The organism is Acrocarpospora catenulata (assembly GCF_018476525.1).
In the GTDB taxonomy this organism is placed as follows: Bacteria; Actinomycetota; Actinomycetes; order Streptosporangiales; family Streptosporangiaceae; genus Acrocarpospora; species Acrocarpospora catenulata.
The window spans coordinates 1-98,511 of the sequence record NZ_JAHCST010000030.1; the positions used below are offsets into that span (position 1 = coordinate 1).

Below are 98,511 nucleotides of genomic sequence, written 5' to 3' on the forward strand. Positions count from 1 at the left end.
TTCACGTGAAAAGTGCCTTCTGAACTGGCGCGGATTGGACCCTAGACAAGCCCTATCCTCCCAGTTCAAAGGCACTTTTCTCATGTAGGCGATCAAGCTGGCTCAAATTCACCGTGAAAGCCGCAGGTTAGCTTCGATCGTTCGCGGGAACCCCACCGCGGGCCTGTGCATGATCGCTTAGCAAGATCCCAGGGTGCGGTGGGGAATGCGGGTGGAGCGAGCCCTGTTGAGGCGGGCATGACAACAGTTGGACTCATCGGTAGTGGCCACATCGGTGGCACGGTGGCCAGGCTGGCGGTCGCCGCGGGCTATGACGTCGTGCTCAGCAACTCGCGCGGGCCGGAGACGCTGCGCGGGCTGGTCGAGGAGTTGGGGCCGCGCGCCCGTGCCGCGACGCCCGCGGAGGCGGCCGAAGCCGGGGATCTCGTGGTCGTCACGATTCCGCTGGGGGCCTACCGCAGTGTTCCGGTCGAGCCGCTCGCCGGGAAGATCGTTATCGACACGAACAACTACTACCCCGAGCGCGACGGGCACATCGCCGAACTGGACGAGGAGTCGACGACCACCAGCGAACTCCTTCAGGCGCATCTGCCCAAGTCGCAGGTGGTCAAGGGATTCAACAACATCTTCTTCAAGCACCTGCTGTCGCTGGCCAGGCCGGCCGGGTCGCCGGACCGCAGTGCCCTGCCGATCGCCGGTGACGACGCGGGGGCGAAGCAGGCGGTGACCACCTTCCTGGACGCACTCGGGTACGACACCGTCGACGCCGGCCCGCTGGCGGAAGGGTGGCGGTTCCAGCGCGACACCACCGCCTATGCCTCGCTCTACGCCGGGCCGGGCGCGGACGGCTGGGACAACCCGGTACCCAGCGCGGCGGACACCCTACGGGCGGCTCTGGCCTCGGCCCGTCGGTACGCCGAGATGGGTGACGACTGATCCACCGGCCCGCGAACGGCTGACCCTGGGTGCTGGGAAGTGAAGCTTCCTTGCCCAGGGTCTTTCGTTGTCCGCGTGGGAAGGACGAACTCCCGGATCAATTGCGACGCATAACCGTTTGTGACGGCTCCCGTCGGATCGCTACTGTCGCCGGCAGGGGAATTCACCGGGGAGCGGATTATGGGGCCGGTCAGGCATCCGGAGCGGTTGGCGCAGGGGCATCCGTTCCGGCAGTGGAAGACGTGGCGGATACCCGGGGCGGAGGTCACGCTCATGGGATATTCCCGCGCCAACGACAAGACCATTTTTCTGGTGCCCGAACTCCGCTGCTCCCTCGACGCGGGCATCTGCGAGGGACGCCTGGTGGACACCGTCTTCCTCACGCACAACCACCACGACCACGCCAAGGACGTCGACTACCTGGCCTCGCATGGCGCGGACGTGTACTCGCCGGCCGCCTCGGTCTCTTATCTGGAGGCGTTCATGACGGCCTCCGGACGGCTGGATCACGGCGCGGACTTCGATCCGGAACTGGCCGGCGGGCACCGGCTGCACGGCGTACGGCAGGACGACGAGTTCACCTTCGGGCGGCGGGGCCACCACGTCCGGGTGGTCGAGTGCGAGCACAAGATTCCCTGCGTCGGATACGCCTTCTCGGAGACCAGGAAGACGCTCCTCCCGGAGTACCTGGAACTCCGGGAGAACCTCGCCAGGGAGAACCGGTCCGGCGAGTTCGGCAAGCTGATGGCGGCGCTCCGCAAGGAGGGACGGACGGTGGAGCAGGAGGTCCGCCGACCGCTGTTCGTCTACATGGGTGACACCAACGTCGGGGTTTACGAGCGGAATCCCTGGCTGTTCGACTACCCGGTCATCATCACCGAGTGCACGTTCCTCCACGACTCCGAGCTGGAACGCGCGAACCGGGTCGGCCACACGGTCTGGAGCCGGCTGGAACCCATCGTTCTGGCCCACCCGGGCACCCAGTTCGTGCTCACCCATTTCAGTCTCCGCCACTCCGACCGGGAGATCCTCGAGTTCTTCGAGCGGCGGAACCTGCCCAATGTCCTGCCGTGGGCCCACCCGCGGACCCTTCTTCCCGAGCAGCACCAGCCGCATGTGATCAGTGGTTGACGGGCCATCGGCCGTAACTTAAAGTTTCGGGGCAGAAACGAAAAGTTTCGGCCGTTTTTCGGCTGCCGGTCCCCGCCGGTCAGCGAGACCACGCTCCCACGGTCTTCATCCTGCGTAGGCATGCCCTCGGAAGGAAGTTCCATGAGGTTGAGGCGTCTCCTGTTGGTCAGCGCCGCCGCGGTGGCGCTGGGCGGCACTCTCAACGTGGTGCCGGTATCCGCCGGAAGCTCCCCACCGGATCCGTCGAACCAGAGCCTGAAGGCCCTGGGCCAGCGGCACAACCTGTACATCGGCACCGCGGTGGACATGGCCGCCCTGGACGACCCCGCCGATCCGAAGTATCGCGAGCTGGTCAAGTCCGAGTTCTCCTCGGTCACGGCGGAGAACGTGATGAAGTGGGAGAGCCTGGAGCCCACCCGGGGGACCTACAACTGGGGTCCGGCGGACAAGCTCATCGAGTTCGCCCGGAAGAACAACCAGAAGGTACGCGGACACGTCCTGGTCTGGCAGAACCAGCTGCCGACCTGGCTCACCGAGGGCGTCGCCAACGGCACGATCAGCACCACCGAGCTCCGCGACCTGCTGAAGAAGCACATCACCAACGTGGCCAAGCACTTCAAGGGCAAGATCTGGCAGTGGGACGTGGTCAACGAGGCCGCCAGCGACCCGTGGGACAGCCCCTCCAGCATCCACCTGAAGGGCTTCTGGGCCCAGCACCTCGGCCCGAACTACATCGCGGACGCGTTCCGCTGGGCCCGCGCGGCCGACCCGAGCGCGCTGCTGTTCTACAACGACTACAACCTTGAGGCGTTCGGCGACAAGGGCCCGTCGGACAAGACGTACTACGTCTACAACATGGTCAAGCAGCTCAAGCAGAGCGGCGTGCCGATCGACGGGGTCGGCAGCCAGGGCCACCTGGGCACGCAGTACGGCAACTACAACGCCTTCCAGGTCAAGGAGGCGCTGGACGCCTTCTCCGGCCTGGGCCTGTCCACCGCGTTCACCGAGGTGGACGTGCGGAGCCAGATGACCGCGGGCGTGCAGGGCGGGGACTCCAACGAGATCAACCCCCGGCTGCAGGCCTCCTCGGACAACTTCAGCGTGCTGATGCAGGCCTGCCTGGCCAACCGCCACTGCCTGTCGTTCACGTTCTGGGGCTTCACCGACAAGCACTCCTGGGTGCCCACCTGGTTCACCGACCCGCTGGAGGGCCTGGCCACCCTCTACGACGAGAGCTACCAGCCCAAGCGCGCCTACTACGCGATCAAGTCCGACCTGATCTTCGCCGGCCCGCCGTACGTGCTGCCGCGCGGAAAGAAGTAGGGCTCACTACCTGAAATCGGGATCACGGCCCGGCCGTGGTCCCGATTTCGCATGAACGGCCCTCTCCGGGGCACTCACCCGGCCAGGGCTTCGGCGAGGGAGGCGTGCACGGGAATGTGGGCGGTCAGTCCCACCAGCTCCATGACCTTCTTCGGCGAGGGCCGGGGCGAGCAGATCGCGACGCTCCCGGCGTGCGCCCGGGCGTGGTTGTACGCGTCGAGCAGCACCCGGATGCCCGCGCTGTCCATGAAGGTCATGCCCGCCAGGTCGAAGAGCAGGTGCGGGGAGATCTGCCGGGCCTGCGCCACCTCGGCCTGCAGCTGGGCGACCGTGGTGGTGTCCACGTCGCCGAGCACGGTGATCACCACATATGGATCGTTCCGGTCGCTGACCACCCGCAGAGCTGGCATCGCCGTCCTCAGCCGTCCTCGGTTGTATCGGCCCAAACCCCAACGATAAGAGATGAAGAGGTGGTGATGGTGGAATGCATTCTCATCGCCGACGGGGTTCCCGCCGACCGTCGCGCGATCGCCGCCTGGCTGGAGCACGCCGGATACCGGGTGGTCGAGGCGGGCACCGGCGCCGCCGCCCTCGCGGCCGTCCGGCAGCGGCCGCCCGACCTGGTCCTGCTCGACGTACGTCTGCCGGACATGGATGGCTTCGCGGTCTGTGAGCGCATCAAGGCGGAGAACACCGCGCTCCCGGTGATCCACCTGGCCGCCTCCGCGTCCCCGCTCGGGGAGCGTACCCAGGGCCTGACCAGGGGCGCCGACGGCTACCTGCTGGAGCCGATCGAGCCGGAGGTGCTGCTGGCCACCGTGCACGCCATGCTCCGCTACGCCCGCGCCCGTCGCCGCGCCGAACGCCTGGCCGCGCGGCTGGCCGGTCTGAGCGACGCCACCCTCGCCGTCAACGCCGCCACCAACCTGGATGATCTGCTCACCGCCGCCGCCGGTGGCGCCACCGCCATCTTCGGCCGCCCGGCCGCCGTCCTCGCCGCCGTCCCGCACGGCGACCAGGTGCGGTATGCGCGGGATGACGGAGAGGCCCGCACCGCACCCGCGCCCCTCGGCGAGGTAGCCCGGGGGGTTACGGTCACCACCCGCCCCGCCGGCGACTGGGCCCACCTGCTGCCCTCCGCCCAAGGACAGGTACGGCTGGCCGTGGCCCGGGTGCAGTCCCGCCCGCCGGCCGCCATCCTGATCGACGCCGACGCCATGGCCGAGGACGAGGACCTGCATGTGCTCAGCCAGCTCGCCCAGTCCGTGGCCCTGGCGGTCGAGGGCCTGCGCTCCCTCGACGAGGAGCGCCGCATCGCCCTCACCCTCCAGCGCAGCCTGCTGCCCCGCTCGTTACCGGCGGTCCCCGGCCTGGAACTGGCCGCCAGGTACGTGCCCGCCAGTGCCGAGGCCGAGATCGGCGGCGACTTCTACGAGCTCATCGAGCTGGACGGCCGCCTGCTGGTGGCGGTGGGCGACGTGCTGGGCCATTCGCTGCACGCCGCCACCGTGATGGCGGAGATCCGTCACGCGGTCCGCGCGTACGCGGCGGAGGGCCATTCCCCGGGCGAGGTGTTGCGTCAGGTCAACCGCCTGATGCTCCGGTTCCTGCCGCGTGAGCTCGCCACCGTGACGCTGCTGCTGCTCGACCCGGCCACCGGCGAGACCGTGCTCGGCAACGCCGGTCACCTGCCGCCGCTGCTGATCGCGGAAGGCCGCGCCGAGTACCTGACGCTGCCGGGACCGTTGCTGGGCGCGGACCTGCCCCGGCCCGCGGAGTCCCGCCTCACGCTGCCTCCGGGCGGCGTGCTGCTGCTGGTCACCGACGGCCTGGTGGAGCGGCGCGACCTGAGCCTGCCGGACGGTCTGGCCCGGCTGCGCACCCTGGCCGCCGACCCGGAACCGGACCTGGACGCCTTCTGCGACCGGCTGCTGGCGGACCTGATGTGGCCGGGCCACGAGGACGACATCGCGCTGGTGGCGCTCAGGAGATCCCGCTCGCGGCCCGGAACGTCTGCCGGTAGCTGAGCGGCGCCACCCCCACGGCCGCGTGCAGGTGCTGCCGGAGCGAGACCGTGGTGCCGAAGCCCGCCAGCCTGGCCACCTCGTCCACCGGCAGGTCGGTGGTCTCCAGCAGGTGGCGGGCGTGCTCGACGCGCTGCCCGGTCACCCAGCGGGCCGGGCTGAGCCCGGTCTCCTCCCGGAACCTGCGGGTGAAGGTGCGCACGCTCATCCGGGCGTGCGCGGCCATCGCCGCCAGGTCGAGCGGCTCGTGCAGCCGGGTCAGCGTCCAGGATCGGGTGGCCGCGGTGGACATCCCGGCCGGATCGGGCAGTGGGCGCTCGATGAACTGGGACTGCCCGCCCTCCCGGAACGGCGGGGCGACACACCGCCTGGCCGTGCTGTTGGCCACCTCGCTGCCGTGGTCGCGCCGGACCAGGTGCAGGCAGAGGTCGATGCCGGCCGCACTCCCCGCCGAGGTGAGCACGTCCCCGTCGTCGATGAACAGCACATCGGGGTTGAGCAGGACCCGGGGATAGAAGGCGCGGAAGCGGTCCACGTGCCGCCAGTGGGTGGTGGCCGGGCGGTCGTCCAGCAGCCCGGCGGCGGCCAGCACGAACGCGCCGGTGCAGATCGACACGATCCGGGCGTGCCCGGCAGCCCGGCGGAGCGCCTCGGCCACCTCCTTGTCCAGGGTTCCCTCGGTGAAGGGCGGCCCGCCGTGGATGCCCGGCACGATCACCGTGTCGGCCGTGTCCAGCACGTCCAGATCGTGGTCGGGCAGGATCCGGTACCCCGCTGAGCACCAGACCGGCCGTCCGCCCGGCGTGCAGGTCACCGCCTCGTACCGGCCGGTCCCCGCCGAGGAGAACACCTGCCCGGGAATCCCGAAGTCCAGCGTGGCGAAGTCATCGAAACCCACCACGACGATGCGATGTGGCTCGTACGGCATGGCCCGATTCTTTCACATATTGGCTATCAGGCCACTCGCCAGGCGATATTTCGTGACGAGAGGATGCTTGGCATGACGATCGTTGGCAAAGAGGATGAAACGGAGGGTCCGGTAGCCGGGCCTGCGAACCGGGCGTTCCGGGTTCACCGGGCCTGGATCGTGGCCGGGGTGGCCCTGGTGGCGATCATCGGCGCCGCCGGGTTCCGGGCCACGCCGGGCGTCTTCATCACCCCCTTGGAGCGCGAGTTCGGCTGGTCCCGGGGCACCATCGGCTTCGCCGTCTCGGTCAACCTGATGTTCTTCGGCCTGACCGCCCCCTTCGCCGCCGCCCTGATGGACCGCTTCGGCATGCGCCGGGTGGTCACCGCCGCGCTCGCCCTGGTCGCGGCGGGCAGCGGGGTCACCGTCTTCATGACGGCCAGCTGGCAGCTGGTGCTCTGCTGGGGCGTGCTGGTCGGTCTCGGCACCGGCTCGATGGCGCTGGTCTTCGCCGCCACGCTGGCCGACCGCTGGTTCGTCCGCCACCGTGGCCTGGTCGTCGGCGTGCTCACCGCCGGGGGCGCCACCGGCCAGCTGATCTTCCTGCCGGTGCTGGCCCTGCTGGTCGAGTCGTCCGGCTGGCGGGTCGCCGCCGTCACCGTGGCCGCCGCCGCGCTGACCGTGGTCCCGCTGATCTGGTTCCTGCTCCGCGACCGGCCAGAGGAGATCGGGCTGCGGCCGTACGGGGCGACGGCAGACACCCCCGTCAGCGCGCCTCCGGCGGGCGGCGCGGCGGTCCGGGCGGTGCGGGTGCTCCGGGATGCGGCCAGGACCCGGCCGTTCTGGTACCTGGCGGGCGGATTCGCCATCTGCGGCGCCAGCACCAACGGCCTGGTCGGCACCCACTTCATCCCGGCCGCGCACGACCACGGCATGGCCGAGACCACCGCCGCCGGGCTGCTCGCCGTGATCGGGATCTTCGACATCGTCGGCACCGTGCTGTCCGGCTGGCTGAGCGACCGGGTGGACCCCCGGGTGCTGCTCGGCGTCTACTACGCGCTGCGCGGGGCCTCCCTGCTGGTGCTGCCGCAGCTGTTCGCGGCCACCACCGAGCCCAGCATGCTGGTCTTCATCATCTTCTACGGTCTGGACTGGGTGGCCACCGTGCCGCCGACGGTCGCGCTCTGCCGCCGTATCTACGGCCAGGACGGGGGCGTGGTGTTCGGCTGGGTGTTCGCCTCCCACCAGATCGGCGCCGCCTTCGCGGCCACCCTGGCGGGGCTCACCCGCGACCACCTCGGCCACTACGACCTGGCCTGGTACACCGCCGGGGCGCTCTGCGCGCTGGCCGCGATCATGTCCCTGCTGATCACCCGCCCCCGTGCGGCATCCTTGACCGCATGACTCAGCGAGTGCTGCCCCTCGTCGTACGGATCGAGCGGGCCACCCCTCCGGAGCGGACCGACGCGTTGCGGGCGGCCGCGGCGGCCGTGCTGGCCCTGCTGGACGATCCCCGGTCGGCGGGGGAGGGGGAGTGGGCGTCGGCTGTACAGGAGTGGGAGCGGATCGGGATCAGGAAGGTGGTCAGGCGGGCCCGGGGGTCGGAGTGGCGGCGGGTGCTGGAGCTGCCGGGGCTGACCGCCGAGGTGGGGACCGCCGAGGTGCGGGCGCATCCGCCGATCCCGCTGGACGGCTGGCCGAAGGAGCTGTCCCGGCTCCAGGTCTCCGGCACCGAACTGTCCGACAGCGCGGAACCCGGGCCGCCAGGGGAGGTCGTGCTCTGGGTCAACCCCGGGCTGGAGATGTCGGCGGGCAAGGCCATGGCGCAGTGCGGCCACGCCGCGCAGCTGGCCTGGTGGGGGAGCGGCCCGGCCGAGCGCGCGGCCTGGCGGGAGGCCGGATACGCCACCTCGGTGCGTACGGCGGACCCGGAGACCTGGGCGGAGCTGTCGGGCAGCGGGCTGCCCGAGGTGCGGGACGCGGGGTTCACCGAGATCGAGCCCGGTTCGGTGACCGTGATCGCCGACACGCCCTGGCTGCGCGAAGGGGGCTTCCGCCCGGCCGGGTGGGGGCCGCTGCGTCACACCTGAACGATGTCGGCGTACACGCCCTCCGGGGTCAGCCGCGCCGGGGAGGGCGTGTCGTAGACGACCAGCAGGCGGCCGTCCGACAGCCGGGCGATGCCCTCCGGGCGGTCCGCGCCCCGGTGCGCGGGCAGTTCGGCGACCAGCGGCGGCGGTGGCCCGAAGTCGTCGCCGGGGCGCCAGCGCAGCACCCGGAAGGGCCCGTCCGGAACCATCGTCGGACCGGCCAGCACGAGTAACTCGTCGCCGATCGGGCAGAGGTCGCGGATGCCCAGGCCGTCCAGGTCGAGGAAGTAGGTCCGGTACCGGTGTTCGCCGAGCCGGCCCAAACGCATCCGGGTGGGGTCGCGCGGGTCGGGTTCCGGGCGGATCTCCAGGATCACCGCCCAGCCCCGCAGCACCGGCCCGCGCAGGCCCACCAGCACCCGCGAGCCGAGCACCGCGATGCCCTCGACGTCGAAGCCGTTGTCCTTGCCCGGCATGTCCAGGAAGGGCGCCAGATGGGGGTCGTCCGCCACCAGGTCGGTGAGGGTGCGGCCGGGGCCGGACAGGATGGCGGCGGTCCGGTCGCCGTCCCGGCGTACGGGTTCCGGCAGGCCGTCCCGTTCCACCAGGGGGAGTCGTACCAGGGTGAAACGGTTCTCCTCGCGGAGCACGGTGGCCAGGCGGCGGCGGGCCTTCTCGCCGCTCTGGCCGGGTTTGACGCGTCTGCGCTTGAGGCTGTGCGAGCCGACCGCCCAGAGCCAGCCGTCGGCCCTGGCCAGGCCCTCGATGTCGGCCTCCTCGTCCGGGCCCGCGGGCAGGTCCACCAAATCGGCCAGCCGAAACGAGCGGTGGTCCTGGTATGCGCCGTCCCGCCAGGTCAAACGTTCCACTGCCGCGGACTCGTCTCCGGCGACCCAGAGACATCCGCCGTCCTGGCGTACCGCCGACAGATCGTGATGAACGCCGGTGCCGGGGGTAAAGCGCAGTTCAACATGCACGTCCCCATTATCGGGTAGAGACCTGTTCCCGAAGTGTGATGGTGATCGCACCCGAAAATCACGCGAGTTGCCGTACGCTCCCGTTCGTGTCACCTGGGGACTATGGGACTAAGGCTGTTCCGACGTACGTCGCGGCAGAGGCGGAGACCACGCCACTTCCAAAGATCACGATCCCGGAGCTTCCGCCGCCCCCGCCGTCCAGCAAGAACCTTGGTGACCTGCCCATGCGGCTGGTTTACCGGACGGTGGCCGGGGTCGTGGTGGTCGCCGCCGTGGCCGTGCTCGCCGCCGCCGTCGTGGTCACCAGAGACGAGCCGCCCACCCGCCAGGTCGCCGCGCCCAGCATCGTGCCGAGCACGGTGCCGACCACGGTGGCGACCACCGCGGCGGCCCCCGTGCTGACCACCCTCGCCCCGCCGTCCCCGTCGGCCGCCGCCACCTTGTCGCCGTCCCCCACCGTGGTGGCCAGCGCCAGCCCGGGTTCCACCGCGCTGGCGGCCGGGCTCGCCGACCCCCGGGTGCCCGCGTTACCCGTGGTCGAGGAGAAGTTCGGAAAGCTCGCGGGCAGGTCCGCGCCCACCCGCGGGGCGATCAAGGACGAGCGCTCCGGCGTCAGCATCCCCCGGTTCAGCAAGGAATGGCAGCTGGCCAAGGCGTCCCCGTTCGCCTCCCGGCAGCTGCTCGCCAAGGTCAAGGGCTCGGCCTACCGCGGCATGCTGGTCTCCTGCCCGGTGCCGATCGAGGTCCAGGAGAGCCTGCGGGACACCGCCTTCCTGGCCGCCCGCTGGACGCTCAACCACCACCCCGCCGGGGCCACCATCGAGTGGACCGCCTCCCAGGCGATCACCGTGGACGAGCGGCCGGGCTGGCTCCTCGGGTACGAGGTCACCTACACCCTGCGCGGGGACAAGCGCCGCTCGATGGCGGCCATCGCGCTGGTGGACGTGCCGGAGGCCAAGCCCGCCCTGGTCTTCGTCACGGTGCCGGACACCCAGAAGAAGCGCTGGCGCGACATCAACACGGTGATGTCCGGAATTAAGGTGCTTTAGACCGCTCTCAGCTGGGGAGATATAGCGCCATCTGGATATCGGGGGGATTCCAATGGCTAATTTGATCGCTGTCGCGTACGACAACGTGGCCACCGCGATCGCGGTACGGGACAAGGTGCTGCAGCTCCAGCGGGAGCAGCTGATCAACATTCGGGACGCGGCGATCGTCGAGCGCACCAAGGACGGCAAGATCAAGCTCAAGCAGACCACGCCCACCACCGCCGCCGGGGCGGCCGGGGGCGCCCTCTGGGGCGGGCTGATCGGCCTCATCTTCTTCATGCCGTTCATCGGCATGGCGGTCGGCGCGGCGACCGGAGCGGCGATGGGCGCCCTGGCCGACACCGGCGTCGACGACAAGTTCATGAAGGACCTCGCGGCCGGCCTCAAGCCGGGCGCCGCCGCCCTGTTCCTGCTCATCGACCAGAGCACCCCGGACAAGGTGATCCCGCAGCTGGCCCCGTACGGCGGGCAGATCATCCACACCTCCCTCAGCAAGGAGGCGGAGGAACAGCTCAGGAACGCCGCGGCCGCCGCCCGGGGCTGAACCCGGGGGACAGGTGGGAGACCGGTGTCCGAACAGCCGCAGGAGCGAAGGGAACCGGAGAAGCGGCCGCCAGGTGAGGAGAAGTCCAAGCCCTGGCGCGCCGAGGGGCTGCCGCCGAGCAAACCCCGGGGGCCGAAGATCAACTGGTGGCGCTTCGCGCTCACCATGTTGATCACGTATGCCCTCTTCTTCGCGGTCTCCTCGATGTTCGACCGGACCCAGGTGGAGACGATCTCGTACACCGAGTTCACCCGGCAGGTCCAGGCGGGCAACGTCCAGGACATCTACGCCACCGGGTACTCCCTCCAGGGGACCCTGAAGAAACCGGCCGCCGACCCGCAGGACCACAACGCCAAGTACACCAAGTTCTCCACCGAGATCCCGGTCTTCGCCAACCAGAACCAGCTGTTCGCCCAGCTGAGCGGCCAGCACGTCAACGTACGGGCGGAGCCGGTGGCCGACCAGCGGGGCACCTTCGGGAACCTGGTGCTCTCCCTGCTACCGGTGCTCCTGCTGGCCGGCGTCTGGATCTGGGTGCTGCGCAGGGGGCCCGGCATGATGAGCGGCGGCGGGCTGGGCGGCCTCGGCCGATCGCGGGCGGCCCGGCCCATCGAGAGCGGCAAGGTCAGGGTGACCTTCGCCGACGTGGCCGGGATCGACGAGGTGGAGAACGAGCTGGTCGAGATCGTCGACTACCTCAAGGAGCCCGGCAAGTACCGCAGGCTCGGGGCCAAGCTGCCCAAGGGCGTGCTGCTCACCGGGCTGCCCGGGACCGGCAAGACGCTGCTGGCCCGGGCGGTCGCCGGTGAGGCGGGTGTGCCGTTCTTCTCGGCCAGCGCCTCGGAGTTCATCGAGATGATCGTGGGTGTGGGCGCCTCCCGGGTGCGCGACCTCTTCGACGAGGCGCGCAAGGTGGCGCCGTCCATCGTGTTCATCGACGAGATCGACGCCATCGGCCGGACCAGGGGCGCCGCCACCCTGGGCGGGCACGACGAGCGGGAGCAGACGCTCAACCAGATCCTCACCGAGATGGACGGGTTCTCCGCCGAGGAGGGCGTGATCGTCATCGGGGCCACCAACCGGCCGGAGATCCTCGACCCGGCGCTGCTGCGGCCCGGCCGGTTCGACCGGAACATCGTGGTCTCGCCGCCGGACGCGCTGGGCCGTACCGCGATCCTGAAGGTGCACACCCGGGGGGTGCCGCTGGCGGCCGACGTGGACCTCGGCCGGCTGGCCAAGACCACGCCCGGCATGACCGGCGCCGACCTGGCCAACCTGGTCAACGAGGCGGCCCTGCTGGCCGCCAAGCGCGGCAACAAGCGGGTCAGCTCCGCCGACTTCGCCGACGCCCTGGAGAAACTCCAGCTGGGCGCGGCCCGCTCCATCGTCATGCCGGAGGAGGAGCGGGTGCGCACCGCCTTCCACGAGGCCGGGCACGCCCTGCTCGGCATGCTGCAGACCGGGGCCGACCCGGTCAGGAAGATCTCCATCATCCCGCGCGGCCGGTCCCTGGGCGTGACCCTGTCCACGCCCGACACCGACCGGTACGCCTACGACGAGAACTACCTGCGCGGCAGGATCGTCGGCGCGCTCGGCGGCATGGCCGCGGAGCAGGTGGTGTTCGGGCTGGTCAGCACCGGCGCGGAGAACGACCTGGAGCAGGTGACGATGATCGCCCGCGGCATGGCGGGCCGGTGGGGCATGTCGCCCAGGATCGGCCCGCTGACCGTGCTGTTCCAGGACGACCAGTCACCGGCGGCCTCGGCCACGCTGGCGGCCGTGGACGAGGAGGCGCGGCGGATCGTGGAGGAGTGTTACGAGACCGCCCAGAAGGTGATCCGCGACAACCGCGAGAAGCTCGACAACATCGTGGCGGCCCTGCTGGAACGGGAGACCCTGGACGAGACCGAGGCGTACGAGGTGGCCGGGGTGGAGCCCCGGCCGGACATCCAGCGCGGGCGGTAGCCGGGTCAGCGTTCGGCCAGCACGATCACCGAGTCGGCGCCACCCAAGGTGACCGTAGCCGACTTGTCTGGATTTAGTACGACACCGAAGTGGGGTGGCTGGTTGACCCCGGCCGCCAGCCGGTAGCCGATCGCGGTCTCGCCGCGCCGCCGCGCCGACTCGATCACGGTCGCGAAGTTCACCGGGCCGCCGGTCCGCACGTAGTCGCCCGCCGGGCGCGGGTAGATCTCCGAGCCGTAGGAGTCGAAGAGGTAGCCGAAGACGTCCGCCAGATGGCGGTTCTCGGCCAGCTGGGCCAGCAGCAGGCCGATCACCGTGTCGCTGATCACGATGTCGTCGGCCTCGGTCACCTCGGCCAGCGCCCGGTTGTTCTCGTCGTGCATCTCGCTGACGATCGAGTACCGCTCGCCCAGCGCGGCCTGCATGTCGCGGAGCTGGAGCAGCGTCATCAGGGTCCTGGTGTCGGCGTGGGGGGCCGGGTACCGGTCGTCGGAGAGCACGATCACGTGCTGGTAGAGGCCGACGCCCAGGGACTCCAGCGCGTACCGGTCGGTGGTGTCGCAGTCCTTGGTGTTCACGGTGAGGTGGCGCAGGCCGGTCAGGCCGGTGCCCGCCTCCGGGTGGTCGGCGGCGATGTCCAGGACCGAGCCGGGGGCCACGTACCCGTCCAGGTAGCGGACGATCTTGCGGGCCCGGGGGTTCCAGCCCAGCAACAACGTGCGTTCGGCGGTCGTACCGGCCCGTTCCGCGGTGGTGATGGCCTCCTCGTCGACCGGCGCGCTCCCGGCCGCCAGGCGGATCATCGAGTCGTCGTGGGCGATCACGATGACCTCGTCCGCGGTGCCGATGGGGGTGTCCGCCGGCGGGTTCAGCACCACCTTGCCCTGCTTGCGTAGGCCGATCACGGTCGCGCCCTTGAAGGCGGTCAGCGCCCGGCCGTACGTGCGACCGGCCAGGGAGGGGTCGGCGCGCAGGTAGATCTCGCCGTTGTCGAAGTTGAGCAGGTCCATGCAGACGACCGACATGCCGGACTGGCGGGACGACTGCACGATCAATCGGGCGGCCGTGTCGTCGGAGTCGACCAGGTGCACGCCGGGGCCGCCCGCCAGCCGGGCCGCCGCCATGTTGCCGGAGCTGGCGATCGCCGCCACCGCGGGCGGGTGCTCGCCCGCGCGTTTGGCCAGGGCCAGCAGGGTCTTGATGACATGGGCGTCCGGGTCGTCGCCGTGCGGCGAGAGCACCACGACCGAGCGGGCGCCCTCCAGGTTCATCAGGGCCAGGTCGGCGGGTTCGGTCGGGCGGCCGGTACGGCACACCAGCCGGGTCCGGCCGGTGTCGCCCAGCCGTTGCCTGATCTCGTCCTCCATCTGGAGCTTGTCGCGGTCGGCGAGGATCGCGACGACGGAGCCGCGCTGGCTGGCGTGGGCCTGGACCAGCTCGCCGACGATCGTGAAGATCTGGTCGGACCAGCCGAGGATGACGGTGTGGCCGGTCTCGATGATCCTCGACCTGCCCTTGCGGAGGTCCTCGACCTTGCTCTTCAGGCCGGTCGTGAGCAGGCTGACCAGCAGGCTCACGATGAAGATGCCGCCCAGCGAGGCGAGCAGCATCAGCGTCAGGTAGGGCATCGTGCCGGAGTCGCTGGCGATCTTCCCCGGGCTGAGCGTGCGCACCAGCACCGCCCAGGCCGCACCTGGCGCGCCGTCCTTCACCTCCGACGGCGTCAACCAGAGGGTCAGCCCGCCGACCGCCCCGATCAACACCCCGGACACCAGCGCCAGCCACCCGATCAGCGCCCCGGTGCCCTTGGCCATGGTGTTGTCGAACCAGTACCGCACCCGCTCCCGAACCGAAGCCCGCGCCACCCAACCTCCTCTGACGATCACCCAACGGCCCAAGCTACCTCCCACCCCACCCCCTTCCACCCCAAACCAACCAACTACCGAAATATCCGGTACGTACCGGGCCTCGCGGCCATGGCGCGTGGGAGCCGGCCGGGACGTCCTAAGCTTTGGTGGCTTGACATCCTCCCCTGCTTGAAAGCGGGGGATTCCAACTCATCTCACACGGAAAGGAGGACAAGTTGAGGTTCGCGGTTCACAGGCCCGGCATCCCGGTCGCCTCCCCGCGCCTTCACCGCATGCCCTGCGGCGATATCCCGGATGTTCCTGGCCGCGTTCACGTCGGCGTTGGCGGCGTATCCGCAGGACCGGCACCGGAAGACGGCTTGGCTCTCGCGCGCCTCCCGATCCACGATCCCGCACACCGAACAACACTGCGAGGTGTAAGCGGGGCTGACCTTGACGACCCTGCCGGGCGCTTTCTGCTCCAGCCGGGTGACGAGCAGGCCCCAGCCGGCGGCGAGAATGCCGCGGTTCAGGCCCGCTTTGGCGCGGACGTTCCTGCCCGGTGCTTCGATGGTGCCTCTGGCCGAACGTGTCATGTTTCTGACCTTGAGGTCTTCGACCGCGATGACGTCGAAACGGCGGGCCAGGCCGGTAGAGGTCTTCTCGGCCCAGTCCTTGCGCCGGTCCCTCTCGCGGGCCTTCAGCTTGGCGATCGCGGCCTTGACCCTGCCGCGCCGGCTGGAGCCGCGCCCGGCCCGCGCGAGTCGGCGCAGCAACCGCAACAGGCGCGCCTTCTCAGAATCCCGCAGGGTGGGCGCGTTCAGCAGCTCCCCGGTCGAAACCGCCGCACTGACGGCCACGCCACGATCAACGCCGGCCACCTCACCGGTTCCCGGCGCCGGGATGGGCTCGGGGATCGCCGCGAACGCGACGAACCAGCGGCCCGCCCGGTCGCGGGTGACGCGGAAGGACTTGGCCCCTTCGGGGACGGCCCGGGACCAGCGGAAGCGGACCCAGCCGACCTTGGGCACCTTGACCTCGCCGACGTTGCGGGAAAGGCGGCGCACGTCACCGGCCTTTACGGCGACGATCCGGAAGCCTTCACCCTGGCCGCGTTTCCGCCATGCCGGCCGCTTGTGGGTTCTGGCGAAGAAGTTCGCCATCGCCTGGGCGAAGTCCTTCAGTGCCTGCTGCTGGACGATGATCGAACCGGCGCGCAGCCAGTCGAATTCGGCGCGCGCTTCGGTCAGCTGCCTGCACTGTTCGGCGAACCCGGGAGCGGATTTACGGCCCGGCTTCCAGAAAGAGTGCTGTTCAACGGCCAAATTCCACACGAACCGCGCATGCCCGCAATGCTCCGACAGTGCCGCCTCCTGGGCAGGCGTCGGAGAAAGCCGGTAGCGGGACATGGCCAGGAGTTTACCGAGACCCACCGACAGAAAACGGAGCCGGAAGTGCCGCGCTGTTCCGCATTTCCTCCCCGCCTTGAAGGACGGGGCATCCACGCTGGAGGCATCCGGTGACGAAGGTCGTGTTGGCTTCAGCTTCGCCGGCTCGGCTCGGGGTGCTCCGGGACGCGGGGCTGGAGCCGAAAGTAATTGTCAGCGGGGTGGACGAGGAGGCGATCGCCGCCGCCACTCCCGGGGAGCTGTGCCTGGCGCTGGCCGAGGCCAAGGCGCGGGTGGTGGCGGGCGGGCTCAGCGGCGACGTGCTCGTTGTCGGATGTGATTCCGTGCTCGAATTCGAAGGCGTCGCGTACGGGAAACCGCGTTCTCCAGAGGAGGCCGTCGCGCGGTGGACGGCGATGCGCGGGCGGACCGGTCAGCTGCTCACCGGGCATTGCGTGATCGATGTGGCCACTGGCCGTGCCGCGTCGGAGGTCGGTTCTTCGGAGATTCGGTTCGGCAGTCCCAGCGACGCCGAGATCGCCGCCTATGTGGCCAGCGGTGAGCCGCTCCGCGTGGCGGGCGCCTTCACCCTGGATGGGCTGGGCGGCTGGTTCATCGACGGGATCTCGGGCGATCACGGCAACGTTCTGGGGATTTCGCTGCCGCTGCTGCGGCGCCTTTTCGGGCGGCTGGGTTATCCGGTGACCGCGCTCTGGCGGGAGAACGTCAGTTGAAGTAGCTGTTCAGGTAGGTCCAGGACGCGGTGATGTCCTCGGTGGCGTGGTGCGGACGGCGGAGTTCCTCGACGAAAATGGCGATGTCGTTGGCCTCCCACCACAACCGGAACAAGTCCAGACCTTCCCGGGTGACCTGGTGTCCGGTGGCCTGGGTGTATTCGGTGAGGATGCCGTCGTCGGCCAGCATCCACAGATCGCGTTCCGGCGGGGCGATCCGCACGGTCTCCCAGTCGATGAGGTGGAGGCCGTTCGCATTCCGGAGGAGATTGCCGGGGTGGGGTTCGCCGTGGGTGATCACCCAGGTTGGGACGGTGTTCCGTACCTGCTCGGCCAGCCGGTCGAACTCGCCGAGCAACTGAGTGACATACCCGGCCTTCTTCGTCAGCAGTTCCCGCGCCGGTTCGGCGAACGGTCCTCCCGTCCAGGGCTTCTCCAGGTCGTTCAACGCGGCTTCGAGTGCGTCTCTGCCGGGAAGACGCAACTCAATGCGCGAAGCCGGGACCGTCGTCGTCCGTTTGGCCCGATGCAGCTCGATCAGCAGTTTGAGCACTTCCGCCTTGTCTTCCGCCCGGTGCTCGCCGAATGCCCCGGCCACACCGTCAACCACCGGAAACAACGAAACGGCGTACCGGCCGTCGAGCCGCACCACCGGGAACCCGTTCCGATCCGGAACCGGCGCAACCACGAATTCGAGCCCGGCATCCCGCCGAAGCGCCACCGCCGTCCCGAAAGCCTGCCCCAGACCCTCGAAACGCCTCGCGCGCCCGTTTTTCGCGACCCCAAGATCGTCAACTGTCACGAACCACGCCTGCCCACCGGAATCCACCCCCGACCAGTGGTAGCTCCCGGCCCCCATCGGAAGATACGCCAGCGCCGGCACATCAATTTCCCACGCCTCGGCCAGCTTCGCAGTCAGCGCGCTCTCTTCCACACCTTCCGGTCTGTCTTTCATGGGGCGTGATTATGCCCCTGTCCGTGGCGCCGCTTCGACCGGTTAACCAGCGGGATTCGTAGTGGCGAGGCGGGTCGATCGCGGGTAGGCGGGGGAAGCGCTAGCCTGCCGGGCATGAGTGGGATTGGGCGGCCGGTTCGGCAGGGTGTGGGCGGATTCTTCGAGGGGGTGGGGTTTTTCTTCAAAGGGCTGGGGTGGACGGCCCGTTATCCCCGGTGGTGGCTGTTCGGGCTGATCCCGGCGTTGATCGCGTTCGTGCTCTATGTGGTGGCCTTAATCTGGCTCGGCACCAACGCGGGCGACATCGCCGCCTGGATGACGCCGTTCGCCGACGACTGGAGCTGGCAGGGGCTCTTCCGCACCCTGATCGGCATCGTCATCTTCGTCGCGGGGCTGGTGCTTTCCGTCGTCACCTTCGCCGCCGTCACCCTCGCCATCGGCGGGCCGTTCTACGACAAACTCTCGGAGAAGGTCGAAGAGTCGATGGGCGGCGTGCCCAACGACGACACCCCGTTCTGGCAGGCCCTGTTCCGGTCCATCCGGGACAGCATCGTCACCCTCATTCTGGTGCTGATGTTCACGATCCCCCTCTTCATCCTGGGTTTCGTCCCCGTCATCGGCCAGACCGTCGTCCCCGTGCTCGGCGCCGCGGTCTCCGGCTTCTTCCTCACCGTCGAACTGACCGCCCTCGCCATGGAACGCCGCCGCATTCAGCGCAAGGCCCGCTTCGCCATCCTCCGCGCCAACAAGGGCCTGGCCCTCGGCTTCGGGGTGGCCGTTTTCCTCACCTTCCTCATCCCCTTCGCCGCCGTTCTCACCATGCCCGGCGCGGTGGCCGGCGCGGCCCTTCTGGTTCGGGTACGGCTGACGCCTGAGGTGCGGTAGCCCGTATCGGGGGTCCTGCCTCAGCCGTGGGTGTCCAGGAAGGCGCCGAGCTTTCTCTGGAGTTTCTGGAGTTCGTGGATGCCCCGTGCCAGTTGCTGGGACCAGAGGCGGGCCTGCTGCGGGGTGGTTTCCTTTTCGAAGCCGGTGGTCGCGGTTATCAGGGCTGGGTAGTCGGCGAAGGTGGCCAGGAGGTTGTCGATTATCCGGCTGGGGGAGACGGGGTTACCGGGGGTTGGGGCGGGGACCGTTGGTGACGGCGGTTTGGGGGGTGCGGGCGGGCGGAATTCGGTGGGGTGATCTTCTGGTCGGTTCGTGGGGTTGGGGGCGCGCAGGCCGCTCAGTTCGCCCAGGCGGTTGGATTCCTGCGGGGGAGTGGGCGCGGGCGGATTCGTCGGATGGGGATGCTGGCGGGGGATGTGGGTGATGGCCAGGGTGCCCATCACGCGGGCGGCGTCGATCTGGCGGTTGACGTGGTTCTTGGTGAAGCCCCAGCGGTCGCGGCAATAGTCCTCGAAACGGGCGTGGGTGCCCCGGTAGAGGCGCTCGGAACGGATCCTGGAAAGCGCGTGACCAACATCCACGAACGTGGTGAGCCCGCGCTCGATGGCGCTTTCGGCTTCGGCCAGGGCGGTTTTCTCTTCCGCGGTGAGGTCGTTGGGGACCGCCGCAGGGGTCGGGGGCGTGGGGCCGTCGGCGAGGAGTTTGAGAATCTGGCCGTGGCAGGGGCCGTGGGTGCACCAGCAGCCAAGGGCCATACCGCGGAGTTCACCGACCTGGGCCAGCAGGCCGGGATTGGCGTGCAGGTGTGCTTCATAGCGCCGGAGCTGCTCGCCGCGCAGTACGTCGTCCTTCTCGTGAGGATTGCCCCAAATGCTCCGCGAGTCGATCCGGGCATAGAGGTTCTCTGACTTGGCCCAGGCGATCAGACGCGGATGCCCTCTCCGCTGGTTCATGCTCACCAGGACGGTTTCGCCGTCGAGCAGAGCGACCAACCTGGATCGCTCGTGATCGGACCACCCCTCGGTGGACGGAGGATTCACGGATCGCCTGTCGCGCATGCCCACAAAGGGTCCTCTGCCCACTAGCGCCGGTCTCTCCAACGCGCGGCACGCTTTACCAGATCATGATCTTCGCCCTGCGCGAACAGCGCTCGATCCATCCCAGCCTTCCTGGCGGGGTTTCTCCACAGGGCGCTCCTGGGCGGCGGGCGGAATGGCTCCCTGAGCTGCGGATCTGTGATTCACAAAGGGCCGAACTCGGCTCGCGGTTTCCACAGAATCGTGTTCGGAATTTGAGGGCTGATCGAGGATGGGCACAGTGCGGGCCATGAGTTCTGCAAGCCCGAGACTGCGACTGTCGTCGGCTACCGACATTCTGGCCGCGGTGCCGTTCCTGCTCGGTTTCCACCCGGAGCGGAGTCTGGTGGTGATCGGATTCGTCGAGTCCTGGGTCCGGGTGAGCACCCGCTGGGATCTTCCGCCGGAACCGGGCATCTTCGCCGGCCTTGTGCCATTGCTCCGCCGGGAGAAGGTCACCATGACGGTTCTGATCGGGTACGGTCCCGGCCCGCTGGTCACCGCCGCGGCCGACGAGGTCACCCGCCTGCTGCGCGAGGAGGGCATCCAGGTCCAGGAATCCCTCCGAGCCGACAACGGCAGATACTGGTCATACCTCTGCACGCGCCCAAGTTGCTGCCCGCCGGACGGCACCCCCTACGACCCCGTCGCCAGCCCTGTCGCAGCGCAGGCGATCGTCCACGGCATGGTCGCGCTACCCGACCGGCAGGCCCTCGAACGTTCCGTCATCCCCCGCTCCGGCTCAGCCCGCGAAGCCATGGACCAGGCCACCGAGCGCGCCGCGGCGACCCTCCGAACCACCCTCTCCGCCGGAAAGCACGCGAACATCGCCTCCCAGCTGATAGCCGAAGGCATCACCCGCGTCAGGTCCACCATCGACCTCTACACCTCAGGAGGCCGCCTTGACGACGACGAAGCCGCCCGGCTCGGATTCGACCTCGCCCTCATCCGCGTCCGCGACGAAGCCTGGACCCTGATCGACGACCGGGAAGTCCACCGGACCCTTTGGCAGGACCTCACCCGCCGCCTGACCCCTCACCACGTCGCCCCGGCCGCGTCCCTCCTGGCCGCCACTGCCTGGCGCCAAGGCGACTGCGCCCTGGCCTCCATCGCCCTGCACCGGGCCCTCGCCGCCGACCCGGCCTACTCCATGGCCACTCTTCTCACCCAGGCCATCCACCACCTTCTCCCCCCGGAACTCCTCCGCGACAACATGCCCACCCCCGAAGCCCTGACCGAAGAAATGGGCACCCCCAACCCCTCCTGGCTGGTCCCCCTGCTCAAGCTGCTCTCCACGCCATCGAGGTGAACCGCCGTCACTGTCAGAGGGTCAGCTGGTGGAGGAGACGATGCCCTCACCCGACTCCGCGGCCTCCCGCCAGAACCTGATGATCGTTTCGAGGTGGCTCAGGGTGTAGTCCAGCAGGTACTCGATCGGATCGCCGTCGTAGTCGGTCAGTTCGCGCTCCAGGGCCAGCGCGCGGATCTCCGCCAACCGTAGGGCGCTCAGCGCGGTCGCGCCGGTCCGCACCAGGTCGGGTGGGTAGCGGCGGATCTCCACCCCCGCGTACGGGCCTTCGCCGAATTCCACGTCCACGTCGAGGACGGTGTAGGCGGCGTCCTGCCCGGTGCCGTCGAGGACGCGGAGGATGTCCTCCCATGCCTTGTCGATATCCGCCCAGGGTGGCTCAGGGTTCCCCGGAGGGTTTTCGGCGTAACCGAGTACCCAGGACAGCGACTCCGGCGTCAATGTTGCGAACGTCTCCGAGGGCAACCTTCGGAAACTGGTCAGAACCCCCACACATCCTCCGTGCTCGTCAGGACAGCGTCGGTATCTGTCGGAGTTGTGTTTACGGTTGGTTCACCCGGAGATTTCCGACAGGAACAATGGTGGTCAATCGGGGTTGGATTCCTCGCGGCGGCGGGCGTTGTAGGCGCGCATGCGGGCCGGGTAGCCGGTCAGCTGGACGTCGTAGACCGGGAGGGCGAGGTCGCGGGCCACCTTCTTGATGACGGCGGGGGAGCCTACGCGGCGGCGGGTCCATTCGCCGTCGTGGGCAATGGCTACGGCGGTGGTGTCGGTGGCGAAGGTTTCAGGTTCGACGTAGAACTCCACGCCTCTGCGTGACTTGGCGAACTCGATTAGGGCCTCGATGTCCTGATCGGTTGCCTCTCGGTCGAACTTGGCGACCTTTGGGCCGCGGTTGCGTCTAAGGCCATAGCGGTCACGCCACCATCTCATACCCATTTATATACCGGTCTTTTGGGCAACGCGTTGAACTGCGGGACGGCCCGGGGTTGGGTGGGGGACATCCCGGATGGACCCGGGGGCGCCACCGATCGACTATGGATGGACAGGAGTGACGCGCCATCGCGATGGCGAGGGCAGACTCGAAGAGGGAAGCGGTCGCGTGTGGCACGTGCGGCGGCCGCTCGGAGTGAGGGAAGGTTAGGCATTGATGCCGGCGGCAGCGACACCACCATGGCCGGGCCGGGCGCCCGGGCCGCACCCTCAGCTGAGGGTGACCAACGAGGACAGGGACCAGGTGGTCGAGCACGTCAAGGCCGCCTACGCGGAGGGGCGTCTCGACAAGTTCGAGATGGACGAGCGGCTGCATCTGGCGATGACCGCCCGCACGCACGCCGACCTCATGCCGATCATGACCGATCTGTACGGGTCCCGCTATCCGCAGGTCCCGGCTCCACCCCCTCTCGCGGCGATGAAGCCGGGAGACCTGCCCGTCCCCCGGGCGTACGACGCGGCCGACCGGGTTCTGGGTGCGGCGGCCCATCTGATCACCCTGACCGGACTGTTCGTCATCGGGCCGCTGATCATGCTGCTCGCGGCCGGGAAGAGCTCTCCCTACGTGCGCAAGCACGCTCTGGAGGCGCTCAACATGCACCTCACCGTGCTCGGCGCCACGATCCTGCTGCCGATTACGGTGATCGGGATCGTGCTGGTGCCGATCGCCTGGGTACTGGGCATCGTGCTGTCGATCATCGGCGGGGTCTCCGCGCTGGCGGACGGGGATTTCCGTTACCCGCTCACGGTCCGTCTCATCAAGTGACCCTTGCTCGGCTGAAGCCGATCGCGGTGCGGAGCAGGATGACCGTGCCGCGGTCCGGGTAGGCCTCACGTTCCATCTCCGGGGGCTGGAGGAGAACGGGCTGGTCGAGCGGAGGATTCACCCCGTGGTGCCGCCACGGGTGGACTACTCGCTTGGTCGTACGCTGCTGGATACGGTGCAGCAGTTGATGGAGTGGGCCGTCGTGCATCTCGACGACATCGAGGCGGCGCGCCGGGTTTACGCGGAGCGGCAGGCCGCGCTCAAGGAGGCTCAGCCCGCGAGGACCTCGTAGCGGACCTGCATCATGCCCGCCTTCAGGTTGCCGATCTTGCCGAAGGCGGCGCGGGACATGTCCAGGCAGAGGCCGTCCACGAAAGGGCCCCGGTCGTTGATGCGGACGACGACCGATTGGCCGGTCTGGGGGTTGCTGACCCTGACCTTGCTGTGCATCGGGAGGGTGCGGTGTGCCGCTGTCAGCGCGTTGGGGTCGAAGCGTTCGCCGCTGGCGGTGTCCTGGGTTTCCTCGTAGTACGCCGCGCGGCAGGTTCCTGCGGAGACGACGCTGGGGGCTTTCGACGGTGAGGGCGATGGCTGCGGTGCCGACGTCGAGGGCGTAGGTGATGTCGGTGGCTGCTCGGTGGGTGGGGCCGATTCGGTTTCGGTGGAGAGTGGGGTGTTCTCCGGGGGAGCCGAGGTGGTCGTGCTCGTCTTGGGTGACTTGTGGAGTCGCTTGGCTGCCGCCTTGGTGGCTTCCTTCTCGCGCGCCATGTTCGCCGCGTCGAGACGTGCCGCCCCTGCGCTGACCAGGAACCAGAAGCCGAAAGCGAACCCAACCGTGGTCGCCGCCGCCAACACGGCAACACACAAGCGGCGAACCAGGACACGTTCAGGTGGGGCGGAATGCAAACCCAAGGGAAACCACAGTCCTTCATTCGGGTACGAATCGGAACATACGCGACAAACCACCCAAACCTACAAATCCTGTGACGTATCTCACACCTCGCGCGCCGGCCCTCGATTCGCCGAAGCCGTGGTTCTCCCACCCGCCCGGTTGCGGTTGTTGTCCCACCCACCCACCCTTGCGACCCTCCGGGTCCGGGCCCGGCTTCCGTCGGGACGGATGGTCGCCGTGAAGCTCCCACCCATCCTGGCGACCCTCCCGGTGCGGGCCTGGCTTCCGTTGGGACGACTGATTGCCGTCTTTCGCATGGGCCATTGATTGCCGTGCGTGCCCCACCCACCCTTTGTGATCCCTTCGGGTCCGGACCCGGCTCCGCCGGGAGGGCCGACAGTGAGGCCTATCCTTGATATATACACAAATTTCAGTTCATACTGAAATAACTGTAAGAGGTGGAGGGCGGATGACGAGCGAGCTGGATCGGCAGCTGGAATGGGTCGAGCGGGTCGCCATGTACCTGGCGCGCGATGGGGTACCGCCGATCGCCGGGCGGGTGCTGGGCTGGCTGATGATCTGCGATCCACCCGAGCAGTCCGCCGGGCAGATCAGCGACGCCATCGGCGCCAGTCGCGCGTCGCTGACCTCGAACCTGCGGTTGCTGACCGGAATGGGCTTCCTGGCCTGGCGGACCCGGCCAGGCAGGCGAACCGTCTACTACCGGATGGCCGAGGACGCCTGGGCGGTCGTGGTACGCCGTCAGATCGCCGGGATCGGCGCGTTCCTGGACATCGCCCGCGACGGCGTGGACCTGGTGGGCGCGGACGAAGAACGTGCCGCGAGGGTCCGCCAGGCTCACGCCACCTTCGAGTGGATGGCCAAGGTCTTCGACGACGCGCCGCCCCCGCAGGCCGATGGCCCCGACGGTCCCGATGGCCCCGACGGTCCCGATGGCCCCGATGGCCCCGAATGGGCGCCTTCAGCGTACGGCCGAGCACGCCCCGGTCCCGATGGCCCCGATGGCCCCGATGGTCCTGGCAGCTCAGCACCCCGACGATGAGGAGACACCATGAGCAGACACGCCATCGTGGTAGGCGGCGGCATCGGCGGACTGTCCGCGGCGCTGGCATTACACCGGATCGGCTGGCAGGCCACGGTGCTGGAACGAGCGAGCGAGCTGGGCGAGATTGGTGCCGGCATGTCCCAGGCACCCAACGCCCTGCGTGCGCTGGCCGAACTCGGCGTGGAGGAGCAGGCCCGGGCGGTCGGGATGCCCACCCACGCCTCCGGTAACCTGCGCACCCCGGACGGCCGCTACCTGCAACGAGCGCGACCCGGGGATGCGACCGCGCTACTCGCCTTCCACCGCGCCGACCTGCACCGGGTGCTGCTGGAGGCGGTGCCCGCCGGCTGGGTGCGCACGGACGCGGAGGTCACCGCCATCCGGCAGAACGCCGGCGGCGTGAGCGTCGGATTCGGCGGCGGCGAGCTGACCGCCGACCTGGTCATCGCCGCTGATGGCATCCGCAGCACTGTCCGCCGGCTGCTGTGGCCGGACGCGCCGCCGGTGCGCTTCCTGGGCCGGACAGCCTGGCTGGGCATCGCCCCGGTGCCGGGCTTGCCCGGCAGCTTCACGCTCGGCCCGGGTGGCTACTTCCTTATTCACCCCATCGCGCGTGATCGGGCGTACTGGGCTTACGTCACCACGGCCGACGCGCCGGGCATCCGCTACGACCAGGAGAAGATCGAGGTCGCCGACCGCATCGGCGCCTGGCACGATCCGATCCCGGCACTGGTCGAGGCCACCCCTGCCGAGGCAGTGATCCATATCGACATCCGTGAACTGGCGGCGCTGCCGACCTACGTGCGCGGCCGGGTGGTGCTGCTCGGCGACGCCGCACACGCGATGAGCCCTGACCGCGGGCAAGGCGCCGGACAGTCGATCGAGGACTCCGTCGTGCTCGCCGCCGCCCTCGCCGGCGAGCCCACAATCGAGGCCGCGCTGCGCCGCTACGACGCCGCCCGCCGCCCGCGCACCCAGGCCACCGCCCGAGGAGCTCGCAAGGACGGCGACCGGACCACCTCCGCGGCTGCCCATCGGGCGATGGTGACGATGATCCGGCTGACGCCCGCGCCGTTGTGGCGCAAGGGCATCGCCGCCGACAGCAACGCCACTTGGCGATGGCGGCCGCCGCACCTGCCGTCGCCGACGCCGCGCCCCTGAGACTGGCCGAAGTACTCGAACGACTCACGCTGTCGCGGCTGATGATCAGCGCCGCCCGCGGTCGAGGGCGGCGACCTCGTGTACGGGGTGCAGAAGGAGGGGGCGAGGGACGGTCAGGGGAGTAGGGCGCGGACTGATGCCGCTGTGTCGGCTTCCTCGGCGCGTTTGTCCGGGCGGTAGCGGAGGACGCGGGCGAACCTCAGGGCCATTCCGCCGGGGTAGCGGCTGGAGCGCTGTACGCCGTCGAAAGCGATCTCTACCACCATGACGGGCTTGACGTGGACCGTCCAGCCGTCGGTGGGGCCGTCGGCCAGGCGGAGGAACTGTTCGGTCTGCCAGGCGAGCAACTCGTCGGTGAGGCCTTTGAAGGTCTTGCCGAGCATCACGAAGTCGCCGGTCTCGGGGTCGAACGCGCCGAGGTGCAGGTTGGAGAGTTTGCCTTCGCGCCGTCCGTGTCCCCATTCGACGGCCAGCACCACGAGATCCAGGGTGTGCCGGGGCTTCACCTTGATCCAACCGGCTCCCCGGCGCCCGGCCGCGTAGGGGGTTGAAGGTGACTTGACGACCACGCCTTCGTGGCCCCGTCGTATCGCCTCGCCGAAGAAGGCCTCACCTTCCTCGGCATCCCCGGTCACCAGCCGGGGCGTGATCAGTTCAGCGGGTACGGCCCCCACCAGCGCCGCATGCCGCTCCGCATCCGGCAGATCAAGCAGATCCACCCCGTTCACCCGAAGCGCATCGAAGAAGAAAACACTCAACGGCACCGAATCCCGTGACCCGATCTTGGTCGCCACCCGCGCGGAGGTGACCTGGAACGGCTCCGGCCGCCCGTCCGCCTGGAGCGCGATCACCTCCCCGTCCAGCACCAGATCGTCGATCTCCAGCCGCGACATGGCCTCGACCAGCTCCGGCACCTGCGCGGTGATGTCGTCCAGCGTCCGGGTGAACACCCCGACCTGATCTCCCGACCGGTGCGCCTGCACCCGTACCCCGTCGAGCTTCCATTCGATGGCCGCCGGACCCCCGATCTTCTCCAGCGCGGCGGTCACGGTGGGGGCGCTCTGCGCCAGCATGGGCGCGACCGGCCGCCCCACCTCCAGGTGGAAGGCCCGCAGCGCCTCCACCCCGCCGGCGAGCGCGGCGGCCCCGACGGCGGGAAGCCAGCCGCGCAGGGTGAGGGCCCGGCGCACCTCGGCCGCGGGCACCGAAGCCGCTTTGGCGATCGCCTCGATCATCACCCCGTTGAGCGCGCCCTGCCGGAGCTCCCCGGTGAGCAGCCGCCCCAGGAAAGCCTGCTCCTGCCGGGTGACGGCGCCGAACAACTCGTTGACCAGCGCCCGCCGGGCGCCCTGCGAACCGGGCCCGGACTGCGCCTTGATCTGCTCCAGCAGCGAGTCGATACGGGTCAGCGTGGCGGTGGCCACCAGCCGGGGCTCAGGCAGGTCGGACAGAGACCGCCAGCCGACCCCGATCTGCCGCTGCGGCAGTTCCCCCGACAGGTACGCGATGGCGATCTCGGCTTCGTCGGGCCCCACCCGGCCGAGCAGTTCCGCCAGATGGCGGATCTTGGCCAGCCGTGCCGAGTCGGCCGCCACGGCGGCGGAGGTCCGGGCGAGATCGATCAGCAACACATGGTAATCCTGCCCTAGTCAAGCCGTGACATGGAACAGCCCCGGCACCAAGGCCGGGGCTGAAGCCACACCAAGAAGCCGTAGGCCGGCGGAGTCGGCAGGGCGGTCAATCGGTAAATGAAGGTTTGGCGGGCGACGTCTTGGCCGTCAGTTGACGCCGAGCAGGTCGACCACGAAGATCAGCGTCTCGCCCGGCTTGATGGCGCGCCCGGCGCCGCGGTTGCCGTACCCGAGGTGGGGCGGGATGGTGAGGCGGCGGCGGCCGCCGACCTTCATGCCGGCCACGCCGCGGTCCCAGCCGGCGATGACCTGGCCGCCGCCCAGCGGGAACTGGAAGGCCTGGCCCCGGTTCCAGGACGCGTCGAACTCCTCGCCGGTGGAGAACGCGACGCCGACGTAGTGCACGCTGACCGTGTGCCCGGGCTTGGCCTCCGCGCCGGTGCCCTCGATCAGATCGACGATCTCCAGGTCGGCGGGCGGCTTGCCCTCGGGGAAATCGATCTCGGGCTTCTCCAGTGCCACGATGGGTCTCCTTGTTTCGGCGCGCCGGGCTCACGCAGTCCGGCTGGGGTGGCGCGCCCCCGATGCCGGCGGTCGGCAGACTACCGGCCGACCGACCGACTCTACCGGGCGTCCCCCGGCCCCCGGCGGCTTCCCGCCCCGCTTCGGGGCTGATCCATAAGATCGTCCACGAGCGACCGCTCCTCGGCGGAGGTCCGCCCGCCGGACGCCGACGACGGCAGATCGCTCCCGGACGGCGGCAGATCGCCGCCGGCTGACTGCGGCCGGTGGCCACCAGGCGGCCGGGGGAGATCGTCACCGGCCGAGGGCGGCGGGCCGCCGGACGGAGGACGGTCCACGACCACGGTGTCGGCGGGGGCCAGGCCGCCCTGCAGGATCGCCTGGGCCTCGGCGAACAACGCCGTGGCCACCTGCACGTCGTACCGCCCCGCCACGATCTGGCTGCGCGAGGAGAAGTCGCGGGTGCCGCCCTGGAAGGCGTGGCCCGCGTAGCCGAAGGCGGCGCCGGCGACGGCGCCCCACAGGACCGACCAGAGGACCAGGGCCACGAACGAGGTGGTGGTGGTCGTGAACAGGCCGAGGAAGAGCCCGACCACCAGGCCGAACGCGGCGCCGCTGCCCGAGCCGAGGAGCGCCGCCCGGCCGTTGGTGAGCCGGCCGGTGACCCGCTCCTCCAGCCGCAGGTCGCGTCCGACGATCGAGACGTTCTCGACCGCGAACCCGGCGTCGGAAAGCGCGTCCACGGCACGCTGGGCCGCGGCGTAGTTGTCGTAACTGACCAGTAGCCGGGGCTGCGCCGCGGCCGTGCCCTCCTCGACGGGCCGAGGGTGATACATGATCGCCTCCGCGAAGTGCGAGTGTCAGGGGCCAGTCCCTCTACCCGCTGCGACAGCGCGAAACGTCCACCAGCCGCGAAACGGTACCAACCGCGAAATGGCACACCCCGTGTGGTGGCACCACCTGTGAGGCGGCTACCAGCTTTGGTGCAGTGGCATGCCCTCGGTGTAGCCGGAAGAGCTCTGCACGCCCACCATCGCGCGCTGATGGAACTCCTCCAGGTCGCAGGCCCCCGCGTAGGTGCAGGCGGACCGCAGCCCGGCCACGATCTCGTCGATCTGGTCCTCCACGCTGGGCCGTACCGGATCCAGGTACATGCGCGAGGTGGAGATGCCCTCCTCGAACAGAGACTTGCGAGCCCGCTCGAAGGGAGTGTCCTCGGCGGTGCGCAGGCGTACCGCGCGGGCCGAGGCCATGCCGAAGTTCTCCTTGTACTTGCGCCCGTCCGCCGCGGTACGGGTGTCCCCAGGCGACTCGTAGGTCCCCGCGAACCAGGAGCCGATCATCACGTTGGACGCCCCGGCCGCCAGCGCGAGGGCGACGTCGCGCGGATGCCGCACTCCACCGTCGGCCCAGACGTGCCGCCCCAGGCGCCGGGCCTCGGCGGCGCACTCCAGCACGGCGGAGAACTGGGGCCGGCCGACCCCGGTCATCATCCGGGTGGTGCACATCGCGCCGGGCCCCACCCCGACCTTGACGATGTCGGCCCCGGCCGCGACCAGATCCCGTACGCCGGACGCGGTGACCACGTTCCCCGCCACGATCGGCACCCCGGGGGAGAGCGCCCGCACGGCGGCCAGCGCGGCCAGCATCTTCTCCTGGTGGCCGTGCGCCGTGTCCACCACCAGCACGTCGGCGCCCGCGTCCAGCAGCTCCTTGGCCTTGGCCGCCACGTCCCCGTTGATCCCGACGGCGGCGCCGACGCGCAGCCGCCCGGTGGAGTCGACGGCCGGCTGGTAGAGGGTGGCGCGGAGCGCGCCGGTCCGGGTCAGGATGCCGACCAGGCGGCCGTGGGGGTCCACCACGGGGGCCAGCCGGTGGCGCTGGTCGTGCAGCGCCTCGAAGGCGGTCTGCGGGTCCACCCCCTGCGGCAGCAGCTGCGGCGAGGCGCTCATCACCTGGGAGAGCTGGGTGAACATGTCCACACCGTGGCAGTCGGCCTCGGTGACCACGCCGACCGGCCGGTTGTCCCAGTCGACCACGATGACCGCGCCGTGCGCGCGTTTGGGCAGCAGGTTGAGCGCCTCGCCGACGGTGTCGTGCGGGGTCAAGGTGATGGGGGTGTCGTGCACCAGGTCGCGGCCCTTGACCCACTCGATCACGTTGGTCACCACGTCGATGGGGATGTCCTGCGGGATGACGGTGATGCCGCCGCGCCGGGCGACGGTCTCCGCCATGCGCCGGCCGGCCACGGCGGTCATATTGGCCACCACGATGGGGATGGTGGTGCCGGTGCCGTCCCGGGTGCCCAGGTCGACGGTGAGCCGGGACCCGATGTCCGACCTGGCGGGGACCATGAAAACGTCGCTGTAGGTCAGGTCGTACGGCGGGGTGATGTCGTTGAGGAATCGCACCAACTGAACATTCCCTGCCTACCAGCACCGTATGTGTGTCCGTAGGATGACGGCGATCAGTTCAGTTCGAAGGGGGACGATCTGTGGTCATTGTTGACCGGCCCGAGCTGCTCGTCGTCGGCCACGCCGTTCGTACCACGAACGCGGCGGAGGCCGATCCGGCTCGGGCGCAGCTGCCGGGACTCTGGTCCCGGGCGGGTGTGCCGGGCGCGTTCGCACACGTCCCCGGCCGCGTCGACGAGAATCTGTACGCCGTGCTGACCGACTACGAGAGCGACCACAACGGCGCCTACACCCAGGTGGTGGGGGTGGCCGTGCACACCGCCACCCGGCTGCCCGAGGGCATGGTCGCGGTCCGGGTGCCCGGCGTGCCGGCCATGCACCTGGAGGTGCGCGGGCCGATGCCGCAGACGCTGGTCGAGGCCTGGCAGTACCTGGTCAAGCACACCGAGTCCGGGGCGGCCCCGGCCCGCGCGTTCACCACCGACGTGGAGGTCCACCACCCGGCGGGGGCGGATCTGTTCATCGCCATCCTGCCGAACTACTCCCCGGAGGCCGCCGAGTAGCGACCCGTCAGGCCAGCACGCCCTGCTCGCGGAGCGCCTTGGCGGCGCTCTCGTCCAGACCCCAGGAGGTCAGGTCGTCCAGGCGGGCGGGCGGGGCCAGGTCGCTCTGCCCGGCCCCGAGCAGCCGGGGCGCGGGCCGTGGCTGGATCATGCCGCCGACCTCGGTGAAGGTGCCTCGGGCCTGGTTGTGCGGGTGCCGCGGGGCCTCGGTCATCTCCAGCACCGGGGTCACGCAGGCGTCGGAGCCCTCGAAGACCTCCTCCCATTCGGCCCGGGTCCGGGTCAGGAAGGCGGCGGTGAGGCGGTCGCGGATCTCCGGCCAGTTGGCGGTGTCGTCCCGGCTGGGCAGGCCGGTCAGGTCCAGGCGGGTCAGCAGTTCCGCCCAGAACTGGTCCTCCAGCGCGCCCACGGCCAGGTACTTGCCGTCCTTGGTGGCGTACGTGTCGTACATGGGCGCACCCGTGTCCAGCAGGTTGGTGCCCCGTTCGGTCCAGAAGCCGTGCTGCACGGCCGGGTAGAACATGGCGAAGAGCAGCGCGGCACCGTCCACCATGGCGGCGTCGATCACCCGCCCCCGGCCGGTGGTGGCGCGTTCGAGAAGGGCCAGCAGCACGCCGTACGCGAGCAGGAGGCCGCCGCCGGCGAAGTCGCCGAGCACGTTGATGGGCGGGGTGGGCTTCTCCCCGGCCCGGCCGAGGGTGGACAGGGCGCCGGAGAGCGCGATGTAGTCCAGGTCGTGCCCGGCGGTGCGGGCGAGCGGGCCGTCCTGGCCCCAGCCGGTGAGGCGGCCGTAGATCAGGCGCTCGTTGACCGCGAGCAGGTCCTCGGGGCCGATGCCGAGGCGTTCTGCCACGCCCGGGCGGAACACCTCGATGACGACGTCCGCGTGCCGGGCCAGTTCCTTGAAGGCGGCCACGCCCGCGGGGGACTTCAGGTCCAGGCCGATGGTGTGCTTGCCCCGGTCCAGGGTCTGCGCGCCGGGGCCCTGGCCGCCGATCCGCTCCACCCGGAGCACCTCGGCGCCGTGGTCGGCCAGCATCATCCCGGCGAAGGGCCCGGGGGCCAGTCCGGCCAGTTCAAGCACGCGTATCCCGGTCAGCGGTCCGTTCATGCGGCCTCCCTCCAACAGCGCCAATAGAACAAGATTCGGAATGTCCTCGCAACAGGCCCCTGCGTGTTATGGGAGACTTGCCGCCTGTTCACGGTGCTGATGGGGGCAGGGATGGCAGGGGACGGGGAGCGGCTGGTCGCCCGGCGCTACCGGCTGTTGCGCAGGCTCGGTCAGGGTGCCATGGGCGTGGTGTGGGAGGGGCACGACACGCTGCTGGATCGGCCGGTCGCGATCAAGGAGGTGCTGCTGCCCCGCGGGCTGCCTCCGGCCGACCTGGAACGCCAGCTTCTGCGTACCGGGCGGGAGGCGCGCACCGCCGCGCGGCTCAACCACCGGGGCATCGTCGCCGTCTACGACGTGGCCGAGGAGGACGGGCGGCCCTGGATCGTGATGGAGCTGGTCCCCGCGCCCTCGCTGGAGCAGCTGGTCCGGCAGCGGGGCTCGCTGGCGGTGCGCGAGGTGGCCGTCATCGGGCGGCAGCTGCTCGCCGCGCTGGCCACCGCGCACGCCGCCGGGGTGCTGCACCGGGACGTCAAGCCCGCCAACATCCTGGTCAGCCCGGACGGCCGGGCGGTGCTGACCGACTTCGGCATCGCCACCGCCGAGGGCGACGCCTCGATCACCCAGACCGGGATGATCACCGGCTCGCCCGCCTTCCTGGCCCCGGAACGCGCGAGTGACGGGCAGATCGGCCCGCCCTCCGACCTGTGGTCGCTCGGCGCCACCCTGTACGCCGCCGTGCTCGGCCGCTCGCCCTTCGACCGGGGCGAGACGATGGCCACGCTGGCGGCGCTGCTCACCGAGGAGCCCGACTTCGGGCGGGTCCACCCCGCCCTGCGCCCGGCCCTGGCCGCCCTGCTGATCCGCGACCCGCAGCGCCGGGCCACCGCCGCCGAGGCCGACCGGCTGCTGGCCCAGATCGACGCGGCGCCCGTGCCCGGATCCCCCAGGCCGCGCGGCCGCCGTACCGGTCTGATCGCGGGTGTCGCGGCGGTGGCGGTGGTGGCCGGCGCGGCCGCGGTCTGGGCGCTGGCCCCCACCGACCGGCCCGCGCCGTCACCGGTGGCCGCGGCCTCACCCAGCCCGTCGGCCGCGCCGGTGGTGGCCAGGCAGACGCCCGAGCAGACGCCGCAGCCCAGCCCCACGCCGACCCCGGTGTCGCTCTTCAAGCGGTACCTCTCCCCGGCGGGCTGGACGATCGGCTACCCGCGCGCCTGGACCGGCTCCCGGGCCGAGGCGCTCACCGAGTGGCTGAGCCGCGACGGTGGCAGCCACCTGGGCGTGGAGGAGGTCAGCGCGTACGGCGGGCAGCTGGAAATGCTCGGCGACATGGAGGCCGCCCTCACCCGGAACGTGCGCGACTACCAGCAGCTCCGCCTGGACCGGATCTCCTGGTCCTACGGCTCGGCCGCGGAATGGGAGTCGGTCTACACCGCCACCGAGGACAACCGTGGCGACCGCCCCTGGCTCACCCCCGGGATCGCCTACCACGAGGTCACCCGCCTGCTCACGGTCGGCGACACGGCGTTCGCCCTCACTTGGACCACCGAAAAGGATGCCTGGGACGGGCAATCGGGCATGATGGGGAAAGTGCTGAACAGTTTCCGTCCGAGGGCCGGATGATGGCCCAGGTCAGCGGGATTCCCGGGACGCCGGGTGGGGAACATCCCTCATCACCCGCCAAAAGAACGGACAGTTTTCTCGGGTTTAACGTGTCGAGTCTGGTCTGCGGTGTTTTAGGGGGATACCGTGCCCCTAGAGACGATCTCTACAATCTGGGGGTGGTGTCATGCCCGAGCGCACGACCAGTATGACCACCCATAGGAGAGCGGTCGAGCAGATCCGCGAATCCTACGCCGCGATGCCCGCCGACGCGGCGCCCCGGCTGGCCAAGGCCACCACCAACCTGTTCCGCTTCCGCGAGCCGACCAGAACGGCCAAGCTCTCCGCGCGCGACCTCGACCAGGTCATCCAGGTGGACCCGGAGGCCATGACCGCCGAGGTCCAGGGCATGACCACCTACGAGAACCTGGTCGACGCCACGCTGCCGCACGGGCTCATGCCGTACGTGGTGCCGCAGCTGAAGACGATCACGCTGGGTGGCGCGGTGACCGGGCTCGGCATCGAGTCGACCAGCTTCAAGGACGGGCTGCCGCACGAGTCGGTGGAGGAACTGGAGATCCTCACCGGCGACGGCCGGGTGGTGGTCGCCCGCGCCGACAACGAGTACCGGGACCTGTTCCACGCCTTCCCCAACTCCTACGGCACGCTGGGCTACGCGCTCCGCATCAAGATCAAGCTGGCCCGGGTCCGGCCGTACGTGCGCCTCACCCACGTGCGGTTCACCGACGCCGACAAGTGCATGCTGGCCATGCAGGAGATCTGCGAGACCAGGGAGCACGACGGCGAGCCCGTGGACTTCGTGGACGGCACCTTCTTCGGGCCGGACGAGATGTACATCACCCTGGGCCGTTTCGCCGACCGGGCGCCGTACGTGTCGGACTACACCGGGATGCGCATCTACTACCAGTCCATGCGGAGCCGTACCCGGGACTGGCTGACCGTTCGGGACTACCTCTGGCGCTGGGACACCGACTGGTTCTGGTGCTCGCGGGCGTTCGGCGTGCAGCAGCCGCTGGTGCGCTCGATCACCCCGCGCCGCTGGCTCCGCTCCGACGTCTACCGCAAGCTGGTCGGCCTGGACCAGCGGTACGGGGTGACCGCCCGGATCGACCGCTGGCGGGACAACCCCGTGCAGGAGTCGGTCATCCAGGACGTGGAGGTGCCGATCGAGCGCGGCGCCGAGTTCCTGGAGTTCTTCCACCGTCAGGTGGGCATGACCCCGCTCTGGATGTGCCCGCTCAAGGCCACCAGGGACTGGTCGCTCTACCCGCTGGAGCCGGGGCAGCTCTACGTCAACTTCGGATTCTGGGGCATGGTCCCCCTGCCGCGGGGGCGGCAGGACGGGTACCACAACCGGCTGATCGAGCGCGCCGTGCACGAACTGGAGGGCCACAAGTCCCTCTATTCGACCTCGTTCTACGATCGAGAGGAGTTTTGGCGGTTCTACAACGGAGACGCCTACTGGGCGGTCAAGCGCGCTTACGACCCCGGTGGCCGGTTGCTTGACCTGTATGAGAAATGTGTACGGGGAAGGTGATGAGGGATGAATCTCGCCGCGATCTTTGAGAAGGTCGTGGGGCCGGAGGCCGGCCTCGAATTCGTCGCCTACGACGGCAGCAAGTCAGGCCCATCCGGCGCGGACCTCCGACTCGAGGTGAAATCGCCGATCGCGGTGGCCTACCTGGCCCAGGCGCCTGGAGAACTGGGCCTGGCCCGGGCCTATATCTCCGGCCATCTGGATGTGCACGGAGACATGTACGCACTGCTGGACCGCATGTGGTCCATCACCATCAACGACATCCCGCTGTCGGAGAAAGTGGCCGCCGTGCGGGCGCTCGGGGTGAAACCGCTGCTCACCCGGGTGCCGTTGCCGGCGCAGGAGGTGCGCCGCTCGGCCATGGCCCGGCTGGGCAGCCGGCACGCCAAGCAGCGCGACGCCGAGGCCATCCACCACCACTACGACGTCTCCAACACCTTCTACGAGTGGGTGCTTGGGCCGTCGATGGCCTACACCTGCGCGGTCTACCCCTCCGCGGACGCCACCCTGGAGGAGGCGCAGCACACCAAGTTCGACCTGGTCGCCAAGAAGCTCGACCTCAAGCCCGGGATGCGGCTGCTGGACGTCGGCTGCGGCTGGGGCAGCATGGTGCGGCACGCCGCCCGGGAGTACGGGGTCAAGGCGCTCGGCGTCACGCTCAGCCGCCAGCAGGCCGAGTGGGCGCAGAAGGCGATCGCCGAGGAGGGCCTGGAAGGGCTCGCCGAGGTGCGTTTTCTAGACTACCGGGACGTCACCGAGACCGACTTCGACGCGATCAGCTCCATCGGCCTCACCGAACACATCGGCAAGGACCAGCTGGCCTCCTACTTCTCCTTCCTCTACAACAAGCTCAAGCCCGGCGGACGGTTGCTCAACCACTGCATCACCCGGCCGACCGGCAAGGAGAAGACCCTCAACAAGGGCGGCTTCATCAACCGCTATGTCTTCCCCGACGGCGAACTGGAATCGGTCGGCCACCTCATCCGGGTCATGGAGGACACCGAGTTCGAGATCCGCCACGAGGAGAACCTCCGCGAGCACTACGCCCTCACCCTCCGGGACTGGTGCCACAACCTGGACGACCACTGGGACGAGGCCGTCCGCGAGGTCGGCCAGGGCACCGCCCGGGTCTGGCGCCTCTACATGGCGGGCTGCGTGGTCGGCTTCGAACGCAACAAGATCCAGCTCCACCAGGTCCTGGGCGTGAAACTCAACGAGAAGCGCTCGGCCGAAATCGCCCTGCGCCCGTCCCTCGACTGGCCCTGATCATCCGGTACGGCTCCCGCGCGTGTTTGTCGCGCGCGGGAGCCGTTTCCTGTGTCTACGAGCCTTCCGCCAAGGTGGCGCACTCGACTGCCGGGCTGCTCGCGGAGAAGTTTCCGGCGGCGTCCCTGGCGACGACGGTGAGACTGTAGTCGGTGGCCGGGGGCAGGCCGACGATCCGCACCGGGGGCGCCTCCACGCTGGCGATCAGCGTGCCGTCGTGGAAGATGTCGTACGCCACGGCGCCGATGTTGTCGGTGGACACGGGCCAGTCCAGGGTGAGCTCGGTGGAGCCGATGTCGGAACACACGGGCTGACCTGGGGTCGTGGGCGGCTCGGTGTCATCGGAGGGCGGGGGACACGTGGGGGGTGTCTCCGCTGGGGGAGTCTCCACGGGCGGGGTTTCCACGGGTGGCGTGACCGTGGGGGATTCGACTGGCGGGGTCGCGGTCGCGCTGTCGGCCGGAGGCGTGGCGCCGGGGGACGGCGTCCCGCCTAGGCCCAGCGGGGACGCCGATTCGGCAGGGGGCGTCTCCACGGGCGGTGTCGCCGTCGGCGTCTCGGTCGGCGCGCTGGTCGGGGTCTCCACCGGTGGCGTTTCGACCGGAGGGGTCTCGACGACACACGGCGGTTCGACGCACGGCGTCTCGGCGGGCGGTGTTTCGACCGGAGGCGTTACGGTCGGCGTGTCCACAGGCGGTGTCACGGTGGGGGTATCGACCGGCGGTGTCACGGTTGGGGTGTCGACCGGTGGCGTCACGGTGGGTGTGTCAACCGGCGGTGTCTCAACCGGCGGTGTGACACTCGGGGTGGCCGTGGGAGTGGTCGGCGTTTCGGCGGGGGGTGTCTCGGTGGGCGGGGCGGTCGTTGGTGGGCATTCCCCTGGCGGGGTCGGTGTGGGTGTCGGGGATTCCGTCGGTGGGGCCGGGAGGTCGCGTACTTCGAGGTGGTCGAGGTGCGGATTTCCCCGGCGGGTGGTCGCGGTGATCCGGATCGTGTTGGCGCCCGCGACCAGCGGCGTACGGAACGACAACGTCCGCCAGAACCGCCACCACCGGGTTCCCCGGAACCGCTGGTCCTCGGCCACCGTCTGCCCGTTGACGGAGATGTCGGCCCAGGTCCCCCGCCGGCCCGGGTTCGCGTACCGGATGAGTATTTTGGCTTCCCCGGCGGTCTCGGCGCTGACCGTCCATTCGACGTAGCTACCGCTCCGGTTGGACCCGTTGACGTAACCTTCCCCGCTGTATCCCCGGCGGGAACGTTCGACCCTCCCTTGGACGATGGTGGCGCTCTCGGCCTCGTATCTGGTGCCTCGCTCGAACGGTGTCGCGGCGCCGGCTGCGGAGGATCCACTGACCAGGATCCCCGCGACCAGCAGTAACGCACCGGTGATCGCATGGCCTCGCATGGGTTTGTCTCCCCGGAGTCTTCGACGACGTCCTGACCGTACGGGCGCCCACTACCCGCGAAGCCTCCGGGGAACCTCCGAGCTACCGAAGTTCGCGTTTGAGGATCTTGCCGGTGGCGGTCATCGGCAGCGCCTCCCTGAACTCGACGATCCGGGGGTACTTGTAGGCCGCCATCGTCTCCCGGGACCATTCGACGATTTCCTGCTCGGTGACCGTGGCCTCCGGCCGGCGGATCACGTACGCCTTGATCTCCTCGCCCAGCTTCTCGTCCGTCACCCCGACCACGGCGGCCAGCGAGACCGCCTCGTGGGTCATCAGCACCTCTTCGATCTCCCGGGGGTACACGTTGAACCCGCCCCGAATGATCATGTCCTTGGCCCGGTCGACGATGAAGTAGAAGCCGTCCTCGTCCCGCCGCGCGACGTCCCCGGTACGGAACCAGCCGTCCCGCATCACCTCGGCGGTGGCCTCCGGCCGGTTGTAGTACCCCTTCATGACGTTGTGGCCCCGGATGGCGATCTCTCCCAGCTCCGGCACGGTGTCCCAGTCGCCGTCGATCAGCTTCATCTCCACCCCCCAGACCGGCGTGCCGATGGAGCCGGGCTTGAACGGGCGGCCGAACTGGTTGAAGGAGGCGACGGGCGAGGTCTCCGACAGGCCGTACCCTTCCATGATCGGGATGCCGAAGCTCTTCTCGAAGTCCTTCAGCACCTCGACCGGCAGCGACGCCCCGCCCGAGATGGCGGTGGCCAGCGACGGCGGGGGATCGCCCGCGGCGCCGAGCAGCGCCCAGTACATGGTGGGCACCCCGGCGAAGAGGGTGACGCCCTCCCGGTGCATCAGCCGGAGCGCCTCGCCCGGCTCGAAGCGCGGCAGCAGGACCACCGTGGCCCGGCGCCGGAAGCCGGCGTTCATGATCACGGTCTGCCCGAAGGAGTGGAAGAGCGGCAGCGTGGCCAGGAACACGTTCTCCGGCAGGCGCGGGTGGATCTCGTCGCCGACCATCGCGTTGATCAGCATGTTCTGGTGGCTCAGCTCGGCGCCCTTGGGCTGTCCGGTGGTGCCGCTGGTGTAGAGGATGACCGCGGTGTCCTCGGCCGAGGTCTGGACCGTCTCGAAGGTGGTGGCCATGCCCTCCAGTGCCGCCCAGAACGACTCCCCGTACGGGGTCTCGGTGGCCAGCGGGGTCGCGGGCAGCACGATCAGGTGCTCCGCCCCCGACTCCTCGAACCCGGCCCGGCCCCGCTCGCCGAGCGGCAGCTCGGGGGTGCCCTCGAAGCAGAAGAACGCCTTGGCCTGCGAGTCGTCCAGGTGGTAGGCGATCTCCCGCGCCTGGAGCAGCACGTTGAGCGGCACGACCGTGGCCCCGGCCTTCAGGATGCCGAAGTAGACCATCGGGAAGTACGGCAGGTTCGGGCAGGCCAGCGCGACCTTGTCCCCTCGCCCCACACCCCGCGCGGTCAGCAGGTTGGCGACCTGGTTGGCCACGGAGTCCACGTACGCGTACGGCAGGCGGAGGTCACCGAAGACCAGCGCGGTCTTGTCGGGAACCTCGCGGGCACTGTCCTCTAACACGATGGCGAGATTAAGCATGGCCACATGCTTGCAGCCGTCCTTACCTACTGGTAGGTAACCGAAGGTTACAAACTGGACGCATTCCCCGATCGGGAGTAAGCACGTGGCTATGGACTTCCACTATGTAATCGTTGGTGCCGGTTCAGCCGGATGTGTGCTGGCCGCCCGGCTGAGTGAGGACCCCGAGGTGCGGGTGGCCCTGATCGAGGCCGGCGGCAGCGACCGGAAGCTGGAAGTCCGCATGCCGGCCGGGTTCTCCAAGCTCTTCAAGACCGCCTACGACTGGGACTACACCACCGTGGCGCAGACCGGGCTGACCGGGCGTGAACTCTACTGGCCGCGCGGGCGCATGCTCGGCGGCTCCTCCTCGCTGAACGCCCAGATGTGGGTACGGGGGACCGCCCTCGACTACGACCAGTGGGACCTCCCCGGCTGGACTTACGACGAGGTGCTGCCCTACTTCCAGCGCGCGGAGCGGCGGGTCGGCTCCAACCGGGGCGGGGTGTACGGAACCACGGGCCCACTCTACATCTCCGAGTTACGCAGCCCCAACCCCATCACGGCCGCCTTCCTGGAAGCCTGCGCGCAGACCGGCCTGACCCGCCTGCCGGAGCTGAACGGCCGGACCAACGAGGGCTACGGCCCCACCCCCGTCAACCAGAACCGCGGCCACCGCTGGAGCGCCGCCGACGCCTACCTGCGCCCGGCCATGGGCCGGGAGAACCTCACCGTGCTGACCGCCGCCCAGGCCCGGCGCGTACTGATCGAGAACGGGCGCGCGACCGGCGTCGAGTACGGCGAGGGCCTGACCGTCCGGGCCTCCCGCGAGGTCATCCTGGCGGCCGGGACGATCGGTTCGCCGCAGTTGCTGATGCGCTCAGGGGTGGGCGATCCGGAGGTGCTGGCCGCCGACGGCATCGAGGTGGTGCACCCGTCCAAGCAGGTGGGCGCCAACCTGATGGACCACCTGACCAGCGGGGTGTTCCTGAACTGCCCGGAACCGATCACGCTGACCGGGGCCGAGACACTGGCCAACCTGCTCCGCTACCTGCTGCTGCGGCGCGGGATGCTGACCACCAACGTGGGGGAGGCGGTGGCGTTCATCCGCACCACCCCCGAGGAGCCCGCCCCGGACATCGAGCTGATCTTCGCGCCGGGCCCGTTCATCGACCACGGTCTCACTCCGAAGCCGGGACACGGCATCACCATCGGGGTCATCCTGCTCCAGCCGGAGAGCCGGGGCCGGATCACGCTGCGCGGCGGCGAACCGGTCATCGACCCCGGCTACCTCACCGCCGAGGCCGACCTGCGCAGGTTGGTGGCCGGGCTCCGGGTGGCGCAGAAGATCGCCGAAGCCCCCGCGCTCCAGCCGTTCACCGCCGGGCCGATGGCGCCGTACCAGGGCGGCGAGAGCGACGAGGAACTGGCCGCCTGGGTCAGGGAGCGGGCCGAGACGCTCTACCACCCGGCCGGGACCTGCCGGATGGGCGCCGACCCGGACTCGGTCGTCGATCCAGAACTCCGGGTGCGCGGGATCGACGGGCTGCGGGTGGTCGACGCCTCGGTGCTGCCGACCCTCAACCGCGGCCACACCCACGCCCCCGTCGTCATGGTCGCCGAAAAGGCGGCGGAGCTTCTCGCCAAGGCGGCAGGATGAGCGTCACCGACATCGATCTTTCCCACATCCCGTTCTGGGGCCGTCCCCGGGAAGAGCGGCTGGAGGCGTTCCGCCGCCTGCGCGAGCTCGACCGCCCGGTCTTCGCCCGCGAGAACAGGGTTCCTTTCATCAAGGAAGGCGCCGGCTACTACGCCCTGGTCCGGCACGCCGACGTCATCGAGGCCAGCCGCAACGCCGGGGTGTTCAGCAGCGAGCCCACCACCAACAGCATCCCGGACATGCCCCGCTGGCTGGCCGTCTACTTCGGCTCAATGATCAACATGGACGACCCCCGGCACGCCAGGTTACGCAGGATCGTCTCCCGTGCCTTTACCCCGCGCATCCTGGCCAAGATGGAGGAGGACCTACAGCAGGCCGCCGGAGAGATCATCTCCCGGGCCTCCGGCCGGGGCGACTTCGTGACCGAGATCGCCGCCCGGTTACCCGTACAGGTCATCTGCGACATGATGGGCATCCCGCCGGACCGCCACGACGAGGTGCTCCGCCACACCAACGTGATCCTGGCCAACGCCGACCCCGAGTACTCCGGCATCACCGTCGACTTCACCGACGGCGTCTTCCACCGCTGGCCGGTGGCCCGCGGTCTGGCCAGGCTGATCGGCGCGGGGCGCGGCCTGAGCGCGATGGCCCAGCGGCTCGGCCGGGCCCGCCGCCGCAACCCCACGGGCGACCTGACCTCGCTGCTGGTCAACGGCGAGGAGCGGCTGACCGCCCAGGAACTCGGTTCGTTCTTCATCCTGCTGGTCACCGCCGGGGCCGAGACCACCAGGAACGCCATCTCGCACGGCCTGAAGCTGCTCACCGACCACCCCGACCAGCGCGAGCTGCTGCTGAGCGACTTCGACAAGCACATCCCCGGCACGGTCGAGGAGATCATCCGGTACGCCACCCCGGTCATCCAGTTCCGCCGCACCCTGACCAGGGACCACCACATGAACGGCCAGGACTACCGCGCCGGTGACAAGGTGCTGCTCTTCTACAACTCCGCCAACCGCGACGAAGCGGTCTTCACCGACCCCGACCGCTTCGACATCACCCGCAACCCCAACCCGCACGTCGGCTTCGGCGGTCCAGGACCGCACTACTGCCTGGGCGCCCACCTGGCCCGGCGCGAGATCACCGTGATGTTCCGCGAGCTGTTCACCCGCCACCCCGGCATCCGGACCACCGGCGAGCCGGACTATCTGCTCTCGAACTTCATCAACGGGATCAAACATGTGACCTACGCATGGTGAACGGGCGCTTGTGGCACGATGGGGACCGAATGTCGTTCTAGTGGGGGTATCGATGACGACTCAGCCCGCCGGGTACGCGCCGATCCGGACCACCGCGGACATCAACCTGTCCGACTGGGACTTCTGGGCCCGCCCCATGCCCGAGCGGGAGCACGCCTTCCAGCTCCTTCGCGACCAGGACATCCCTGCCTTCTTTCCCGAGCCGGAAGTCTCCTTCGCCCCGCCGGGACCCGGCTACCACGCGCTGGTCCGGCACGCCGACATCCTGGAGGCCAGCCGGAACCCGGAGATCTTCTGCTCCGGCTCCGGCGGCGCCACCAACATCGTCGACATGCCCGCCGAGTTCGTCGAGTACTTCGGCTCCATGATCAGCATGGACGACCCCCGCCACGCGCGGCTGCGCCGGATCGTCTCCCGGGCCTTCACCCCCCGGATGATCCGCCAGTTCGAGGCCGACGTGGAGGAGGCCGCCACCCGCATCGTGGACGACCTGCTCCAGACCGGCCCCGGCTGCGACTTCGTCACCGAGGTGGCCGCCCGGTTCCCGTTAAAGATCATCTGCGACATGATGGGCATCCCCGAGCGCGACTACACCTTCGTCTTCGACCGCTCGAACGTGATCCTCGGCGCCTCCGACACCGAGTACGTCAGCGACCCCGGCTCCATCGCCACCGCGCTGCTCACCGCCGGCATGGAACTCCAGCAACTGGTCCAGGACCTCGCCGCCCACCGCCTCGGCAACCCCACCGACGACCTGATCTCCACCCTGATCAACGCCAACATCGACGGCGAGCAGCTCACCGCCCAGGAACTCGGCTCCTTCTTCATCCTGCTCGTGGTGGCCGGCAACGAGACCACCAGGAACGCCATCTCGCACGGCCTGCGCCTGCTCACCCTCAACCCCGACCAGAAGGCCCACTGGCTGGCCGACCTGGACGGCAGGGCCCCCGGCGCGGTGGAGGAGATCGTGCGGCTGGCGGCCCCCGTCAACTACATGCGGCGCAAACTCACCCGCGACCACGTGATGAGCAACGGCGCCCAGATGCGCGCGGGCGAGAAGGTGGTCCTCTACTACTGGTCGGCCAACCGGGACGAGCGGGTCTTCGAGGATCCGTACCGGTTCGACATCACCCGCAACCCCAACCCCCACGTGGGCTTCGGCGGGCCGGGGCCGCACTTCTGCCTGGGCGCCCACCTGGCCCGCCGCGAGATCAGCGTGATGTTCCGCGAACTCCTGCGCCGGGTCCCGACGATCGAGGCGGGTACGCCGGAACGGCTCTTCTCCAGCTTCATCAACGGCACGAAGCACATGGAGTGCAGGTTCTAGTCGGCTACCTTGATCGACTTGAAGATGGTGTTCACGTCGGGCAGCAGGTCGTCCTTGATGTCCGGCACCTGCATGTAGACGATCGACGGCAGCGGCTGGCCGGTGTTCACCGCGGCCACCACCACCAGGGTGGACCCGCCGTCGTCGGTCACCTTGTACGCGCCGAGCTGGCCGTTCGCGCCACGCAGCTTCTGCGCGCCGACCTTGCTCACCTTGTTGCCCTTGGGGAAGATGCTCTGCCGGGCCTTCACCACCACCGCGTTGATCACCGGCCGCAGGTCGTCGGCCGTGGTGAACTTGGCGGCCAGCTCCTGGCTGAGGGGGCCGCTCATCACCTGGGCGTACTGCGGCTTGCCCTTGGTGGTCATGCCGGCGTTCACGAACTGGCGGGTCACGTAGCCGTAGGTGGTCTGGATGCCCTGCTGGTCCAGGTCGGTCCGCCACGGGCCGCCGAGCTGGGGGAGCGAGACGTGCCCCTCGCTGTCGGTGAGGGTGCCCTTGACCGGGGAGGCCGTGCCCTCGTAGACGGGCAGGCCGCCCTGGGCCTGGGGCGCGGTGGAGCTCTTGGAAGCCGACGGCTTGGCCGAGGGGGACGGGTTGGCCGAGTCCTCGCCGGTGCCGGCCAGCGGGCCCGCCAGGAACGCCCAGAGCAGCGCGGCGATCAGCGCCACCAGGACCGAGCCGACCAGCGCGAACAGCCAGATCGGGCGGCCGCGCTCCTCTTCCTCGTCGTACTCGTCGATGGCCTGGTAGTTCTCGCCGAAGACGGTGTTCCAGAGCTCCTGCTGGCGGTGCGCGGGGGGCGTCTTGGGGCCGCTGATCTGCCCGGCCGTCACGAACGGCTTGTACGGGTCGGCGGGTTGCTGCGGCTGCTGGTGCGGAGGTTGTTGAGGTTGGGGCTGTGGCTGGTACTGGGGCTGCTGGTGTTGCGGCTGCGGCTGCGGAGGAGCCTGCGGCTGGAATTGGGGCTGCGGGGGAGCCTGGGTCTGCGGCTGGGCGGCCATCATGCCCGTCATCGGGAACTGGGGCACACCGTGCTCGCCCGTGTGCGGGCCGGAGAACGCCTGCTGCGGCGGGGCCTGCTGGTCCATGGGGGCGCGGTAGAGGGGGGTCTCCCCGGTGCCGAACTGGCGGGGGCTCTGCTGGCCCAGCGCGCCGAAGGGCTGAGGGTCAGCGCCGAAGGGCTGAGGGTCACGGGGGCCGAGCCGTACCGTGCTGTCGGCCTGGCGGGGGTCCTGCTGGATGCCGGGGGGAACACCGAACGGGCCGGTCGAGAAGGGCTCGTGCGCCGGAGGTGGGAGCACCGGGTGGTCGGGTTCGCGGTACTGCGGGCGGCCGAAGGGGTCGGTGCCGCCTCGGGGCGGGTCGTTCAGCGGGGGCGGGAGCACGGGGTGGTCGCCGGTGCGGTAGGAGCGCTGGCCGTACGGGTCGGGCTCGGGGTAGCCGGGCGGGGGGCCCGCGGTGGGGGAGGAGGCCGCGGGGACCTCGGGCCAGGCGGGCGGAACCTCTGGCCAGGCCGGGGTTCGCTGCGACTCGCTGTGCTCCGAGGGCATGTGACCTCCCGAGATCATGCCCGAATTGGACGTGCCTGGCATGATCTCATGCGACCCGGGGGGCGGGGCACCTAAACCAGAGAATGCGCCGCGGAACTGCTCACCGGTGGGATCGGTCGGGGGATCCTGCATCGGAAGGAAATCCGGGCCCGATCCCGGGTCGAGTGAGTTCGCCACGAGATGAGGGTAGAGGAACCCGACACCAGTGGTCACAACGGATCTATCACCATCGCGTATCGGCGTCTGACTGGGCGTGTAAGATCGTCGGCCCCGCACGATATCGTCAGCGTCGCACTTGAAGTCTGCGCTAGGCTTGCGCTATGCGTGCCGAGACCCTGCTTCTTATTGGGCCGCATCGAGCAGACTGATTGCAGCCTCGATGCGGCCGCCCCTCGTGCATGGTGCCGGGGGGTTTTCTTATGGGCGGGTGTCGATAAATCAGGAGATGGACCGTGGACGAGCAGGTGTACGACCCGCAGGCGCTGCAGGCCAAATGGCTGCCTCGCTGGGAGGAAAGCAACCCCTTCGCCGCCAGCGAGGACCCGGCTGACCCCCGGCCGGCCAAGTACATGCTCGACATGTTCCCCTACCCCTCCGGCGACCTGCACATGGGCCACGGCGAGGTGTTCGCCATCGGCGACGTGATCGCCAGGTACTGGTTCCAGAAGGGGTACAACGTCCTGCACCCGATCGGCTGGGACTCCTTCGGGCTGCCCGCCGAGAACGCCGCCATCAAGCGGAACGCGCACCCGGCCGAGTGGACCTACGCCAACATCGAGACCCAGGCCAACTCGTTCCGGCGGTACGCGATCTCCTTCGACTGGTCGCGGCGGCTGCACACCAGCGACCCGGAGTACTACCGCTGGAACCAGTGGCTGTTCAACCGGTTCTTCGAGCGCGGCCTGGCGTACCGGAAGGGCGGCCTGGTCAACTGGTGCCCCAACGACCAGACCGTGCTGGCCAACGAGCAGGTCGTCCAGGGCCGGTGCGAGCGGTGCGGCGCGGTGGTGGTCCGGCGTGAGCTGACCCAGTGGTACTTCAAGATCACCGACTACGCCGAGCGGCTGGTCGACGACATGGAGAGCCTGGACGGCTGGCCGGAGCGCGTACTGACCATGCAGCGCAACTGGATCGGCCGTTCCACCGGCGCCGACGTGCGGTTCCAGATCGAGGGGCGGGAGGAGCCGGTCACCGTCTACACCACCCGGCCCGACACGCTGTTCGGCGCCACCTTCTTCGTGGTCGCCGCCGACGCCCCGCTGGCCGCCGAGATCTGCGCGCCCGCCCACCGCGAGGCGCTGGAGGCGTACCGGGCGGAGGTGGCCAAGCTGACCGACATCGAGCGGCTGGCCACCGACAAGGAGAAGACCGGCGTCTTCCTGGGCGTGTACGCGATCAACCCGGTCAACGGGGAGCGCATCCCGGTCTGGGCGGCCGACTACGTGCTGTCCGACTACGGGCACGGCGCGATCATGGCGGTGCCCGCGCACGACCAGCGTGACCTGGACTTCGCCCGCAAGTTCGACCTGCCGGTCCAGGTGGTCGTGCACACCGGCATGGCCGACCCGGGAGAGACCGGCGTGGCCACCCCCGGCGAGGGCAGCCTGGTCAACTCCGGCCCGCTGGACGGGCTGAACAAGGCCGCCGCCATCGCGAAGATCATCGAGATCCTGGAGGAGCGGGGCACCGGCCGGGCCACGATCAACTACCGGCTGCGCGACTGGCTGCTGTCCCGGCAGCGCTTCTGGGGCACCCCGATCCCGATCATCCACTGCCCCGACTGCGGCGAGGTCCCGGTCCCCGACGACCAGCTGCCGGTCACCCTGCCCGACCTGCGCGGCGAGGCGCTGGCCCCCAAGGGGATCTCCCCGCTGGCCTCGGCCACGGACTGGGTCAACGTGGCCTGCCCCAAGTGCGCGGGCCCCGCCAGGCGGGACACCGACACGATGGACACCTTCGTCGACTCCTCCTGGTACTTCCTGCGGTACGTGGACCCCGCGTACACCGGTGGACCCTTCGACGTCGAGCGGATCCGCAAGTGGGGCCCCATCGACCAGTACGTGGGCGGCATCGAGCACGCCGTGCTGCACCTGCTGTACAGCCGCTTCTTCACCAAGGTGCTGTACGACATGGGCATGGTCGACTTCACCGAGCCGTTCCTGCGGCTGCTGAACCAGGGCCAGGTGATCAACCGCGGCAAGGCGATGTCCAAGTCGCTGGGCAACGGCGTGGACCTGGGCGAGCAGATCGACTCCTTCGGCGTGGACGCCGTCCGGCTGACCATGATCTTCGCCGGGCCGCCCGAGGACGACATCGACTGGGCCGACGTCTCCCCGGCCGCCTCGCAGAAGTTCCTGGCCCGCGCGCTGCGGGTGATGAGCGAGGTGACCAGCCCCGTGGGCGCCGACCCGGCGACCGGCGACCTGGAACTGCGCAAGATCACCCACCGGACCGTGGACGAGGTCACCCGGCTGGTGGACACCAACCGCTTCAACGTCGCGGTGGCCCGCGTCATGGAGCTGACCACCGCCACCCGGCGCGCCATCGACTCCGGCCCCGGCGCGGGCGACCCCGCCGTCCGGGAGGCCGCCGAGGCGCTGGCCGTGATGTTGTCGCTGGTCGCGCCGTACGCGGCGGAGGAGGGCTGGGAGCGGCTGGGCCACGCGCCCTCGGTCGCGCTGGCGGGCTGGCCCACGGCCGACCCGGCGCTGCTGGTGCGGGACTCGGTCACCTGCGTGGTGCAGGTGGCGGGCAAGGTCCGGGACCGACTGGATGTTTCACCGGACATTTCGGACGCCGACCTGGAGTCGCTGGCCCTGGCGTCGGAGAAGGTCCAGCCCTACCTGTCAGGGGTTCCGCGCAAGGTCATCGTGCGTGCGCCCAAGCTGGTGAACATCGTTCCGTAGGGGGTGTCCCCGGTACGGCGGGTGGGCCCGCCGTACCGGGGAATTGACCGTGGCCGTGGTGGGCGCCCAAAATTGCGGCGAGCCACAGTTGAACATCGTTTAGGCGTGCGGTCAGGGCATGCCGCGACCACCGCCGTCCCGGCAGGGCGGCGGTTCTTGGGGTGCGCGCTGACCGTTTCGGCTCATGGCGGCCGCCCCCAGGGTGGAGGGCGGTCTACCTTGATCAGGAAGAGACTCGGCAGAGTCCTCGGTGCGCTCGCGGTGAGCGCGGGCATGGTGGCGGCGATGCTCGTCGCGACCAGTGCCCCGGCCCTCGCGGCCGGCACCGGAACTGGATATCTGCGCACATCAGGCAACAAAATCCTCGACTCCACGGGGGCGACGGTCCGCCTGACCGGCATCAACTGGTTCGGCATGGAGACCGACAACAAGACGTTCCACGGTCTCTGGGCGAGTGTGACCTGGAAGTCGCAGATCGACCACATGGCCCAGCTCGGCTACAACACCATCCGGGTGCCCTACTCCGACGACGCGCTCAAGACCGGCGCGGTCGCCACCGGCATCAACGACTTCACCAACCCGGACCTGGTCGGGCTCTCCCCGCTCCAGATCCTGGACAAGGTGATCGAGTACGCCGGGTCCAAGGGCATGCGGATCATCCTGGACCGGCACCGGCCCACCGCGGCCGGGCAGTCGGCCCTCTGGTACACCTCGACGGTGCCCGAGAGCACCTGGATCGCCAACTGGCGGATGCTGGCCCAGCGGTACGCCGGCAACACCACCGTCATCGGCGCCGACCTGCACAACGAGCCGCACGCCGATGGCACCAACCCGAACGCCACCGGCTCCTGCTGGGGCTGTGGCGTGGAGAGCCGGGACTGGCGGCTGGCCGCCGAGCGGGCCGGCAACGCCATCCTCGCCGTGCAGCCGAACTGGCTGATCTTCGTTGAGGGGGTCAGCTGCCCGAGCGGCGGGCTCTCCAACGTCTGGGACAACGACCCCAGCAATGACGAGGACTGCGGCTGGTGGGGCGGCAACCTCTCCAAGGCCGGGGAGTTCCCGGTCCGGCTGAACGTGGCCAACCGGCTGGTCTACTCGCCGCACGAGTACGCCACCTCGGTCTACAACCAGGCCTGGTTCAGCGACCCGACCTACCCCGCGAACATGCCCGCCATCTGGGACAAGTACTGGGGCTACCTGTACAAGCAGAACATCGCGCCGATCATGATGGGCGAGTTCGGGACCACGATGACCAGCAACGTGGACCGGATCTGGCTGACCGAGCTCATGAAGTACACCGGGACCGGGGTGAACGGCATGTCCTTCACCTACTGGTCGTGGAACCCCAACTCCGGGGACACCGGGGGCATCGTGATGGATGACTGGGTGACCGTGCAGACGGCCAAGCAGGCCATCCTCCAGCCGTACCTGATCGCCCCCGTTCCCGGCGGCTCCAGCCCGCCGCCCACCGACACCACACCGCCCACGACCCCGTCCTCCCTGGCGGCGTCGGGTACCACTTCGACCGGGACCAGCCTGTCCTGGACCGCCTCCACCGACTCGGGTGGCAGCGGCCTGGCCGGATACGACATCCTCCAGGCCCCCGGCACCAGCGGCGGCAGCTTCGCCGTGGTCGGCACCTCCACCACCAACTCCTTCGCCGTCACCGGCCTCACCGCGGGCTCGACCTACCGGTTCCAGGTCCGGGCTCGTGACGGCGCCGGCAACCAGTCGGCGGTCTCCAACACGGTCACCGTGACGACCACGACGGCGACCGACACCACGCCGCCCACGACTCCGTCATCGCTGGCGGCGTCGGGGACGACTTCGACCGGGACCAGCCTGTCCTGGACCGCCTCCACCGACTCGGGTGGCAGCGGCCTGGCCGGGTACGACATCCTCCGGGCCCCTGGGGCCAGTGGTGGCACCTTCGCGGTGGTGGGCACCTCGACCACCAACTCCTTCGCCGCCACCGGTCTGACCGCCGGTACGACCTACCGGTTCCAGGTCCGGGCCCGTGACGGGGCCGGCAACCTGTCGGCGGTCTCCAACACCGTGACGGTCACCACCACCGGTGGCAGCACCGGCGGCTGCTCGGTCACCGCGACCACCCAGACCAGCTGGCAGGACGGCTACGTCATCCAGCCCGTCGACGTGCGCAACACCGGCACCTCCGCCATCACCGGCTGGACCGTCACCTTCACCCTCCCCGCCGGGCACACCATCACCGGCTCCTGGAACGCGGTCTTCACCGTCAGCGGCCAGACCGTGACCGCCAAGAACACCGCCTCCAACGGCAACCTGGCCCCGAACGGCACCACCAACTTCGGCTTCCAGGCCAGCCGCCCGAACGGCAACACCTCGCTGCCCTCCGGCTACACCTGCACCTCACCGTGACGACGCGGGTCGCTGGACGTCCTGGGTTGTCCAGCGCCCCGTTTCACGGTGATAGCGGCCCTCGCTCTCCCGTCGAGAGCGAGGGCCGCTCGCCTTCAGTCGAGCACTCCCCTGATCCTGGTGAGAATCTCGTCCAGGATCGGGCCCGAGGTGCCGAAGTTCAGGCGTGCGAAGGTGTCCGGGGCGCCGAAGAGCGGGCCAGGATTCAGGCGGACCTTCGCCTCCCGCTCCAGGAAGGTCGTCACGTCCGGGATGCCGAAATCCAGCCAGCCCAGGTAGGTGGCCTCCGGTATCAGGTACGTGACCTCGGGCGGCATGCGCGCCGCGATCATTTTGCGGTTGCGGTCCAGGACGGCCAGGACTTCGGCCAGCCAGTCGCCCCCGTGTCGCCAGGCCGCCACCGTGGCCTCCACCCCCAGGACCCCGGCGGCGCCGAACAGGTGCGCGGGGTACGCGGCCAGCGCCGCACGCACCCCGGCGTGCCCCAGATGTGCGACGGCGCAGTGCACCCCGCCCATGTTGAACGCCTTGCTGGCCGAGGTCAGCGTGACCGTGCGCTCCGGCAGCAACGTCCCGAACGGGATATGCACGTTCCCGTCGAAGGCGAGATCGGCGTGGACCTCATCCGAGATCACGATCAGATCATGCCGCTCCGCGAGCTCCGCCAGCCTTTCCAGCTCATCCCGGGTAAAACAATGCCCAGTCGGATTATGCGGATTAACCAGCAAAAGCACCTTGGCATTCTCCGTGCCCTCCGGCTCCGCGAACTCCCAACTCTCCCCGTTCGCGATCAAGGGCAACGGCACGGGAACCCGGTCCATCGTCCGGAGCGTATCCAGAAACGCGTTATATGCCGGTGTGTGTACCACCACCCCGTCCCCCGGCTCGGTCATCAGATGCAACACGATCTGAAGCGCCTGATTCAAATCGGTAAACGACCGAACCAGCCCTGGATCCGCCCGGAACCCGTACCTTCCCTCCATCCTCTCCGCGAATGCCTCAGCCAGTGGCCCCACCGAAAAGTCATCCAGCCAGGATGGATACCCCAAGTCCGTGTCGATCCGCCGCAACACCGCCTCTCTCACGGCGTCCGGCGGCGGAAAATCCATATCCGCCACCCAGGCGGGAATGACCCCCGGCCCGATCAGGGTCCACTTGAGCCCGTCCCGCCTCCGAGCCTCCTCCAACGACAACCCACCAAGCTCCACGCGCATGCCATCACCCTATTTCCCCCCAAACCCCCCACCGCGAGGGACCCCGAAGGGCACCGCCTGACCTTGGGAATCGGTCGTCTAGTCGCCGGAGAGATGCTCGACCGTCAGGAACTCGATCGGCCCGTCACCGACGTTGCACAGATCGTGCAGCAGGTATTCACCCGCTCCGAACGAGAAATGCCGCGTCTGGCCCGCGGTGTAGGCGACCTTCCGGGTGCCGCCGTCGTCGGTGTGCTGGATGGAGAGGCCGTCCCTGAGCGCCGTCCAGAAGTAGTCGTTGACGTGGCGGTGGGCGGGCAGCCGCTCACCAGGTGCCAGCTTGATGTACCACACACGGACCCGGTCGGTGCTGGACAGCAGCATGCTGCCGACGGTGAGGTTGTGGGCGTTGTCGGCGAACTCCCGCCGCAGTTCCGCGCTCCACCCCGCGAAGTTCTCAGCGATGATCTCGCCGGCCAGTTGCTCGTCCACAGGCACTGTCACCGGAAAACCCTCCGTTCAATTCCTTACACACAAGAAACTAGTACGACCCGATTCATGGGCACCATGACGAATAACCGCGATACGGCGATAGATTCCGCCTATCGCCCGGCGAGGACGTCCTTGAAACACTGGATGAACCCGTCCGCGAGTGACGTCTTCGGATTCATCGAGTAAACGAAAAGCTCACGCATGTACGGCTTCTCGAACGACCGGCAGAACCCTGACAGGTGTTCGGGCACAACGTTGCTCGGCACGATCGTCGGTCCGAGCCCGGCGATCGCGAGATTGACCGCGACATCGGTCTGGCTGGTGAACACTGCGCCGCTCGGGTGGATGCCGTGCAGGGCGAAGATGGTGTCCATCACGATCGACAGGCCGTGCTCCTTGCGGAAGAGCACCCAGGGACGGCGGGCCAGCTCCGCCAGGTTCACGACCGGGGACGCGAGCGCCTCGTCCCCGCCGGGCAGCACGATGACGAACTCCTCGGCGCCCAGCGGTTCGAGGTGGGCGAAGTCGGCGTCCGGCAGCGGGCCGATCGCGAAGTCGTGCAGGCCCATCGCGGTGGAGCGTTCAAGTTCGGTCGCGCTGCGGAACTCCTGCATCGTGGCCAGCGCGCCCGGTCGGTCGCTCCGCCATGCCGTGAGCGCCCGGGGCACCAGACCGGCCGCGATCGAGTGCACGGTCGCGAAGTGGATCTCGCCCGCGCTGCCCTCCAGGGCGAGCCGTGAGTGACGGACCGCCCGGTCGACGGACGCCAGGGTGGTCTTCGCCTCCCGCAGGAAGATGCGGCCCGCCGGGGTCAGCGACACCCCCCGCGCGTGGCGGTTGAGCAGGGCGCCGCCGATCTCGTGCTCCAGCATGCCGATCTGGGAGGACAGCGAGGGTTGCGCAACGTACAGCACCTCCGCCGCACGGCGGAAGGAGCCGATCTCGGCGACCGCGACGAAGTACTCCAGTTGCCGCAGGCTTACCCGGGCCATCTCCGAGCTCCCTCCTTCCGCTGGCTCCCCATTACGCCTCCGACACCCGACACTAGTCCGGCCGCCGCGGGCCGATCCGCCCGCGCCGCGCCAGGCGGGCGAGCTGCCCCGACGCGCCGACCGCGACGATGAGGGCGGCGCCGTTGAAGACGTCCTGAACCCAGGCGCTGACGCCGAGCTGCTGGAGCCCGGCGACGCACACGCCGACCAGGTAGACGCCGACGAAGGTGCCCCACGCGTTCACCCGTCCCGGCCGGATCGTGGTCGCTCCCAGGTACGCCCCGGCGTACGCGGGCAGCAGGAACGATGCCGCGATGTTGGTCTGGCCGCTGCCGAGCTGCGCGGTCACGATCACCCCGGCGAGCGCCGCGACGACACCCCCGGCCACGAAACTGCCGAAGGTGGCCCGATCGGTGTCGACCCCGCTGAGCCGGGCCGCCGTGACGTTCCCACCCGTGGCGACCAGTCGCCGGCCGGTGGCCGTACGGTCGAGCACGAACCACATCAGTACGACGGCGGCCAGCGCGATCAGGAAGGGCGTGCCGACGCCCAGCACCCGGCCCTGCCCGAGGGACAGGAACCAGTCGGGGAACCCGAAGGTCACCCGCTGGCCGTCGACGAGCTGTTCCCGGGCGACGATCGTGCCGCTGGCGGCGATGCCGTTGGCACACCCGGCCAGGATGGTCCCGGTGCCGAGTGTGGCGATGAGCGAGTTGACCCCGAACCGCACCACCGCGAGCCCGTTCACGATTCCGATCAGCGCGCCGGCCGCCGACGCGACCACGATCGCGAGGTAGACCGACGCGCCCTGCACCAGCACGAGGTACGCCACGATCGCGTTGGCCACGCCGAAGGTGCCGGTCACCGAGAAGTCGAACTGGCCGACCAGGAGCGCGGGCAGCACCGCCAGGGCCAGGATCAGCGTGATCGCGTGGGTGCTCGCGATGGAGCCGACGTTCCCCGCGGTCAGGAACGTCGACGGGCTGAGCGTCCCGAACACCAGGACGGACAGCAGCAGGATCAGGACGAGCCCGTACCGCGATGCGATGTTCATCGCGACGCCGGCCGCCCGGTCGGGCTCCCGGCGGGTCGAGCGTCCCGGCCGCACGTTCGGTGCGGCGTTCGTGCCGGTCATCGCCGCACGCCCATGGCCGCCCCGGCGACGGCGCTCTCGGTGATGTCACTTCCGGCGATCGTCTGGACGACACGTCCGTCGGCGAACACGAGCACCCGGTCCGCGAGCATCTCCACCTCCTCGTAGTCGGAGCTGACCAGCAGCACCGCCATGCCGCCCGCGCAGCGGGCCCTGACGACGTCGTAGAACTCGGCGCGCGCGCCGACGTCGACACCCGACGTCGGCTCGTGCAGCACGAGGATCCGGGGGTCGGCCTGCTCAGCCCGCGCGATGACCACCTTCTGCGCGTTCCCGCCGCTGAGCGACCCCACGGGTGCGGTCTCGTCCGGCGGTGAGATCGCGAACCTCGTGACGGCCGCCCTGGCGACCGCCTGCTCCCGCGCGCGGCGGGTGATCCAGCTACGCGCGTGCGTGAACCGGGGGTTGAGCAGCACGTTCTCTGTGATCGACAACCCCCGGGCGAGGGTCTGGCCGCGGTCGCCCGAGATGTGGGCGATCCCTGCCGCGAGCGCCTCGGCGGGGGAGCGCAGCGGGACGGGCCGCCCCGCCACCGTGATCTCGCCGGCCCCGGCGACCAGGCCGAACAGCCGCTCGGCGACCTCGTCCTGGCCAGTACCGCGCAGGCCGGTGAGTGCCAGGATCTCGCCGGGGCGAACCTCGAACGTAACGTCCCGGACGAGAGCCGTGGTCAGGCCGGTGACCTGGAGCACGGGTTCGGCGGCGGCGACCGGCGAACCCCGCCCGGCCGGGGCCGCCGCTGCCCGGGTCCCGGTGACCAGCTGCGCGAGCTCGCGCTCGTCGAGGGAAGCCGGGTCGAGCTGCGCGCGGGTGACGCCGTCCCGGACCACGGTTACCCGGTCGCAGTACTGGAAGACCTCCTTGAGGCGGTGGGTCACGTACACGATCCCGACGCCACGCGCCGCGAAGGCCCGGACGATCTCCCAGAGGCGGGCCACGTCACTGGCGGGCAGGTTGGCCGTCGGCTCGTCGAGCACGAGCACCCGGGCGGGAGTGCGCACCGCCCGCGCGATGGCGACCATCGCGCGGTCCGCCGTGGACAGGGTCGAGACCACCGCTGACGGATCGATGGCCACGCCGAGCTCCTCCAACGCGGAGCGTGCGGTGGCCCGCAACGCGCGGTCGTTCACCACGCCGAACCGGCCGGGGAAACCAGCGATGAGGCCGAAATTCTCCGCGACCGTCATCGTCGGCACCAGGCCCGCGTCCTGGTGGATGAAGGACAGGAGCGAGCGCGCGGCCCCGTCGAGGGGCCGGCCCGCGATGATGATGCTGCCGCCGTCGGCGTCGTGGATCCCGGCGAGGATTTTGATGAACGTGGACTTACCCGCGCCGTTCCCGCCGATCAAAGCGTGGATCTCGCCGGCCTTCAGCCGGAAGTCCAGGCCTTTGAGCGCGCGGGTCGCCCCGAACGCCTTCTCCACCCCCGCCGCCTCAAGCAGCGCCGTGCCGTCGGTCACCATGGTCAGCCGACGCCCCACAGCCGCTTGTACTCCGCCGCGAAGTCGAGCTTCACCAGGCTGCTCGCGTCCACGACGTCCCCGCAGTTCTGCTGCGACATCAGGAACGCCGGGATCCGCACGTCGTCGAGCGCCGCCCCGCCGGAGAACACCCGGTTGAGCTGGTCGACCGCCGCCCAGCCGAGCCAGGGCAGGTTGAACGCGGCGACCGCGTGCACCTGGCCCTTCTTGCATCCCTCGGTCAGCAGCGCGTCACCGTCGTAGGCGGCGACCTTGAGGTCACTGCGGTTGAGCGCCCGGATCGCCGGTCCGGCCTGGCCCCACGCGCCGCCGTAGGGGAGCACGAGGTACTGCATCCGGTTGCCGTACCGCTGGTTGAGCGCGCCGATCAGCGAGCCCATCTTCGGGGAGAGTGAGTCGGCGAAGGAGATCTCGGCGACCTCCAGGACCGTGCATCCCTGACACTTGGCCAGCTCTTCCGCGAGGGTGTGCTGGGTGAGCGTGAGCTCGGGCATGTTCGGCGTGTCGACGATGACGACGTTGGCCGTGCCGCCGCTGTCCTTGACGATCCAGTCGGCGAGGAGCTTGCCGTACCCGACCATCGGGTAGGCGGCGTACCCCGCGATGAGCGGGGTGTCCTCGATCGACGACGACGCGCTGATGACCGGAACCCCGGCCTTCTTCGCCGCCTGGAGGGCGGTGGGCACGGAGGACGGCTCGATGCACATGGTGATGATGCCGTCGGTGCCCGAGTTCACCGCGCCCTCGATCGCCGACACCTGGACCGTGGGGGAGGACTTCCCGTCGATGATCGAGGTGGTCCAGCCGAGGGCCTTGGCCGCCTGGGAGACCCCCTCGGCCATGTCCTGTACGGCGGGCGAGGCGCTCGTGCAGTTCACGACCGTGATGTTCTTGCCGCGTACGCTGGCCGGAGCGGAGTCCGGGCCGGACCACCTGGCCGGGGGGTCCCAGGTCAGCGCGGAATCCGCGGCGCCCGTCCGGACGGGCCGGCTGGGCTCGGCGGCGACCATCCGGGTCGTGTCCGAGCAGCCGGCCAGGAGTGCGGTGACGGCGAGCGCCGCCACAATGGATGAGACACCGCGTATTCCTGAAGGCATCTGGCCCTCCTTTGTTGCATTTCTTGCAGATGTCCGGCTAGGCGGCACGCGCGAGCCAGTCGAAGGCGTCGACGTAGATCTGGGACTGTCCCGACCAGATGTCGAGACTCGGCCCCTGGCAGTACACGGTCCACGAGTCGTTGACCACCCGCTCGACCCGTGGCAGGCGGCGGTGCGTGTAGGCGCCCAGGAGTTCTGGCAAATCCTCGGTGGTGGCGTGGGCGAGCATCTCGGTCAGCACCGCGGCGTCCTCGATCGCCATACCTCCGCCACCCGAGAGGTTCGGCGGCATCGCGTGCGCGGCGTCACCGACCAGCAGCAGCCGGCCCCGGTGGGGGTTGGCGACCACGTAGCACTGGACCTCGCGGTAGTTCATCGGCACGGCCGGATCGGCGACCAGCGCGCGCATGTGCTCCGTCTGCGGCGCGGAGTACCGGCCGAGGACGGCCACGGCCTCCTCGCGCGCCGCCGTGGTCTCCAACCGGCCGCGCGATTTGCCGACGTAGATTCCGGCGTAGACGTAGCCGCTGCCCGCCGGGTACATGTAGACGATCCCGTCATCGCCCCGGAACGCGTAGCCGTGCCCGATGAGTTCGGAGGCCGGCAACAGCGTCCGGAAGAAGCCACCGTCGGCGGTCTCCCCGCGCAGGTGCGGATCGATGTACTGGCGGCGCACCGCCGAGTTCGTGCCGTCGGCGCCCACGACGAAGTCGAATCGGCCGTACGACCCGTCGGTGAAGTTGACCTCCACGGCGTCATCCGACTGGACCATGTCGACGAAGGTGAGGTTGTAGCGCACCTCCACGCCCCTGGCGGCGGCCTCCTCGCGCAGCACGCGGGCGAGCGCCGGTCGGGCCATGATGAATTCGGCCGGCAGGTCGGCCGCCTGGATGTGGAGGTTCTTCGTGATGTCCACGACGGTGCCGTCCGACTCGCACAGGTGCACGACCTTGTTGTCGAAGCCGATGCGCGCCACCTGCTCGCGCAGGCCGAGCGTCTCGAGGGCGCGGAACGCGTAGGGCCAGAAGCCCAGACCGGACCCTCCGGGGGAGCCGTTGCCGATCTCGACCACCCGGACGGACCATCCCGTCGAGGCCAGCCCACAGGCGAGACTCAGACCGGCGATTCCGCCACCCACGACCAGCACGCGCCCGCGTCCCGTTCGATCCACGTATCCGCTCCTCTCACCCGGGTGACTTGGTGCGGCTACGAAACCAGACCCACAGGCGATCGGACAAATATGCATATATGCCATATAGCGATAGAAAGAAGCTATACGTCACTCAACGTCAGACGGCGCCGACCACGGATACGAAAAAGCCCCGGCTGGGGGGCCGGGGCTTGCAGCGGATTTGTCGCTGTCGCTGCTAGAGCTTGCGGAGGACGGCCGTTACCTTGCCCAGGACGGTGGCCTCGTCGCCGGGGATGGGCTCGTAGTTGGGGTTGTGGGGGACGAGCCAGACGTGGTTGTCCTTGCGCTTGAAGGTCTTGACGGTGGCTTCGCCGTCGATCATGGCGGCCACGATGTCGCCGTTGTCGGCCACGGGCTGCTGGCGGACGACGACCCAGTCGCCGTCGGCGATGGCCGCGTCGATCATGGAGTCGCCGGAGACCTGGAGGAGGAAGAGGGTGCCCTCGCCGACCAGTTGCTTGGGCAGGGCGAAGACGTCTTCGATGCTCTGCTCGGCCAGGATGGGCCCACCGGCGGCGATGCGGCCGACCAGGGGGACGTAGGCCGCCGTGGGGCGGTTGAAGCCGGAGTCTTCCTCGTTGGCGTCGGGGTCCACCCAGAGGACGGGCTCGCCGGGCAGCCGGACCTCGAGGGCGCGCGGGCGGTGCGGGTCGCGGCGCAGGTAGCCCTTGCGCTGCAGGGCGGTGAGCTGGTGGGACACGCTTGAGGTGCTGGTCAGCTGAACCGCCTCGCCGATCTCGCGCATGGACGGCGGATAGCCGCGCTGCTGCACCGAGTCGCGGATCACCTCAAGGATCTTTCGCTGCCGTGGGGTGAGGCCCAGCGAGTCGCGCCGACGAACCGCCAGGTCGCTCACGCTCTCGTCGTGCTGGTTCACCAGACCATCGCTGTTCACCCGGGCACCTCCCAATCCGTGTTCCCAAAGTCGCTCAGAGCGACCGTACCGCGATTCAAGATCAATATCAAACAATTGTTCGATAGCCCTCGAAACTGCGGCCCTCGTGGTGTACAACATCGTACGGGAGTTCGATCGACACCGTGTTCGATTCGGCGATCTTTCTTCCAGGATTTGGATCTTCCCCGGTGCTGGAGGTGGCGATGCGAGCCACGGAAACGTCCCCAGAGCCTGCCAACCTGATACCCCTCCCGACGCCGCACCCGGCGCCGGTTCCCACCTCGGCTTCGTCCGAGGTCGCGACCCCGTTCGCGTCATCGGTTTCCCCGCCGACTCCGATCTCCGCCGCGATCTCCTTCCCGATCGCGGCTGTCTTTTCGACCCCGCAGGGCTCCGCCGACGCGGAGCCTTCGGTTCGGCCGGCCGCCGCTCGGTCCGCCGGTTCCTCGCGTAAGGGGGAGCGGGAAGGGCCGAGGCCCGATGTCCGGCACCCGCGTCCGGGCGTACGGCTCACGCGCAGAGGTCGCGTGGTGCTGGTCGCGATCGTGGCCGGGTTGGCGCTGACCGTGCTCTGGCTGGGCACCCGCGCCGCCGTCACCGCCTCGACCTCGCCGGTCGGTCCTGATCGCTCGGGCCTGCCGTGGGTGACCGTGCAGGACGGTGACACCCTCTGGGAGATCGCGGTGGCGGTCGGCGAGGACGAGAATCCGGCCGAGTTGATCCGTCAGATCAAGAACATCAACGGCCTCTCGGACTCGCTGATCCGCCCTGGAACCAAGCTTTACTTACCCAGCGGCCACGCCGGCTGAAGGTCGTCTACCGTTCTCTGCTGGCGGCGACGGACGGTGCTCATCACCGACCGTCGCCGTGCGGTCGGCATGGGGTCAACGAGGCCGGTGGGGTCTGTGGGGCCGACACGCCCGAGCGGCGTGGGCGCGGTCTCGTTGAGCTGGAACTTCACCTGGATCGTCGTAGCCGACTTGCGATCAACGGTGGGTGCTTCTAGGTTGGACCACAACATCTAGTGGTCACAACCGTGTAGTTCACCCACCTCTTGTGTTTCTCTAGGCGCACCGTACCAGTTTGCGGGGCGTGCGGAAGCCTTCCCTGAAGAGGGCTGAAATGGGAAGTAGGGGTGGCGCGGGGTAGTTGAACCGGAAGGGGGCGAAGGCGTGCACTGTCCGTTCTGTCGCCACCCGGACACGCGGGTGGTCGACAGCCGCTCGACGGATGACGGCAGCGCCATTCGCCGCCGCCGCACGTGCCCGGAGTGCGGTCGCCGGTTCACGACCCAGGAGACGGTGCTGCTGATGGTGAGCAAACGCAGTGGAGTCACCGAGGCGTTCTCCCGCGACAAGGTGGTCGCCGGGGTGCGCCGGGCCTGTCAGGGCCGCCCGGTGAGCGAGGACGCTCTCGCCCAGCTGGGACAGCGGGTGGAGGAGGCGATCAGGGCCACCGGAACGGCGGAGATCCCCTCCCACGAGATCGGCCTGGCGATCCTCGGCCCGCTCGGCGACCTGGACGAGGTGGCCTACCTGCGCTTCGCCTCGGTCTACCGGAGCTTCGAGACCCTGGCCGACTTCGAGGCCGAGATCGAACGCCTCCGCACGGCCGCCGTCAGGAACGCCGAGCACCGAACAACCTGACATAGATGCATTAAGCGGACATTGAGTTGAACAATGTCAGTTAGAGCATCAAAGCAGAACAACTGAGCTTCCGTGGCACCGGGGACCCATCCCCGGCTCCAGCCATCGGACACGACCGGTTTGGTACACGAGGGGCGCGAAAGAGCCCCGGAAGGGGGAGTCATGACGGAGACCGTCAACGGCACATCCGCACGTGGGGGCAAGCGGGGCCGCGCCAAGGGGCTGAAGATGAAGCGCATCTTCACCACCGCCGGCGTGCACCCGTACGACCAGATCCAGTGGGAGCGCCGTGACGTCGTCATGACGAACTGGCGGGATGGCTCGGTCAACTTCGAGCAGCGCGGAGTCGAGTTTCCCGACTTCTGGTCCGTGAACGCCGCCAACATCGTCACGACCAAGTACTTCCGCGGCGCGGTCGGCACCCCCCAGCGGGAGTGGAGCCTGAAGGCCCTGGTTGACCGCGTGGTCGGCGTCTACACCCGGACGGGCATCGAGAACGGCTACTTCGCCACCGACGAGGACGCCGAAATCTTCGACCACGAGCTCAAGCACGCCTTGGTCCACCAGCTGTTCAGCTTCAACTCCCCGGTCTGGTTCAACGTCGGCACGGCCTCTCCGCAGCAGGTCAGCGCGTGCTTCATCCTGGCCGTGGACGACCAGATGGAGTCCATCCTCGACTGGTACAAGGAAGAGGGTGTGATCTTCAAGGGTGGCTCCGGCTCCGGGGTCAACCTGTCCCGGATCCGTTCCTCCAAGGAACTGCTCTCCAGCGGCGGCACCGCCAGCGGCCCGGTCTCGTTCATGCGCGGCGCCGACGCCTCGGCCGGCACCATCAAGTCCGGCGGCGCCACCCGCCGGGCCGCCAAGATGGTGGTCCTCGACGTCGATCACCCGGACATCGAGGAGTTCATCGAGACCAAGGCCCGTGAGGAGGACAAGATCCGCGCCCTCCGGGACGCCGGTTTCGACATGGACCTGGGCGGCAAGGACATCGTCTCCGTGCAGTACCAGAACGCCAACAACTCGGTCCGGGTCTCCGACGAGTTCATGCGCGCGGTCGAGAACGGCGAGCAGTTCGGCCTGCGGGCCCGGCTCACCGGCGAGATCATCGAGAAGGTCGAGGCCCGCGACCTGTTCCGGAAGATGGCCCAGGCCGCCTGGGAGTGCGCCGACCCCGGCGTGCAGTACGACGACACCATCAACGACTGGCACACCTGCCCGGAGACCGGGCGGATCACCGCGTCCAACCCGTGCTCCGAGTACGTGCACCTGGACAACTCCTCGTGCAACCTGGCCTCGATCAACCTGCTGAAGTTCCTGAAGGACGATGACACCTTCGACATCGCCGCCTTCGTCCGGCTGACCGAGCTGATCATCACGGCGATGGACATCTCCATCACCTTCGCCGACTTCCCGACCGAGAAGATCGCCGAAACCACCCGGGCGTACCGGCAGCTCGGCATCGGCTACGCCAACCTGGGCGCCCTGCTGATGGCCACCGGCCACGCCTATGACTCCGACGGCGGCCGGGCCATCGCTGGAGCGATCACCTCGCTGATGACCGGCACCTCCTACCGCCGCTCCGCCGAACTGGCCGGCATCGTCGGGCCGTACGACGGGTACCAGCGCAACGCCGAGCCGCACAAGCGGGTCATGCGCAAGCACGCCGCCGCCAACGACGACCTGCGCACGCTCGGCGGCATGGACCTGGCCATCCACGCCGAGGCCGGCAAGCAGTGGCAGGAGTGCCTGAAGCTGGGCGAGAAGCACGGCTACCGGAACGCGCAGGCCTCCCTGCTGGCCCCGACCGGCACCATCGGCCTGATGATGGACTGCGACACCACCGGCATCGAGCCCGACCTGGCCCTGGTCAAGTTCAAGAAGCTGGTCGGCGGCGGCTCCATGCAGATCGTCAACCAGACCATCCCGCGCGCGCTGCGCCAGCTCGGCTACCCGGAGGAGCAGGTCGAGGCGATCGTCGCCTACATCGCCGAGCACGGCCACGTGGTGGACGCGCCCGGGCTGCGGCCGGAGCACTACGAGGTGTTCGACTGCGCGATGGGCGAGCGGGCCATCGCCCCGATGGGCCACGTGCGGATGATGGCGGCCACCCAGCCGTTCCTGTCCGGCGCGATCTCCAAGACGGTCAACCTGCCCGAGTCGGCCTCCGTCGACGACATCGAGCAGGTCTACCTGGAGGGCTGGAAGCTCGGCCTGAAGGCGCTGGCCGTCTACCGGGACAACTGCAAGGTGGGCCAGCCGCTCTCGGCGACCAAGAAGACCGAGAAGGCCGAGGAGACGGTCGTCGCCGAGCCGGAGGTCAAGGTCATCGAGGTGGCCCGGCCGACCCGGCGGCGCATGCCCAACCAGCGCCCCAGCATCACCACCCGGTTCACGGTGGGCGGCGCCAAGGGCTACATGACCGCCTCCTCCTACCCGGAGGACGGTCTGGGCGAGGTCTTCCTGAAGATGTCCAAGCAGGGCTCCACCCTCGCGGGCGTCATGGACGCCTTCTCCGTCGCCATCTCCATCGGCCTCCAGTACGGCGTGCCGCTGGACACCTACGTGCAGAAGTTCGTCAACATGCGCTTCGAGCCGGCCGGCATGACCGACGACCCGGACGTGCGCATGGCCCAGTCGGTGATGGACTACATCTTCCGCCGGCTGGCCCTGGACTACCTGCCGTACGAGGACCGCGCGGCGCTGGGCATCTTCTCGGCCGCCGAGCGCTCCGCCCAGCAGCGTGGGGAGGACCCGGCGGCCCTGGTCGACACCGCGACCCTGGCCCAGTCGGCCCCCATCGAGGAACACCCGGCCCCCCGCCCCGCCCCCACCTCGCTGCCCGCCCCGACCACCCGCACCGTGGCCGGCTCCCTGGAAAGCCACCAGGGCCGCACCGCGGACGCCCCCCTCTGCCTGACCTGCGGCACCAAGATGCGCCCAGCCGGCAGCTGCTACGTCTGCGAGGGCTGCGGCAGCACCAGCGGCTGCAGCTGATCATGTCGCCTCCCGGGGCCGAGGGGATTTCCTCGGCCCCGGTGGGACGGGAGGGGGACGGTGTGGACGCGGCCCGGTGGGTGCAGGTCGGGGACGGGGTCTGGGTCCGGCGGTATCGGGAGTTGGATCTGTCGCTCGGGGTGGTGATCGGGGAGCGGTGGTGTCTGGTTGTGGACACCGGTGCGGATGAGGTGCAGGGGGCCGAGTTCGCGGCGGCGGTGCGGGAGTTGACGCCGTTGCCGTGGACGGTGGTGATCACGCATGCGCACTTCGATCATGCTTTCGGGACGGCGGCGTTCGAGGGGGCCGCGGTCTGGGGGCATGCGCGGTGCCGGATCGCGTTGCGGGAGACCGCGGAGGCGCAGCGGGCGGAATGGGCCGGGAGGTACCGGAGCGAGGGCAGGCCGGAGCTGGCCGAGCGGCTGGAGCGGGCGCGGGTGATAATGCCGGACGCGTGGCCCGGTGGGAATCTTGATCTTGGTGGGCGGCTGGTGCGGCTGGTCGCGCCGGGGCCGGGGCACACCGATCATGATCTGGTGGTCCAGGTGCCGGACGCCGGGGTGGTGTTCGCCGGGGATCTGGTCGAGCAGGGGGCGCCGCCCGCGTTCGGGGACGCCTATCCGGCGGCTTGGCCGCTGGCCCTGGACGCGGTGCTCGGGCTGGAGCCGGTGACCGTGGTGCCCGGGCACGGGGAGCCGGTGGACGCGGACTTCGTCCGTACCCAGCGGGAGGAGATCGCGCTGGTGGCGCGGCTCTGCGTGGACGTCAGGGCGGGGCTGATACCGGTGGAGGCGGCGGTTGAGCGCTCGCCCTACCCGGAGGAGTTCACTCGGGAGGCTCTGGCACGGGTCTGAAGTGTCACGGGTCCGAGTTCTCGTCTTCGAAGGCGAGGCGGTCGGTCAGCCAGCGGTGGAACTTGATGGCGAAGCGGACCCAGTGGGCCACGATGGTGGTCAGGTGCTCGCGGGTGACGCCCGCGCCGATGTAGAGCTGGGCGTCGCCGATGACCCGGATGACCCCGTTGTCGGGGGTGAAGGCGTAGACCTTCGGCCACATGGTGTCGGTGTTCCACTCGTTCAACGCGGTCAGCAGGACGGGCTTCTCCTCGATCGCGTAGTGCCGGTCGTAGAAGGTACGGATCGTGAAGAGATCGCCTTCCGCGCCGAACAGGAAGAACACCGTGAGCGCGTCAGTGGAGATCGCGAGATCGCCGTCGGAGTCGAAGGTGAAATCGATGTCGAGTTCGTTGAGGATCTCGATGATCAGTTCCTGGTCGGGCTGGACCACGGCCGGGGATGGGCTCACCCCTCCATCCTGACAGACCGGCGGTCGTCTTTGACGACCCTGTCGCGGGTTGGCCGTGGAGAGAGCAAGAATGTTCGCCTGCACCGCGGGTCGCAATCCCGGCATCCAGTGCATTTGCCGAGGTCAGCGGCTAATCGGGATTGATCCCGATAGTGGGGGGAAAGATAACCCTAGTGGTGGTGTTCGAAACGAACGGGGAGCGATCATCGCCCCCGCTCGGAGCTGAATCCCGACAAACTCAGGTACGTCTCCCGGCAAATCGATGAGGACACCGTCACTTTCGGGGGGCTTCACCGGTTCTGAGAAACATGAAGCAATCAATCCTTGTCACGGGCGGTACCGGTGTCCTGGGCCGCCACGTCGTCGACCGGCTCTCGTTCGGCACCCAGGAGGTCCGGGTGCTCAGCCGCACCACCGGGACGTACCAGGGAGATCTGGTGAAGGGGACCGGACTGGACGCGGCGGTCGCGGGGGTGGACACGATCCTGCACCTGGCCAGCGATCCCCGCAAGCGGGGCGCGGACCTGGCGGCGGCCAGGAACCTGCTGGCCGCGGCGGAGCCGGGGGCCCACCTCGTCTACATCTCGATCGTGGGGGTGGACCGGCACCCGTTCCGGTACTACCAGGAGAAGTTCGAGGTGGAGCGGCTGATCGAGAATTCGGGGCGGCCGTACACGATTCTGCGTGCCACCCAGTTCCACGAGCTGGTCAGGCAGCTGGCGCAGTTGCTGAGCAAGTCGCCGGTGGTGCCGGTGCCGAACGGGTGGAAGGTGCAGTCGGTGGCCAGCGAGGAGGTGGCCGAGCGGCTGGCGGAGCTGGCGATGGGGCCGCCGGCCGGGCGGGTGCCCGACATGGGCGGGCCCGAGGTGCTGCCGGTGCGTGAGGCGATCTCGATCTACCTGCGGGCGACGGGGCAGCACCGGGTGCTCTTCCCGGTCTGGGTGCCTGGCCGGGCGGCCGACGCCTTCCGGCGGGGCCTGCACCTGGCACCGGAGCACGCGACCGGCAGGATCACCTTCAGCGAGTTCGTGGCGGCGAACGTGAAGGCCGGGCACGCGCCGACTCCGCACTGATGGAGATCAAGTGCTGGGCCATCGACCGGCCCGTCAGTTCGCCGTTCGCCTTTCCTGAGGGCCGGGCCGGGCGCTGGGCCGGGCGTTTCATGCGGATGACCAACCGGCAGAAGGAACTCGCGCTGCTGATGGCCCCCCGCCCGGGGGAGCGGGTCCTGGAGGTCGGGTACGGTCCCGGCGCGCTGATCGCGATCCTGGCCCGGTCGGGCGCCGGGATCTACGGGGTGGACCCGTCCGCCGAGATGCGGGCGCTGGCCACCCGCCGCAACGCCGGTCGCGCCGACCTCCGCCTGGGTACGGCTGACGCGACCGGCTTCGCCGACGGCTACTTCGATCACGTGGTCTCGGTGAACAACGTGGCGCTCTGGCCGGATCTGGGGAAGGGGCTGAGCGAGCTGCGCCGGGTGACCCGTCCGGGCGGGACCGTGCTGATCGCCTGGCACGGCGGGACCAGCCCGCCGCTCCTCGCCCGGCGGTTCCGCCTGCCCGACGAGCGGCTCGCCCAGATCGACGAGGCGCTGACGAGGCTGTTCGCCCGCGTACGACGACACGAACTGCGGGCGCTGACGGTCTTCCGGGCCATCCGGTGACGTCGCCGCTCAGGCTCCCGCCGGCGGCCCGTCCTGGCGCGGGAAATGAATGATCTTGCCGCCTCGGTAGGCGTGCAGGTCGATGACCTTGGAGTCGTCGTTCCTGCGGACGTCACGGACCCAGCCGCGGAGCGCCCTACGGCGCGGCGCGGAGCGGATGTCCCTGACCTTGGCCAGCGGCGGCACCACCTTGAGCATCGCTATCCCCCCGACCGTGACGTACCCGTTACCATCGATGGTTGTCTACAGCTGACGGCATAAAACCGCTGTAAAGCGGTCAGTAGGGCAGGAGTCGGCCAGACGGGGAACGGAGGTCGAGATCGTAGACCTTCGTCCGCTTGACGCGCGTCCGGGGAACGCGGATTCGTCGGCGGGTTCCCTTTATGGCCATGATGATCGCCCTCCTTCCGCTGTCCTGAGCAGACTATGCGCCGGGTGACTAGCCGTCTCCTTGTTTTTCGCTTGCAGAGTTTGACGGTTGTCACCCGGTGCCGGTTGTCATTTAAGGCTCTCTTGACATCGAACGCAGGCGCCCCGGCCGCGCGGACGGTGAGGCCGGGGCGCCCGAAGCGGCCGGAAACACCTGTTCCCGGCCACCTGGACCGGCCGTCGGGACCGGCGGGAGGAGAGTAGGCCGACGCAACATCCGCGTCATAGTCCAACAACTGCCCGATAAGTCACCATTCCTGGCCCGTTTCTGCCTTTACCGGTCCGGGGTGGACTATGAAACCTCCCGGGGAAAGGCCCGGGCCCAGTGTGGTTGTTGTGTGGTTGATTGTGTACGTCGTGCCGTCCCGGTGGACGATCCGCTCGACGCCCGGTGGGTCGGCGGGGGCCGGGAGGCCGATCATGGTGAGCAGGTCGGCGTAGCCGTCGTCGGTCAGGTGGGTGGAGACGTACCAGGCGGTGCCGGCGCCGTGGGCGTGGCGGGTGATGGCGGGGGTGCCGTCCGGGTAGGTGGCGACGGCCTGGGCGCCGGTCAGGTGGAGGCTTTCCGACCAGCGGGTGGCGGTCTGGCCGGTGGAGAGGGTCAGCGGGGCATCGAGGGGGCGGAACTCGTCGATGGTCAGGCCGAGCAGGTCACGGAGCGCGCCGGGGTGGCCGCCGAGGCGGACGCGGGTGTGCTCGTCGGTGATTCCGGTGAGGTAAGAGACGATCAAGGTGCCGCCCTGGGCGACGAAGGCGGTCAGGTTGGCGGCTCCCGCGTCGGTGATCACGTACAAATTCGGAGCGAATATCGTGCGATATCGCGAAATGTCGTGGGATGGGTGGGTGAAGTCGGGGACGGTGCCGTTGCGCCAGAGGGCGCGGTGGGTCTGGCGGACGGAATCGAGGTAGTCGATCTCGGTGGAGGGGAGACCGGGGGCTTGCAGGGCCCACCAGGAGTCGTAGTCCCAGAGGATGGCGATCTCGGTGTCGATGGCGGGCGTGTGGGGCGGGAGCTCGGCCAGCGTCCGGCCTAGTGCGGATATTTCGTGGAAGGTGCGGGAGGCGGGGCCGGCGTGGGGGACCATGCCGTGGTGCCACTGCTCGGCTCCGCCGCGGGAGGCCCGCCACTGGAAGAACATCGCGCCGCGGGCGCCCCTGGCGATGTGCTGCATCGTGTGGCGGGCCATCTCGCCGGGGTCCTTGGCGCGCATGCGCCGTCCCGTGTACTGCACGCCGGCCGCCTGCTCCATCAGGATCCAGGGCCGTTCCCGCGCCCAGGACCTGGCCAGATCCGCCGCGAACGCGGACTCCTCCGCCGCGTTCCCCGACGGGTAGTCGTCGATGGCGACCAGGTCGACCTCCGCCGACCAGCGCCAGTGGTCCACGGGCACCCAGGCGCCGAAGACGAAGTTGGTGGTGATGGGGACTCCGGTGGGACGGAGGATGTCGCGCTGGTCGCGGTAGCGGGCGAGCATCTCGTCGGAGAGGAAACGGCGGAAGTCCAGGGTCTGGGCGGGGTTGGGGAGGTACTGGGTCTTTCGCGGGGGCATGATCTGGGCCCAGTCGGAGTAGTACTGGCTCCAGAACGCGGTGGTCCAGGCCTCGTTGAGGGCGTCCAGGGTGCCGTATCTGGCCGTCAGCCAGATGCGGAAGGCGGCGGCGACGTGGTCGCAGTGGCACCAGGTGCCGTACTCGTTGTGCACGTGCCACATGGCCAGGGCGGGATGCTCGCCGTACCGGTCGGCCAGCGCCGCCGCGATCCGCTTCGCCGCCTCCTGGTACGCCGGGGCGCTCACGCAGTACGTGTCGCGGCTGCCGTGGGTGAGGCGGACGCCGTCGGCGGTGACGGTGAGGGCATCCGGGTGGGCCAGGCTGAACCAGGGCGGGGGTGACGCCGTCGGGGTCGCGAGATTGACCCGGATCCCGTTCTCGGCCAGCAGATCGAGAACCCGGTCGAGCCAGTCGAAGGTGTAGACGCCCTCCCGTGGCTCCAGCCTCGACCATGCGAACACGCCCACCGTCACCAGGTTGACCCTGGCCTCGCGCATCAGCGCGACATCCTCCCGCCAGACCTCCTCGGGCCACTGCTCCGGGTTGTAGTCCCCGCCATAGCAGAGCCCTTCCATCCCCGCCCCCTCTTGCCCGTTTTTTGGCTGGACGTCAAACTAATTCCCATGATCTCCGGTGTCAACGGCTTCACCTCCCGCACCCCGGCCCCCGACTGGGAACACGCCCTGATCACCGGAAACGGCCACCAGGGCGCCCTCATCCACGGCACCCCCAAAGCCCTCCACGTCACCCTCTCCCACGAACACCTCTTCCTCCCCGCCATCCCACCCCTCGACCCCCCGGACACCGCTCGCATCCTCCCGAGCCTGCGCGCCCTCCTCTACTCCGGCGCCTACCAGGAGGCCGCCGACCTGGTTCTCTCCCACGCCACAGCCGAGAACCCGGCCTACACCAACCTCCGCGACATCAACCCCTTGATCTCCGCCGCCACCCTCACCTTCCATCCCCTGGCCCCTCTCACCAGCTACACCCGGTCCTGCGACTTCACCACCGGCGTGGTCGCTCAGGGCGCCCCCGTCCCGTCCCCACGCCCGGGAAGATCGGTTGCCGGGGGCTCCCGCCCACCCACCCGTCTGACCCTCTGGGTCCGGGACCGGCTCCGCCGGGAGGGTTGGTTGCCGTTCCGGCACACGAGGGGTTGGTTGTCGGGGGACTCCCACCCTCGGTCGGACCCGGCTCCGCCGGAAGGGCGGATTGCGCCTCCGGGAACGAAGGTCAATGAGTTGACCCAACAGGTCGTGGCCTCTCGGCCGGATGATCTCATCGTCATCCGCCTCACCGGCGACGTCAGTGGCTGCCTGACCCTGGCCCCGCCCCCTGGCACCCCGCCCATTCCGATCGCCTACACGACTACGAACACCGGGAACTTCACCATCCGGTTGATCGCCGCATTCACTTCATCCCAGGAGGCGGAGAGCTTCGGGAATCTGGCTCGGCATGGAGACCGACAACTGGAGCATCAGGGCAACACGGGATATCGCGTCGACTGCCAGGTGACAGCCGAGGGCGGCCATCTGTGGAGCAGCGGTAGCTCGGTGGAGGTGCGGGGCGCGACGGCGGTCACGATCACGGCGCGGGTTGTGGTGGGGCTTGAGGGGGAGGAACCGCGACCGCGTGATTTTGCGGAGGTGATGGCGGAGCATGCCGCCGTTCATGGGGAACTGTTCGGACGGTCGCAGCTTCGGTTGACCACGGGCGAGGCGGTGGTTGATTCGGAGGAGGTTATTCAGAGAGGTGGGGAAGGGCTTGTCGAGGCGCTTTATGCGGCGGGCCGATATGCCATTATTTCCAGTATCGGGGAATTGCCGCCCACGCTTCAGGGCGTTTGGAGTGGGACGTTCACGCCCGCCTGGCAATCCGGGTACACGATAGACGGAAATTTCCAGGCGGCGGTCGCGGCACTGATGGCCACCGGCACGCCCGAGCTCATGCTTCCGGCGTTCGACCTGTTCGACAGGCTGCTGCCGGACTTCCGGCAGAACACCCAGCGCCTGTACGGATGCCGAGGAATCCTGACGCCGGTGCATATCTCCACCCACGGGCTTCAGAACCACTTCGGCCCACGTTGGTGCCAGACATTCTGGACAGCGGGGGCAGCCTGGCTCTCACGGCTCTATTTCGACTATTTCAGCTACACCCGCGATGAGACCTTCCTCCGGGAACGAGCGATCCCGTTCATGACCGAAACCGCCACGTTCTACGAGGACTTCCTCGACGAACGGGGAAACTTCGTCCCCTCGTACTCCCCGGAGAACGCCCCACCGGGACACACCACCCAGGCCGCCATCAACGCCACGATGGACCTCGCAGCGGTACGCGACCTCCTCCGCAACCTCGACCGCGTAGCCCCGGACCCCCGATGGCGGCGGCTGACCGACCGCCTGCCCGAATACCGGACCACCCCGTCAGGGGAACTGGCCGAATGGGCCTGGGACATGGCCGAGAACCACGCCCACCGCCACGCCAGCCACCTCTACCCCTTCTGGTACGAACCCGACCAGACCCTCGCCACCCCGGGGGCGGCAGCCATACGAAAGAGACTGGACTGGTGGCGCGGCGAAGAAGCCGACGAAATGGCCTTCGGCCTGACACAGCTAGGCCTGGCAGCGGCCGGACTCGGCCTGACGGCGGAGGCACACGAGGCCCTCACCCTGCTCACCACCCGCTACTGGCGCCCCAACCTGGTCTCCACCCACAACCGTGATGCGATCTTCAACGTGGACATCTGCGGCGGGGTCCCCGCACTCATCGCCGCCATGCTCCTGCGTTCAACGGACTTTCCGGTCGCGATCGACCTGCTCCCCGCCTGCCCATGGGAAAAAGGCCAGGCCACAGGACTGCTGGCCCGCGGCGGCATCCGAGTGGACGACCTGATCTGGTCCAAGAACGAGTTGCGGGCCACCCTGACCGCGACGGAAACGACCACCGCACGAGTGAACGGCCGCCAACTCCACCTCGAAGCCGGCCGCCCGACACGCTTCCAAGCCCGAACTAGGCCGAATCCCGGATGATCAACCGAGTGGGCACCGTAACCGACGGCACATGCTCGGCCCCGTCGATCAGGTCCAGCAGCAGCCGGACCGTCTCCTCGGCGATCTCCGCCAGCGGCTGCCGGATGGTGGTCAGCGCCGGATGGGTGGACATCGCCACCGCCGAGTCGTCGAACCCACCCAGCGCCACGTCCTCCGGAACCCGGCGTCCAGCCGCCCGCAGCGTGGACAGCGCGCCCGCCGCCATCACGTCGGAGGCGGCGAAGACCGCGTCGATGTCGGGGGAGCGCTCCAGCAGCCGCGCCATCGCGCTCTCCCCGCTGAGCCGCGTCCAGTCGCCGTGCTCGATGAGCTTCTTGGAGGCCTTGCGCCCCAGCACGTCGGCGAAGCCCTCCAGCCGCTGGATGCCGCCGGGCGTGTCCATCGGCCCGGTGATCATGGCGATCTTCCTGCGCCCCTGCTCGACCAGGTACCGTGTCATCTGCTGGGCGCCGCCGCGCTCGTCGCAGGCCGCGTAGGGGATGACGTTCTCCCGCCCGATCACCGCGCCGCACGAGACGGCGGGGATGTGGATCCCGTCCAGCGCGTCCACCAGCGGGTCGCCGGCGTGGGTGGACTGGAGCAGGACACCGTCGGCGTGACCGCCCTTCACATAGCGCAGGACCCGCTCCCGGTCCCCGGCGTCCCCGGCGATCATCATCACCAGCGACAGGTCGCGGGTGGCGAGCCGCCGGATCGCGGTCCGGATGGTGGTGCTGTAGTTCGGGTCCTCGAAGATCTTCTCCTGCGGTTCGGAGAGGACCATCACCACCGACCCGGCCCGCTGGGTGACCAGGCTGCGCGCGTTCCGGTTGACCACGTACCCGGTCTCCGCGATGGCACGCTCGGTCGCCAGCCGGGCCGCCGTGCTCACATACCGGTCGCCGTTGAGCACGCGCGAGACCGTCCCCCGGGAAACCCCCGCCGCCGCCGCGACGTCGTGGATTGTCGGCCGTTTCACAGAAGTATTGTCCACTAGCCCTTGATGGCGCCGCCGGACAGGTCGGTACGCCAGTACCGCTGCATTGTCAGGAACAGTGCGATCAGCGGAATGATCGACAGTAGCGCCCCCGTGATGATCAGGTTGTACAGGGACGGCTGGTTGGCTCCGGCCGCCAGCAGCGTGTACAGCCCGACGGTGAGCGGGAACTTGCCGTCGTCGCCGAGCATGATGAACGGCAGCAGGAAGTTGTTCCAGATGGCGACGAACTGGAACAGGAAGACGGTCACCATTCCGGGGACCATCAGCGGCAGGCCGACCCGGGTGAGCAGCAGCCACTCGCCGCTGCCGTCGATCCGCCCGGCCTCCAGCAGCGAGTCGGGGATGGCCACCCCGGCGTACACCCGCGCCAGATAGATGCTGTACGGGTGCAGGATCTGCGGCAGCAGCACGGCCCAGTAGGTGTCGGCGAGACCGAGCTTGGCGAAGAGCAGGTACTGCGGGATCGCCAGCACCACCGAGGGCACCAGGATGCCGCCGATCAGGATGTTGAAGATCAGGTTCCGTCCCCGGAACCGGTACTTGGCGAGCGCGAACCCCGACGCCGCCGACACGAGCGTGGACAGCAGCGCGCCGCCCCCCGCGTACAGGGCGGTGTTGGCCATCCACCGCCAGAACACCCCGTCCCGGTAGGCGTTGAGCTGCCGGAGGTTGTCGAAGAACCCGCTCCCCGGCGCGAACGTGCTCAGCGTGAACAGTTCTCCTGGCGACTTGGTGGCCGAGACGAGCACCCAGCTCACCGGCAGCAGGCAGTAGATCGCGCCGAGCACCAGCAGGCCGGTGGGCACCAGTCCGAGGCTCCTTGCCGTCTGGGGCCGCGTCCGTGTGCCCATCACCGCTCCTCCTCGAAGGCGTGTCCGCGCACCACGCGCAGGAATCCGAACGACAGCACCAGCGAGACCCCCGCGATCACCAGCGAGGTCGCCGCCGCCGAGTACAGGTCGCCGGTCACGAAGGCGTCCCGGTAGACCTTCATCAGCGGGCTCCAGGTCGAGCTGATCGTGTTGCTCAACGGGCGGAGCGTGGTCGGTTCGGTGAACACCTGGATGGTCGCGATCACCGAGAACACCGTGGTCAGGATGATCGCCGGAACCAGCATCGGGATCTTGATCCGGAGCGCGATGGCGACCTCGGAGGCGCCGTCCATCCGGGCCGCCTCGTAGTAGCTGCGCGGGATGGCCCGCAGGTTGGTGTAGAGCACCAGCATGTTGAACCCGGTGCCGCCCCAGACGGCGATGTTGGCCATCGAGTACGTGACCGCGCTCGCGCCGAGGAAGTCGATCCCGCCGATCGGCGTCAGGCTGGGCAGGTAGAGGAACCCCCAGAGCAGCGAGGCCACCACGCCGGGCACCGCGTACGGCAGGAAGATCGAGATTCGTCCGAACCGCGCCAGACGCACATAGGCCGAGTCCAGGATCAGCGCGAACAGCAGCGCCAGGCCGAGCATGACGACCAGCACCAGCGTGCCGTAGCCGAGCACGCGCAGCGCGCCCGCCCACAGTTCGCCGTCGGCGACGGCGACCCGCAGGTTGTCCAGGCCGACGAAGATCTCCCGCCGGGAGCCCCGGCCCAGACCGAGCCCGGAGACCTTGGTCCGCCGCAGGCTCAGGTAGACGGTGTAGCCGATGGGCAGCGCCAGGAAGAGCGTGAAGAGCACGATGGCGGGGGTCAGGAAGAGGTAGGGGGCGGCGCTCCGGGGAGCGCCGCCGCGTGCCGTGGACATCTGACGCCTTACTGAGCCAGCGTGAAGCCGGACTTCTGCATGTCCGACACCGTCGCGTCCTGCATGGACTGCACGGCCGCGCCGAACGCCGACTTGTTCTGGATGGCCTTGTCGAAGCCGTCCTTGTACGCGTTGTAGGTGACGCCCACGTTCGGCCCGAAGGTGAAGCCGCGCGCCGTCGCGCCGATGGCCGAGGCCTGCTGCCAGAAGTCGGGCTGGCTCTCCGCGAAGTACGCCGGGGGGTCGCCGAGCGCGGCCTGGCCCTTGGTGGCGGCCGGGTAGACGAACGCCTCCTTGACCAGCAGGTCGAGCGCGGCCGGGTCGCTGTTCAGCCAGGTCGCGAAGGCCACCGCGGCGGCCTTGTTCTTCGAGTTGGCCGAGACCGCGGTGGACGAGCCACCCCAGAACCCGCTGAAGCTCTCCCCGGCGTTCCACTGCGGCAGCGGCGCGATCGCCCACTTGCCCTTGCCCTTGGGCGCGTTGCTCTCCAGCACGCCCGGCCCCCAGACGGCGGACGGCCAGCTCAGCTGGGTGCCGTCGTTGAGCGCCTTGTTCCACTCCGGGGTGAAGTACGGCTGGTCGTCGATCACGCCTTCGTTGACCAGGCCGCCCCAGAAGTCGGCGACCTTGGTGGTGGCGGCGTCGTTGATGCCGACCTTCCAGGCGTCGCCGGCGATCGACCACCACTGGGCGCCCGCCTGCTGGGCGAGCCCGGCGAACCAGCCGGGGTCCTTGCTGGAGAAGCTGCCCAGGTAGACCTTGGGGTTGGCCTTGTGTACCTTGCGGGCGGCCTCCGCGTACTCCTCCCAGGTGGTGGGGACGGAGATGCCGTACTTCTCGAAGAGGTCCTTGCGGTAGTAGAGCATCATCGGGCCGCTGTCCTGCGGGATCGCGTACACGCTCTCGGTGCCGAGGGTGACCAGGCCCCAGAGGCCGGGGCTGTACTCGGCCTTCACCGCGGCGGTCTCGGCGGCCAGGTCGGCGACCGCTTCGGCGGCCACGAACGAGGGCAGGTGCTGGTACTCGGCCTGGACCAGGTCGGGCGCGTTGCCGGCCTTGGCGGCGGTGAGGAACTTGGCGGCCGCGTCGTCGCCGCCCGCCTGCTTGCTGACGGTGACCTTGATGTCGGGATGCGCCTGGTTCCACACCTCGGCGATCTTGTCCATGTTCGGAGCCCAGGTCCAGTAGGTGAGGGTGACCGGGCCCGCCGCGGGCTGCTCCGACGACGGAGCCCCGGAGGCGGCCGGAGTCTCCGGCGTGGTGGAGCCGCCGCATCCGGCGGCCAGCGTGACGGCGAGCGCCGCCACGGCCAGTCGTGTACGCATATGTGCCTCCGGGTCAGGGGTCGGGAGGTCTCTGGGAACGTTCACAGACTGGAAGTCGGGCCCATTTGCTGTCAATGTTCGTTACGTGCTCGTTAAGTGGCTGGTCTCTTCCCTCGTTTGGGGTGACGGGCTACTGTGCACGTTCACAGAACGATTGACGCTTGGGGGACCTGTGGCTGGATATCCCGCTCGACCTGAGGGCATCGCGTACGGCGGCGACTACTACCCGGAGCAGTGGCCGCGCGAGGTCCAGGAGGAGGACATCCGGCTGATGCGCGAGGCCGGGGTCACCCTGGTCAGCCTCGGCATCTTCGCCTGGGCGCTGCTGGAACCCGCCGAGGGCCGGTACGAGTTCGGCTGGCTGGACGAGATCCTGGACCGGCTGCACGCCGCCGGGATCGCCGTCGACCTGGGCACCCCGACCGCCGCGCCCCCCGCCTGGTTCTCCCGGAAATATCCGGACTCATTACCTGTGACCAGGGAGGGCGTCCGCGTCGGCACCGGCGGCAGGGAGCACGCCTGCTCCAGCCACCCGGCCTTCCGCCGCGCCACCGTGGAACTGGTCGGCCGCCTGGCCGCCCGGTACGGCGAGCACCCCGCCGTGGTCATGTGGCACGTGCACAACGAGTACGGCGCCCCCCTCGGCGAGTGCTACTGCGAGGCCAGCGTCACCGCCTGGCGGGAGTGGCTCCGCCAGCGGTACGCCGGCCTGGACGCACTCAACGACGCCTGGGGCACCCTCTTCTGGGGCCAGCGGTACGGCGACTGGGCCGAGATCGACGCCCCCCGCTGGAGCCACACCGTGGTCAACCCCGCCCAGCGCCTGGACTACGCCCGCTTCAGCAACGACGAGCACCTGGCCCACTACCGGCTCCAGAAGGAACTGCTCGGCGGCAAGCCGGTGACCACCAACTTCGCCGGGACCGTGAACTGCAAGTCCATGGACCTGTGGACCTGGGCGGGGGAGTTGGACGTGATCGCCAACGACCACTACCTGGACGGGGAGCGCCCGGACAACCACATCCAGCTGGCCATGTCCGCCGACCTCAGCCGTTCGCTGGGCGGCGGCGCACCCTGGATGATCATGGAGCACTCCACCGGCGCGGTCAGCTGGCAGCCCCGGGGCATCGCCAAACGCCCGGGGGAGATGCGGCGCAACAGCCTGGCACACGTGGCCCGCGGCTCGGACGCGGTGATGTTCTTCCAGTGGCGGGCCTCCCGGTTCGGGGCCGAGAAGTTCCACTCCGCGATGGTGCCGCACGCGGGCACCGACTCGGCGGTCTGGCGGGACGTCGTCGCGCTCGGGGCCGACCTGCGGACTCTCGGCGAGGTGCGGGGGACCCGGGTGACCGCCGAGGTGGCGATCGTGTGGGACTGGGTGGCCTACTGGGCGCTGGAGCTGGAGTGGCGGCCCTCGGGGGATCTCGCCTTCCTGGAGCGCATGAGCGCCTACTACGAGGCTCTCTGGCGCGACCACGTCACCACCGACTTCCTCCCCCCTTCCGCCGACATTTCCGATTTTTCGAGGTATCGGGTGGTGGTGCTGCCGAGTTCGTACCTGCTCACCGAGGCGGCGGCCAAGAACCTCCAGCGGTACGTCGAGGGCGGCGGCACCCTCGTCGTGTCCTACTTCTCCGGCATCGTCAACGAACACGACACCATGCACCCGGGGGCGTACCCCGGCGTGCTCCGGGACGTGCTCGGCCTCACCATCGAGGAGTTCCACCCCCTCCGCGAGCGGGAGAGCGTCACCCTCTCCGCCGGGGGCGCCGCACGCGTCTGGTCGGAGCGGGTCCGCCTGACCGGGGCCCGCTCCGACCAGACCTTCAGCTCCGGTCCCGACACCGGCCATCCCGCCGTCACCCGCAACGACCTCGGCGCCGGCACCGCCTGGTACGTCGCCACCGCCCCCGCCGACCTGCGCCCCCTGCTCACCCGGATCGTCGACCAGGCCGGCGTCACCCGCCCTCGCGACCTGCCGGAAACCCTGGAACTCGTCCGCCGTGACCGGTATGTCTTCCTGATCAACCACGCCGACATTCCCGCCACCGTCCCCGACGTGACCGGCCTCGACCTGCTCGCCGGAACCCCTTTCACCGGCCAGGTACCGGCCGGGGGCGTCACCGTCGTCCGTATCCCCCTCTAACCCCCCTTCCTCTCCTGACCGGAGGAACCGCATGAAACGCACCTTGGCGGCCTTACTGGCCGCTCTGCTGGTGAGCGTGGGCCTGGCCGCCCCCGCCGCCGCCCGCCCCCCGCTGCCGATCCGCGGCGCCGACATCTCCAGCCTCGCCAAGTCGGAGGCGTACGGCGGGATCTACCGCGACCGCCACGGCCGCCGCGACGACGCGCTGCGCCTCCTGGCGAAGGCGGGGCTGACCCACATCCGGCTGAAGGTCTGGGTGAACCCGGCCGACGGCTACAACGACAAGGCGCACGTGCTGGCCGTCGCCCGGCGCGCCAAGTCGCAGGGTCTGAAGCTGCTGGTGGACTTCCACTACTCCGACAGCTGGGCCGACCCCGGCAAGCAGAACAAACCGGCCGCCTGGGCGGCGTTGCCGTACGAGCAGCTGAAGCAGGCCGTCTACGCGCACACCTTCGACGTGCTGAACGCGCTGAAGGCGCAGGGCACCACCGCCGACCTGGTCCAGGTCGGCAACGAGCTGAACGGGGGACTGCTCTGGCCGGACGGGCGGTGGGACAACTGGCCGGGTATGGCCGGGCTGCTCAACGCCGGGTACGACGCGGTCAAGAAGGTCTCCCCGCGCAGCAAGGTGGTCCTGCACCTGGCCAACGGCGGCGACAACGGCCTCTACCGCTGGTGGTTCGACAACGCCGCCACCAACGGCATCAGGTACGACGTGATCGGCCTGTCCTACTACCCCTTCTGGCACGGCACCCTGGAGGCCTTCCAGGCCAACCTGAACGACGTCGCCGCCCGTTACGGCAAGCCGGTCCTGGTCGCCGAGACCGCCTACCCGTTCACCACGGCCGACAAGGACGGCTGGGAGAACATCATCACCTCGGCCGAGCCGTACCCCGGCTACCCGGCGACGCCGGAGGGCCAGACCGCCTTCCTGCGCAAGATGACCGACATCGTCAGGGCCGTGCCCGGCGGGCGTGGCCTGGGCTACTTCTACTGGGAGGCCACCTGGACCGGGGTGGCAGGGAACGGCTGGGATCCGGCTGATCCATCCTCCGGGAACGGCTGGGAGAACCAGGCACTGTTCGACTTCGACGACCGGGCGCTGCCCGCCCTCCAAGTGCTAGGAGTCGGCCGATGAGACTGCTCTCCCTGGTGGCCCTGCTGGCCGCCGCCCTGCTGGTCGCGCTCCCCGCCCGGGCCGCGAGCACCCTCACCAACACCGGCTTCGAGACCGTCAATCTGGCAGGCTGGAGCACCTCCGGCACCGCCTCCGCCGACTACCACGAGGCCGGGGGCCACAGCGGGAGCTACCGGCTCTCGCACTGGTCCACCGCCGCCTACACGGTGGAGACCTGGCAGGCGCTCAACGGTCTGGCCAACGGCACCTACACGCTGCGCGCCTGGGTGCGCGCGGGCGCGCACAGCCAGAGCTGGATCTCTCTCAAGAACTGCGGCGGCGCCGAACGCCGGACCTACGTCCCGGTCTCGGGTGACTGGGTGCGGGTGGCGGTCACCCAGACCGTGACCAACGGGCTCTGCACGGTCAGTCTCAACACCGCGGCCGCGGCGGGCGGCTGGGCCAACTTCGACGACGTGTCCTTCACCTCGGGTTCGGCCACGCTGTCCATCAAGGGCGCCGACGTCTCCAGCCTCGCCAAGTCGGAGGCGTACGGCGGGCGCTACTACACCGCGTCGGGAGTGCAGCAGAACGCCCTCAACATCCTGCGCGACAACGGGGTCAACTACGCCCGCCTCAAGGTCTGGGTGAACCCGGCCGACGGCTACAACAACAAGGCCAGGGTGCTGGCCATGGCCGCCAGGGCGAAGGCGCTCGGCATGGGCCTGCTGATCGACTTCCACTACTCCGACAGCTGGGCCGACCCCGGCAAGCAGTACAAGCCGGCGGCCTGGACCTCGATGTCGTTCGCCCAGCTCCAGACGGCCGTCTACAACCACACCTACGACGTGCTCAACGCGCTCAAGGCCCAGGGCACCACCGCGGACCTGGTCCAGGTGGGCAACGAGATCAATGACGGCATGCTCTGGGAGGACGGCCGCAGCTCCCGGTTCGGCCAGCTCGCCCAGCTGATCAACTCCGGCTACAACGCGGTCAAGGCGGTGTCGTCCGGCACCAGGGTCGTGCTGCACCTGGCCAACGGCGGCGACAACGGCCTCTACCGCTGGTGGTTCGACAGCGCTGCCGCCAACGGGGCCAGGTACGACGTGATCGGCATGTCGTACTACCCGTACTGGCACGGCTCGTTCGCCGCCTTCCAGTACAACATCGACGACATCGCCGCCCGGTATGGCAAGCCGGTCCTACTGGCCGAGACCGCCTACCCGTTCACCACCGGCACCGACGACGCCTTCGGCAACATGGTCACCGCGGCCACCCCCGTGAGCGGCTACCCGTCCTCCTCGGCCGGACAGTCGGCCATGCTGCGGGACATCATGAGCCTGGTCCAGGCCGTCCCCAACGGCCGCGGCCTGGGCGTCGTGTACTGGGAACCCACCTGGACGGCGGTGGCAGGCAACGGCTGGGACCCAACCAACCCGGCCTCCGGCAACGAATGGGAGAACCAAGCCCTGTTCGACTTCTCCGACCGGGCTCTCCCGGGGTTGACGCAGTTCACGCATCAGTGATGGAACGCCTTGGAACGGGGTGTCACGCCCTTATGTCGTGAACCCCGACCAAGGAGCCATGTCATATGCGTACGAACCGTAAGTTGATCGCCCTTCTGGCGGCCATCCCGCTGGGCCTCGGCCTGGTGGGATGCGCCGCCGGAGGTGGGGACGCCACCGCCAGGTCGGAAACGGTCATCTCGGAGGAGCCAGAGGCCAAGGAGATCGCCGAGCTGCCGAAGTTCCCAACCGACTTCGAACGCGTCTGCGCGGACGGTCTCGGCTTCTCGGGCCTGCCGGAATATCAGCGGTCCACCAAGGGTGTGCATCTGACGATGCCGATGTCCAAGTTCGAGGACAGCTGGACGCACGACACCTTCAACACCGACAAGTTCCCCAAGGGCTGGGTGGTCGGCCTGACCGGCGATGCGAACTTGCTACAGGACGCCTTGAAGACCGTCGAACTCGTCGTCTGCTTCGACGACCACACCGGAGAGTCCAAGGCGGGCAAGGTCTGCCAGATGGAGGACACCAAGACCAAGGAGAAATACCCGGTCACGATGTACAACACGACCTGGGAAGTCCGTGTCGTGAGTGCCAGGACCGGAGAGGCCATCTTCACCCACAAGGGCAAGGCGACCTCCACCGACTGCCCGATGTTTCGCATGATCTCAGGAGACGACGACCGCTCTAAGTACTACACGAAGGCCGGTGTTGAGGACTACCGCAAGTACGTCAAGCGCTTCATCTCCACCTGACCTGACTCCCCCGCCTCGCCGGTTCGCTGGAGTGCGGTGACCATCGTCTCCGGATGGCTTGCGGCGTTACTGGCGATTGCCCACGCCGGCTATGTCAACACAGTGGGCCCGATGTTTTCGGATCTCCCTATCCGTGTGGAAACTCTGTTCTATGTGGTCTGGATGGCTTGTTCCGGGCACGACCTGGTCGGACTGTCGAGGCGGCAGAGATGGCCGTCGTCCCGAAGAGCCCGACCATGCCGGTGCCAGGCAACGGCTCGGGAGTGTCCGTTCCGTAGAACCTCCGGCCGACGAAGGGCCGGAGGTTCTGTCGTTCAGGAGACCTCGGGGGCCGCTTCCCAGTCACGGCACGGGATGACCGCGTAGTGCCGGTAGAGCACCGCCACCGGCCCGGGCCCGTTGGGGGCCCTCAGCTCGATGGCCTCGGTGTAGGGCCCGCAGACGCAGTCCGGGGTGCCCTCGTGGGGGATGACGTCGTCCATAGGCAGGACGTGCACGAATCTAGACATCTTCGCTTCCCACTTTGCTTCGACCAGATTCTCAACTTACCACATACCGGGACAAAACGGACAACGTTTTGGGTGTGAGTTTTGGGGGGCCTCTCATGGCCGGCCGACCGCATTGACCTTTGTTGGGATGGACGGCAAACTAATTCAGAATTGACCGTCACATCCGTTGGAGTGCAGCGATGCCGTATCGTCCCCCTTTGGTTGCGCGCGAATACTTCGTCGCTGACCCTCCGGAATTACCTGTGCGGGAGCGCGGGGAGGCGGGGCTGTCGGCGCTGACGCGCGCCGAGGTGGTCGCCGTGGACGCCGCCGGTGTCACCTGCAAGGGGGTGACCTCGGCGGACGAGTCGCTGGTGGTGCGGGTCTGCGCGGCGGGGGAGGGCGTGATCCGGGTCCGGCTGAGCCAGGACGCCGACGCCCGCAGCCGCTCGGCTCGGGCGATCTCCCTGGTCACGCCGGGCACGGCGGCGGGGGCGACGGTGACCGTGGAAGACGACCGGGTGGTGGTGGACGCGGGCGCGGTCCGCGCCGAGATCCGGCTGAACCCGTGGAACATGCGCTTCACCGACGGCACCGGCCGCCTACTGGCGGAGCAGGACCCGGGGCGGCCGGACATCAGCGGCCGGTTGCGCACCCTCCCGTTCGGGCGCTCCACCGCCGACGGCACCACGGTCGCCTACCACGAGACCTTCCTGGTCCCGGCCGACGAGGCGTTCGGCGGGTTCGGGGAGTCGTTCACCCCCGTGAACAAGCGCGGCCAGCGGCCGTTGATGTGGAACTTCGACGCGTTCGGCGCGGAGTCCCAGCGGGCGTACAAGAACGTGCCGTTCTACCTGTCCAGCCGGGGTTACGGGATCGTGGTGGACAGCGGCATGCCGGTCGAGTTCGACATGTGCCAGTCCACCCACAGCGACGTGCAGATCATCGTCCCGGACGACCTGATCGACTACTACGTGCTGGGCGGCCCGACCCCCGCCGAGGTGCTCGGGCGGCTGGACGCGCTGACCGGCAAGCCGGTGCTGCCGCCGAAGTGGGCGTTCGGCGCGTGGATCTCGTCGGGCTTCTTCCGGGACACCCAGGAGCGGGTGCTTGAGCGGGCGCGGACCATCCGGGCCAAGGGCATCCCCTGCGACGTGCTGCACCTGGACACCTTCTGGCAGGCCGACGGGAACTGGTCCGACCTGCGCTGGGACCCGGTGGCCTTCCCCGACCCCGAGGGCATGCTGGCCACCCTGGCCGACCAGGGCTTCCAGGTCTGCCTCTGGATGAACCCCTACATCTCCCACCAGAGCCCCGTCTTCCAGGAAGCCGCCGAAGCCGGATATTTCCTGAAAAATCGTGACGGAGAGGACTACGTCGCCGACGTCTGGCACGGCTCCTTCCCGGCCTCCGGCATCCTCGACTTCACCAACCCCGAGGCCGCCGCCTGGTTCCGGGACCGGCTCAGGGGCCTGCTCCAGCAGGGCGTGGCGGTGTTCAAGACCGACTTCGCCGAGGGGGTGCCCGCCGACGCGGTCGCCGCCAACGGCATGACCGGCACCGAACTCCACAACGTCTACACGCTGCTCTTCAACGACCTGGTCATGGACGTCACCCACGAGGTCACCGGCCACCGCCTGGTCTGGGCCCGCTCCTCCTACCTGGGCGGCCAGCGCCACCCCGCGCAGTGGAGCGGCGATGTGGACGCCACCTACCCGGCCATGGGCAGCACCATCCGCGGCGGCCTCTCCCACGGCCTGTCCGGCATCCCGTTCTGGAGCCACGACGCCGGCGGTTTCACCGGCACCCCCACCCCCGACCTGTACGTGCGCTGGTCCCAGTTCGGCGCGCTCTCCCCGCTGGTCCGCTTCCACGGCACCACCAGCCGCGAGCCCTGGGAGTTCCCCGAGCATGCCGAACGCGGCGCGATCGAGGCGCTGAGGCTGCGCTACCGGCTCATGCCCTACCTCTACACGGCGGCGGTGACCGCGGCCGAGACGGGCGTCCCGATGATGCGCGCGCTCTGCGTGGACTACCCGGACGACCCGGTGGCCTGGCAGGCGGACCTGGAGTACCTGCTCGGCCCGGATCTGCTGGTGGCGCCGATGATCTCGGCCGACGGGATCCGCGACGTCTACCTGCCGGCCGGGTCGTGGGTGGACTACTGGACCGGCGAGACCCTGACCGGCGGCCGGTACATCACGGTCGCGCCGCACCTGGACCGCATCCCCCTCTACGTCCGGCACGGCGCGCTCATCCCCACCACCGTCCCCGGGGACACGGTGGCCGACAACCCCGACATCACTCTCGTCGCGTACGGCCTGCCGCAGGGCGTCAGCCGTACCGACATCAAGGACCTGGACGGAAGCACCGCGGTCGTCGCGACCGTGGACGGCGACCGGCTGCTGGTCAGCGCCGACGGGCCCAAACGGATCTCTCATGTCGAACTCGTCGGCGCCGCCGCCGAGATCGTCATCCATTAGGAGTTCACAAATGCGCAAATCCTCCATCGCCGTTCTCCTGGCGGCCGTGCTCGGCATGGCCGCCTGCGGAAGTACCGATACCCCCTCCTCCCCGCAGGCGTCCTCGGCCGCCCCGCGGACCCTCACCCTGTGGCACTACGAGGGCGCCGAGAGCGCCATGGGCAAGGCCTGGGCGGAGGCGATCAAGAAGTTCGAGGCCTCCCACCCCGGGGTGACGGTGAAGTTCGAGGAGAAGGGCTTCGAACAGATCCAGCGGACGGCGAGCATGGTCCTCAACTCCGACGAGGCCCCTGACCTGATGGAGTACAACAAGGGCAACGCCACCTCGGGGCTGCTCTCCAAGCAGGGGCTGCTGACCGACCTGTCGGAGGAGGCCGCCAAGCGCGGCTGGGACAAGGCGCTGTCGCCGTCGCTGCAGACCACCGCCCGCTACGACGAGCGGGGCATCATGGGGTCCGGCAAGTGGTTCGGCATCCCGAACTACGCCGAGTACGTGATGGTCTACTACAACAAGGACCTGTTCACGAAGCACAACGTCGCCGTGCCGACCACCTACGACGAGTTCGTCGCCGCGCTGGACACCTTCGTCAAGGCGGGCGTGACCCCGATCGCCAACGCGGGCGCCGAGTACCCGGCCCAGCAGATCTTCTACCTGCTCGCCCTCAGCAAGGCCAACCGCGCCTGGGTGGACAGCTACCAGCTGTACAAGGGCAAGGTCGACTTCCAGGGTCCCGAGCTCAGCTACGCCGCCACCACCTTCGCGGACTGGGTGAAGAAGGGCTACATCGCCAAGGACTCGGCGGGGATCAAGGCCGAGGACATGGGGGTCTCGTTCATCGGCGGCAAGTTCCCGATCATGGTCTCCGGCTCCTGGTGGTACGGGCGGCTCCAGTCCGAGATCAAGGACTTCGAGTGGGGCTCCTTCCTCTGGCCGGGCAACCAGATGTCGCCCGGTTCCTCGGGCAACCTCTGGGTGGTCCCGGAGAAGTCCGAGAACAAGGACCTCGCCTACGACTTCATCGACATCACGATGAGCAAGGAGATCCAGAACCTGCTCGGCAACTCGGGCGGCCTCCCGGTGGCGGCCGACCCGTCGGCGATCACCGACGCCAAGAGCAAGGAACTGGTGGAGAACTTCAACAAGCTCACCGCCCAGGACGGCCTGGCCTTCTACCCCGACTGGCCGGCGCCCGGGTACTACGACGTGCTGGTGGCCGGGGTCCAGGGCCTGATCAACGGCAAGGACCCGAAGGCCGTGCTCGACGAGATCGCCGCGCCGTACCAAGAGAACCTGGCGGACATCGGCGGATGAGAGCACGCCAGCGGGGATACTGGGTCTACCTGATCCCCAGCCTGATCCTGTTCACCGGCGTCATCGTGGTCCCGTTCGCGATGAACGTGGCCACCAGCTTCACCCGCTGGTCCGGGGTGGGCACGCCGACCTGGATCGGGTTCGAGAACTACGCACGACTGCTGGAGGACGACCGCTTCTGGGCGTCCTTCCAGCACAACGTCGCCCTCATCCTGGCGATGGCGGTCGTCCCCACGCTGATCGGCCTGGTGCTGGCCGCGGCGCTGTTCGACTACATCGCCAGGAGGTTCGGCCCACGGACCGCCTCGGCCCTGCGGGCCGCGTTCTACCTGCCGCAGGTGCTGCCGGTGGCGGTCGCGGGCGTGGTGTGGGGGTGGCTGCTGCACCCCTCCTACGGCGCGGTCAACCAGATCTTCGGCCTGGAGGTGGACTGGCTGGGCGACCCGTCGATCGCGCTGGCCACCGTGATGGCGGTGATGGTCTGGTTCCAGCTCGGCTACCCGGTGGTCATCTTCATGGCCGGCCTGCAGCGGGTGGATCCCGCGCTCTACGAGGCGGCCGAGATCGACGGCGCCGGCTGGTGGCGGCGGTTCTGGCACATCACCCTCGCGCAGATCCGGCCCGAGATCTTCGTGGTGCTGCTGACCTGTACGATCGCCGCGCTCAAGGTGTTCGGCCCGATCTTCGTGCTGACCCGGGGCGGCCCGGCCAACGCGACCATGGTGCCGTCCTACTTCTCGTACCTGAACTTCTTCCAGAAATCCAACGTCGGGTACGGCTCCGCCATCGCCACCGTGCTGGCGCTGATCATCGTGGTGGTCACCTTCCTGTTCCTGCGCGTCCAGGAGCGTGACGCATGAGGCGCTACTCGGTGCTGGCGGCCCTGGTGGTGCTCGCCTTCGTGATGCTGGTGCCGTTCCTGATCGTCGCGTTCAACGCGGTCAAGTCGCCCGCCGAGTACGCCTCAGGCGGGCCGCTCGCCCTGCCCGAGGGGCTCTACCTGGACGGCATCGTGCAGTTCTGGAACCGGGTGGACTTCGGGGGCAAGCTCTGGAACAGCCTGCTGATCAGCGGAACCGTGGCGGTGGCCGCGGTGGTGCTTTCTGTGCTCAACGCGTACGCGCTGGGGGTCGGGCGGGTGCGCGGGCGGCTGTCGATCCTGGTCGTCTTCCTGGTCGCCAACACGCTGCCGCAGGAGGCGCTGGTCTACCCGCTGTACTACCTGGCCAAGGCGGTGGGCCTGTACGACAGCCGGTTCTTCGTGATCGTGGTGTTCACCGTGATCCAGGCCGCGTTCGGCACCTACCTGCTCTCCGCGGTGCTCGGCCGGTTCCCCGCCGAGATCCTGGAGGCCGCCGCCATCGACGGCGCCGGGCGGTGGCGGGCGCTCTGGCGGATCGTGGTGCCGATCAGCAGGCCCACCCTGTCGGTGCTGCTGATCTTCTTCTTCATCTGGACCTGGAACGAGTTCTTCCTGCCGTTGGTCTTCCTCATCTCCAACGACAACCAGACCGTGCCGGTCGCCCTCGGCGTCCTTCAGGGCGAACGGTTCATGGACGCGACCATGTCGAGCGCGTCCGCGCTACTCGGCATCGTGCCCGCGGTGGCGTTCTTCCTGATCTTCCAGCGGACGCTGACCCGGGGGATCACGGTGGGCGCGATCAAGTAAGTGGTTCTCCACCTGACCTGGAGGCTGTTTCCGCATGTTCCGACGAGTTCTGCTGGCAGGGGCGCTGACCCTGACGCTCGGCTTCACCCCCGCCGCCGACCCCCCGTTCCGTGATCCCGGGCTGCCGCTCGCGGCCCGGATCGACGACCTGCTCGGCCGGTTGACCCTGGCCGAGAAGGTGTCCTTCCTGCACCAGTACCAGCCCGCCGTGGAGCGGCTGGGCATCGCCTCGTTCAAGACCGGGACCGAGGCGCTGCACGGCGTCGCGTGGTCCACCGACGTCGCCGCGGGCGGCGCCGTCCAGACGGCGGCCGGGACGGTCTTCCCGCAGGCCGTCGGGCTGGCCAGCACCTGGGACACGGCGCTGATCAAGCGGGTCGGCACGGCGGTCGGGACCGAGGCGCGCGGCTACCACGCGGAGGACCCCCGGGTGTGGGGGCTCCAGCTGTGGGCGCCGGTGGTCAACCTGCTCAGAGACCCGCGCTGGGGGCGGAACGAGGAGGGCTACTCCGAGGACCCGCTGCTGACCGGGGCGATCTCCACCGCGTACGCCAAGGGCATGACCGGCGACGACCCCGACCACCTGCGGACGGCCCCGGTGCTCAAGCACTACCTGGCCAACAACAACGAGGTCAACCGGACCACCACCAACTCCAGCCTGCCGCCCCGGGTGCTCAAGGAGTACGAGGAGCCCGCGTTCCGCACGGCCATCGCGGCCGACGCCGCCACCGGCGTGATGACCTCCTACAATGTGGTCAACGGCCGCCCGGCCACGGTCACCGACCTGTCGGAGGTGCGGAGCTGGACCTCTCGTGACCTCTTCTCGGTGACCGATGCGCACGCGCCCAACAACCTGGTCGACTCCCAGCAGTACTACCCCGACCTGGCCTCGGCGGACGCGGCCGTGCTCAGGGCCAAGGTGGACAGCTTCACCACCGACGACACCAACTCGCTGCGGACCATCGACGCGATCAACGAGGCGCTGTCCCGCGGGCTGATCACCGAGGCCGACGTGAACCGGGCCGTGCGGAACATCCTGAGCATCCGGTTCCGGCTCGGCGAGTTCGACCCGAACGGGGGGCCGTACGGGGGGATCACCAAGGACGTGGTGGACTCCCCGGCGCACCGCGCGCTCAACCGGGAGACCGCGGGCAAGGCCGCCGTGCTGCTGAAGAACTCCGGGCTGCTGCCGCTCACCCCCGGCAAGAAGGTCGCCGTCATCGGGCCGCTCGGGGACACCCTCTACACCGACTGGTACGGCGGCAGCCTGCCGTACCGGGTCACCCCGCGGGCCGGGATCGCCGAGCGGTCGCCCGCGGTCGCCGCCGAGGGCGTGGACCGGATCGCGCTCAAGCACGTGACCAGCGGCCGGTACGTCACCGCCACCGGCACCACCGACGCCCACACGGTCGGGGTCGCCGACGGGCTGACCCAGGCCGGGCAGTGGGACCTCACCGACTGGGGCGAGGGCGTGGTCACCCTGCGCAACGCCGCCAACAGCCGCTACCTCGGCTGGAACTGGACGCCGTTCGTCACCCGCGACGAGCAGCCCAACGGCTGGTTCGTGCAGCAGCAGTTCAAGCTGGAGCCCACCGGCAGCGGCGACTTCTACCTCAAGTACGTCGGGTACGAGATCACCCAGCCGTGGTTCTGGCTGCCTGAGACCTACGTGCAGGTGGACGCGGACGGCAAGCTCTCGGTGGGCGCCAAGGCGACCGCCGCCCGGTTCGCCAAGGAGGTCGTCACGGACGGGGTGGCCGCCGCGGTGGCCGCCGCCAAGTCCGCCGACGTGGCCGTGGTGGTGGTCGGCAGCATGCCGTTCATCAACGGCAGGGAGGACCACGACCGGAACGCCACCAGCCTCGCCGGAGGCCAGGAGGCCCTGGTCAAGGCGGTCCGCGCGGCCAACCCGAAGACCGTGGTGGTGCTGGAGAACAGCTACCCGACCACGATCGACTGGCTCCAGGACAACGTCCCGGCCATCCTGTGGACCACCCACGCGGGCGCCGAGACCGGGCACGGCATCGCCGACGTCCTGTACGGGAACATCAACCCGGCGGGCCGGCTGACCCAGACCTGGTACCGGGCGAGCGCCCAGCTCCCGGCGATCACCGACTACGACATCATCAAGTCCGGCTCGACCTATCTGTACTACCAGGGCAACCCGCTCTACCCGTTCGGGCACGGGCTCTCGTACACGACCTTCGGCTACCAGAGCCTGAAGGTCACGCCGACCGCCACCGGCTACGAGGTCTCCGTCAAGGTGACCAACACCGGGTCGCGGAAGGGCGACGAAGTGGTCCAGCTCTACACCCACCAGCACCGTTCCCGGGTCAAGCAGCCGGTGAAGCAGCTGCGCGGCTTCCAGCGGGTGACCCTCGCGCCGGGGGCCTCGACCACCGTCAAGTTCCCGATCGCCAAGTCCGACCTGGCCCTGTGGGACGTGACCCGGAACCGTTTCGTCACCGAGACCGCCACCCACGACGTCCTGGTCGGCTCCTCCTCGGCCGCGATCCGGCAGCGGACCACCGTCAACGTCGCCGGCGAGACCATCCCGCGCCGCGACCTGACCAGGTCGACCCGGGCGAGCGACTTCGACGACTACACGGGCATCGAACTCCTCGACGAGAGCAAGGCCTCCGGCACCGCCGTCGGCTTCACCTCCGGCGACTGGATCGCCTTCAAGGACAGTGACCTGCGCGCACCGGCGGCCCTCACCGCCGGCGTCGCGTCGGTCGGCGGCGGCTCCCTCCAGGTCCGCCTCGGCTCCCCGACCGGCCGCCTGCTGGGCACCCTCACGGTGCCCGCCACCGGCGACCGGTACGCCTACACCACCGCCACCGTCCCGCTGGCCAAGGCGAACGGCCCCCAGGACGTCTACCTGGTCGGCACCGGCGACCTGAGGATCCGCTCACTGGCACTCCAGTGACCGCTGGGCGCCCGGCCGTGGCCGGGCGCCCCTGTCGGCCGCCCTGGCCTGGCTGGGCGTGCTCGTCCTCCCGCTGCTCGCGGCGGGCTTCCGGCGCTGATCGATACCGGAGGTCGATATCGGCCGCCGGAATCGGCGAAGGCAGCTGATTAGATTTCGCTATCCTCCCGCTATGGCCGAATCGACCGGGGAAATGCTGGCCGCTCGGTATCGCCTGCTCCGTCCTCTCGGTTCTGGCGGCATGGGCACTGTCTGGCTGGCCAGGGATGAGACGCTCGACCGCGAGGTGGCGGTCAAGGAGCTGCGTTTCCCCGAGGGACTGGACGAGCGCAAACGCGCCGAGATGGTGGCCAGGGTGATGCGCGAGGCGGAGGTCACCGCCCGGCTGCGCCACCCCGCCATCGTCGCCGTGCACGACGTCCTGGTCGAGGGCGGCAAACCGTGGATCGTGATGGAGCGCCTGCACGGCCGCAACCTCGGCGAGGAGGTCCGCGTCCACGGCCCGCTGCCCGCCCCGCAGGTGGCCGAGATCGGCGCGCGCATGCTGGAGGCGCTGGCCGCCGCGCACGCGCTCGGCGTGCAGCACCGCGACGTCAAACCCGCCAACGTCTTCCTGACCGGCGACGGCCGGGTGGTGCTGACCGACTTCGGCATCGCCCGCCCCGCCGACACCACCGCCCTGACCGGGGACGGGCTGCTGGTCGGCTCGCCCGGGTACATCGCCCCCGAGCGGCTCTCCGGCGAGCCGGGCGGCCCGGCCGCCGACCTCTGGTCGCTGGGCGCCACCCTGTACCTGGCGCTGGAGGGCACGCCGCCGTTCAAGGGCAGCCAGGTCGAGGTGCTCTACGCCACCGTGGCCAAGGACGTGCCGGTGCCGCGCGCGGAGGGCCCGATCGGGCCGCTGATCCGGTGGATGTTGTCCAGGGACCCGTCAGGCCGGCCGGAGCCCGCGGCCGCGCTGGAACTGTTCCGGCAGATCGCCAGGGGCGGCATGCCCGAGATCACCATGCCCATGCACGCCCGGCGGCCCCGCGCCCGCTGGTGGTGGATCCTGCCCGTCATCCCGGTGGTGGCCGCCGCCGCGATCTTCGTGCCGTGGGGCGGCGCAGAACCCGGGACCCCCGTACGGCGGCCGTCGCCGGTCTTCGCCCAGCCGGTCGACCTCTGCACGGTGTTATCGGAGGCCGAGGTCACCGCCCTGATCGGCACGGCGGCCCCCAGTAAGAAGATCGAGAAGGGCTGCCAGTGGACCGTTGACGGCCGGGGCGTGCGCATCGACCCGGAGACCGACTCCGACACCCCCGACCCGTGGGCGCTGACCACGGAGTCCGCCCGCACCCTGCTCGGCGGCCTCCGGCGGCGCTTCGACAACGGCCTCCGGGAGGGCCAGTTCATCTGGTACGAGATCGGGGCCGACCGCAAGCGGCAGGTGGTGCTCTCCCGGCCCAGGGACCTGCCGGACGTGGGCGAGGAGGCGTTCGCCACCGACGTGAGCACCGTGGACGGCCGGATCATGGGCGGCCTCGTCTACTTCCGCCTCGGCGACCTGGTCGGCAAGGTGGAGTACGCCGACCTGGGCGAGCAGACCCCTGACCAGATCCGCGCCGCGGCCACCCGGGCGGCCAGGGTGGCGGCCGAGACGTTGTGGAGCCGGGCGTAGTGGAGTCGCGCGCGGTGGAACTGCTGGCCGGGCGGTACCGGCTCGTCGAGGCGCTCGGCCAGGGCGGCGCGGGCACCGTCTGGCACGCCCACGACGAGCTGCTCAGGCGTGAGGTCGCGGTCAAGCAGATGCGGGTGCCTGACGGGCTCACCCCCGCCCAGCTGGCCGAGTACACCGGCCGCGCGCTCGGCGAGGCCCGGGCCGCCGGGCGGCTCAGCCACCCCGCCATCGTCATGATCCACGACGTGGTGCCGCACCGGGGGCAGCCGTGGATCGTGATGGACCTGGTGCCGGGCACCTCGCTCGACAAGCTGATCCCGCTGCCGTCCGAGCGGGTCGCCGAGATCGGGCTGAACATCCTGGACGCGCTGGAGCTCGCCCACCGCAACGGCATCCTGCACCGGGACGTGAAACCCGCCAACGTGCTGGTCGCCGAGGACGGGCGGGCCATGCTCGCCGACTTCGGCATCGCCGCGCCGCTCGGCGCCGACCCCGCCGACAGCTCGGGGTCACCCGCGTACATGGCGCCGGAACGGTTCCGGGCCGAGCCCGCTGGACCGCCCTCCGACCTGTGGTCGCTGGGCGCCACCCTCTACATGGCCGTCGAGGGCCGGGGGCCGTTCCACCGCGACCTTCCGGCCGCCGTGGTGGCCGCCGTGCTCATGCACGAGCCGCCCCCGATGATCAGGGCCACCCCCGGCCTGGCCCGGGTGGTGCTGGCCCTGCTGGACAAGGATCCCGCCCGCCGTCCTCCCGCGCCCGCCGTCCGCCACCTTCTGCAGTCACTGCTGCCCGCCCCCGTCGTGGTACGGCCCCGGCGTACCGGCCGCCTGATCGCCTGGGGCGCGCTGGCCGTGGCCGTCGGCGTCGGGGCGGGGCTGGGGGCGTGGATGCTGGCCTCCGGCGGCCCCGGCGCGCCCGGGAGGTTCGCCGCGCTGCCCGATCCCTGCCAGAGCCTCACCCAGCGGCAGGTTGACGAGCTGCTGGGGGCCGGCGCGGACGCGGAGGACAGATCCGGCGACAGCTGCCGATGGGTGCACCACCGGGACGGCACCAGTGTCCAGGTCAGCTTCTGGCTCTCCCCGCCCGGGTCCGGCGAGGACGCCGCCGGGCGGGCCTTCGCGCAGCGGCGGGCCGGGTCCGGTGGGTCCGGTGGGTCGGGTGCCTCGGCTGGTGCCGAGGACCTGCCGGGGATCGCCGACGAGGCGTTCACCCGCGATGTGCTGGATCCGGTCGCGCCGGGCGCAGCCGTGTCGTTCCGCCGGAGCAATCTGATCGTCGAAGTCGTCTACGGGCAGGCGAGCGCGTCCGGTGCCCCGCCCCCGTCCCAGCGGACCGCCGCCAGGCAGGCCGCCGCCCGTGCCGCCCAGCTGATCGGCGCCGGGCTCGGCTAGCCCGTCCCTCACCTTCTCCAGGAGACACCCATGTCCGACTCCACCGGCACCCCGTGGGACCCGTTCCGCCCCCCGGTCCGCCGTCCCCATACCGACCCCAATCCGGATCCACGCACCTTCTTTTCCTCGCCCTATCCCGACCCGCCCGAAGAACCTGATCCCGCCCCGGAACCACCCCCGGCGGACGGCGAACAGCTCCCCAGACGGTCCCCGGGCGCCGCCCTCAACGCCGACCCCCTTCGTCCCCAGGCCCCGCCGCGGGACTTCGGCATGTTCCGCCCGAAGCCTCCGGTGCCCCCGATGCCCGAGCCCGGCGCGGGGGAGTCCACCGACCCCATCGTGGCGGAGCAGGTGGCGGTTCCCCGTGACCGGCCGGGAGACGGCGTGCCCGGGGAACCCCTGGATCCAGGCCCGGCGGGTATTCCGGAGGAGCCGGAGACCGGTCCGGTCGATCGGGTGGTGCCGGGTCCTGCGCCATGGGCCACCGGGGGATACGTGTCCGGGGAACGCCCCCGGTTACGGCTGGTCCATGACGAGGAGGAGCCCGCCGGCCCTGAGGACGGCTGGGCGAGCCCGCTCCCACCCCCACCCGAAGTCAGCTGGGCCAACCCGCCAACCGCCTCGGCCCCTCCCGGCGAACCCCCGACGACCGATATTTCGGGATGGCGGGGAAACCCGGGGGGACCGATCGGCACCGGCCCACATCCGACCGATCCGGGAAGCGGCCCGACCGCCCTGGGAAACGGCCCGACCGACCCGGAAGGCTTCGCAGCCCCCGGGTTCGGCCTTCCCGGACCGTTCGGCGCCGCTGGTGGGCCCGAAATGTCCCCTGGGCCGCCCACCGGTCCCGGGATGCCTCCAGGGCCACCTGCCGGTCCCGGGATGCCTCCAGGGCCACCTACCGACTCCGGGATGCCTCCAGGGCCATCAACCGGTCCCGGGGTGCCCCCGGGGCCGCCTGGCGGTCCCGCGGCTCCCTTCGGGGCATCGGGCGGATTCGGCGCACCTGAAGCGTTTGGCAGCCCCGGCCCTCCGCAGGGCCCCGGCGCACCCTTCGGTGGCGAAGGTCCCAAGGGATGGCTCGGGGCACAGCCGCCGCCGCCCAACGCCGCCGATGCCCAGGGCGGCCCACCGCCTCCCGATCAGTCGGGGCCATGGCGGGGAGGCCCGGCGGGTTCCGGCCAACAGGCGTGGCAGCCGGGGCAGTCGGGGCAGTCGGGGCCCGCGGCGCCGTGGCAGCCAGGTAAGCCCGAGTCGTACCCGGTGGAGCAGTGGCAGGGCCCCGGGAGCGGGCCCTGGCCGGGCACCACGCAGCCGGGCGGCGGCTGGCAGGGACCCCCGCGCAAACGTCCGGGCTGGCTGGTGCCGGTGCTGGCGCTGGTGGTGGTGATCCTGGTCGCGGGCGGCACCTTCGTGTTCATGAACTCGCGCACCCAGGGGCAGACGCCCGTCGCGGCCACCTCCCAGGGCGGCGCCCCGGGTACGGCGGAGCAGCCCGCGCCAGGGGGAGGCAACGCCGACGTCTGCGCCATGCTCGACCCGGTCGAGGCCGACCGCCTGGTGCCCCGCGCCAAGATCGACTCCAGGACCAGCGACAACCGCGACGACACCATCGTCAGCTACGTGCGCTGGACCTGCACCTGGGCCAACCGCGACATCTCCTACAAGGACGTCACCCGCAGCCGCGAGATCGTCATCAACGTCGCCCGCTACGAGGCGCTCGGCGACACCACCGCCGAGAAGGCCGCCAAGATCCAGTACAACGGCGAGGTGAACCAGTACACCTACGGCGGCGAGCACTCCACCGCCGAGCGCTACTACTCCAAGCCGACCACCCTCACCGGCATCGGCGAGGAGGCCGTCGCCCAGTACCAGTGGGTTCGCGAGAAGGACCACTACTACGCCTTCGGCACCGGCATGGGCCGGGTCGGCAACGTCACCTTCCAGGTCAGGTTCGAGGCCAGCCAGCAGCACAAGGAAGCCGACCTGTTCTCCACCGACACCAAGCAGGCGATCACCGAGGACAACGCGCTCCGCGAGGTCAAGGGCCTGCTCACCCAGCTGGCCCAGTCGGTGACCGCCTGGCAGCAGGGCAAGCCCAACCCGTTCGCGGACCGCGCCCGCCCGAGCCCGAGCCCCAGCGAGAGCCCCAAACCGGTCCGCATCGAGCTCCCGCCGTACTGCGTCGCCGTCAACCCGCTCGCCGCCGAGCTGGCCCCGGACACCAAGGGCGCGGCCGGCGTCACCCCGGAGAAGAACGGCAAACTGACCGAGTGCCAGTGGTGGAACGACCAGCTGCCGATCGACGGCGGCAAGATCCGCTGGCGGAACCTGCTGGTCAGCGTGCACGAGTTCAACAGCGCGGAGAACGCCCGCTACTTCCTGGTCGACCAGCGCGGCAAGACCAAGTTCACCGCCGGCTCCCGGATCGGCGGCATCGCGTGGAGCAAGATCGTGAAACTGCCCGGCATCGGCGAGGACAACTTCGCCCAGGCCATCAAGCAGAAGACCGACACGGCCTACTCCTCCCGGTACGTGATCTACGCCCTCCAGGGCAACCGCGTGGTCGAGGTCCTGCTCGGCGGCAGCGACCGCCCGGCGGGCACCCCCATCAACTCCACCGACTCGGTCCTGATGGACCTGCGGGAGGCCAGGGACGGCGCCACGTCCGCCATCACCACCGTGCTGGGCGCGTTCTGAACCCCGTCCGGTACGGCTCCGGCGTGAGCCGTACCGGACGAGGAATGGCCCGATGATCTGCGGGTATGCCCCACGGGGAACCGATACGGGGGGAATCATGGCGGCCTGTGAAGTCTGCGGAAACGACTACGACATGGCGTTCGAGGTGCACGCGCAGGGAGCGGTGCACACGTTCGACAGTTTCGAGTGTGCGATCACCCGGATGGCGCCGCTGTGCGAGCACTGCAAGTGCCGCATCATCGGCCACGGCGTGGACGCCAACGGTCACTGGTACTGCTGCGCGCACTGCGCCCGCACGGCGGGGGTGAAGTCCATCGTGGACCGGGTGTCGGCCTGACCGGCCGGCTGCCTACGGCTCGAAGGCCACGAGCCGGAGGATGAGGTAGCCGTCGCCGTCGCGGACCGGCGGGAAGGTCGTGCCGGGCACGGCCTTGAAGACCTCCGGGTGCTCGTCCCTGGTGACCACGCCGAACATGTCGCCGGGCAGCGTCATGCCCAGCGCGTCGGCCCGCCGGGCGGCGGCGTAGAAGCTGCCGCCGGTCTCCAGTTCGGCGCCGATCGTGACGGCGGCGGCCTCGTCGGCGAGTCTGATGAAGGCCACCCTGGCCCGGTCGGGCTGGGCGGTCTGGGCGCTGAGGTAGTCCTCGATCTCCCAGATCAGCAGCTCGCCGAGATACTGGGGGGTGTCTCTCCACATGAACGGGATCTTTCCTGTTCTCGCTTGACGATTGCTTGTCCCTGGATTGCAACAGATCGTGATCAACTGGATCTGCGGTGCCTGCCAGGTTGCCATTAACTCACATATCGTCATTCATCCGGTGAAGGTTCCGGAGACCCTTCACCCTTTCGGAGACGTCGCTCACACTGGGCGATGTGAGCGACTTTGATGTGCTTGTTCTCGGTTCCGGGCCCGGAGGGCAGAAAGCCGCGATCGCGGCGGCCAAGCTGGAACGCCGAGTGGGGATCGTCGAACGACGGGACATGATCGGGGGCGTGTGCATCAACACCGGCACGATCCCCTCCAAGACCATGCGTGAGGCCGTGCTCTATCTGACCGGCCTCAGCCAGCGTGAGATGTACGGCCGCAACTACCGCGTCAAGGAGGAGATCACCGTCGCCGACCTCACGGCCCGCACCCAGCACGTGGTCGGCCGCGAGGTGGAGGTGATCAGAAACCAGCTGTCCCGCAACCACATCACCGTGCTGGGCGGCCTCGGCCACTTCATGGACCCGCACACGGTCGCGGTCGTCGACGACAAGGGCCGGGAGACCAAGGTCACCGCCGACAAGATCATCATCGCCACGGGCACCCGCCCGGCCCGCCCGGACACGGTGGAGTTCGACGGCAACACGATCATCGACTCGGACGGCATCCTCCAGCTGGAGCGGGTCCCCGACTCGATGGTGGTGGTCGGCGCCGGGGTCATCGGCATCGAGTACGCCTCGATGTTCGCCGCGCTCGGCACCAAGGTCACCGTGGTGGAGCGGCGCGACCGCATGCTGGAGTTCTGCGACCTGGAGGTCATCGAGGCGCTCAAGTACCACCTGCGCGACCTGGCGGTCACCTTCCGGTTCGGGGAGAGCGTGGCCGCTGTGGAACGCCGCGAGCGCGGCGCGCTGACCATCCTGGAGAGCGGCAAGAAGATCCCCGCCGCCACCGTCATGTACTCGGCCGGCCGACAGGGCATGACCGAGAACCTGGCCTTACACGCGGCCGGCCTGACCGCCGACGCCCGCGGCCGGATCACCGTCGACCAGTACTACCGGACCGAGGTCCCGCACATCTACGCGGTCGGCGACGTGATCGGCTTCCCCGCCCTGGCCGCCACCTCCATGGAACAGGGCCGCCTGGCCGCCTACCACGCCTGCGACGAGCCGGTGAACAGCATCCACCTGCTCCAGCCCATCGGCATCTACACCATCCCCGAGATCAGCTTCGTCGGCCGCACCGAGGACGAACTCACCGACGCCGCCATCCCCTTCGAGGTCGGCATCTCCCGCTACCGCGAACTGGCCCGCGGCCAGATCATCGGCGACACCTACGGCATGCTCAAACTCCTGGTCTCCGCCGAGGACCGCTCCCTGCTCGGCGTCCACGTCTTCGGCACCGGCGCCACCGAACTCATCCACATCGGCCAGGCCGTCATGGGCTGCGGCGGCACCATCGACTACCTCGTGGACGCCGTCTTCAACTACCCCACCCTCGCCGAGTCCTACAAGGTCGCCGCCCTCGACGCCATGAACAAACTCCGCCGCGTGGCCCGCTTCGCCGACTACTAACCTGGGGCTTTCGCCTGGGAAGCGGCCGGAACCGATCGTTAAACGTGAAAAGTGCCTTGAGCTGGAAGGATTGGACTTGCTGAGGGTCCTGTCCGCACCAACTCGAAAGGCACTTTCCGAGTGCACT

General features: G+C 69.4%; 81 protein-coding genes. 46 read left to right on the forward strand and 35 right to left on the reverse strand.

What is annotated here, in order from left to right; genetic code table 11:
• Positions 1–237 precede the first annotated feature (237 nt).
• From KIP79_RS26675 to KIP79_RS26685, 3 genes are all read left to right on the forward strand, one after another.
• Positions 238–936, forward strand: coding sequence for an NADPH-dependent F420 reductase (locus KIP79_RS26675; protein WP_214107676.1), 699 nt, complete (start codon positions 238–240; stop codon positions 934–936).
• A gap of 180 nt (positions 937–1,116) precedes the next feature.
• Positions 1,117–2,067, forward strand: a complete 951-nt coding sequence (locus tag KIP79_RS26680) for an MBL fold metallo-hydrolase (protein ID WP_214107677.1) — start codon at positions 1,117–1,119, stop codon at positions 2,065–2,067.
• A gap of 141 nt (positions 2,068–2,208) precedes the next feature.
• Positions 2,209–3,390 carry an endo-1,4-beta-xylanase gene (locus tag KIP79_RS26685; RefSeq protein ID WP_214107678.1) on the forward strand — a complete coding sequence of 394 codons (1,182 nt, stop codon included), beginning with the start codon at positions 2,209–2,211 and terminating at the stop codon, positions 3,388–3,390.
• 74 nt (positions 3,391–3,464) lie between these two features.
• Here the strand turns inward: KIP79_RS26685 and KIP79_RS26690 are convergent, their stop codons facing one another.
• On the reverse strand, positions 3,465–3,800 hold the full coding sequence (locus tag KIP79_RS26690) for an STAS domain-containing protein (RefSeq protein WP_214107679.1): 336 nt from the start codon (positions 3,798–3,800) through the stop codon (positions 3,465–3,467).
• Between the two features lie 66 nt (positions 3,801–3,866).
• On the opposite strand from KIP79_RS26690, the gene KIP79_RS26695 reads away from it, so the two are divergent.
• Positions 3,867–5,417 (forward strand): fused response regulator/phosphatase, encoded by a 1,551-nt coding sequence (locus KIP79_RS26695; protein ID WP_214107680.1) that lies wholly within the window; start codon positions 3,867–3,869, stop codon positions 5,415–5,417.
• Here KIP79_RS26695 and KIP79_RS26700 read toward each other — a convergent pair.
• Positions 5,374–6,342 carry a GlxA family transcriptional regulator gene (locus tag KIP79_RS26700; protein WP_214107681.1) on the reverse strand — a complete coding sequence of 323 codons (969 nt, stop codon included), beginning with the start codon at positions 6,340–6,342 and terminating at the stop codon, positions 5,374–5,376. The two genes, KIP79_RS26695 and KIP79_RS26700, sit on opposite strands and share 44 nt — an antisense overlap.
• Before the next feature lie 72 nt (positions 6,343–6,414).
• On the opposite strand from KIP79_RS26700, the gene KIP79_RS26705 reads away from it, so the two are divergent.
• Positions 6,415–7,725: an MFS transporter gene (locus KIP79_RS26705; protein ID WP_214107682.1), complete on the forward strand. Its 1,311-nt coding sequence runs from the start codon at positions 6,415–6,417 to the stop codon at positions 7,723–7,725.
• A complete protein-coding gene (locus tag KIP79_RS26710) occupies positions 7,722–8,411 on the forward strand; it encodes an aminoacyl-tRNA hydrolase (protein ID WP_214107683.1) in 690 nt (229 codons plus the stop codon). The genes KIP79_RS26705 and KIP79_RS26710 overlap by 4 nt, the downstream gene beginning before the upstream one ends.
• Here KIP79_RS26710 and KIP79_RS26715 read toward each other — a convergent pair.
• Complete coding sequence (locus KIP79_RS26715) at positions 8,402–9,388, reverse strand: DUF3616 domain-containing protein (RefSeq protein WP_214107684.1); 987 nt, start codon at positions 9,386–9,388, stop codon at positions 8,402–8,404. The two genes, KIP79_RS26710 and KIP79_RS26715, sit on opposite strands and share 10 nt — an antisense overlap.
• Positions 9,389–9,612: 224 nt before the next feature.
• Here KIP79_RS26715 and KIP79_RS26720 point away from each other — a divergent pair, with 224 nt between their 5' ends.
• From KIP79_RS26720 to ftsH, 3 genes are read left to right on the forward strand one after another with little or no spacing between them, the layout of a single operon-like run.
• Positions 9,613–10,437: a hypothetical protein gene (locus KIP79_RS26720; RefSeq protein ID WP_214107685.1), complete on the forward strand. Its 825-nt coding sequence runs from the start codon at positions 9,613–9,615 to the stop codon at positions 10,435–10,437.
• Positions 10,438–10,489: 52 nt separating this feature from the next.
• Positions 10,490–10,981 carry a DUF1269 domain-containing protein gene (locus tag KIP79_RS26725; protein WP_214107686.1) on the forward strand — a complete coding sequence of 164 codons (492 nt, stop codon included), beginning with the start codon at positions 10,490–10,492 and terminating at the stop codon, positions 10,979–10,981.
• A 24-nt stretch (positions 10,982–11,005) separates the two neighbouring features.
• Entirely contained in the window at positions 11,006–12,946 is a 1,941-nt protein-coding gene (ftsH, locus tag KIP79_RS26730) for an ATP-dependent zinc metalloprotease FtsH (RefSeq protein WP_308169906.1), read from the forward strand.
• A 5-nt stretch (positions 12,947–12,951) separates the two neighbouring features.
• Here ftsH and KIP79_RS26735 read toward each other — a convergent pair whose 3' ends face one another.
• Positions 12,952–14,811: a CASTOR/POLLUX-related putative ion channel gene (locus KIP79_RS26735; RefSeq protein ID WP_214107687.1), complete on the reverse strand. Its 1,860-nt coding sequence runs from the start codon at positions 14,809–14,811 to the stop codon at positions 12,952–12,954.
• A 197-nt stretch (positions 14,812–15,008) separates the two neighbouring features.
• Positions 15,009–16,202, reverse strand: coding sequence for an RNA-guided endonuclease InsQ/TnpB family protein (locus KIP79_RS26740; protein WP_214107688.1), 1,194 nt, complete (start codon positions 16,200–16,202; stop codon positions 15,009–15,011).
• Between the two features lie 110 nt (positions 16,203–16,312).
• On the opposite strand from KIP79_RS26740, the gene KIP79_RS26745 reads away from it, so the two are divergent.
• Positions 16,313–16,915 carry a Maf family protein gene (locus KIP79_RS26745; protein WP_214107689.1) on the forward strand — a complete coding sequence of 201 codons (603 nt, stop codon included), beginning with the start codon at positions 16,313–16,315 and terminating at the stop codon, positions 16,913–16,915.
• Here the strand turns inward: KIP79_RS26745 and KIP79_RS26750 are convergent.
• Positions 16,908–17,849 carry a phosphotransferase gene (locus KIP79_RS26750; protein WP_308169907.1) on the reverse strand — a complete coding sequence of 314 codons (942 nt, stop codon included), beginning with the start codon at positions 17,847–17,849 and terminating at the stop codon, positions 16,908–16,910. The two genes, KIP79_RS26745 and KIP79_RS26750, sit on opposite strands and share 8 nt — an antisense overlap.
• 135 nt (positions 17,850–17,984) lie before the next feature.
• Here KIP79_RS26750 and KIP79_RS26755 point away from each other — a divergent pair, with 135 nt between their 5' ends.
• The gene (locus tag KIP79_RS26755) at positions 17,985–18,755 is read left to right on the forward strand and encodes an EI24 domain-containing protein (protein WP_214107691.1); all 771 of its coding nucleotides are present in this window, start codon (positions 17,985–17,987) and stop codon (positions 18,753–18,755) included.
• 20 nt (positions 18,756–18,775) lie between these two features.
• Here the strand turns inward: KIP79_RS26755 and KIP79_RS26760 are convergent, their stop codons facing one another.
• Positions 18,776–19,708, reverse strand: coding sequence for a DUF4326 domain-containing protein (locus tag KIP79_RS26760; protein ID WP_214107692.1), 933 nt, complete (start codon positions 19,706–19,708; stop codon positions 18,776–18,778).
• A gap of 373 nt (positions 19,709–20,081) precedes the next feature.
• Here KIP79_RS26760 and KIP79_RS26765 point away from each other — a divergent pair, with 373 nt between their 5' ends.
• Entirely contained in the window at positions 20,082–21,140 is a 1,059-nt protein-coding gene (locus KIP79_RS26765; protein WP_250213894.1) for a DUF4192 domain-containing protein, read from the forward strand.
• 21 nt (positions 21,141–21,161) lie between these two features.
• On the opposite strand, the gene KIP79_RS26770 is transcribed toward KIP79_RS26765, so the two are convergent.
• Together KIP79_RS26770 and KIP79_RS26775 are read right to left on the reverse strand one after the other, a co-directional pair.
• The gene (locus tag KIP79_RS26770) at positions 21,162–21,581 is read right to left on the reverse strand and encodes a DUF1877 family protein (RefSeq protein WP_214107694.1); all 420 of its coding nucleotides are present in this window, start codon (positions 21,579–21,581) and stop codon (positions 21,162–21,164) included.
• A 144-nt stretch (positions 21,582–21,725) separates the two neighbouring features.
• Entirely contained in the window at positions 21,726–22,073 is a 348-nt protein-coding gene (locus tag KIP79_RS26775) for a hypothetical protein (RefSeq protein ID WP_372453674.1), read from the reverse strand.
• 280 nt (positions 22,074–22,353) lie between these two features.
• Here KIP79_RS26775 and KIP79_RS26780 point away from each other — a divergent pair, with 280 nt between their 5' ends.
• Positions 22,354–22,899, forward strand: coding sequence for a DUF1707 and DUF4870 domain-containing protein (locus tag KIP79_RS26780; RefSeq protein ID WP_308169908.1), 546 nt, complete (start codon positions 22,354–22,356; stop codon positions 22,897–22,899).
• Entirely contained in the window at positions 22,862–23,191 is a 330-nt protein-coding gene (locus tag KIP79_RS47395) for a winged helix-turn-helix transcriptional regulator (protein ID WP_214107749.1), read from the forward strand. The genes KIP79_RS26780 and KIP79_RS47395 overlap by 38 nt, the downstream gene beginning before the upstream one ends.
• Here KIP79_RS47395 and KIP79_RS26790 read toward each other — a convergent pair.
• Positions 23,170–23,754, reverse strand: a complete 585-nt coding sequence (locus KIP79_RS26790) for a septal ring lytic transglycosylase RlpA family protein (protein WP_308169909.1) — start codon at positions 23,752–23,754, stop codon at positions 23,170–23,172. The genes KIP79_RS47395 and KIP79_RS26790 overlap by 22 nt on opposite strands.
• A 506-nt stretch (positions 23,755–24,260) precedes the next feature.
• Here KIP79_RS26790 and KIP79_RS26795 point away from each other — a divergent pair.
• Positions 24,261–24,854: a GbsR/MarR family transcriptional regulator gene (locus KIP79_RS26795; RefSeq protein WP_214107697.1), complete on the forward strand. Its 594-nt coding sequence runs from the start codon at positions 24,261–24,263 to the stop codon at positions 24,852–24,854.
• Positions 24,855–24,863: 9 nt separating this feature from the next.
• Positions 24,864–26,018: an FAD-dependent monooxygenase gene (locus KIP79_RS26800; protein WP_214107698.1), complete on the forward strand. Its 1,155-nt coding sequence runs from the start codon at positions 24,864–24,866 to the stop codon at positions 26,016–26,018.
• A 113-nt stretch (positions 26,019–26,131) separates the two neighbouring features.
• On the opposite strand, the gene KIP79_RS26805 is transcribed toward KIP79_RS26800, so the two are convergent.
• The 4 genes from KIP79_RS26805 to KIP79_RS26820 form a co-directional block, all read right to left on the reverse strand.
• Positions 26,132–27,649, reverse strand: coding sequence for an ATP-dependent DNA ligase (locus KIP79_RS26805; RefSeq protein ID WP_214107699.1), 1,518 nt, complete (start codon positions 27,647–27,649; stop codon positions 26,132–26,134).
• 147 nt (positions 27,650–27,796) lie between these two features.
• Complete coding sequence (locus KIP79_RS26810; RefSeq protein ID WP_308169910.1) at positions 27,797–28,171, reverse strand: FKBP-type peptidyl-prolyl cis-trans isomerase; 375 nt, start codon at positions 28,169–28,171, stop codon at positions 27,797–27,799.
• 101 nt (positions 28,172–28,272) lie between these two features.
• Entirely contained in the window at positions 28,273–29,007 is a 735-nt protein-coding gene (locus tag KIP79_RS26815; RefSeq protein WP_214107700.1) for a YflT domain-containing protein, read from the reverse strand.
• Positions 29,008–29,142: 135 nt separating this feature from the next.
• Positions 29,143–30,582, reverse strand: a complete 1,440-nt coding sequence (locus KIP79_RS26820) for a GuaB1 family IMP dehydrogenase-related protein (protein WP_214107752.1) — start codon at positions 30,580–30,582, stop codon at positions 29,143–29,145.
• 83 nt (positions 30,583–30,665) lie between these two features.
• On the opposite strand from KIP79_RS26820, the gene KIP79_RS26825 reads away from it, so the two are divergent.
• A complete protein-coding gene (locus tag KIP79_RS26825) occupies positions 30,666–31,148 on the forward strand; it encodes a GyrI-like domain-containing protein (RefSeq protein WP_214107701.1) in 483 nt (160 codons plus the stop codon).
• 7 nt (positions 31,149–31,155) lie between these two features.
• Here KIP79_RS26825 and KIP79_RS26830 read toward each other — a convergent pair whose 3' ends face one another.
• Positions 31,156–32,259 carry a CaiB/BaiF CoA transferase family protein gene (locus KIP79_RS26830; RefSeq protein ID WP_214107702.1) on the reverse strand — a complete coding sequence of 368 codons (1,104 nt, stop codon included), beginning with the start codon at positions 32,257–32,259 and terminating at the stop codon, positions 31,156–31,158.
• Between the two features lie 111 nt (positions 32,260–32,370).
• Here KIP79_RS26830 and KIP79_RS49015 point away from each other — a divergent pair, with 111 nt between their 5' ends.
• The 3 genes from KIP79_RS49015 to KIP79_RS26845 all read left to right on the forward strand — a co-directional run bounded on the left by KIP79_RS49015 (position 32,371) and on the right by KIP79_RS26845 (position 36,685).
• Entirely contained in the window at positions 32,371–33,882 is a 1,512-nt protein-coding gene (locus KIP79_RS49015; RefSeq protein WP_261368025.1) for a serine/threonine-protein kinase, read from the forward strand.
• A gap of 166 nt (positions 33,883–34,048) precedes the next feature.
• A complete protein-coding gene (locus tag KIP79_RS26840; protein WP_214107703.1) occupies positions 34,049–35,419 on the forward strand; it encodes an FAD-binding oxidoreductase in 1,371 nt (456 codons plus the stop codon).
• 6 nt (positions 35,420–35,425) lie between these two features.
• On the forward strand, positions 35,426–36,685 hold the full coding sequence (locus KIP79_RS26845; protein WP_214107704.1) for a class I SAM-dependent methyltransferase: 1,260 nt from the start codon (positions 35,426–35,428) through the stop codon (positions 36,683–36,685).
• Between the two features lie 55 nt (positions 36,686–36,740).
• On the opposite strand, the gene KIP79_RS26850 is transcribed toward KIP79_RS26845, so the two are convergent.
• Entirely contained in the window at positions 36,741–38,090 is a 1,350-nt protein-coding gene (locus tag KIP79_RS26850) for a CBM35 domain-containing protein (RefSeq protein WP_214107705.1), read from the reverse strand.
• Positions 38,091–38,172: 82 nt separating this feature from the next.
• Complete coding sequence (locus KIP79_RS26855; RefSeq protein ID WP_214107706.1) at positions 38,173–39,684, reverse strand: long-chain-fatty-acid--CoA ligase; 1,512 nt, start codon at positions 39,682–39,684, stop codon at positions 38,173–38,175.
• Positions 39,685–39,775: 91 nt separating this feature from the next.
• On the opposite strand from KIP79_RS26855, the gene KIP79_RS26860 reads away from it, so the two are divergent.
• The 3 genes from KIP79_RS26860 to KIP79_RS26870 are packed head-to-tail and all read left to right on the forward strand — an operon-like array spanning position 39,776 to position 43,906.
• Entirely contained in the window at positions 39,776–41,323 is a 1,548-nt protein-coding gene (locus tag KIP79_RS26860) for a GMC family oxidoreductase (protein WP_214107753.1), read from the forward strand.
• Complete coding sequence (locus KIP79_RS26865; protein WP_214107707.1) at positions 41,320–42,579, forward strand: cytochrome P450; 1,260 nt, start codon at positions 41,320–41,322, stop codon at positions 42,577–42,579. The genes KIP79_RS26860 and KIP79_RS26865 overlap by 4 nt, the downstream gene beginning before the upstream one ends.
• Positions 42,580–42,631: 52 nt before the next feature.
• Positions 42,632–43,906, forward strand: a complete 1,275-nt coding sequence (locus KIP79_RS26870; protein WP_214107708.1) for a cytochrome P450 — start codon at positions 42,632–42,634, stop codon at positions 43,904–43,906.
• On the opposite strand, the gene KIP79_RS26875 is transcribed toward KIP79_RS26870, so the two are convergent.
• Positions 43,903–45,459, reverse strand: coding sequence for a hypothetical protein (locus KIP79_RS26875; protein WP_214107709.1), 1,557 nt, complete (start codon positions 45,457–45,459; stop codon positions 43,903–43,905). The two genes, KIP79_RS26870 and KIP79_RS26875, sit on opposite strands and share 4 nt — an antisense overlap.
• 452 nt (positions 45,460–45,911) lie before the next feature.
• Here KIP79_RS26875 and leuS point away from each other — a divergent pair, with 452 nt between their 5' ends.
• Together leuS and KIP79_RS26885 are read left to right on the forward strand one after the other, a co-directional pair.
• Complete coding sequence (gene leuS, locus KIP79_RS26880; RefSeq protein ID WP_214107710.1) at positions 45,912–48,365, forward strand: leucine--tRNA ligase; 2,454 nt, start codon at positions 45,912–45,914, stop codon at positions 48,363–48,365.
• Between the two features lie 219 nt (positions 48,366–48,584).
• Entirely contained in the window at positions 48,585–50,762 is a 2,178-nt protein-coding gene (locus tag KIP79_RS26885) for a cellulase family glycosylhydrolase (RefSeq protein ID WP_214107711.1), read from the forward strand.
• 95 nt (positions 50,763–50,857) lie between these two features.
• Here the strand turns inward: KIP79_RS26885 and KIP79_RS26890 are convergent, their stop codons facing one another.
• The 8 genes from KIP79_RS26890 to lexA form a co-directional block, all read right to left on the reverse strand.
• Complete coding sequence (locus KIP79_RS26890; protein ID WP_214107712.1) at positions 50,858–51,976, reverse strand: MalY/PatB family protein; 1,119 nt, start codon at positions 51,974–51,976, stop codon at positions 50,858–50,860.
• Between the two features lie 78 nt (positions 51,977–52,054).
• The gene (locus KIP79_RS26895) at positions 52,055–52,459 is read right to left on the reverse strand and encodes a cupin domain-containing protein (protein WP_214107713.1); all 405 of its coding nucleotides are present in this window, start codon (positions 52,457–52,459) and stop codon (positions 52,055–52,057) included.
• Positions 52,460–52,557: 98 nt separating this feature from the next.
• Positions 52,558–53,439: a LysR family transcriptional regulator gene (locus KIP79_RS26900; RefSeq protein WP_214107714.1), complete on the reverse strand. Its 882-nt coding sequence runs from the start codon at positions 53,437–53,439 to the stop codon at positions 52,558–52,560.
• 52 nt (positions 53,440–53,491) lie between these two features.
• On the reverse strand, positions 53,492–54,574 hold the full coding sequence (locus tag KIP79_RS26905; protein WP_214107715.1) for an ABC transporter permease: 1,083 nt from the start codon (positions 54,572–54,574) through the stop codon (positions 53,492–53,494).
• The gene (locus KIP79_RS26910; protein ID WP_214107716.1) at positions 54,571–56,073 is read right to left on the reverse strand and encodes a sugar ABC transporter ATP-binding protein; all 1,503 of its coding nucleotides are present in this window, start codon (positions 56,071–56,073) and stop codon (positions 54,571–54,573) included. Before KIP79_RS26910 ends, KIP79_RS26905 begins: the two co-directional genes overlap by 4 nt.
• The gene (locus tag KIP79_RS26915) at positions 56,058–57,170 is read right to left on the reverse strand and encodes a substrate-binding domain-containing protein (protein ID WP_214107717.1); all 1,113 of its coding nucleotides are present in this window, start codon (positions 57,168–57,170) and stop codon (positions 56,058–56,060) included. Before KIP79_RS26915 ends, KIP79_RS26910 begins: the two co-directional genes overlap by 16 nt.
• A 37-nt stretch (positions 57,171–57,207) precedes the next feature.
• Positions 57,208–58,341, reverse strand: a complete 1,134-nt coding sequence (locus tag KIP79_RS26920) for an FAD-dependent monooxygenase (RefSeq protein ID WP_214107718.1) — start codon at positions 58,339–58,341, stop codon at positions 57,208–57,210.
• Between the two features lie 196 nt (positions 58,342–58,537).
• Positions 58,538–59,239 (reverse strand): transcriptional repressor LexA, encoded by a 702-nt coding sequence (lexA, locus tag KIP79_RS26925; RefSeq protein WP_214107754.1) that lies wholly within the window; start codon positions 59,237–59,239, stop codon positions 58,538–58,540.
• A 548-nt stretch (positions 59,240–59,787) separates the two neighbouring features.
• Here lexA and KIP79_RS26930 point away from each other — a divergent pair.
• From KIP79_RS26930 to KIP79_RS26945, 4 genes are all read left to right on the forward strand, one after another.
• The gene (locus KIP79_RS26930) at positions 59,788–60,066 is read left to right on the forward strand and encodes a LysM peptidoglycan-binding domain-containing protein (protein WP_214107719.1); all 279 of its coding nucleotides are present in this window, start codon (positions 59,788–59,790) and stop codon (positions 60,064–60,066) included.
• Between the two features lie 363 nt (positions 60,067–60,429).
• Complete coding sequence (gene nrdR, locus KIP79_RS26935; RefSeq protein ID WP_214107720.1) at positions 60,430–60,903, forward strand: transcriptional regulator NrdR; 474 nt, start codon at positions 60,430–60,432, stop codon at positions 60,901–60,903.
• 162 nt (positions 60,904–61,065) lie between these two features.
• Positions 61,066–63,900: a vitamin B12-dependent ribonucleotide reductase gene (locus KIP79_RS26940; RefSeq protein WP_214107721.1), complete on the forward strand. Its 2,835-nt coding sequence runs from the start codon at positions 61,066–61,068 to the stop codon at positions 63,898–63,900.
• Positions 63,901–63,962: 62 nt separating this feature from the next.
• Positions 63,963–64,754: an MBL fold metallo-hydrolase gene (locus KIP79_RS26945; protein ID WP_308169911.1), complete on the forward strand. Its 792-nt coding sequence runs from the start codon at positions 63,963–63,965 to the stop codon at positions 64,752–64,754.
• 4 nt (positions 64,755–64,758) lie between these two features.
• Here KIP79_RS26945 and KIP79_RS26950 read toward each other — a convergent pair whose 3' ends face one another.
• The gene (locus KIP79_RS26950) at positions 64,759–65,205 is read right to left on the reverse strand and encodes a YbjN domain-containing protein (RefSeq protein ID WP_214107723.1); all 447 of its coding nucleotides are present in this window, start codon (positions 65,203–65,205) and stop codon (positions 64,759–64,761) included.
• 308 nt (positions 65,206–65,513) lie between these two features.
• Here KIP79_RS26950 and KIP79_RS26955 point away from each other — a divergent pair, with 308 nt between their 5' ends.
• Both KIP79_RS26955 and KIP79_RS26960 read left to right on the forward strand, forming a co-directional pair.
• Positions 65,514–66,278, forward strand: coding sequence for an SDR family oxidoreductase (locus KIP79_RS26955; RefSeq protein WP_214107724.1), 765 nt, complete (start codon positions 65,514–65,516; stop codon positions 66,276–66,278).
• On the forward strand, positions 66,278–66,868 hold the full coding sequence (locus tag KIP79_RS26960; protein WP_214107725.1) for a class I SAM-dependent methyltransferase: 591 nt from the start codon (positions 66,278–66,280) through the stop codon (positions 66,866–66,868). Before KIP79_RS26955 ends, KIP79_RS26960 begins: the two co-directional genes overlap by 1 nt.
• Before the next feature lie 9 nt (positions 66,869–66,877).
• Here the strand turns inward: KIP79_RS26960 and KIP79_RS26965 are convergent, their stop codons facing one another.
• Positions 66,878–67,066: a hypothetical protein gene (locus KIP79_RS26965; RefSeq protein ID WP_214107726.1), complete on the reverse strand. Its 189-nt coding sequence runs from the start codon at positions 67,064–67,066 to the stop codon at positions 66,878–66,880.
• A gap of 479 nt (positions 67,067–67,545) precedes the next feature.
• Positions 67,546–69,423, reverse strand: a complete 1,878-nt coding sequence (locus KIP79_RS26970; protein WP_214107727.1) for a beta-galactosidase — start codon at positions 69,421–69,423, stop codon at positions 67,546–67,548.
• A 48-nt stretch (positions 69,424–69,471) separates the two neighbouring features.
• Between KIP79_RS26970 and KIP79_RS26975 the strand changes: the two genes are divergently transcribed.
• A complete protein-coding gene (locus tag KIP79_RS26975) occupies positions 69,472–71,877 on the forward strand; it encodes a glycosyl hydrolase family 95 catalytic domain-containing protein (RefSeq protein ID WP_214107728.1) in 2,406 nt (801 codons plus the stop codon).
• Here the strand turns inward: KIP79_RS26975 and KIP79_RS26980 are convergent.
• The 4 genes from KIP79_RS26980 to KIP79_RS26995 are packed head-to-tail and all read right to left on the reverse strand — an operon-like array spanning position 71,858 to position 75,943.
• Positions 71,858–72,856, reverse strand: a complete 999-nt coding sequence (locus KIP79_RS26980) for a LacI family DNA-binding transcriptional regulator (protein ID WP_214107729.1) — start codon at positions 72,854–72,856, stop codon at positions 71,858–71,860. The genes KIP79_RS26975 and KIP79_RS26980 overlap by 20 nt on opposite strands.
• Before the next feature lie 14 nt (positions 72,857–72,870).
• Complete coding sequence (locus tag KIP79_RS26985; RefSeq protein WP_214107730.1) at positions 72,871–73,728, reverse strand: carbohydrate ABC transporter permease; 858 nt, start codon at positions 73,726–73,728, stop codon at positions 72,871–72,873.
• Positions 73,728–74,618, reverse strand: a complete 891-nt coding sequence (locus tag KIP79_RS26990; protein ID WP_214107731.1) for a carbohydrate ABC transporter permease — start codon at positions 74,616–74,618, stop codon at positions 73,728–73,730. The genes KIP79_RS26985 and KIP79_RS26990 overlap by 1 nt, the downstream gene beginning before the upstream one ends.
• An 8-nt stretch (positions 74,619–74,626) precedes the next feature.
• The gene (locus KIP79_RS26995; RefSeq protein ID WP_214107732.1) at positions 74,627–75,943 is read right to left on the reverse strand and encodes an ABC transporter substrate-binding protein; all 1,317 of its coding nucleotides are present in this window, start codon (positions 75,941–75,943) and stop codon (positions 74,627–74,629) included.
• Between the two features lie 172 nt (positions 75,944–76,115).
• Here KIP79_RS26995 and KIP79_RS27000 point away from each other — a divergent pair, with 172 nt between their 5' ends.
• The 4 genes from KIP79_RS27000 to KIP79_RS27015 all read left to right on the forward strand — a co-directional run bounded on the left by KIP79_RS27000 (position 76,116) and on the right by KIP79_RS27015 (position 81,469).
• Positions 76,116–78,089, forward strand: a complete 1,974-nt coding sequence (locus KIP79_RS27000) for a beta-galactosidase (RefSeq protein ID WP_308169912.1) — start codon at positions 76,116–76,118, stop codon at positions 78,087–78,089.
• 31 nt (positions 78,090–78,120) lie between these two features.
• Positions 78,121–79,227, forward strand: coding sequence for a glycoside hydrolase family 53 protein (locus KIP79_RS27005; protein ID WP_214107733.1), 1,107 nt, complete (start codon positions 78,121–78,123; stop codon positions 79,225–79,227).
• Positions 79,224–80,732, forward strand: a complete 1,509-nt coding sequence (locus KIP79_RS27010) for a glycosyl hydrolase 53 family protein (RefSeq protein WP_214107734.1) — start codon at positions 79,224–79,226, stop codon at positions 80,730–80,732. The genes KIP79_RS27005 and KIP79_RS27010 overlap by 4 nt, the downstream gene beginning before the upstream one ends.
• A 65-nt stretch (positions 80,733–80,797) precedes the next feature.
• Positions 80,798–81,469 carry a hypothetical protein gene (locus tag KIP79_RS27015; protein ID WP_214107735.1) on the forward strand — a complete coding sequence of 224 codons (672 nt, stop codon included), beginning with the start codon at positions 80,798–80,800 and terminating at the stop codon, positions 81,467–81,469.
• A gap of 314 nt (positions 81,470–81,783) precedes the next feature.
• On the opposite strand, the gene KIP79_RS27020 is transcribed toward KIP79_RS27015, so the two are convergent.
• Complete coding sequence (locus tag KIP79_RS27020) at positions 81,784–81,978, reverse strand: hypothetical protein (protein WP_214107736.1); 195 nt, start codon at positions 81,976–81,978, stop codon at positions 81,784–81,786.
• 242 nt (positions 81,979–82,220) lie between these two features.
• Between KIP79_RS27020 and KIP79_RS27025 the strand changes: the two genes are divergently transcribed.
• The 9 genes from KIP79_RS27025 (at position 82,221) to KIP79_RS27065 (ending at position 96,441) form a co-directional block, all read left to right on the forward strand.
• A complete protein-coding gene (locus KIP79_RS27025) occupies positions 82,221–84,440 on the forward strand; it encodes a TIM-barrel domain-containing protein (protein ID WP_308169913.1) in 2,220 nt (739 codons plus the stop codon).
• A gap of 10 nt (positions 84,441–84,450) precedes the next feature.
• A complete protein-coding gene (locus KIP79_RS27030) occupies positions 84,451–85,752 on the forward strand; it encodes an ABC transporter substrate-binding protein (protein WP_214107738.1) in 1,302 nt (433 codons plus the stop codon).
• Positions 85,749–86,612 carry a carbohydrate ABC transporter permease gene (locus tag KIP79_RS27035; RefSeq protein ID WP_214107739.1) on the forward strand — a complete coding sequence of 288 codons (864 nt, stop codon included), beginning with the start codon at positions 85,749–85,751 and terminating at the stop codon, positions 86,610–86,612. Before KIP79_RS27030 ends, KIP79_RS27035 begins: the two co-directional genes overlap by 4 nt.
• Positions 86,609–87,421: a carbohydrate ABC transporter permease gene (locus KIP79_RS27040; RefSeq protein ID WP_214107740.1), complete on the forward strand. Its 813-nt coding sequence runs from the start codon at positions 86,609–86,611 to the stop codon at positions 87,419–87,421. The genes KIP79_RS27035 and KIP79_RS27040 overlap by 4 nt, the downstream gene beginning before the upstream one ends.
• 34 nt (positions 87,422–87,455) lie before the next feature.
• Positions 87,456–90,350 (forward strand): glycoside hydrolase family 3 protein, encoded by a 2,895-nt coding sequence (locus KIP79_RS27045; RefSeq protein WP_214107741.1) that lies wholly within the window; start codon positions 87,456–87,458, stop codon positions 90,348–90,350.
• Positions 90,351–90,522: 172 nt separating this feature from the next.
• Positions 90,523–92,010 carry a serine/threonine-protein kinase gene (locus tag KIP79_RS27050; RefSeq protein ID WP_214107742.1) on the forward strand — a complete coding sequence of 496 codons (1,488 nt, stop codon included), beginning with the start codon at positions 90,523–90,525 and terminating at the stop codon, positions 92,008–92,010.
• Entirely contained in the window at positions 92,010–93,404 is a 1,395-nt protein-coding gene (locus KIP79_RS27055) for a serine/threonine-protein kinase (RefSeq protein ID WP_214107743.1), read from the forward strand. The genes KIP79_RS27050 and KIP79_RS27055 overlap by 1 nt, the downstream gene beginning before the upstream one ends.
• Before the next feature lie 1,263 nt (positions 93,405–94,667).
• Entirely contained in the window at positions 94,668–96,104 is a 1,437-nt protein-coding gene (locus tag KIP79_RS27060) for a hypothetical protein (RefSeq protein WP_214107744.1), read from the forward strand.
• Between the two features lie 97 nt (positions 96,105–96,201).
• Positions 96,202–96,441: a metallothionein gene (locus KIP79_RS27065; protein ID WP_214107745.1), complete on the forward strand. Its 240-nt coding sequence runs from the start codon at positions 96,202–96,204 to the stop codon at positions 96,439–96,441.
• A gap of 12 nt (positions 96,442–96,453) precedes the next feature.
• Here KIP79_RS27065 and KIP79_RS27070 read toward each other — a convergent pair whose 3' ends face one another.
• Complete coding sequence (locus KIP79_RS27070; RefSeq protein WP_214107746.1) at positions 96,454–96,801, reverse strand: peptidylprolyl isomerase; 348 nt, start codon at positions 96,799–96,801, stop codon at positions 96,454–96,456.
• Positions 96,802–96,977: 176 nt separating this feature from the next.
• On the opposite strand from KIP79_RS27070, the gene sthA reads away from it, so the two are divergent.
• A complete protein-coding gene (sthA, locus tag KIP79_RS27075) occupies positions 96,978–98,384 on the forward strand; it encodes a Si-specific NAD(P)(+) transhydrogenase (RefSeq protein ID WP_214107747.1) in 1,407 nt (468 codons plus the stop codon).
• The last annotated feature ends 127 nt before the right edge of the window (positions 98,385–98,511 follow it).

Bases quoted from the DNA above. Each gene is read 5' to 3' on its own strand.
- KIP79_RS26690 (WP_214107679.1), bottom strand. From the start codon at position 3,800: ATGCCAGCTCTGCGGGTGGTCAGCGACCGGAACGATCCATATGTGGTG.
- KIP79_RS27005 (WP_214107733.1), top strand. From the start codon at position 78,121: ATGAAACGCACCTTGGCGGCCTTACTGGCCGCTCTGCTGGTGAGCGTG.
- KIP79_RS26800 (WP_214107698.1), top strand. From the start codon at position 24,864: ATGAGCAGACACGCCATCGTGGTAGGCGGCGGCATCGGCGGACTGTCC.
- KIP79_RS26990 (WP_214107731.1), bottom strand. From the start codon at position 74,618: ATGTCCACGGCACGCGGCGGCGCTCCCCGGAGCGCCGCCCCCTACCTC.
- KIP79_RS26695 (WP_214107680.1), top strand. From the start codon at position 3,867: ATGGTGGAATGCATTCTCATCGCCGACGGGGTTCCCGCCGACCGTCGC.
- KIP79_RS27015 (WP_214107735.1), top strand. From the start codon at position 80,798: ATGCGTACGAACCGTAAGTTGATCGCCCTTCTGGCGGCCATCCCGCTG.
- KIP79_RS27070 (WP_214107746.1), bottom strand. From the start codon at position 96,801: ATGTGGAGAGACACCCCCCAGTATCTCGGCGAGCTGCTGATCTGGGAG.
- KIP79_RS27030 (WP_214107738.1), top strand. From the start codon at position 84,451: ATGCGCAAATCCTCCATCGCCGTTCTCCTGGCGGCCGTGCTCGGCATG.
- KIP79_RS26860 (WP_214107753.1), top strand. From the start codon at position 39,776: ATGGACTTCCACTATGTAATCGTTGGTGCCGGTTCAGCCGGATGTGTG.
- KIP79_RS27035 (WP_214107739.1), top strand. From the start codon at position 85,749: ATGAGAGCACGCCAGCGGGGATACTGGGTCTACCTGATCCCCAGCCTG.
- KIP79_RS27050 (WP_214107742.1), top strand. From the start codon at position 90,523: ATGGCCGAATCGACCGGGGAAATGCTGGCCGCTCGGTATCGCCTGCTC.
- KIP79_RS26760 (WP_214107692.1), bottom strand. From the start codon at position 19,708: ATGAACCAGCGGAGAGGGCATCCGCGTCTGATCGCCTGGGCCAAGTCA.
- KIP79_RS26855 (WP_214107706.1), bottom strand. From the start codon at position 39,684: ATGCTTAATCTCGCCATCGTGTTAGAGGACAGTGCCCGCGAGGTTCCC.
- KIP79_RS27045 (WP_214107741.1), top strand. From the start codon at position 87,456: ATGTTCCGACGAGTTCTGCTGGCAGGGGCGCTGACCCTGACGCTCGGC.
- KIP79_RS27020 (WP_214107736.1), bottom strand. From the start codon at position 81,978: ATGTCTAGATTCGTGCACGTCCTGCCTATGGACGACGTCATCCCCCAC.
- KIP79_RS26840 (WP_214107703.1), top strand. From the start codon at position 34,049: ATGCCCGAGCGCACGACCAGTATGACCACCCATAGGAGAGCGGTCGAG.
- KIP79_RS26955 (WP_214107724.1), top strand. From the start codon at position 65,514: ATGAAGCAATCAATCCTTGTCACGGGCGGTACCGGTGTCCTGGGCCGC.
- KIP79_RS26915 (WP_214107717.1), bottom strand. From the start codon at position 57,170: ATGCCTTCAGGAATACGCGGTGTCTCATCCATTGTGGCGGCGCTCGCC.
- KIP79_RS26965 (WP_214107726.1), bottom strand. From the start codon at position 67,066: ATGCTCAAGGTGGTGCCGCCGCTGGCCAAGGTCAGGGACATCCGCTCC.
- KIP79_RS26850 (WP_214107705.1), bottom strand. From the start codon at position 38,090: ATGCGAGGCCATGCGATCACCGGTGCGTTACTGCTGGTCGCGGGGATC.
- KIP79_RS26705 (WP_214107682.1), top strand. From the start codon at position 6,415: ATGACGATCGTTGGCAAAGAGGATGAAACGGAGGGTCCGGTAGCCGGG.
- KIP79_RS26970 (WP_214107727.1), bottom strand. From the start codon at position 69,423: ATGGAAGGGCTCTGCTATGGCGGGGACTACAACCCGGAGCAGTGGCCC.
- KIP79_RS49015 (WP_261368025.1), top strand. From the start codon at position 32,371: ATGGCAGGGGACGGGGAGCGGCTGGTCGCCCGGCGCTACCGGCTGTTG.
- KIP79_RS26675 (WP_214107676.1), top strand. From the start codon at position 238: ATGACAACAGTTGGACTCATCGGTAGTGGCCACATCGGTGGCACGGTG.
- KIP79_RS26905 (WP_214107715.1), bottom strand. From the start codon at position 54,574: ATGACCGGCACGAACGCCGCACCGAACGTGCGGCCGGGACGCTCGACC.
- KIP79_RS26775 (WP_372453674.1), bottom strand. From the start codon at position 22,073: ATGAGATGGTGGCGTGACCGCTATGGCCTTAGACGCAACCGCGGCCCA.
- KIP79_RS26960 (WP_214107725.1), top strand. From the start codon at position 66,278: ATGGAGATCAAGTGCTGGGCCATCGACCGGCCCGTCAGTTCGCCGTTC.
- KIP79_RS26795 (WP_214107697.1), top strand. From the start codon at position 24,261: ATGACGAGCGAGCTGGATCGGCAGCTGGAATGGGTCGAGCGGGTCGCC.
- KIP79_RS27065 (WP_214107745.1), top strand. From the start codon at position 96,202: ATGGCGGCCTGTGAAGTCTGCGGAAACGACTACGACATGGCGTTCGAG.
- KIP79_RS26815 (WP_214107700.1), bottom strand. From the start codon at position 29,007: ATGTATCACCCTCGGCCCGTCGAGGAGGGCACGGCCGCGGCGCAGCCC.
- KIP79_RS26765 (WP_250213894.1), top strand. From the start codon at position 20,082: ATGAGTTCTGCAAGCCCGAGACTGCGACTGTCGTCGGCTACCGACATT.
- KIP79_RS26940 (WP_214107721.1), top strand. From the start codon at position 61,066: ATGACGGAGACCGTCAACGGCACATCCGCACGTGGGGGCAAGCGGGGC.
- KIP79_RS26900 (WP_214107714.1), bottom strand. From the start codon at position 53,439: ATGGCCCGGGTAAGCCTGCGGCAACTGGAGTACTTCGTCGCGGTCGCC.
- KIP79_RS26870 (WP_214107708.1), top strand. From the start codon at position 42,632: ATGACGACTCAGCCCGCCGGGTACGCGCCGATCCGGACCACCGCGGAC.
- KIP79_RS26875 (WP_214107709.1), bottom strand. From the start codon at position 45,459: ATGCCCTCGGAGCACAGCGAGTCGCAGCGAACCCCGGCCTGGCCAGAG.
- KIP79_RS26710 (WP_214107683.1), top strand. From the start codon at position 7,722: ATGACTCAGCGAGTGCTGCCCCTCGTCGTACGGATCGAGCGGGCCACC.
- KIP79_RS26740 (WP_214107688.1), bottom strand. From the start codon at position 16,202: ATGTCCCGCTACCGGCTTTCTCCGACGCCTGCCCAGGAGGCGGCACTG.
- KIP79_RS26685 (WP_214107678.1), top strand. From the start codon at position 2,209: ATGAGGTTGAGGCGTCTCCTGTTGGTCAGCGCCGCCGCGGTGGCGCTG.
- KIP79_RS26975 (WP_214107728.1), top strand. From the start codon at position 69,472: ATGATCTCCGGTGTCAACGGCTTCACCTCCCGCACCCCGGCCCCCGAC.
- KIP79_RS26985 (WP_214107730.1), bottom strand. From the start codon at position 73,728: ATGGGCACACGGACGCGGCCCCAGACGGCAAGGAGCCTCGGACTGGTG.
- KIP79_RS26865 (WP_214107707.1), top strand. From the start codon at position 41,320: ATGAGCGTCACCGACATCGATCTTTCCCACATCCCGTTCTGGGGCCGT.
- KIP79_RS26755 (WP_214107691.1), top strand. From the start codon at position 17,985: ATGAGTGGGATTGGGCGGCCGGTTCGGCAGGGTGTGGGCGGATTCTTC.
- KIP79_RS26725 (WP_214107686.1), top strand. From the start codon at position 10,490: ATGGCTAATTTGATCGCTGTCGCGTACGACAACGTGGCCACCGCGATC.
- KIP79_RS26680 (WP_214107677.1), top strand. From the start codon at position 1,117: ATGGGGCCGGTCAGGCATCCGGAGCGGTTGGCGCAGGGGCATCCGTTC.
- KIP79_RS26845 (WP_214107704.1), top strand. From the start codon at position 35,426: ATGAATCTCGCCGCGATCTTTGAGAAGGTCGTGGGGCCGGAGGCCGGC.
- KIP79_RS27040 (WP_214107740.1), top strand. From the start codon at position 86,609: ATGAGGCGCTACTCGGTGCTGGCGGCCCTGGTGGTGCTCGCCTTCGTG.
- KIP79_RS26995 (WP_214107732.1), bottom strand. From the start codon at position 75,943: ATGCGTACACGACTGGCCGTGGCGGCGCTCGCCGTCACGCTGGCCGCC.
- KIP79_RS26830 (WP_214107702.1), bottom strand. From the start codon at position 32,259: ATGAACGGACCGCTGACCGGGATACGCGTGCTTGAACTGGCCGGACTG.
- KIP79_RS26720 (WP_214107685.1), top strand. From the start codon at position 9,613: ATGCGGCTGGTTTACCGGACGGTGGCCGGGGTCGTGGTGGTCGCCGCC.
- KIP79_RS26890 (WP_214107712.1), bottom strand. From the start codon at position 51,976: ATGCGCGTGGAGCTTGGTGGGTTGTCGTTGGAGGAGGCTCGGAGGCGG.
- KIP79_RS27010 (WP_214107734.1), top strand. From the start codon at position 79,224: ATGAGACTGCTCTCCCTGGTGGCCCTGCTGGCCGCCGCCCTGCTGGTC.
- KIP79_RS26700 (WP_214107681.1), bottom strand. From the start codon at position 6,342: ATGCCGTACGAGCCACATCGCATCGTCGTGGTGGGTTTCGATGACTTC.